This window comes from Kitasatospora sp. NPDC059599 (assembly GCF_042735125.1).
In the GTDB taxonomy this organism is placed as follows: Bacteria; Actinomycetota; Actinomycetes; order Streptomycetales; family Streptomycetaceae; genus Kitasatospora.
The window spans coordinates 1-115,343 of record NZ_JBHWCL010000001.1 but is presented as its reverse complement, the minus strand read 5'-3'; the positions used below and the strand labels follow the sequence as shown (position 1 = coordinate 115,343).

Sequence of the window (115,343 nt, the reverse complement as noted above, 5' to 3'; positions counted from 1 at the left end):
GGAACGCGGTCTTGAGGAACTTCTCGGTCTCGTGCCAGTCGACCTCGGTGTCGATGTCGACGCGCTGCTCGCCGGCCCGCAGGGTGAGCGTCTGCACCACGGTGGAGGAGCCGAAGGAGCGGGCGATCCGCACCGAGGCCTGCTCGGCGCCGGTCGTGGCGGTGAGCGAGTCCACGCCGGTCAGGTCGGTGACGGTGTTGCGGTAGAACTGGTCGACGTCCCAGGCGTCCCACATGTTGGGGAAGTCCGGGTGCAGCTGCAGCAGGTTGGCACGGCTGCCGGGGGCGACGGTCTCCCGGCCGCTCGCGACCTCGACCACGGAGGCGATCAGGCCGTCCGCGTCCACCGCGACCTCCAGCAGGCCGTTGTGCAGCGTGTAGCCGCCCCCGGGCCGCTCGACCGCCGTGCAGGGCGCACCGTTCGCCGCGGCCGGCGCGGCCCCGCCCGCGGGCACCGCCGAGCGGGGGTGCGGCGCCCCGTTGAACACCAGCTCGCGCCCGCCCGCGGCGTCCCCGGCGAGGGCCCGCTGGGCCGCTCCGATCAGCTCCTCCAGCTCCCCGGCCAGTGCCGCGTACGTGGCCTCGGCCTCGCGGTGCACCCAGGCGATGGACGAGCCGGGCAGGATGTCGTGGAACTGGTGCAGCAGCACGGTCTTCCAGATCCGGTCCAGCTGCTCGTACGGGTAGGCCGCGCCGGTGCGCAACGTGGCGGTGGTGCACCAGAGTTCGGCCTCGCGGAGCAGGTTCTCGCTGCGCCGGTTGCCCTGCTTGGTCTTCGCCTGGCTGGTCAGGGTGGCCCGGTGCAGCTCCAGGTAGAGCTCGCCGACCCAGACCGGCGGGTCCGGGTACTCGGCCTCGGCCTTGGCGAAGAAGTCAGCGGGCTTCTCCCAGCGGACGGTGGCCGAGCCCTCCAGGTCCTTCATCCGGGCGGCCTTGGCGACCATCTCGCGGGTCGTGCCGCCGCCGCCGTCGCCCCAGCCGGTCGGGGCGAGCGAGTGCCGGGCCACCCCCTTGTCCTTGAAGTTCCGTGCCGCGTGGGCGATCTCGCTGCCCTTCATGGAGCAGTTGTAGGTGTCCACGGGCGGGAAGTGGGTGAAGATCCGGGTGCCGTCGATGCCCTCCCACAGGAAGGTGTGGTGCGGGAACCTGTTCACCTGGCTCCACGAGATCTTCTGCGTCAGCAGCCACTTGGAGCCCGCGTTGCGGATGATCTGGGGCAGGCCGCCGGTGAAGCCGAAGGTGTCCGGCAGCCAGGCCTCGTGGTTCTCCACCCCGAACTCGTCCAGGAAGAACCGCTTGCCGTGCACGAACTGCCGGGCCATCGCCTCCGAGCTCGGCATGTTGGTGTCGGACTCGACCCACATGCCGCCAGCCGGGACGAACCGGCCCTCGGCCACCGCCTTGCGGACCCGGGCGTACACCTCGGGGCGGTGCTCCTTGATCCAGGCGAACTGCTGGGCCTGGGACATGGTGTAGAGGAAGTCCGGCTCGTCCTCCAGCAGCGCGGTCATGTTGGCGGTGGTGCGGGCCACCTTGCGGACGGTCTCGCGCAGCGGCCACAGCCACGCCGAGTCGATGTGCGCGTGGCCGATCGCGCTGATCCGGTGCGCGGACGGCACCGCGGGTGCGGCCAGCACCCCGGCCAGCTCCGAACGGGCCCGCGCGGCGGTGCCGTTGACGTCCTGCAGGTCGACCGCGTCGAGCGCCCGTTCGATCGCGCGCAGCAGCTCCCAGCGGCGGGCGCCCTCCACCGGCAGCTCGGCCATCAGCTCGCCGAGCACCTCCAGGTCCAGCACCAGCTGCCAGACCGTCTCGTCGAAGACGGCGAGGTCCATCCGGGCCAGCTTGTACTGCGGCCGGTCGCCGGCCGTCTCCTTGTCACCCAACTCGGTCGGCAGGAAGGGGTGGTAGTCCAGGATGACCGGGTTGGCGGCGGCCTCGACGTGCAGCAGCACCTGCTCGCCGCCGGCTGCCGGGGAGGCGATCCGCACCCACTGGTTCTGCGGGTTGAGGCCCTTCACCGGGGTGCCGTCCGGGCGGTAGACCAGGCCCTCGCACTGGAAGCCGGGCATGTTGGCGTCGAAACCCAGGTCGATCAGCGCCTCGACGGTGCGGCCGGCCCAGGCCTCGGGCACCGTACCGGTCACGGTGATCCAACTGGTTCCCCAGGGCGCGCCCCAGGCGTCACCGACCGCGATCGGGGTGCGGGGCGCGGCCAGGCCCTCGGCCACCGGGACGGGCTCGCCGGGCGCCGTCCAGATGCCGACCTCCAGCGGGACGGACTCGGGGTAGACGGCCGGGCGGATGCGCTCGTCCAGGACGCGCTTGAGGCGGGACTCCACCAGGGTGCGGTCATCGTGCATGTCAGCGGGCTCCGTTGGGTGGCTGAGGGGTGCGGGCTGAGGGGTGCGGCTGAGCTTCGGGTGTGTGGGTTCGGGCGTGCGGGGTTCGGCTGAGCCCCGGGCGTACGCGGTGCGGAAGGGCTACGAGGACCGTACGTCGTCGGGGTGGACCACGTCGGTGATCCCGCGCGCGGCCAGGTGCATCCGGTCCCCGGCGCGTTCGGCGAGCACCGTGGTCGGGCGGGCGCCCGCCTCGGCGAGGTGCATGAACGCCTCGTACACCGCGCCGCCGGGGCCGCAGACCGAGCGCTTCGGGGAGGTGGTCTCGTCGCCGGTGGCGACGACCACGGCGGTGCTGCGCGGCTTCGGCGGCTGCCAGGAGCGGCGGGCCTCGGCGGCCGCCTCGGCGAGCCGGGCGCCGGCCGGCTTGACCCTCCGGTCGGTGGTCAACAGGCCGAGGCTGTACTCCAGTTCGGGGAAGTCGGCGAGCGAGCGGTCCACGTCGTGCGAGCACCACCAGGTCACGCCCCACAGGTCCGGGCAGTCCAGCACCGCCTCGACGGTGGCGCCGGTGAAGCGGGCCGCGTCCTCGGGGGCGATGTGCGGGGCGGGCGCGCCGACCTCCTGCAGCCAGACCGGGCGGGCCGGGTCGTCCGCCCAGGCCTTGGACAGCTCGACCAGGTAGGCGGCGTGCTGCGCGGTGGCGGTGGAGTGGGCGCCGTAGCGCTGGGCGGTGCCGTTGAACACCCAGGAGTGCACGGCGGTGGCGGCGCCGATCCGGGCCGAGTGCCAGGGCGTGAAGGGGTGCTCGTCCAGGTACCAGGCGGCGTCGTAGGAGGCGTGCAGGTGGAGGCGGCCGGGGGCGCCCTGCTCGCAGGCTTCGAGCATCCGGCGGAGCCAGGCCCCGGCCTCGTCGGGGGTGGCCCGGTCCGGGTCGGGGTGAGGGTCGCCGGAGAACTGGTTGATCTCGTTGCCGAGCGTCATCCCGAGGAAGTTGGGCCGCTCGCGCAGCGCCCCGGCGAGGGTGCGCAGGTAGGCGGCCTGGCCGTCGATGACCTCGGGGTCGGTGAAGAGGTTGCGCCGGTGCCAGGTGCGGGTCCAGGAGGGCAGGAAGTCGAAGCTCGACAGGTGGCCCTGCAGGCCGTCCACGGCGACGTCCAGCCCGCGCTCGCCGGCCGCGTCGACCAGGGCCGTCAGCTGCTCGACGGCGCGCGGGCGGACCAGGGCGCGGTTGGGCTGGAACAGCGGCCAGAGCGGGAAGACCCGCACGTGGTCCAGGCCGAGGGCGGCGATGGAGTCGAAGTCGGCGCGCACGGCGTCGAGGTCGAAGTCGAGCCAGTGGTGGAACCAGCCGACGCTGGGGGTGTAGTTGACGCCGAAACGGGGGGCGGTGGTCATCGGAGAGCTTCCTCGACTCGGTGGGGCGTACGGACGGTGGGCTAGCCCTTGACGGCTCCCTCCTCGACGCCCTTGAAGAAGAAGCGCTGGCAGATGCCGAACACCACGACGATCGGCAGGAAGGCGATCATGGTGCCGGCGGCGATCAGCCGGGGGTTGGCGGAGAAGGTGCCGTTGAGGTACTGCAGCCCGACGGTGAGGGTGTACTTCTGCGGGTCGTTGAGCACGATCAGCGGCCAGAGGAAGTCGTCCCAGGCACCGATGAAGGTGAAGATGACGATCACGCTGATCATGCCGCGCACGTTCGGCAGGCCGATGTGCCACAGCCGCTGCCACACGGTGGCACCGTCCACCAGCGCGGCCTGGTCCAGTTCGACCGGGACGGTGGCGAAGGCGGTGCGCATCAGCAGCACGTTCAGCATGGCGATCGAGCCCGGCAGGGCGACGCCGGCCAGGGTGTCGGCCAGGCCGAGGCCGCGCACCAGCACGTACTGGGAGACGATGGTGACCTCGCCGGGGAGGACGAGCGTGGCGAGGAAGAGGCCGAGGACGAGCCGGGCGCCGCGGAAGCGCAGCCGGGCGAGGGCGTAGCCGGCCAGGGTGCAGCCGACCACGTTGCCGGTGATGCAGACCGCGGCGACGATCACCGAGTTGAACGCGTAGGTCCACACCGGGATGGTGTCGGCGACCTTGCCGTAGTTGCCGAGGGTGGGCTGGTCGGGCAGGAAGACCGGGGTGCGGGTGTAGACGTCCTCGGCCGGGCCCTTGAGGGAGGTGGACAGTTGCCACAGGAAGGGACCGATGACCAGGAGCAGGACGAGCACCAGGAGCAGGTAGCGGGCGGCCGTCCGGCCGGGGGAGGGGGTGTTGAAGCCCCGGGAGCCCCGGGAGGCCGTGCTGGTCCGGGCGCCCCGGGTGTTCCGGGCGCCCCGGGCGTCCTGGGGGTCGTTGCCGGCCCCGGCGGTCTTCGGCGGGCTGGTGGTCACGGGTTCAGGCCGCCTTCCGGTTCAGGCGCATCAGGAACAGCATCGGGCCGAGGGTGACGACGAACAGCAGCAGGCTGAGCGCCGACGCGTAGCCGAGGTGGCCGTTGAAGCCGCGGCTGTACATCTGGATCAGCATCACCACCGACATGTCGCGCCCCCCGGGGCCGCCCTGGCCGTTGGAGAGCACGTACAGCTCGGAGAACACGCGCAGCGAGCTCACCGAGATCAGCGCGGAGATCAGGACCATGGTCGGCCGCACCCCGGGCAGGGTGACGTGCCAGAACCGGCTCAGCGGCCCGGCGCCGTCGACCGCCGCGGCCTCGTGCAGTTCGCGCGGGACGTTGGCGAGGGCGGACAGGTAGATGACCATGTAGTAGCCGAGGCCCTTCCAGACGGTCAGGGCGATCGCGCTGAACAGCAGCAGCCAGCGGTCGGTCAGGAAGGAGACCGGGGAGTCGGTCAGCCCGCTCTGCCGGAGCAGGCCGTTGGCCAGGCCGCGGTCGTCCAGCACCCAGCCCCAGATCAGCGCCACCACGACGGCGGAGGCGATCACCGGGGTGTAGAAGGCGGTGCGGAAGAAGGTGATGCCGGGGATCCTGCGCTGGACGAGGAGCGCGAGCAGCAGCGGTAGGACGGTCAGCAGGGGCAGGCAGACCAGCATGAAGACGATGCTGTTGAGCAGGGCGTCGGCGAGCTGCTCGTCGTCCAGCAGGCGGCCGTAGTTCTCCAGGCCGGTGAACTGTCCGCCGCCCAGCGGCTTGGCATTGGTGAACGACAGGATCACCGTGTTGACGGCCGGCCAGAGGTTGAAGACGGCCAGCCAGACGATCGCGGGCCCGGCGAGCAGCCAGGGGGTGAACCAGCGCCGGTGGGTCATGCGGTTGCCTTCCTGGGGCCTGGGGGGTGGTGCGGGTCATTCCCGGGAGCGGCGGGTGTGGGGGACCCCGCCGCGTCGCCGGTACCGGGTTCGGCGGACACTCGTGCCGAGGTCAGCCCTTGAGCAGCTTGTTGCACTGTTCCACGGCGGTGTCCAGCGCCTGCTTGGAGCTCGCGTCGCCGCTGATGGCCAGCGCGATCTGCTGGTTGATGATCGTGCTCATCGCGTCGTCGACCTGCACGGGTTGGATGAGCTTGGCCTTGGCCAGCGAGGTGAACGCGATCACCTTGGCGTCGCCCGCGTTGGTGCCGTCGCTCTTGCTGAAGAACGGGTCGTCGGCGGAGGCTTTGGTGGACGGGAAGATGCTGGTCAGGTGGGCGAAGGCGGCCTGGTTCTCGGCGTTGGTGACCCAGCGGGCGAGGGCGACCGCGGCGGCCGGGTTCTTGGTGCTCTTCGGGATGGACAGCCCCTGGACGTACATCGGCGGGGTGGCCAGCGCGGGGGAGGGCACGACCTTCGGGGCGAGCGTCGGGTTGTCGGTGGCGAGACTGGTGATGTAGTTGGCGCCGGAGGTGGTCCAGGCGGCGGTGCCGGCGTTGAACAGCTTGGTGTTGCCGGCGTAGGTGTTGCTGAGGACGTCCTTGGGGAGCAGGCCCTCCTTGAAGGCGTCGCGGTACTTGTCGAGCAGCGCGGCGGCCTCGGGGGTGTTGAAGGTGAAGGACTTGCCGTCGTCGGACATGAGCTTCACGCCGGCGTTGTAGAGGTCGCCGAGGCCGGGCTTGCGGCTCATCAGGTAGGTCTGGCCGCCGGACTTCTCCTTCATCACCCGGGCCTGGGCGATGAGTTCGTCCAGGGTGGCCGGGGGCTTCTTCGGGTCCAGTCCGTTCTTCGTGAGGAGTTCCGAACTCCAGTAGTTCACATCGGTGTTGAGGTACCAGGGGTAGCCGAAGGTGCCCTGGAAGCCGGTGAAGCGGTAGGCCTCGACGCCGCCGGCGACGTACTCGTCGGCCAGCTTCGGGTCGGCCTTGGCGACGTCCAGCAGGAGGTCCTTCTTCGCGAGCGGGAGGGCGAAGTCGGGCGGGAGGTTGACCACGTCGGGCAGGGTGCCGGCGGCGGCCTGGCTGAGCACCTTGTCGGAGTAGCCCTCGCCGGGCTGGTCGAGCCACTCGACCTCGACGCCGGGGTACTTCTTCTTGAAGCCGTCGATGACGCCCTGCACGTAGTCGGTGAACTTCGGCTTGAGCGCCCAGGTCTGCAGGGAGACCTTGCCCTTGACCTGGCCGGTGGCGGCCGCACTCGCCACGCTGTCGCTGTCCTTGGTGTCGCCGGAGCCGAGGCCGCAGCCGGTGAGTGCGGCGGCGGTGAAGGCCGTTGTCGTCAGTGCCGCCCAGATTCTTCGCATGAGGGTCTCCCGGTCCTGGGGGTGGGTGGGGGATCGTGCTGAGCTCGGGGGTTCTCGTGGCCCCGGAGGCCGCAGGACCTGGGAGTCCTGGGCCCCCGGAGTCCCGGGGTTTCGGGGTTTCGGAGTGATCGATGTCGACGGGGGTTGTGCCGGCTTCCGGAACCTGGCTAACTGGCTAATCAACTAAACCGGTCTAGCTATGGCAGGGACTATGCTCCCGCCTAAACTTGGATGTCAAGAGAGGAGTTCGGGTTCTGTGGGCAGACCGACGATCGCCGACATCGCCCGCCAGGCCGGTGTCTCCAAGGGCGCGGTGTCCTTCGCGCTCAACGGCCGGCCGGGCGTGAGCGAGGCGACCAGGGACCGGATCCTGCGGGTCGCGGAGGAGATGAACTGGCGGCCGCACAGCGCCGCGCGCGCCCTCGGCGGTGCCCGGGCCGACGCCGTCGGCCTGGTGATCGCCCGCCCGGCCAGGACCATCGGCGTCGAGCCGTTCTTCAGCCAGCTGCTCTCCGGACTGCAGGCGGTGCTCTCGGCCAGCTCCGTCGCGCTGCACCTGATGGTGGTCGAGGACACCGCCGCCGAGACGGAGGTCTACCGCCGCTGGGCCTCCGAGCACCGGGTCGACGGCTTCATCGTGGTCGACCTCCAGGTCAAGGACCCGCGGCTGCCGGTGCTGGACGAACTCGGGCTGCCCGCCGTCGTGCTGGGCGGGCCCGGCAAGGGCGGCAACCAGCTGCGGATCTGGGCCGACGACCGGGAGGCCATGCTCTCGATCGTCGACTACCTGGCCGCCATCGGGCACCGCCGGATCGCCCACCTCGCCGGGCTGCCGCACTTCCAGCACACCCAGCGGCGGATCCGCGCGCTGCGCGACGCCTCGCGCCGGCTCGGCCTGGAGGAGGCCGTGTCGGTGCCCACCGACTTCAGCGACGCCGAGGGCGCGGCCGCCACCCGCACCCTGCTCTCCCGGGCCGGGCGGCCGACCGCGATCGTGTACGACAGCGACGTGATGGCCGTCGCCGGGCTCGGCGTGGCGGGGGAGATGGGCGTCGCGGTGCCCGGCGAGCTGTCCATCGTCTCCTTCGACGACTCGGTGCTCGCCCGGATCGTCCACCCGCCGCTGACCGCGCTCAGCCGGGACACGTTCGCGCTCGGCGAGCAGGTCGCCCGCAGCCTGCTGGAGGCCCTGGACGGGGCAGGGCCCGGGCGGGACCTGCAGATGCCCACGCCGCGGCTCACCGTGCGGGAGTCCACCTCGCCGCCCGGCGTGCCCGGGCCGGCGGATTCCGCCGTCCGCTCCGGCGCCGGCTCACCCCTCGGGGTGGTTGCTGCGCGAGTCGTTGACAGCGGTTCTGAACCGGTTTAGCCTCGCAGCGCCGAGCGGCCCCCGCTCGGCGCGCTCCGCCGCTCTCCGTCCGGCTCCCGTTGTGCCCGTACGTCGAGGAACCGCCGCAGCGGCGAGGAGCGACGACCCACGCCCGGTCCGGACGCACCCGGCCCGGACCCAGTCGTTCCGGACCGACTCGTTCCGGCACCAGCACCAGCACCGGCACCGCCCGCATGCACCCGGACCCCCGTACGAGACGGGGCCCGCCCCCACCCACTCCGCTCGATCGGAGCCACCGCATGTCACGACGCCTCCCCCTGCTGCTCAGCGCCGTCCTCGCGACGGCCGCACTGACCTCCACCCCCTCGGCCTGGGCCGGGCCGAGACCCGTCGCAGGGCCCGCCGCCGGTCCGGTGGCGGCACCCGCAGCCGCCGGCCATGGCAACCAGCCCTTCGCCTCGTACTGGTACCCCAACAGCATCCTGACCTGGGACCCGGCCACCGACCCGGACGCCCGCTTCAACCGCTCCCGCGTCCCGCTGCAGCCGCGCACCAGCGACCCGGCGCTCAAGGCCAACCCCAACGCCCGTGCCGGCGAAGGGAAGATCGCCTCGCTGGTCTCCTTCGGCCCCACGTCCGACAACCCTTCGCAGGGCTCCGCCGGCACCGACTACTACGCCTTCGGCTACTGGCAGTACGTCGACAAGCTGGTGTTCTGGGGCGGATCGGCCGGCGAGGGCCTGATCCTCGCCCCCAACCCGACCGTCATCGACGCGGCCCACCGCAACGGCGTCAAGGTCTACGGCACCGTCTTCTTCCCGCCCGGCGCGTACGGCGGCCAGCTCCAGTGGGTGCGCGACTTCGTCCAGAAGTCCGGCAGCCGCTACCCCGTTGCCGACAAGCTCGTGCAGGCCGCGCAGTACTACGGCTTCGACGGCTGGTTCATCAACCAGGAGACCGGCGGCGGCGATTCGGCCCTCGCCGGCGAGCTGCGCAACCTGATGCAGTACACCAAGGCGCAGAGCGGCACCGAGTTCATGTGGTACGACGCGATGACCACCTCCGGCGCCGTGAACTGGCAGAACGCCCTCACCTCCGCCAACTCGCCCTTCCTCCAGGACGGTTCGAAGCGTACTTCGGACTCGATGTTCCTGAACTTCGACTGGTCGGCGAGCGGCCTGGACTCCTCCCGGAGCCTGGCCCGGCAGCTCGGCCGCAACGAGTACGACCTCTACTCCGGCATCGACACCGAGGCCAACGGCTACAACACCGGGGTGGACTGGAACACCCTCTTCCCGGCCGGCAAGCCGCACACCACCTCGCTCGGCCTCTACCGCCCCGAGTGGACCTGGAAGTCGGCCACCGACCGCGCCGACTTCTACGCCAAGGACTCCCGCTACTGGGTCGGCGCCGCCGGCGACCCCTCCCGGATCGACACCTCGGCGAGCTGGCCCGGCCTGGCCGGCTACGTGGCCGAATCCTCGCCGATCACCGCCAAGCCCTTCAGCACCACCTTCGACACCGGGCAGGGCGACTTCTACAACGCGGGCGGCACCCGGGTCGCCACCGGCGGCTGGAACAACCTCTCGCTCCAGGACGTGCCGCCCACCTACCGCTGGGTGGTCGACTCGGCCGGCAGCAGGCTCACCCCCTCCGTCGACTTCACCGACGCCTACCAGGGCGGATCCTCGCTCCGACTGACCGGCACCCTCGACGCCGCCAACACCGTCCGGCTGTACCAGACCAGGCTGCCGGTCGCGGCGACCACCAAGCTCGACCTGGTGGTCAAGACCCCGGCGGCCGGGCCCACCAAGCTCAAGGCCGCCATCGCCTTCACCGACGCGCCGAACAGCTTCACCACGATCGACGTCGGCGCCGACGCCGGCACCGGGTGGGAGCGCCACACCCTCGACCTCTCTCCGTACGCGGGCCGCACCATCGCCCAGCTGGCGCTGCGGGTCGAGGGCTCCGACCCCTCGTACGACCTGCGGGTCGGCCAACTCGCGCTCTACGACGGAGCGGTGGAGAAGCCGGCGGCGCCGTCCGGGCTCACCGTGCTCGGCGCGAGCGACGTGACGCCGGGCATCGCGCAGTCGCTGCGGCTGTCCTGGACGGCGGCGCCCGGCGGCAACGTCCACCACTACGAGGTGTACCGGCGCAACGCGGACGGCAGCCGGACCTTCCTCGGTGCGACGCCCAACGACGCGTACTTCGTCGGACGCCTCGACCGGGCCGGCGGCGAGAGCGCCACCACGTTGGACGTCGAGGCGGTGTCCACCACCTTCGGCCGGTCCGGCGCCGCGTCCACGAGCGTGAGTTGGAGCAGCACCCCGCCGACCTCGACCAACCTGGCGCTGAACCGCCCGGCCACCGCCTCCGGCCGGTGCAACGCCGACGAGGGCCCGGCCAAGGCCGTCAACGGCAGCGTCAGCGGCGGCAACGGCGACAAGTGGTGCACCCTGAGCTCCGCCAAGTGGCTTGAGGTGGACCTCGGTTCGGCGAAGCAGCTGTCCAGGTTCGTGGTCAAGCACGCCGCGGCGGGCGGCGAGAACTCCTCGTACAACACCCGCGACTTCTCCATCCAGGTCCGGTCCACCACCACCGACCCCTGGACGACGGTCGCCGACGTCGCCGGCAACACGTCCGGCACCACCACCCACCCGGTGAGCACGACCGCCCGCTACGTCCGCCTGGTGGTCACCAAACCCACCCAGACCACCGACCCGGCCGCCCGCATCTACGAGTTCGAGGCCTGGGGCGCGTAGCGCCCGCCCGATCGGACCCCCGGAAAGGAACCATCCCGTGCCGGTCACCATCACCGCCGTCGAGAACACCGACCTGTTCGTCGGCCCCGAGGACGCTCCGCGCCAGATCCTGCGGGTGACGACCGGGGGCCCGGCCGCCCGGATCGCCGTCAGCGGCCCCGGCGTCCACGGCGAGGCGACCGGCACGGGGCCGGTCGAGGTCCCGCTGGAGATCACCTCCGACGCCCGGCCCGGGGACCGGATCCCGGTCACCGTGGCGGCCGGGGGCGCCCGCGCCGAAGCCCTGCTGGAGGTCGCCGAACCGGGCTGGACGATGTTCCTGGTCTCGCACTTCCACTACGACCCGGTCTGGTGGAACACCCAGGCCGCCTACACCTCCCCGTGGGAACTGCTGTCCGCCGACGCCACCACCCGTCCGCTCTGGGAGCGCAACGGCTTCGCACTCGTCGACGCGCACCTGGACCTCGCCCTCCGGGACCCGGTGTACAAGTTCGTCCTCGCCGAAGTCGACTACCTGAAGCCGTACTTCGACCAGCACCCGGAACGCCGCGAGACGCTGCGACTGCTGCTGGAACGCGGACAGGTCGAACTCGTCGGCGGCACGTACAACGAGCCCAACACCAACCTGACCGGCGCCGAGACCACCATCCGCAACATCGTCCACGGCATCGGCTACCAGCGCGACATCCTCGGCGGGGACCCCCGGACCGCCTGGCAGCTCGACGTGTTCGGACACGACCCGCAGTTCCCCGGCCACCTCGCCGCGGCCGGCCTCACCGGCAGCGCCTGGGCCCGCGGCCCCTTCCACCAGTGGGGACCGATCCAGAAGAACTTCCGCGAGGCCAAGGACGACGCCCGGGTGATGCAGTTCCCCAGCGAGTTCGAGTGGATCGCCCCCGGCGGCGACGGTGTGCTCACCCACTACATGCCGCACCACTACTCGGCCGGCTGGTGGATGGACTCCTCGCCCGACCTCGCCACCGCCGAACGGGCCGTCCACGAGCTGTACCGCAAGCTCAAGCCGGTCGGCGCGACCAAGAACCTGCTGCTGCCCGTCGGGACGGACTACACGCCGCCGAACAAGTGGGTCACCGAGATCCACCGCTCCTGGGCCGCCAAGTACCTCTGGCCCCGGTTCGTCTGCGCCACCCCGCGCGACTTCCTCGACGCCGTCCGGGCCGAACTCGCCGCCACCGGACGGCGGCCCAGCCCGCAGACCCGCGACATGAACCCGGTGTACACCGGCAAGGACGTCTCGTACATCGACACCAAACAGGCCCAACGGGCCGGCGAGGTCGCCGCCGTGGACGCCGAGAAGCTCGCCACGCTCGCCGCCGTCCACGGCCTCGGCCGGTACCCGGCCGCCGCGCTGGACAAGGTCTGGCGCCACCTCGCCTACGGCGCCCACCACGACGCGATCACCGGCTCCGAATCCGACCAGGTGTACCTCGACCTGCTGGGCGGCTGGCGGGAGGCGTACGACCTGGCCACCGCCGTCCGGGACGCGGCGCTCGACGCGCTCACGGGCCGGATCGCCACGGCCGGGGACGGCCCGCCGCAGGACGGCTCGGTCCCGGACGGTTCGTCGCAGCAAAGTCCGGCGCAGGACGGTCCGGTCCCGGGCGGTTCGGCCCGGGACGGCTCAGCGGGAGACGCCCCCGCCGTGGTGGTCACCAACACGCTGTCCTTCGACCGGACCGACCTCGTCTCGGTCGAACTGCCGGACGGCACCGGCGCGGTCCGGGTGGTGGACGACCGTGGCGAGGCGGTGCCGAGCTCCGTCGACCGGGGAACACTGCGGTTCCTCGCCGCCGACGTGCCCGCGCTGGGCTGGCGCACCTGGCGGCTGGCGGAGGGCGACCCGGTCGAGCCGTGGACGCCGGCCGAGGGCTGCGCGATCGCCAACGGCCGGTACCGGGTCACGGCCGACCCGGCACGCGGCGGCGGCCTCACCTCCGTCCGGGACCTGCGGCACCGACGCGAGCTGATCCAGGACGGCCGGATCGGCAACGAACTGCGCGTGTACGAGGAGTACCCGCAGCACCCCGACTTCGGTGAGGGCCCCTGGCACCTCGTCCCCAGCGGACCGGTCGTCGGCTCCGGCGACGGCGCCGCCTCGGTCCGCCGGGAGACCGGACCGCTCGGCGAGCGACTGGTGATCGACGGCACGGTCGACTCCGTCCGGTACCGGCAGACCGTCACCCTGTGGCGCGGGCTCGACCGGGTCGACTGCCGGACCCGGGTCGTGGACCACTCCGGCGCCGACCGGCTGTGGCGGCTGCGCTTCCCCGTGGACGTCCCCGGCGGGCTGCCCGTCAGCGAAGTCGCCGGCGCGGTCATCGGACGCGGCTTCGCGATGCCGGACGTGGACGCGGCCGAAGCACCGTGGACCCTGGACAACCCGGCCAACACCTGGTTCGGGCTCGGCGCCACCGCGCGGGCCGACCTCACCGACCCCTCCGGGGCGGCCACCGGTTCCCGCGCCCTCGGTGTGGCGGAAGTCGTCGTCCCGACGCTGGACGACGCCGCCGACGCCCGGCCCCTGGTCGTCGCGCTCGCCCGGGTCGGAGTCACCGCCACCACCTCGGGCGCGGACTGGGCGCGGTACGGCTGGCTGGACGTCGACTCCAACCTGCCCGACTTCCGGATCGTCATCGGCACGCCCGACGTCAACGACGCGGCACGGGAGTTGATCGAGCGGGCCGGCGAGGAGTACGCCGCCGTCCTGAAGGCACACGGCGCCGTCTGGGTGCCCGCCCTGACCCCACTCGCCGAGGTCTGGCGGCCCGACGCCGACCTGCGCGACCTGCGGGCCCTGCCCGCGCTGATCGTCACCGACCCCGCGGCGCTGGCCGACGACCTGGCCGACGCCCGGATCACCGCCGTCTGCCCGACGGCGGTCACCGACGAACTCGCCGACCACACCGTGGCGTTGCTCAGCTTCGGCCTGCCCGGATTCGCCGTCGACACCACCGGCGCCCTGCACCTGTCCCTGATGCGCTCCTGCACCGGCTGGCCCTCCGGCGTTTGGATCGACCCGCCCCGGCGCACCCTGCCCGACGGAGCGTCCTTCCAACTCCAGCACTGGACACACGAGTTCACCTACGCCCTGGTCGCCGGGAACGGCGACTGGCGGGACCGGACGCTGCCCGCACAGGGCCAGGAGTTCAACCACCCGCTGTACGCCCGGATCGTCCCGGCCCAGGACGGCCCGCTGCCGGCCACCCTCTCCTGGCTGCGGGTCGAACCGCAGCGCGAAGTCCTGCTCGGCGCGCTCAAACCGGCCGGGAACCCCATCGCGCACGGCTCGGCACGGGATACCGGACCCGAACTCACCCTCCGGCTGGTCGAATCCACCGGGCTCGGACGGACGGCACGACTCAGCGGCGCACTCGGACTCGGCGACGCACGCCTTGCCGACCTGCTGGAACGCCCGCTCGGCCCCGCCACCGCACAACCGGACCTCCCCGGCTCCCGGATCGCCACCCTGCTGGCCACCCCCGCCGTCACCGCCCCGGCCGACGGCCCCGTCCTCGGCCCGGTCGCCGAACCCGCCCAGCCCGTCCACGCCCGCTACTGGCTGCACAACCGCGGCCCGGCACCGCTCGGCTACCTGCCGGTGTCCGTCGGCGCCTCGCCCGGGCTGCTGCGGACAGCGGGCGAAGCGGTCACGCTGTCCGTCGCCCTCTCCTCCCACCTGCGGGACACGGCGGTCGAGGGAACGGCCGTCGTGCTGCCACCCGAAGGCTGGGACACCACCCTCGGCAGCCGCCCGTACCGGCTCGAACCCGGCGGGGCCCTGCGCTTCCCGGTCACCCTCACCCCACCCGCCGACGCCGAACCCGGGCTGCACTTCGCCGCCGTCCGGATCGAGCACGACGGGCAGCAGATTGAGGACGTCGTCACCATCGCCGTCGGCGACCTCCCGTCCCTGCTGCCCGTCGCCGGCGACACCCCCGAGGACTGGACGGCCGCCCAGGGCACCAAGGCGGCCACCGGCCGGGACACCGGCCTGGACGTCGAGGTCTCCCACGAGACCGTGTGCGTGCGCCCCGGCGGCCGAGACACACTGAGTCTCACCCTCACCAACCGCACGCGCGGCGAGATCCGGGGCGAGCTGCAACTGGTCTCGCCCTGGGGCACCTGGCAGGCGCTCCCCGACCCCGTCCGGGGCTTCACCGTCCCGGCCGGGGCCGCCACGGTGGTCGACATCGCCGTCGCCGCCCCCGCATCCACCGACCCGGGCTCGTACTGGGCCCTCGCCAAAATCATGTGGTTCGGCCGCTGCCAGTACGCCCCGACCGTCGCCCTGGTGGTGGAGGCATGACCCTCGGCCTCCTCGACGGACACCCCGTCCCACGGGCGGCCCTCGACCACCGCCTCGCCGCCCTCCGCACCGGCCCACGCGCCACCGCCCTGCCGCAGGAAGGAAGTTCGGAGGACCGCCAGCTCACCCGCTGGGTCGCCCAGGTGCTCCTCACCGAAGCCCTGTGCGAAGCGGTCGCCGCCGAACGCGGTCTTGCCGTCGCCTCCTCCGGCACCGCCCACCTCGACCAGCAGGCCGCCGTCGAACTCGGCTCCATCACGGCCGCCGCCTACGAGGGCAGCCCGGCCGTCCGCGCCGTCTACGCATCCGTGACGGCCGACATCGAGCCCGCACCCGCCGAGGTCGCCCACTACCGGGCCCTGACCGCCCGAACTCCGGCCACCCGCTGGCACATCGCCGTCCCCGACGGCGGCTTCGAAGCCGACCCCGACACCCTTCCCGCCGCCCTCGCCGAAGCCCTCCGCGCGGCACCGCCGGGCGAGTGGGTCACCGTCGGCCCCTGGAAGGCGGCGATTCTCGCCACCCTCGTCATCCCCCGGGACCCCGACCCCACCCCCACCCTGCGCGAGGCCGCCCGCCGGGCCGCCTTCGTCCGCTGGCTGGACCGGGAGCGAGCCCGCCGCCTCACCCTGGTCGAGGGACTGGAACACCCCGGCGACCCCGCCCAACCCGACAACCACCACCGCCACTGAGGCCACCGGTCCGGCCATCTGGCTAGGCTGGGGCCATGATCCGTGCAGTGGTGTTCGATGTCGGCGAGTGCCTGGTGGACGAGACCCGGGAGTACGGCACCTGGGCGGACTGGCTCGGCGTCCCTCGACACACCTTTGTCGCCCAGCTCGGGGCGGTGATCGCTCAAGGCCGCGACTACCGTGACACCTTCCGGATCTTCCGGCCCGGCTTCGACCTGTACCTGGAGCGTGAGAGGAGGGCGGCGGCCGGCTGCCCCGAGGTGTACGGGGAGGAGGACCTTTACCGGGACGTCCGTCCGGCACTTGCGCGTCTCAGGGCGGACGGCCTGTGGCTGGCCATCGCCGGAAACCAGACCGTGCGGTCCGGGGCGATCCTCCGCCGACTGTTCTCCGGTGACGTCGACCTCATCGGCACCTCCGACGACTGGCAGGCGAGCAAGCCTGACCCGGCGTTCTTCGAACGGGTGGCAGAAGCAGTGCCGGCGCAGCCGGATGAGATCGTCTACGTCGGCGACCGCCTCGACAACGACGTTCTCCCCGCGGCCCACGCCGGAATGCAGACCGCGCTGATCCGCCGGGGGCCGTGGGGCTGGATCCAGCAGCACGACCCCGTAGCCGACCGCGCGACCTTTCGGATCGATTCGCTCGGCGAGTTGCCGGACCTGATCGCACGGGCTAACGCTGAAGGGAGCTGAGCGTGGCCGACCAGGAGTAGAGGCGGTCGTCGATCCTGCGGACGGCGTCCGATTCCTGCCAGGGGGCGAGTGCCCGGCGGGCCTCGCGGATGCGCTCCATGCCGGTGGCGTACCACGTCACGCTCAGCTGGTCGAGTGCCTGCTCCAGCAGGGCACACGCCGAGTCCGGTCGTCCAGCGGCGGCTTCGACGGCCGCGAGGTCGCCGAGGACGACGACTCGCTGCTTGCCGTCGGTCTCCGGGAGGTCGGTGAGCACGGCCTCAAGAGTGGTTCGCGCCTGAGGGATCAGGCCGGCTGCCAGCTCCGTGTTTCCCTTGAAAGCGGCGAGCCGGGTGGCCGAGAACCAGGTGAACCACTCCGGGCGGGGGTGCTCGGAGCCGACGGCGAGGGTGTCCTCGGCCTGACGCAGGATCGAGAGGGCTTGGCGGTGGTCGCCGCAGCGGGTCAGGCATTCCGCCTCCACGGCGTGGAGCCACGCGAGCAGCTCCGCCGGGCACGCCCCTCGCCGGGCGTACGTGCGGGCGGCTCGCATCCGCTCGGCTGCGTTCTCGCGCTGCCCTGCCCACCCCGGGACGAATGCGGAGTGCCCGAGCACGGCGGCGCCGAGGAGGGAGTCATCGGCCTCGCCGGCGGCCTGCAGAGCGCGAACGAACGTGGCGTCGGCGGCCTCCGGCCGGCGGAGGTCGAAGAACTGGATCCGGCCCGCGAGCAGCAGGCTCTCTGTAAGGGCGGATGCGATCACCCTTCTGGCGATTCCGTCTGTGTCGGCCAGCAGGGCCGAGCCCAGGTTGGCGTGCTCGGCAACCGCCTGGTGCAGGACAGCGGGCGCGACGCTCCAGTAGAGGCGTCTATGTGCCTCCGTGATCGTTGCGAAGTCCGCCCCCACGGTGGCGGGTTGCATGGTGGCTCCCGCCACTGGCTTCGGAAGCACAGGAGGAGCTGAGAAACGGCGGCCGGACACGGCCGCCCGGTCGGGGACCGGTCGGATGCCGTCGTCCCACGGTGCGCGGAATCCGAGGTCTTCGATCGGTAGCCGCAGGACGTAGGTGAGCAGTTGCTGATGGTCATCTCGCGGCCAGGGCGGGTTGGGGGACTCCCAGCGGCCGATCTGCTTGCGGCTCACGATGACTTCTCCCAAGCCGAGGTGGCGGGCCGCGTCGTGCATAGCGACTGCGAGCGCCTGTTGGCTGGAGAGGCCGCGAGCCTGTCGAGCCGCTTTGAGCGCGGTGTTGCCGATGGATCGGGACATGCTGTCCTCCGGACTTCTGATACTGCCTCAACAGTACGTCCGATAGCGACGTTTCTCTTCGGGTTGCCGGGTTCGGAGGCGTCAAGAGGCTGCGAAAAGTCCCCTGAACGTCCCATCTGAGGGGTTCATATCGCACTGCCAGGGGTCGACGATTCTTTCGTCACCGCCTGGTGGCGAATGGCTACTGACTGTGGGGCCGCATGTTCGAACTGTCGGGCTCAGGGCTTGTCGTCAGCCCGCTGAGGAACGCCCGGTTTCCGGTGCCCCTGGAATGGGACGCCCCGCCGGACGGCGAGGCGGTTCCGCCTGCGCGCAGGTTGGTGCTGGACATCGTCCGGGCCTGGGGCGTACCCCTTCCCAAAGCATCGCTACGCGAGCTGGAGTTGTGTGCGAGCGAGTTGATCGCGAACGCGATGGAGCACGCCAAGGCCCGCTGTGCGGTGACCGTCCGCCGGTCGGGCGGGCGGCTGCGGGTCGAGGTGTCGGATCCCGAACCGGCCTTCGAGCGCTGCGCCACGGGCCCCGACGCGACCAGCGGGCGGGGGCTGGTCCTCGTCGAGGCGCTGGCCCACTCGTGGGGCTGGCACCGGGCCGGGGCGGGCAAGGTCGTGTGGTTCGAATTCCTGGAACCCGGCGAGGCGCCGGGCGCCGTCACTGTCCACGCCTGGGGCGTGGCAGGGGAGTTCTGCTCGGTTCTGGCGGTGGTGTGACGCCCGCACCGCCGAACCGCGGCGGGAGTTCTCAGGGCCGGGACACGGTGGGGCCGGTCGGTGCCTGCGCTGTCACTTGAGCAGCCGGAACCCCGGCCGCTCGGCCCAGGCCCGCAGGAACTCGGCGGTGACGAGGGCGGTGTCCCAGCCGTCGTCGGTGATCCCGAGCAGTCCGGGGAGGCCGGCGATCACGGCTTCCTGGCCGTCCGCCAGTTCGGCCTTGCCGACGCCGCCGATGACGTCCAGCACGGCGGCGGTCAGCAGGGCCGTGGCGATGTGGTCGATCTGCCCGTTGCAGCCGGCGCTGACGTTGACGGCCTGGACGGGCCGGCCGCCGAGCACGGCCTCGATGGCGTCCGTGTCCTCGTCCGCGTGCTCCGCCTCGAAGATGTGGTCGTCGCCGGCGCCGGAGCCCATCAGGTAGACGCTGAACGGTCTGCGCGGGTCCTCGCGTCGGGGGTCGAATCCCACCAGTGCGGCGAGGCTCGCGTCGGTCGCCTGTCCGGCGAGCAGCGGGAGCGGGTACGGTCGCCGCGGGTCCGGGTCGCTGGTGTCCTCGATGCCCAGCCGTTCCGCGGGCACGTTGACGTCGTAGTGCCCGGGGCGCTTCTCCTCGAAGCGGCAGGAGCGGGAGAGTCCCACCATCAGCTCCCGCAGCTCCAGCACGGAGGCGGGGGAGAGGGGCTCGGCGAGATCGATGACCAAGGTCGGACCGGACATGCGGGGGAGTCTAGGGGCGGCCGTGGAACTGCTGGTCACCAGGGTCGGAACGGCGGCCTCCGGCGAGGTCGGCGATCCCCGGAGCACTCTGGTGCCACTGGGGCGACTCTGACACCATGTCGGCCGAGGTGAAGAGGCAGTGTGCCAATCGTTCACCTCGTCCGCACAACAGTGCACTCGTAGAGCGTCGAGAAGATCTGAGGCCGGCATTGAAGACCTTACGGAACCACGTCCCGAACCTGGTGACGGTCGTGCTGATGCTGCTGGGCATGATGACTGCCGCAACCGCGCAGGCGCAGGCCGCTCCGCAGCGGCTCACCGGCAGCGCGACCATATGCTCCAACTCGCCGATCCCGGCCGGGTGGGTGATCACGAGCTCGTACGGCAGCAGTGGCTGCCCCGGCACCGGTGTCGCCTACTCCATCGCCGATGTCACCAACCAGACGTCCGCGACGGTGTGTTCGATGTCGCCGATCCCGACGGGCTGGGTGATCACCAGTTCGTACAGCAGTAGCGGCTGCGCCGGTACGGGTGTGGCCTATTCGATCGGTAACACGGCCAACCACACCTCTGCGACGGTGTGTTCGATGTCGCCGATCCCGTCGGGTTGGGTGATCACGAGTTCGTACAGCAGCAGTGGTTGTGCGGGTACGGGGGTGGCGTACTCGATCGGTAACACGGCCAACCAGACGTCCGCGACGGTGTGTTCGATGTCGCCGATCCCGTCGGGTTGGGTGATCACGAGTTCGTACAGCAGCAGTGGTTGTGCGGGTACGGGGGTGGCGTACTCGATCGGTAACACGGCCAACCAGACGTCCGCGACGGTGTGTTCGATGTCGCCGATCCCGTCGGGCTGGGTCGTCACCAGCTCGTACAGCAGCAGCGGCTGCCGTGGCACCGGTGTCGCCTACGCCATCGGCAAGATCACCACGCAGACGTACGCCACCGTGTGTTCCTTCTCCCCCATTCCGGCGGGTTGGGTCGTCGCGAGCCAGTACAGCAGCAGCAGTTGCGTCGGCAGCGGCGTCGTCTACACCATCAGGAAGGCCTGACCGGCCTGACCCTCGACGAACCCGGAACGTGTCGGTTCCGGCAGGCCGCCCCACCGGGTGACCTTCCGGCCGTCCGCGCGTGAGGGCAGGGCCTCTCGGCGGCTCGGGGGTGCGCCCCTGTCCTCCCGCCGCCGGGAGGCCCCGGTGTCGTTCACGGAGGAGGGCCCGCCGGCCCGGAGCCGCCCCGCCGGCCCGGAGCAGCCCGCCGTCCGACTCCCGGTGTCCACCGTTCGATCGTCGGAGGTTCCACCGTTCGGTTGTCGGACGGTGGATCCGCGGGCTGCGGCGGGCGCCGGAGACTGGGCGGAAAGCGGAGGACGCGGGGAGGCGAGGGCCGTGCGAGCCAGGCGGACCAGGCGGACCAGATGGACCGGACGGACCGGACGGACCGGACGGACCAGGGTGACACCGAACCGGCGGGGGCCGGACACCGGGTGGAACCGGCACCGGGCGGACGCCGGGCGGAACCGGTGAGGCCGGGGGCGCCCGGTGGCGGGCCGGCGGTCGTGGTGTCGGAGCTGCGGGTGCGGTACGGCCGGAAGACCGTCGTGGACGGCATCTCCTTCGAGGTCGGGGAGGGCGAGATCTTCGGTGTCCTCGGCCCGAACGGGGCCGGGAAGACCACGACGGTGGAGTGCGTCGCCGGTCTGCGGGTGCCGGACGGCGGCAGCGTCTCGGTGCTCGGGCTGGACCCGTGGCGGGACGCGGCCGGGCTGCGCCGGGTCCTGGGCGTGCAGTTGCAGAGCAGTGAGCTGCCGGAGAAGCTGCGGGTCGCCGAGGCGATGGAGCTGTACGCCTCCTTCTACGAGGAGCCTGCCGACTGGCGTGAGCTGCTCGACCTGCTGGACCTGACGGAGGAGGCGGACAGCCCGTTCGGCCGGCTGTCCGGCGGGCAGCGGCAGCGGTTGTCGATCGGGCTGGCGCTGGTCGGCGACCCGAGGGTCGCGGTGCTGGACGAGCTGACCACCGGGCTGGACCCGTCGGCCCGGCGGGACACCTGGGAGCTGGTCGAGCGGGTCCGTGACCGGGGCATCACCGTCATTCTGGTCACGCACTTCCTGGAGGAGGCGGAGCGGCTCTGCGACCGGCTCGCCGTCGTCGACCGCGGCCGGATCGTGGCGCTGGACACCCCGGCCGGCCTGGTCGCCGCCGTGAACGCCGAGCAGCGGGTGCGCTTCCGGCCCACCAGCACGCTCGACGACGGACTCCTCGCCGCACTGCCGGAGGTGACCTCGGTGCAGCGGCACGGCGCGCAAGTGGTGGTCACCGGCACCGGCAACCTGGTGTACGCGGTGGCCTCGGCCCTGGCGCGGCGCGGGATCGTGGCGGCGGACCTGCGGGCCGAACCGGCCGGGCTGGAGGACGCCTTCCTCGCCCTGACCGGATGCCGCTCCGGCCGGACGCCGCTCCGCCCCCCGGCCCGGTAGCCGGGTGACTCCATGAGCACCTCGAAACGACCGAAGGAGGCCCGGTGCGGGCGATGAAGCGGCTCACCCTCGTGGAGTTCAAGCTCTTCCTGCGCGATCCGGCCGCGTACTTCTGGACGCTGCTCTTCCCGGTCGCCCTGGTGGTGATCATCGGCAGCGTCCCGTCCTCCCGCGAGGTCGGTGCGGAACTAGGGCGGCGCGGCATCGACTACTTCACGCCCGTCCTGGTGGTGCTGTCCTTCGCGCTGACCGGACTGTTCATCACCCCGACGTACCTGGTGGGCTACCGGGAGAAGGGCGTGCTGCGGCGGCTGTCGACCACGCCGGTGGGCCCGGCGCGCGTCCTGGTCGCCCAACTCGTGGTCCAGACGACGGTCGTGGCCACCGCCACCGCCGCGGTGCTCGGCACCGCGGCGCTGCTCTGGGACGTCCGACTGCCCGCCAATCCGGGTGGGTTCCTGCTGGCCTTCGTGTTCTCCGGGCCGGCGGTCCTCGCCATCGGGCTGTTCCTGGCCGCGGTGATCCGCACGGGGAGGGCCGCCACCGGCGCGGGCAGCATGCTCTTCTTCCCGCTGATGTTCTTCGCCGGGCTCTACGTGCCGCGCGAGCAGATGCCGGAGGCGGTCAACCGGATCGGGGACTACACGCCGCTGGGCGCCTCGGTGGTGGCGTTCGGCGATGCGGCGAGGGGCGACTGGCCGGCCCCGGCGGCCCTGCTGGTCCTGGCCGCGTACGCGGTGGTGCTCGGGGTCGCGGCGGCCCGGCTCTTCCGCTGGGAGTAGGTGAGGGCCGGTCAGCCGGTGGGGCCGGTGGGCCGGCGGGGTCACGTAGGGTCGCAGGGCACGAGGGGCTGGGGGAGGATCATGACGACCGCGACGACCGCGACGACCGCGACGAGCGCGACGAGCGCGACGAGCGACGAACCGATCGACCTGGCCGGGGTCCGCCGCTACCTCGCCCCGCTGCCCCTGGTACTGCTGGCCGTGGCCACCGTGCTGAGCTTCCTGCAGCCCGAGGAGGGCGCGGCGAACGCGCGGCTGACGGTCGTCCCCCTGGTGGCGGTGACCACGGTGTGGACGCTGGCCATGTACACCCTGCGCCCGCGGGAGTGGAGCGCCCGCACCGGGCCGATGCTGACGTACGTGGCGGTCCAGCAGGTCCTGGCCGCGGTGCTGATGACGCAGCACCCGATCTTCTTCGTGTTCGCCGTGATCGGCTTCGTCCAGGCGTACGACCTGCTGCCGCCGCAGTGGGCCTTCGTCAGCGTCGGTGCCACCTCGTTGATGGTCAACCTGATTCCCGGCGGGATCCCCGACACCTCGAAGCGGATCGCGGTCGCCGCCGCCTCGGTGTGCCTGCAGACGCTGCTGATCGGCGTGTTCGGCAACCTCTCGTACCGTTTCAACGAGCGCAGCGAGGAGCGTCGTCGGCTGGTCGCCCGGCTGAAGAGCGTCATCGCGGAGAACAACGGCCTGCACGCCCAACTGCTCACCCAGGCCCGGGAGGCCGGTGTCCAGGACGAGCGGCAGCGGATGGCCCGGGAGATCCACGACACCATCGCCCAGGGTCTGGCGGGCATCGTCACCCAGCTCCAGGCCGCCGACCGGGCCCGGGAGCGGCCCGACCGGCGGGACTGGCACCTGGAGCAGGCCCGGACACTGGCCCGGGAAGGCCTCGCTGCGGCCCGCCGGTCGGTGGCGGCGCTGCGGCCGGTGGAACTGGACGAGGCCCATCTGCCCGGCGCCGTCCACGACCTCGCCCGGCGCTGGTCGGCCCTGCACGGCGTCCCCGCGTCGGTCGAGGCCACCGGGGACCCGGTGCCCTTGCTGACCGAGATCGAGGTGGCGCTCTTCCGGGTGGCCCAGGAGGCGCTCACCAACGTCGCCAAGCACGCCGCGGCCAGTAGGGTCGGGCTGACCATTTCCTACCTGGAGGACACCGTCATGCTGGACGTCCGCGACGACGGGGTCGGCTTCGACGCGCTCGCCCTGACCGGCCAGGCGGACCCGCCACCCGGCGGCTCCGACTCCGACTCCGGCTCCGGCTCCGGCCATGGCTACGGCCTCCCCGGCCTGCGGCAGCGGCTGGAGCGGGTGCTGGGGACGCTGACCGTGGAGAGCGCACCGGGCGCGGGCACCGCCGTCAACGCGAGCGTGCCCGCGATCCGGCGCGGAGCGGGCGAATGAACGAACAGCCCCCACCGATAAGGCTGTTGATCGTCGACGACCATCCGATCGTGCGGGACGGCCTGCGCGGCGCGTTCACCGGGAGCCCCGAGTTCGAGGTGGTCGGCGAGGCCGGCAACGGCGCGGAAGCCCTCGACCTCGTCCCGGAGCTGAGGCCCGACCTGGTCCTGATGGACCTGCGGATGCCCGTGATGGACGGCGTCACCGCCATCCGGCGGCTCGGCCGGACGGCACCGGACGTCCGCGTCCTGGTGCTCACCACCTTCGACACCGACAACGACGTGCTGCCCGCCATCGAGGCCGGCGCCACCAGCTACCTGCTCAAGGACGCGCCCACCGAGGAACTCCTGCGCGCCGCCCGGGTGGCCGCGCGCGGCGAGGCGGTGCTGTCCCCGGCCATCACCAAGCGCCTGATGGACCGGGTGCGGCGACCGGGCAGCGGCGTGCTCAGCGCGCGCGAGCTCGACGTGCTGCGCCTGGTCGCGCACGGGGCCTCCAACAAGGAGGTGGCGAACGACCTGTTCGTCAGCGAGGCCAGCGTCAAGACGCACCTGCTGCGCATCTACGACAAGCTCGGCGTGCGCGACCGGGCGGGCGCCGTCGGCGAGGCGTTCCGGCGCGGGCTGGTGACCTGACGCCGGGCCGGCCCGGACGCCGGGCCGCCCCGGCGTCCGGGCCCGGTCTCACGAGTGGCCTTCCCCCGCGGACAGGATTCCTCGCAGGACGGTGAGCAGGAGCGCGTCGTCGGCGGGCGGGTGCGGGGCCCGCCAGGCGATGTGGCCGTCGGGGCGGACGAGGAGCGCTGCGCACCGCGAGACGAACGCCGTCGGCAGTGGACGGACCGCGACGGGCAGACCGGCCGCGGCGGCGGCGTCCGCCTGCCGCTGCCAGGCGGCCTCCCCGGCGGGTGCCAGCAGGGTGAACCCGGGCCCGAGCGGGTCCAGGGTGAACCCGGGCCCGACCAGGTCCAGGGTGGACGCGGGCCCGGGCGGGTCGGTCAGCCGCAGGTGGGGGAGCCGGGTGCCGGGCACGCCGTCGAGGTGCGTGCCGTTGGGGTCTTCGCCGTCGGGCCGTGCGCGGTCCGGGTCCAGTGGCGGCAGGGCGGGGTCCTGTGGGTCGGACAGGACCGCGGTGGAGCGGTAGGCGGCCGTCAGCAGCAGCTCGTCGTCGATCCGGTAGCTCGTCCGTGCACGGGAGTTGGCGAGCGAGATGTCGATGACCTGCCGGGCCACCGGGCGGCGCTCGGCCTCGTACGTGTCCAGCAGCGCCTCGCCCGCCGTTCCGGCGACGACCGCCGCGAGCTTCCAGGCCAGGTTGTCCGCGTCGCCGAGGCCGGTGTTCATGCCGTGCCCACCGGTCGGGGGCACCACGTGGGCGGCGTCGCCCGCGAGCAGGACCCGGGAGCGGCGGTAGGCCGCGGCGAGCCGGGCGTCCATGCGCCAGGTCATGGTGTCGCGGACGGCGACCGGCAGGTCCGGCAGTCCGGCGGCGTCCCGGACGAGTGCGGCCAGGCGGCGGTGGTCGGTCGGGAGCGCCGTGGCGTCCTCGTCCTCGGGGTCGTAGGGGTGTTGGTAGATCCAGTGCCGGTCGTTGTCGACGGCGAGGAAGCCGCCGCGGCCCGGCGCGGTGAGGAAGTACGAGGCGCTGGCGCGGTCCGCGACGACCTCGCCGAGCGGGGCTTCGAAGCGGACGCTGAGGTAGTGGCCGAGGCCGGTCGGCCCCTCCATCGGGATCCCGGCTGTCTCACGGACGGTGCTCGCCGCACCGTCGCAGCCGACCAGCCAGTCCGCGCGCACGGTGTGCCGGTCGCCGGTGGCGCGGTCCTCCAGGATCGCGTGCACGCCGTCGTCCTGCTCGGTGAAGGACACCAGCCGGGTGTCGAACCGTACGGCGTCCGGGGAGAGTTCGCGGGCGCGTCGGAGCAGGACGGGCTCCAGCACGTCCTGGGAGCAGATCAGCCCGGGGGAGGGGGTGCGTGCGGGGCTCCCGTCCGCCGCCGTGACGCCGGTGCGGACGAAGTCCGGGTCGACCAGGTCGCGGCCGCGGTAGAAGGACACCTGCTCCGCCGGGAGCCCGGCCCGCCGGACCTCCTCCTCCAGGCCGCACCGCCGGAACAGCTCCATCGAACGCGCCGACACCCCACGGGCCTTGGGGTGGCGCGAGGTGCCCGGGTGGGCCTCGGCCAGCAGGTGTGGCACGCCGTACCCGGACAGCAGGACCGACAGGGTCAGCCCGACCGGGCCCCCGCCGACGACGAGGACGGACGTTTTCTCCGGGAACACCGCCGGGTTTCGCATGCCACCCCTCCGTAACGCTCATTGATTCAATTTGACGTTACCATGGTGGAGAGGCGACCACCCGAGACGAAGGCGACCCCATGGCGCAGACCCGGCCCGAGCCCCAGGACCCCGAGGACGGCAACCCCCGCGGCCTCCACTTCCTCACCGACCTCGCCAACACCGTCCGCGAGGACCCCGACACGAGCGCCGCCGACCTCCGGGCACTCCTGGAACGCCACGGCGGCCCGCCCTTCCGGCTCACCGACGCCGACGCCCGCGAACTGCGCGAGGCCACCGCCGAGGTGATCGCCGTCCTCGACACCGACGACCCCGACCGGGCCGCCGAGGCGATCAACGACCTGCTCGACCGCCACCCGGCCCGCCCCCGCCTCGTCCGCCTGCCCGGCCGCCCCTGGTCGATGCACACCCGGGCCCCCGCCGACGCCGGCCTCACCCACTGGCTGCTCTCCACCGCCGCCCTCGCCCTCGGCCTCTGGCTCAGCGAGCGCGGCACCTGCGCCTGGGGACGGTGCGCCGCCCCCGGCTGCGGGCGTCACTTCATCGACACCGGTCGCCGCACCCCGCAGCGCTACTGCAGCCCCCGCTGCGCCACCCGCGTCCGCGTCGCCGCCCACCGGGCCCAGCGGGCGGCGGACTCGACGCCGGGGCCCGGCGGCGCATGAACCGGCCCCGGCCGCCCTGCGGGGGTGCGGGCGTCCGGGGCCGGGAGTCAGGGACCGTCGGTGCGTCAGTGCTGCAGGATCTCGCGCTGGACCGGCACCGAACCCACCGCCGACAGTCCGGACGACCCGTCGGCCCCCGCCGGCTGAGCCCTGTCCGGGGCGGGGGTGTCGAACTCACGGCCCGTGGTCGCACAACAGGCCGACCGCCGGGTGCGGTTGCGTCGGTGCGGGGCGGGCCGGTGGGGTGTGAGGGGCGTTCCGGGGCGGTCGGGGCGGGGTGCGCGGCCCGTGCGCCGGGCGGCGCCGTTGACGGTGGTCGTTCGGGTACGTCAGGCTCGGTGGACCGTCGGGGGGGCGGCGCGTCGGTCGTACCGCGTGTCCGGATGTCGCTCCCGGCCGGGTCGTCCACCGCACTCCCTGCCTGGAGGTACCGCCATGTCCATGCGCCGCCTCGTCGCGCCCGGAACCGCCGTCGCCGCCCTGACCCTCGCCTCCCTGCTGTTCCCGGTCGCGGGCGCCCACGCCGCCCCGGCCGCCGACTCCTGCACCCAGAACTGGAGCATCGGCTCCGCCGAGGGCTACGCGAACGGGAAGTGGTGCAACGACAACACCAAGGTCGTCGGGACGGTGCACGACACCAAGGCGGACGGCCGCTGTCCGTTCGTGCGCGGCAACCTCTCCAACGGGGGCTACGTGGACAGCGATTGGGCGGGCGGCAAGGGGAAGTCCCGCGCCATCACGCTCTACGCCCCGTCGGGGACGCACTTCACCGGCGTCACCATGCGCTACATCGGCTGTTGACGGAGGTACGGGGCGGGCCTCTTCGGGGGGCGGCCCGCCCCGGACCCTCTCCGGCCAGGGCCACCGCTACCGGCCGGCGGGCCGGGCGGGCCGGGCGAGTTGCGGGAGGTAGTGCGCCAGGTACGCCGGGGTCCGCAGCCCGCGCAGCTCGTCGAGGGGGACCGGGCGGACGGCCCGGCCCCCGCCGAGGACCAGGCCGGACTCCGGCCCGGCGTACGTCCCGTGGAGCACGACGGTGGACTCGTGGAGGTCGGGGTGCCGGGGGCCGGGGAGGGCACGCAGCCCGTCGGCCCGGACGCCGGCCTGCTCCAGCACCTCCCGCGCGCCGGTCTCGTACGCGGTCTCCCGGCCTTCGCGCCGACCGCCGATCGGGGTCCACAGGCCGGGGTGGGCGGTGCCCGGCCCGTCGTCGCGCAGGTTCAGCAGGAGGCGTCCGCCGTCCGGGCCGGTCACGAACACGACGACGCCCTCGAAGTCCCGTGCGACGCCGTGCCGGTCGACGGCGCCGGTCGCCGGGCGCTCGCCGTAGAGGGTGAGGTCGGAGCGGCGGGCGCGGTCGACCAGCAGCAGCCGGCGGTAGTCGGCCGGCCGCATGACGGAGTGCCAGTCGTGCAGGCTCCGGGTGGCCCATTCGGTGTGCTCGTGGGAGAGCCGGATCCGGCGCAGCTGCTCGTCGTCGAGCCGTCCGCCCCAGAAGACGTGGCCGGTCTGGTGCAGCGGCCAGTAGGCGCCGGGGGAGAAGTGCACCACGGCGAGCAGCTGTTGGCGGGCGACGACCTCGGGGTTCTCGGCCGCGAGGTCGAGGCCGAGTTCTTCCCGGGCCTCGCGCAGCGCGGTGTCCCACGGGGATTCGCCGGGGTCGGTGTCGCCGCCGGGGAACTGCCAGCGGTCCGGGTCGAGGGCGTTGCGCAGGCACAGTGCCCGCCCGGCGGAGTCGGTGACGTAGAACGACCCGTACAGGTTGGACAGGGCGATGTCGCGCACGTACCGGCTGATCGGCCGCCAGCCGGGCTGTGCCCGGTGCCGGTGCACGAAGGCGAGGACGTCGCGGTAGCCGTCGCTGGTCGGCGGCGGGTCGGCGAGGTCGGCCCAGGCGAAGCGGTCGTGCTCGGTGAGGGTCACCGGGGTGCCGTCGGGCACGGTGGTGGTGAAGACGAACTGGCGGAACCTGCGGCCCCCGGCGTCGGTGAAGTCCAGCGTCCGCAGGTACTCCAGGTCCTCGGGGCCGGCCGTGATGCCGGTCTCCTCGACCAGCTCGCGCAGCGCGCCGGCCCGTACGGCCTCGCCGGGTTCCAGGCCGCCGGCCGGGTAGTCCCAGAACCCGGGGAGCGCGTCGTCGGCGCGGCGGCGCAGCACCAGCACCCGTCCGGAGGCGTCGAGGACGACCACGCCGACGGCCAGCCGATCGAATCCCAGGGCGAGCGCCCGTCGGGCCAGGAGGTCGTAGTCGATCACGGTGTGCCGCCTTCCGTAGGGTCGTTTCCAGCCGGTGCCCTACCCACCCCGCCGGCGGCCGCAACGGGTGCCGCGCCCGGCCTGCCGGTCGTCGGCAGGGGCGGCGGCCGCGACGACCCCGGTGCCGCCCGGGTGGAACCGGGCCCGGCCGCGCTCCTGACCGGGAAAAGGAAATCCGGCCCTCCGGATGGCCGAAGGACCGGATGACCGGAGAACCGGATGGCCGGGGAATCCCGGCGACCGCCCGTCAGAGCCGTTCGGGCACCGGGTTGCCGACCGCCTCGATGGCGCGGCGGAGCGGGACCTTCACGAGCACCGCGAAGCCGATCACGAAGAACACCAGCAGCGAGATGATCGCCGAGCGGTAGCTGCCGGTGATCTGGTACGCGAGGCCGAACACCAGCGGGCCCATCCAGCTGGTGCCGCGGTCGCTGACCTTGTAGAGGCTGAAGTACTCGGCCTCCCGGCCGGCCGGGATGAGGTGGGAGAACAGCGAGCGCGAGAGCGCCTGGCTGCCGCCGAGGACCAGGCCGATCATGCAGGCCAGCGCGTAGAACCAGGCGGGCTGGTGGGCGGGCATGAAGTAGCCGAGGGCGAGGGTGATCACCCAGCCGACCAGCGAGCCCAGGATGGTCCGCTTGGCGCCGTGCCGCTGGGCGATCCGGCCGAGCAGCAGGGCGCCGCCGATCGCCACCACCTGGACCAGGAGGACGGCGGTCACCAGGGAGGTCTGCTCCATGCCGAGTTCCTCGCTGCCGTAGAGCGAGGCCTGGGAGACGACGGTCTGGATGCCGTCGTTGTAGCAGAGGAAGGCGGCGAGGTAGAGCAGCGTGAGCGGGTGCTTGCGCATGCCCTTCAGGGTGCGGCCGAGTTCGCGCAGGCTCCCGGCGGCGGGCTGGTCGGCCTTGGCCGCGGCCCGCTCGGGCGTGAGGCCGGCCCGGGAGGGCAGCCGCAGCATGGGGACGATCGTGAACAGGGCCCACCACAGCCCGGCCGAGGCCAGGCAGATCCGCACGGCGGTGCCGGAGGAGACGCCGAGCGCGTCGTGGCCCTCGAACAGCGCCAGGTTGGCGATCAGCAGCAGTCCGCCGCCCGCGTAGCCGTAGGCCCAGCCCTTGGAGGAGACGGCGTCCCGCTCGTCGGGCGCGGCCAGGCCGGGGAGGTAGGCGTAGGACAGCGCGACCGACACCGCGTACGCGATGTTGGCGACCACCAGCAGTGCGCCGCCGAGGAGGTAGCGGTCGCCGTCGAGGAAGAACATCCCCACCGTGGCGAGCGCCCCGACGTACGCGAAACCGCACATCAGTTCCTTGTGCCGCCCGGTGCGGTCGGCGACGGTGCCGGTCAGCAGCATCACCGCGACCGAGACCAGCACGGAGAAGGAGACCGTGTACGGGAAGAACGATCCTGCGCGGATCGACAGCCCGAGCGGGTGCACGTCCCCGGAGGCGTCGGCGGCGTTCTTGGCCACCGAGGTCAGGTACGGCCCGAGGAACACCGTCAGGACGGTGGCGGAGAAGGCGGCGTTCGCCCAGTCGTTGATGTACCAACCGAACTGCATCCGGCGCAGGGCCCGGCCGTCGGCGTCGTCCGCCGGGGTGGTCGCCGGGTCGGCTGCCGGGCCGGCCGGTGGATCGTCCGGCAGGTGCGTCGCCGAATTCGTGGTGCTCATGGGTTCCCCATCACCGTGCTGGAGCCGGTACTGCCGTCCGTCCAGCAGCCGCGCTCGCCGAGGACGTCCCGGAGGACGTCGATGCGATCGGCCATGATGCCATCCACACCGAGGTCGAGGAGAGCCCTGATCCGTGTGGGATCGTCCACAGTCCAGACGTGGACCTGCAGGCCGAGGCGGTGGGCGGCCCGGACGAAGGCCCGGTCGACGACCCGTACGCCCCGGTGCCGCTCCGGCACCTGCGCGCAGATCCCGGCGTACGGCGCCCCGCGCCCGGGCAGCAGCGGCCCGGCCAGCGAGCGCAGCCGCAGCCGGGCCACCTCGCGCGGGCCGAGCGAGGTGGCGAGCCGGGGGCCGGCGGCGGCGCGGACGGCGGCCAGCCGGCTGTCGGAGAAGCCGCCGACGCAGACCCGGTCCCAGGCGCCGGTCCGGCGGACCGCCTCGACCAGCGGGGCGACGGCCGGTGCCGCCTTGACGTCGATGTTGAAGCGGGTCCCGGGGAACGCGTCGAGCAGGTCCTCCAGCAGCGGCACCGGTTCGGTGCCGCCGATCCGGGCCTGCCTGACGGTCTCCCAGGGCAGCTCCGCCACCGTTCCGGCGCGGTCGGTGACCCGGTCGAGACGGGAGTCGTGGAACGCCACCAGCACGCCGTCGCGGGTGGCGTGCACGTCCGTCTCCAGGTAGCGGTACCCGAGCGCGACGGCGGCCTCGAACGCCGCCAGCGAGTTCTCGGGATGCCCGAGGTCGCCGCCCCGGTGGGCGAAGGCCAGCGGCCCCGGATGGTCGAGGAAGGCGTGCATGTGGTGCTCCGAGCTGCAGGAAAGGGGAGGCCGCGTCGTCCGCTCCGCCGCCGTCCCGGAGCGCGCGCGTTACAGTATTACGCACTCTGTCAAGCGGTAATGCGTGTCCTCGCCGCCCCTGCCGCGACGGTGCCCCTGCGTGCGCGCCCGCGCCCCTGCGCGCGCGTCCCGTGAGTCCGGGTCCGCGTCCGTGCGTCTGCGTGCGTTCGCGTCGACGACGGTCCGCTCCGACCGTGGACGCCTCCGCTCCGGCCCCGGGCCGCCGGTCGGGGTGTTGCCGCGCCCCCTTGAGGCGTGAAGGCCCTCCTTGCGCGTCCTTGCGTGGCGTCGCCACGCCTCTCCGACGGTGATTATGCGTTTGCCTAAACCATTTAGGCAAACTAGCCTGACGCATATGAAGCCGCTGACCGAAGCCGAGATCCGAGCCGCGTTCCTGAACTGCACCAAGGGCGAGGCCAAGCGCCTGCACGTCCCCCGCGACCTGGCCGAACGCCCCTGGGAGGATCTCGACTTCCTCGGCTGGCGGGACCCGCAGGCCCCCGACCGGGCCTACCTCGCCACCGAGTTGGACGGCCGTCCGGTGGCCGTCGCGCTGCGCAGCCCCGCCGCGGCCTCCTGGCAGGCGCGGCGCAGCATGTGCTCGATCTGCGTGACCACCCACACCGGCGGGGTCTCGCTGATGGTCGCCGCGAAGGCGGGCAGGGCCGGGCAGCAGGGCAACTCCGTGGGGGCCTACATCTGCAGCGACCTCGCCTGCCCGCTGTACGTCCGGGGGCTGAAGGATGCCGGCGCGGGCGTGGTCGTACACGAGTCGCTCACGCGGGAGGAGAAGGTCCGGCGATCCGTCGCCAATCTCGCCGCGTTCATCGCGAAGGTCACGGCATGACCCGTGCATGATTTCTTCTGATACTGGACATGACACAGTTTCAGGCGGGGCGGACTTCCATGCCAGGGGTCGTGCAGGAATCAACATTTCGGGGGCATTTCGCACCCCGCGATCGCTCGGGTGTCTTTATCTTGTGACCTCGGCCACAGCGGGAATACCCGTCGCGCTTTTTGACAGTGGCCGATTTCATGGCCGAAATGCTGCGCAGTGGCTTGATGTCACCTGACTATTCGTCAGAAGTTCGGATTTGATGGCAGTGTGTGTGTAGCCGTACCACCTTCTGACCTGGTGCACACCGATCGTGTACACGATGACGAATGGCTGAACTGTGCGCATGACCCGTTCGGATCGCAACGAAGCGACCACGCGGCCCCGCCTGACCGGCGGAAGTCTCACCCTCCAGGAGTTCTCCGAGCTCGCCGGCAACGTCGGCGGCTACCCCTATGTGAAAATCGTGCTCGACCGCGCCGAGTCGGTGCTGCACTTCATCGACGGCGCGGACGGCACACTCCACGTCCGCTACATCGCGTGCGAGATCCTCGGCATGACGATCGACGAACTCGCCGGTCGGCTTGATTCGTTCAATGACGATGTCTACCGGAATCCCGACCGCCGTTTCCAACTCGGCACCCTCGCCCTGCACACCCGGGGCGGTTCGGCCGCGGAAACGGACGACGGCCGGGCGGCCGACGCCTTCCTCTCGCTGGAGACCGTCGACGTCGACACCATGTCCGCGGACCTGCTGCGCTCCTTCTACCACCGGGTCCGCGAGCACATCGACCCGTCGCTGCCGCTGGTCCTCAAGCCGGCCAACCACCGGCAGGAGGGCTACGTCGCCGCGATCCCGGAGAGCGAGATACCGCGCGTCCTGTCCCACGAGCTCTACTCCACGGCCGCGTTCGTGCCGCTGAACCCCGGGCAGGCCCACGGGCGGCTGCGGGTGTTCCGCTCCGAGGCGGAGTACCGGGCCGACCCCGAGCCGCTGGCGTGGCACGACATCGTGGTGATGCCCCGGGTGCCCGAGGACGTCCCCCGGGTGTCCGGCATCATCCACACCGAACACACCACCCCGCTCTCCCACATCAACGTGATGGCCGCCGGGTGGCGGATCCCCAACGCCGTCGGCATCGGCGCCCTCGACCGGATCGAGCGGGCCGGACTGGCCGGCGGGTGGGTCCACTACCGGGTCGACACCGACGCCACCGACCTCCACCTCGACGCCGCGCCGCCGCGTGCGGCCGGCGACCGGCCGGAACCGGCACCGGGGGAACGGGTCACCGTGGACCTGCCCGACCTCACGCCCACCCCCGTCACCCCGCTCACCGAACTGCGGGCCGGCGACCACGTCCGCTTCGGCACCAAGGCCGCCAACCTCGGCGAACTCACCCACCTGCTGCAGCACGGCTCCCCGCGCTGGCTCGGGTTCTACCGCGTCCCGCGGCCGCCCCGCGACAACCTGCTGCGCTACCTCGCCCGGCAACTCGGCCTCCCCGAGGACGCGGACACCGCCGAGCTGGACTGCGCCGCGCAGCGCCTGGTGAAGGAGTACGCCCACGTGCCGCGCGGGATCGTGCTGCCGTTCTCCCTCCAGCAACGCTTCCTGGACTCCTCGCCGGAACTGCGCGAGGCCCTCGACCGGCTCGACTCCGCGCTCCGGGACGACTCCGTGCCCGGGGACGACTCCGTGCTCGGGGGCGGCTCCGCGCTCGGGGACGATCCCGCGCCCCGGGACGGGACGGCGGGCGTCGACGGACTCTGCCTCGACGCGCAGCGGCTGATCCGCACCACCCCGCTGCCCGACCCGGTCCGCACCGAGATCGACCGGGCACTCGACCGGCACCTGTACGGCGCGCCCGTCCTGGTCGTCCGGAGCTCCTCCAACGCCGAGGACCTGGCCGGCTTCTCGGCCGCCGGACTCTACGAGTCGGTGGCGCACGTCAGCGGCACGGACGCGGTCGCCGACGCGGTCCGGGAGGTGTGGGCCTCGCTGCTGTCGCCGCGCGCCGTACGGCTGCGGCACCAGGCCGGCATCCCGCTGGACCACTGCCGCATGGGCGTGGTCGTCCAGGAACAGGTCGGCGCCACCGTCGGCGGCGTCCTGGTCACCTGCAACCCGCTGAGCCCGCAGGACTTCCGCAGCGTCTACCTCAACATCTCGCCGCGCTCGGTGACCGAGGTGGTCACCGGCGAGGGAGCCCCGCTCCAGTACCTCTGCAACACCATGGAGGGCGGCAGCCGCACCGTCTCGCTGGGCACCGCCGCCGCCGACCTGGACACCGCGACCAAGGAGGTCGTGGGCCGGCTCGCCCTGATCAGCCGGCTGCTGCAGTCGCACTTCTCGCCAGACGAGAGCCACTCCGCCCCGATCGACATCGAGTGGGCGATCGAGGGCGACCGGGTCAACCTGCTGCAGCTGCGGCCCTTCCGCACCGCCGGCTGACCCCGGGCCGGGCGCGCCGCCACGGCCGGCCGACCCACGGCCGGGCGGTGGCCCCCGCCCGGCCGTGCGCCCGCCGCCGCCCGCGAGCGCACCGCCCGCAACCGCATCACCCGCGGCCGCACCGAGCCGCAACCACATCACCCGCGGCCGCACCGGCCGACCGGGCCCGGGGCCGACCGTGCCCCGGGCCGAGTGAACTTCCTTCAGGAGAAAGCACCGTGAAACGGATCCTGTACGTCTACGTCAAGGGCGGAGCCCCGCTCGAGTACGCCTTCCCCCGGATCGCCGACTGCGGGGAACTGCACGTCCTCGCGCTGGCGCCGTTGCCCACCACCGCCGAGGAGGTGTGGCGGCCCCGCTGCACCGGCATCGAGCTGGTCCCGGAGGCGCCGCGCGGCGACGCCCTGGTCGACCTGATCGTGGAGCACGCCGAGTCCATCGGCGCCGACGCGGTGCTGACGCTCTCGGAGTTCGCGGTGCTGGCCGTCGCGCACGCCGCGAGCCGGCTCGGCCTGGCCGGACCGGGCGAGGGGATCGTCCGGGCCCGTGACAAGCGGCTGATGCGGGAGGCCTGGGCCGCCGCAGGGGTGCCGATCCCCGGGTTCCGCCGGGTCGACAGCCTCGCGGACCTGGACGCCGCGCTGGCCGAGTTCACGCCCCCGCTGCTGCTCAAGCCCGCCTGGGGCGCCGGTTCGGTCGCCCAGATCGTGCTCGACTCCGCCGCGGACGCCGCCCCGGCGTGGGGCGAGATCGAGCGCGGACTGCAGGCCGGCAGCCGGGTCGGCATGAACGAGCTCTACGCCCCGGACACCGACCGGGACCGACTGGTCGAGGAGATCGCCCAGGGATCCACCGAGGGCTGGTACGAGGAGCCCGGCTACGGCGACTACGTGAGCGTGGAGGGGATCGTCGCGGACGGCGTGTACCGTCCGCTGGCCATCACCGCCAAACTGCCGACCGTGCCGTCCTTCGTCGAGGTGGCCAGTACCTCGCCCTCCGTCATGGCGGTGCCGCTGCAGCGCCGGATCGAGGAGGTCTCGCGGCAGGCCGTCGACGCGCTCGGCCTGGAGAACTGCGGCACCCACACCGAGCTCAAGCTGATGAAGGACGGCGAGCTGGTGGTCATCGAGACCGCGGCCCGCTTCGGCGGCCTGCTGACGACCCGGCAGGTCCACGAGGTGTTCGGACTCGACCCGATCGGGATGCTCGTCCGCCAGCTGCTCGGCGAGCCGGTCGACTACCCCGAGGCCATGCTCACCGAGGGGGTCCGGGCCGCCGCCTCGGTCGCCGTCGTCCCGGCCGACGCGTTCGGCCTGCCCTGGCGCACCCGGCCGGTGTGGAACCCCCGGGCCGTGGACTGGTCGAGCCTGCTGTCCCCGGGCAGCACCATCGAGGCCGTCCCCGGCTTCGCCATGCCGGCCGGGCAGCCGGTGCCCGCCTTCGACCCCTCCGCGGGTTCGCGCAACTGGCTCGGGGTCTACCTGCTCAGCGCCGTCGACGCCGAGACCCTGCAGCGCGACTGCAACGCGGTGCTGAACGGCCTGGAAGCGGCCCTGCACCGCGCCGCCGCCGAGGCCGCCGACCCGGCCGCCGACCGCTGATCCCGTCCGTCCCCTGCTGAGGAATCCGATGCGTGTACTGTTCGCCGGCGCGCCCGGCGTCGGCCATCTCTTCCCGCTGGTCCCGCTGGCCCGGGCGATGCGCGAACTCGGCCACGAGGTCGCGGTGGCCTCGATGGACGGCGGCGAGCCGGTCGCCGAGTCCGGGCTGCCCTACCTGCCGCTCGCCCCCGGCGTCGACTGGCGCCGGGAGATCCGGGAGGCTGGCCGCACCGAGCGGCCCGACCTGATGCGGCGGGTCGTCGAGACCAACGCGGCCGACCGCGAGGCCTTCGTCCCGCTGGCCGCCCACGTCAACAGCAGGGTGGCCGACGCGACCGTCGACCTCGCCGCGCGGTGGCGGCCCGACCTGGTGGTCCACGAGTACCTGTTCCCGGTCGCCCTCCTCGCGGCGACCGCCCTGGGCGTGCCCGCCGTCCAGCACGACCTCGGGTTCGTCCGCACCCCCGGGCTGCGCGCGCTGATGCTCACGGAGATGGCCGACACCTTCGCCCGACACGGAATCGACCCGCTGCCCGAACCGGCCACCACCGTCGACCTCGCCCCGCCGAGCATGGCCGGGGCCGAACGGTACGGCTGCACGCTGCGGCCCGTCGCCTACAACGGCGAAGGCGCCCTCCCCGAGCCCCTGGCCGCAACCGCCCACCGCCCGCGGGTGGCGGTCACGCTCGGCACCGTACCGCCCAAGACCGACGGCCTGACCAGGATCGAGCGGGTGATCGCGGCCGCCGCCGAGGTCGACGCCGACTTCGTCCTGGCCACCGGCGAACTCGACCTCGCCACGCTCGGCACCCTGCCCGACAACGTCCACGCCTACGGCTGGGTGCCCTGGCGGGCCCTGCTGGGCACCAGCGCCGCCGCGATCCACCACGGCGGCAGCGGCACCGCGCTCGCCGCCCTCGACGCGGGCGTCCCGCAACTCGCCCTGCCCGACGGCTCCGACCGCTTCATCAACGCCGAGGCGGTTCGCGACCGCGGCGCCGGTCTCAGTGCGGGCGCCGAGGAGATCGGCCCGGAACTTCTCGACCGGCTGCTCACCGACGCGGCCCTGGCCGGGACGGCCCGCGAGGTCAGCGCCGAGATCGCGGCGATGCCGGGCCCGGTGGAGGTGGCGGAACGCCTCGCGGGCCTCGCCGGCTGAGGCCGCCGGGACACACCGCCCGAGGCCGGTCGGCGGGGGCCGGGACCCCTGCCGACCGGGCCCCGTGGGCCACTCCGGGCCTCCCGACGGGGCCACTTCCGGTCGGGCCGTCCCTGTGCGAGGCTGCCGACCGAGCGGTCCGGCCGAAGCGGTCCGGCCGTCGGACGGGGGAGGAACCAGACATGCCCGAGCAGGACCCGGAGCACTCGCGCGGCTTCCGAACCGTCAACCGGATCAGCGGCGAGGTCAACGGCCCGGTGATCCAGGCGGACATGATCATCGGTGACATCCACGTGGCGTCCGACGGCGTTCGGCACCCGGGTGTGGCGCCGGTGGTCTCCGTCGAGCTGTTCGGCACCAGCAGCAACTGCGTCTCCTACGAGGCCGACGAGCGAGGGTTGAGGAACGTCTGCGTCGGGGTGAAGGTGCTGGTCGAGGGGCTCACGGCGCAGGCGGTCGTGCTGCGCGGGCTGCGGCCCGTCATCGACGCGCGCAGGCCGGCGCGTCCGGCTGCCTTCACCGCCGGGATCGGCGAGTCCTTCGGGGAGCGGGGCTTCGAGGTCGACCTGGACGCCGAACCCCCGCTGCTCGTCGTGGCATCTCCGGGGGTTCCCGACTTCCCCTACACGGTCACCAACGGCGACCCGGAGCTGTTCGCGATCACACCCCGCTCGTCGTCCGAGGTCGACTGGCACCTCGAACTCGACTGGACCAGCGCCGGGCGCAGCGGCACGGTCGTCATCGACCGGGGCGGCCACCCGTTCGAATTCCTGCCCGAGCCGACGGCCTGGGCGCCACCGCCACCGCTACCGCCGTCGGCGACGACCGCTGCCGGGCCCTGGGCACCACCGGTCGCCGGTGGGACCCGGCCGCCGTCCCGCCTCGCCGATCCCGATGTCTGGAAGTGAACTCCGGCTCGGGGCACGGGCGCTGAGCCCGGCGCGCCGAAGACCCGGCGCGCCGAAGACCCGGCGCGCCGAAGACCCGGAGCGCTGAGCCCGGAGCGCCGAACACCCGAGGCGCCCGTGCCCGCCGTCACCTACCCCGGCGAACTCAGGACAGGTCCCAGGCCTGGATCGTCAACAGCCGGTCGGCCGGACACGCGGCGATCCGCTCCGGATCCGACTCCATCGCGCGGATCACCCGGGAGAACGGCCCGGAACCGGCACCCGGCACCGCGCCGGCGGCGAACAGCGGCAGGACGTGCTCCGCGCGGGCCGTGTAGCGGTTCGGGTAGCCGCCGTGCAGCAGCTGTTCGGCCTTGCCCGCGGCCACCAATTCCTCGACCCAGCCGATCCCGCTCACGCCGACCTCCCACGTCGCGAGGAGCGCCGCCCGGAACTGCTCGCGGCCGGCCCGGTCGATCTCCTCGGGGGACAGTTCCGTCACGCCGATCCACCAGCCGAGCATGATTCCGACCCTCCCCGTCGACGGCACTCCTGCGGAAGCCTACTGCGGGGGAGGCGAGTTGTCGGTGCCGTGCGGTGGAGCGGGGTCCGACCCGCGACCCGCCGGGTACGGCCCGGAGGTGCCCGGCGGCCCGCCCGTACGTCCGCTCAGGTTCCGGCCCCGTCCACTCCGCCCGTCCACTCCGCCCGTCCACCTCGCCTGTTGGCCCCGCCCGTTCGCCCTGCCCGTTCACCCCGGCGGCCGACCGTCGGCTCAGGCGACCAGGTCGGGCAGCCGGGCCCCCGGCGGGCGGGACACCGATCCGGCCGGCAGCTCCCGGCCGAGCCGGAGCAGCGCCTCCACCGGAACGCCGTACGTCAGGACGCGGTCCGCGTCCCGGGTGTGCTGGACCGCCGGGTCCAGGACGCCGGGGAACCGGGTCCGGGTGCAGGTGCGCAGTTGGACGGCCGCGACCCACGGCAGGGCCATGCCGATGCCCGCGTAGGCGCGGGCGCGACCGTCGGGCCAGGTCGGGTCGAGGGCGTGGCCGTCGCCGTCCACGCACCAGGCGTGGTGGGTCACGGCGCCGTCGCCCTCGATCACGTAGCCCTCGACGTACGCCAGGGCGGGCGACCTGCGCGCGATGCGCCAGGCGTTGCGGAAGCTGGCGCCGCCGTTGCCCCGGCGGGGCATGCCGGCCGGCCAGGGGGACGGGCTCTGCAGCAGCCCCTGGGCGAGGACCACGGCCTCGGCGGTCAGCGCGCCGCGTGAGGCCGCAGCCCGCAGCGCGTCGACAAGGACCCGCTCGTGGCGGGAGGTTCCGGCGTTCACGGTGGAGGACACGCTGGTCAGTCTTCTCAACCCCCATGGGCGGCGCGAGAAGTACTACGCCATCCGATGCCGCGGCCCGCCCTACACGGCGCCGAGGAAGCCCGGGTCGCCCGGCCCCAGCCGTCCCGCGAACTCGGCCGCGACCCCGAGGACTTCGCGCATCGGCACGGCCCGCCGGGTCGTGGCGGAGAGGTCCGCCTGCGCCTCCTCGGACCACAGGAACGGGTAGACGGTGATGCCCTGCGAGGGGGCGAGCTCCCCGGCCTCGGTACGCCAGCCGGGCCAGCGCAGCCCCTCGTAGAACGCCTCCGGGCCGCCCGAGAGGAGCCAGGACACCCAGGCGGAGTGGCCCATGTCCAGGGCCTCCCACTCCAGTGTGTCGGGGGCGAAGTAGGTCATCTGCCCAGGCACGCCCGGACGGCCCGCCGCCGCGGGGTCGTGGCCGTTGAGCGTGAAGACGCCGCCCACGGCGTCGTGGCCGACCACCAGACCGGCCGCCGGGTGCCAGGCCGGGTCGAACGCGCCGGGGAACCCGTTGACCTGCCCCAGGCTCGGCAGGCCGCCCGCCGCGGCCGGGCCGCCGCCGAAGACGCGCACCCAGCCGTGGTCCAGGAGCATTCCGCCGGTGTTCAGCACCAGGGAGCCGAGCACGGAACGGGCGGTGACCTGCAGCTGCAGCAGGCAGCGGCGCCCCTCCTCGCGGTCGGCGGGCAGCACCCGGGCGGGCACCGGACTCCCCGCGAGCGCCGCCTGCAGCTCCGGCCACGCCGGATCGTCCACCTCGGTCAGTTCGTCGATCGCGCGCATCCGAGGATGATCGCACCGCGCCGGGGTGTTGCGGCGGGCGGGGTCACGCCCTGATCGCCACCGGCGCCGCGAGGACGCCACCGCCTTCGACCTGCCCGACTACTGACGGACCGGCAGCCAGGGGCGTCCCGGGCGGTCCGCCGACCGGGACCGGCGTGCGCTCAGCCCGCGAAGGGGTCCTCCAGCACCGGGATGCACGGCGACAGCAGCGCCTCGGTGTGCTCGGTGACCCGGCCCCGGACCATCCGGAGGACCCGGACGTCGTTCCCGTGCGCGCCGTCCTCGTCGTCGCGCACGTGCAGCAGGCCGTACGAGCCGGGCGCGCGCTCGCCGACTTCGCGGAAGAGGTCGAGGAGCGACGGGGCCCGGTGGTTCGCCTGGCCGCCGAGGTGGAGGAAGAGCGACCCGTTCATCCACCGCAGGTCGAGCAGGTACGGGGAGGCGAGGTCGTCGATCCGCCGCCGGATGCCGTCCGCGATCTCCCGCAGTCGGGCTTCGACGACGCGGATGTCGTCGTCCTCGGCTTCGGCGGTCTCCAGGACGTTGATCCACCCGTGGTACTCGAACATGGCACCGGAGCCTACCGATCGGTGTCCACCGGCCGGCTCCCGCCGGTGGGCAGCCCGCTGCCGTCCAGCAGGGCGTGGAGGCGTTCGGCGGACAGGGCCGGGTTGGCGGCCGCGCCCTCGACGAGGGCCGGGTCGGCGGAGACCGGGGCGGGGATCGAGGCCGGCGTCGAGGCCGAGACCGAGGCCGAGGCCGGCGGCGATCCGTCCGGGAGGGACGGGCCGGACAGGAGGCGTTCGAGCAGGTCGAGGGGCAGCAGCGGGTTCGCCGCCGCGGCCCGTCGGACCCGCGGGTCCGGGTCGGTCAGTTCCCGGACGGGTGGCCCCGCGAGGCCGGTGTCGGCGGCGGCCAGGGCGCGCACCTCGGGGTCCTCGTGGTCGAGGAGGGGGCCCAGCCCGGTGCGGGGGAGCCGGGCCAGGGTGAGCAGGTAGGGGCGCTGTCCGGGCGTGGCGAGGAAGGCGTCGAGGACGATCGCGGGCGGGGCCAGCGGGTGGTTGTAGGCGAGGATGTGCCGCACGTCCTCGTCCGGGTCCTCGGCCAGGCGCTGCACCACGTCCCGCGGCAGCCGGGAGCAGGTCGCGGCGACCCGGCGCAGGACGGGCTCCGGGGAGGACGCGCACGCCTCGTACCAGCCCGGCTCCGGTTCGACGAACATCTCGCCGACGGGGCCGACCCGTTCGGCCGGCAGTCCGATGATCCGGTCGATGGCCCGCTGTTCCGGCCGGGTGCGGGGGAGGGGGTGCAGCAGGGCCCGGGTCCGTACGGCGGCCACCGGGTCCCGGGCCAGTTCGGCGAGCAGCGCCGGGTCCGCGTCGGCTCGGGCGGCGACGCGTTCGCGCACGTCGGGGTCGGGGTCGCGGGCGAGGCGGGTGAGGAACTCGCGGGGCGTGTGCGGGTTCCGGGCCAGCGACGACAGGTCGCGGCCGTCCGTGAGGCAGCGCTGCGCCACGGCGGGGGAGACGGCGTAGTTGATCAGCAGGAGGTTCCGGGCGTGGCAGTCCTGCTCCGGCAGGTCGGCCTCCATCGCCGCCGGGTCCAGGTGCCGCCTGTGCCGCCGCGCCGCCTCGGCCACCGCGGGCTCGGGGTCGGCGAGCAGTGCCTCGCGCTGCGCGGCGGTGAGCCACAGCCACTGGCCCGCGGCCTTCGCCCGCAGCCCGGGGTTCGGGTGGTGGAGCATCCGGCGGTGGAACTCGTGCGGGATCTGCTGGGAGAAGTCCAGCTCGGAGGCGATCTCGGCGGCGGTCAGCAGCCCGTCCGGGTGCTCGCCGTCCCGCGCGGTCATCAGGGTTTCCAGCACGTCGGGGGGCAGCGCTTCGACGGTGCCGAAGCGTGGACGGGGTCCGCCCGCCAGCCGGGCCCGGACCAGGGCGTCGGGGTCGTCGACCAGCCGGCCGCGCTGCTCGGGCGGCACGTACCGGTTGCGGGCGAACGCGCCGCGCACCGCGCGGTCCGGGTGGGCGAGCACCGCCTCGACGACCTCCGCCGGAAGGGCGCGCCCTTCGCACAGGGTCCGCCACGCCGGGCGTGCCGACGGGTCCAGCAGGCGCAGGAGGACCCCGGACGGCGCGCCGGGGTTGGCAGCGACGCCGCGCAGCCGGGCTTCGACCAGCGGGGAGCCCGAAGGAGCGGAATCCGTACGGGAGGAGGAAGGCATTGGGGCATCCTTTCAGTGACCGGCACCGACTCACACCGGAGAGTGACCCGATGACGGACCGGATGACGGACGGGACGGCAGACCCGATGACGGACCCGGGCCGGAGCGGCCCTCCGAAACGTCACGTCTACCTCGACCCCGACGGCTGCGGCGGGGGCTGGGTGTTCGTCATCGTGGCGGCGCCCACGGGTGTCGTCTACCGGACCCAGTGCGGGGGCTACGCCTGCGCGCAGTACGAGCAGGAGGGTTACCTGTCCCCGCACTACGGGACGGACCCGGACACGGACCTGAAGGCGTTCTTCGTCGGCGAGCTGAAGGGTTACGGCACCCGCGGCCGGGTGTGGCAGCCCGACGAGCCGGCCCGACTGCGCTCCCTCGTGGACGACTTGGGCATCTACGGTGCGGATCGGTACGACGAGCCGTACCCGCCCTCCCTCGTGCTGGACGAGTCCAGGCTCGCGGAGTTGGCCGAGGCCTGGGTCCCGGTGGTCACTCCCGACGGCCCGGGCGTCCTGGTCTGGGAGAACTCCGACTGACCGGCCCGTTGCGGGAACCCACCTACGGCGGGGGCGAGTTCACGGACGGCGGCGCGTCGGGGGCCCGCCGGGGCACTCCCGGCCGGCCGCGGGAGAATCCGTGCAGGCCTCTCCGGCGGAGGACGTCGAGGAGGACGTCGAGGAGGACGTCAAGGAGGACGTCAAGGAGGACGTCAAGACTGCGGCGTCGGCTCCGACCACGGTCCGGAGGGCCCTGCCGAGGCCCGTACACCCGAGGGAGTCACGAGATGAAGTTCCTGATCAGCCTGCACATCAACCCGGCCGTGCTGGACGCGCTGACCGACGAGGAGAAGGAGGCGATCGGCGTCGGGCACGGCCGGTTCATCGAGGAGTTGAAGGAGTCGGGTGAGCTGATCCTGACGCAGGCGCTGGTCGATCCGTCGCAGGCCGCCGTGGTGACGGTCCGCAACGGGCAGCCGGTGGTGACCGACGGGCCGTTCCTGGAGGCGAAGGAGTTCCTGGGCGGCTTCTACCTGATCGACTGCGAGGACAAGGACCGGGCGGTCGCGCTGGCGGCCCGGATCCCGGACACCCGGATCGAGGGCCTGGGTGTCGAGGTGCGACAGGTGATGTTCTCCGACGGAAACTTGGAGGCATGACAGCACCGACACCACCACCGACACCGGCACCGGCACCACCCATCCCGCCGGCACCAGGGCGAGGACCGGGCATCGAGGACCTGCTGCGTGGGCTCACGCCGCAGGTCCTCGGCACGCTGGTGCGGAAGTACGGCCGGTTCGAGGGGTGCGAGGACGCGGTCCAGGAAGCGGTCCTCGCCGCCGCCGTGCAGTGGCCGTCCGAGGGGGTGCCGGACAATCCGCGGGGCTGGCTGGTGACGGTCGCCTCCCGGCGGCTGGTCGACCAGGTGCGCAGCGACCGCGCGCGGCGCGAGCGGGAGTCGGCGACGGCAGCCGCCGAGGTGGTGCCGGAGGAGGTGCCGGACACCGACGACACGCTCCTGCTGCTGTTCCTGTGCTGCCACCCGGCGCTGACCGCCGCCTCGCAGACCGCCCTGACGCTGCGGGCGGTCGGCGGGCTGACCACGGCGGAGATCGCCCGCGCCTTCCTGGTGCCGGAGGCGACGATGGCGGCCCGGATCAGCCGGGCCAAGCAGCGGATCAGGGCCGCGGGCAGTTCGTTCGGCCTGCCCGGGGACGCCGACCGCGAGGAGCGGCTGCGGGTCGTCCTGCACGTGCTCTACCTGATCTTCAACGAGGGGTACACCGCGTCGTCGGGCGGGGAGCTGGACCGCGCCGACCTCGCGCGCGAGGCGATCCGGCTGACCCGGTCGGTGTACGCGCAGCTGCCCGGGGACGGCGAGGTGGCCGGGCTGCTCGCGCTGATGCTGCTGACCCACGCCCGTAGGCCGGCCCGGACGACGGCCGCCGGTGATCTGGTCCCGCTGGAGGAGCAGGACCGTACGGCGTGGGACCGTGCGCTGATCGACGAGGGCACCGCGCTGGTCAAGGAGGCGCTGGCCGTGCCGTCGCTGGGGCCGTACCGGCTGCAGGCCGCGATCGCGGCCACGCATGCCGACGCGGCCTCCGCCGGGGACACCGACTGGCGGCAGGTGCACGGGCTCTACCTGATCCTGGAGCGGGTCGCGCCCAATCCGGTGGTCACCCTGAACCGGGCCGTCGCACTGGCCGAGGTCGAGGGCCCGCAGGCCGGGCTGGCGCTCCTGGCGACCCTGGATGCGGACGCCCGGATGGCCGGGCACCACCGGCTGCTGTCGGTCCGGGCGCACCTGTTGGAGAAGGGCGGCGACCCGGCCGGGGCGTACGAGCACTACCGCCGTGCCGGCCGGGCCACGCCCAGTCTCGCCGAGCAGCGGTACCTGGAGGGCCGGGCGGGGCGGGTGCGGCCGGGCTGAGGCCTGCGCCCGTGGCCGGGCCGGGTCCGTGGTCGCGGTCCGGGCGGGTGCCGGCGGCGCCGACGGGTGTCAGAGGCCGAGGGCGTCGGCGGTCTGCTCGGCGGTCCAGGCGACCAGGTCGCCTGCCGGGTCGAGCGAGCCGACCAGGTGGCCGTGGAGTTCGAAGCCGATCAGGCCGACGAGCTGGACCCAGGCCGACACGGCGCGGGCGAGGACGTGCGGGGGGAGGCCGGGGGCGAGGGCGGCGGCGAGCGCGCTGAGCTGGTCGGGCAGGGCGCCCCGTGGCGGCGGGCCGGGCGGGGTGGGCCGCAGGGGGGCGTCGCGGACGACGCCGAGCAGGGCGAGGGGCAGCCGGGCGGCGGGTTCGACGGTGGCGCGGGGCGCGGAGTAGCCGGGTACGGGGGTGCCGTAGACCAGGGCGAACTCGTGCGGGTTGGCGCGGGCCCAGTCGCGGGTGGCGGACCACAGGGCGCACCAGCGGTCGCGCGGGGTGTCCTGCGCGGCCCCGGCCAGGGTGCGGTCGGCGACGTCGCCGAGTTCGTCGTAGGCGTCGATGATCAGCGCGGTGAGCAGCTCGTCCCGGCCGGCGAAGTAGCGGTACAGCGCGGAGGAGGCCATGCCCAGCTCGCGGGCGACGGCCCGGAGCGACAGCTGCTGGGCGCCGACGGAGGCGAGTTGGCGGCGCGCTTCCTGCTTGATCTCGCGGGTGAGTTCCTCGCGGGCCCGTTCGCGGGCGGTCCGGATCGCTGGCATGGGGACAGCCTGCCACAGGGGGGATCGGTGCACACAAGTGAGAGCACTGCTCTTGCCCGGATCGCCCGCCGGTGTCATGCTGGAGACGTCGAAGCGAGAGCAGTGCTCTCGAAAAGGATCAGCAGTCGCGCGCCTCGCGGAATCGCACAGCCTCACGGAATCGAGGGACACCGATGACCCGGAACGAGAACCCGGAGAAGAAGCGGCAGCCGGCCGACCCCGCCACCCGGGTGGTGATGCCGACCACCCGCCTCGGCGCCGTCGCCCTCCGGCTGCTCAACGACGCGGTCGCCGCGCTCACCCGGGCCGGCATCAGCCTCTGGGGCTCCCGGGTGCTCGCCGTGCGCGGCCGCAAGAGCGGCGAGTGGCGTACCAACCCGGTCAACCTGCTCACCCACGACGGTGAGCGCTACCTGGTCGCCCCGCGCGGCCACACCCAGTGGGTCCGCAACCTGCGGGTCGCCGGCACCGGCGAACTGCGCGTCGGGCGCCGCACCGAGGCCTTCCACGCCGTCGAACTCCCGGACGCCGACAAGCCGGAGGTGCTGCGCGCCTACCTGCGCCACTGGAAGTGGGAGGTCGGCTACTTCTTCGACGGGATCGGCCCGGACGCCCCGGCCGAGGACCTGCTCCGGGTCGCCCCCGGATACCCGGTCTTCCGGCTCACCCGCCACTGAGCGGCCACTCGACCGGCGACCGTCTGCCGGTGACCGGTGACCGGCGACCGGTGACCGGCGACCGACTGCCGGCCGTTCCGGGCGCGGCCGAGCGCCCTCAGGCCGTCGGCAGCAGGTAGCGGAGCTTGCCGGCGTCCGAGCCGGTGAGCCGGCCCCCGTTGGCCTCGATCACCTGCCGGGACGCGGTGTTCGTCTCGTCGCAGGTCAGCAGCGCCTCCGCGATGCCGAGCGCGGCGGCGACCGGCAGGGCGGCGGCGAGCATCGCCGTCGCGTGCCCCCGGCGTCGGGCGCCCGGCCGCACGTCGTAGCCGATGTGCCCGCCGATCCGCGCCAGTCGCGGGGTCAGGCGGTGCCGGACCGCGATCCTGCCGAGCAGGTCGGTGCCGTCGGCCCACCACAGCGTCGTCATCGGCACGGCCGCGTCCGGGCGTGCGCCCGCCTCGGTGCGCTCGGCGAGCAGTCGGGTGACGTACGCGTCGAAGGCGGCGGCGTCGGTCAGCGCCGGCGGGTCGACGTCGGTGACGAACCAGGGGACGGGGCGGCCGGGGTCGGCCCGGTACTCGGCCACCGCCGCCAGGAAGGACGTCCGCAGCCGGGCGGTCGGGTCGACCAGTGCGGGGGCCGGGCGGAGTGCGGTGGCGGGCGGCGGCGTTCCGCCGGCCGCGGTCACGGCCGCGGTCACGGTCGCAGCTCCGGCCGGGCGGCGTGGAGTTCGCCCGGTGGGCGCACCGCCTCCGCCGCCGAGTGCGTGCGGGTCGTCCGGGTCATCGGTTCTCCTCCCCGGGGTCGTCGGTGGCCGTCCGCCGGCCCTCGAAGGCCCGCAGGGGCAGCCGGGACGCGCTGTGGCCCGCGAACCAGTGGAGCCAGTCGTCGCCCGCGGCCAGGGCGGCGCGGGCCGTCCCGCACCAGTCCTCGCGGTCGAGGAGCGCGCAGTAGGAGGCGAGGAGCGCGTCGCGCCGGGCCTCGGTACAGCCGGAGTCCTCGACCGGTTCGGTGGCCAGGTGCAGCGCCAGCGTGGCGACGATGCCGAAGCGCCGCACGGTCGGCGGCGCGCCGCCGACGTGACGGGCGTGGGCTGTCAGGACGGTTGCGGCGTGCGGGTAGTGGCGCAGGGTCATCCCCATGCCCGAGCTGTGCGTCAGCATGGACAGGAGGCGCCCGGTGTGGTCGAGCAGTTCGACGTCCCGCCCCAACTCCGTGGCCGCCTCGTGCAGTCGGGCCGCGATGGCGACCTTGCCCGCGACGTAGCCGTTGAGGAAGTCGCCGTCGATCGCCCTGCGCAGCAGCCAGGGGCGGGCGGCCGGGTCGTCGAGCCGGCAGAGCGCCTCGACGACGCTGACCCGTCCCCAGCCGGTGACCCGGTCGGCCAGCCAGAGCAACTGCTCCGTACCGCCGTCGAGGCGTTCGAGGGCGCGGGCCGCGAGCGGCCCGAAGGTGTTGGACAGCAGTCCGATGGTCCGGATCAGTGGGGCGTCGTCCGTCGTGCCGGCCTCGGCGAGCAGGGCGAGCCCGACGGTGACGGTGCCCTCGGAGGTCCCGTGGCGCACCAGCCACCGCCCTGTATGCCGGACGCGTTCGGCGTCGGCCCGGCGGGCGGCTGCGGCGATGTCGTCGTTGGGGTGGATCGGGACGTCGAGGTCCCGGACGGCGTCGGCGAGTGCCCGGGGCCCGGACGGCTTCGCGAAGTGCTCGTCCAGCACGCGGGCGACCGGGACGCCCGCCTGCCGCCGGTCCTCGGGCGCCTCGGGGCGCGGCCGATCGTCGTCCGGGTACGGCTCCCCGTCGCGGGGGAGCGGGCCGTCCGGTGTGAGCCGGTGCAGGCGCACGGCGTGCTCGTACAGACTGGGTCGGAGTTCGGGCGACGGGGGCCCGGAGGTCGCGCTCACCAGCGGGTGAGGGGCTCGATTCTCGTGATCATGGCGCCGATGGTGGCACCCGAACTCCGCCTGCGCAAGCGGTTTTCCGGTCCGGCTACAGTGGCGCGGGGCCCTACCGTGGGCGCCCTGCTGTGGGGCTGTGGGGCTGGGGGGAAGGGGGCCGGGAATGGCCATGCACCAGGCGGCCAGGGAAGCGTGGTTCGAGGGACTGCCGCAGGGGATCCGCGACGAGATCGACGGGTACGTCCTCCAGGACGCCCTGCTCGGTGCCGTACGGGTCATCACCGACATCGGCTTCCGGTCCGACGGCATCGGCGTGGGGACCGCCCAGATGATCGCCGGCGACCGCTACCAGCACTACGGGGACCGGGTCGCCCACAGGCCGGACAGCCCGCTCGACCTGGAGTCGCTGGCCCGCCGCGCCGCCGGGTCCGGCAGCCGGATCGTGGCGGTCGAGGTGATCTGGGACGGCGACACCGTCCACGACTGGTTCACCGTCCTGGTGGCGGTCACCGAGGACCCGGCGGAGGAACGGTCGCTGGCGACCGTCACCACCACCTCGGGCAGGCGCTGGCTGGACCGGGAGGGCGTCACCACCGGACGCCTCGCCGCCGCCGAGGCCGCCGAGCGGGCCGGCCGGGCCCTGGCCGAGCACCTGTCCGTCCCGTTCCACTTCGCCAGCCCGGACACCCCGGACGACGAGGCGCCCCGCTGGCGATCCGGGGCGCGGTAGCCCGGCGGTCGGCCCCGCGCGACCGCAGCACGGGTTCCGGCGGTCGCGCCGGGGCCGCGGTCGCGCGGGGGTGGGCGTCAGCCCTTGCCGCCCGCCTTCAGTACCTGGGCGGCGGCCACGCCGGCCGCGCTGTTGCCGTGGCCGCCGCCCTCGACCTCGGCGGCGACGGCGAGGTCGCCGCGGTAGGCGATGAACCAGCTGTTGGTGGCCTTGCCGCCGGCCTCGACGGTGCCGGTCTTGGCGCCGATCTGTCCGGACAGGCCGGACATCGGGGCACGGGCGGTGCCCTGGGTGGCGGTCTTCGCCATCATCGCGCGCAGGTTCCGGGCGACGTCGGCGGGCAGTTTCCCGGGCGCCGACACGCGCTTGGCGTCCTCCCGCAGGACGGGCTGGCGGAACGTTCCACTCTGCACGGTGGCCGCGACCGAGGCCATCAGCAGCGAGTTGACCTGGACCCGGCCCTGGCCGATGTACGCGGCGGCGGCCTCGTCCTTGGTGCCCGGCAGCGGGATGGTGGCGTCCCGGCTCGGGATGCCGATGTGCCACTCCAGGCCGAGGCCGAACTGCTCGCGGGCCACCGTGGCCAGCGTGCCGGGCTGCAGCTTCTCCAGGCCCTTGTCGATGAAGCCGGTGTTGCAGGAGTGGGTGAAGTCGTCGGTGAGCGTGTACGCGGGGAAGTCGCCGGGGTCGTCGTTGCGCCAGGGGCGCGGGGAGTAGGTGGTGTCCTTGCAGGGCACCACGGTGTCCGGGGTCACCCCGGCCTCCAGCAGCGCGGCGGAGGTGATCACCTTCATGGTGGAGCCGGGCGGCTGCCCGCCCGCGACCGCGCGGTTGAACCCGCTCGGCGAGTAGGCCATCGCGAGGATGTCGCCGGTGCTCGGCTGGACCGCCACCAGCGAGGCCGGCTTGCCGCCCGCCGACTGCTGCTTGACCGCCTCCTCGGCGACCTGCTGGAGGTCGGCGTCCAGCGTGAGCTTGACCTGCGGCGCGCTCGGCGGGGTCAGCACGAACAGCTGCTCGGGTTCCTTCCCGGAGCCGCCCGAGACCGTCACGGCCCGCCCGGTGACGACGGCCGCGCCGTCGGCGGGCGCGATCTGGGGCAGCACGGCGCTCAGCGACGGGAAGCCTTCGAGCGGCTTGCCGTTGCGGTCGGCCGGCTTCGACACCGGGTCCGGCAGGGCCTTCACGGCGATCGTCCGGCCCGGGCCGAGCTGCGGGTGGATCACGGTCGGCACCCAGTGCACGACGGCCCGGCCGTCCTGGGCCCGGACCACGCTGAGCGCGCTGTCGTACTCCCAGGCGCCCGTCGCGCCCTCGAACTCGGCCTTCACCCGGAAGCCGAGGGCCGGCTCGGCCGGCGTGCCGGACGCCGCGGGGCCCGTCCCGGTCAGCGCGAACGCGCGCGTCGGGACGTTCTCGCGGAACGCAGTCAGCGCGGCGCGCGCGGTCTCCGGCCGGTCCGTCAGCGCGGAAGCGGCGGTCACGTCCCCGCGGCCCCAGGCCGCCAGGAATTCCTTCCCCGCCGCCTCGGCCTGCTGGGCGGTCGGCGGCTCCTGCGGGCCCTTCGCCGCGGTCTCGGACCCCTGGCCGCCACTGCCGCCCGGGGAGCCGCTGCCGTTCGAGACGGCGTCCACGATGGTGTAGGCGCCGTACCCGCCGACGGCGAGCAGCGCGGCGAACACCCCGCCCGCCGCCACCAGGACGGCCCGGCGCCCGCCCGAGCGGCGCGGGGCCTGCGCCCCCTCCTCCTCGGACTCGACGTCGTGGTCGTCGAGCTCGGCGTATCCGGCGTACCCGTCGGGTTCGCGGTCCTCTCGCATTTCCTCGTCCCCCCTGTGTCCTTCGTGGCACCCCGCGGTGGCGCGCGGTGCCGCGTGTCGTGCGGACCTGCCCCCTCCGGCGTCCCGGCCCGCGGCCCGGACGGCTGGTCGCGCATCCGTTCGGGCGCGGACCAGCCTATGCGGGGGCGGGTGATCGCGACAGTGGGACGGCCCGCCGGGCGGAGCGGCCCCGGTGGGCCGGACGGAACCGGCCACCGGGGCCACCGGGGCCGTCAGGCCCAGGGGTCGGTGAACGCGCGGCCCGGGACGGGCTTGGCGATCAGGGCGACGGGCGTGAAGAAGTTGACCTGGCCGATGGCGATCATCAGGGTGGCCAGGGCCTTCTCGTCGTAGTGCCCGGCGACCTCGGCGTACAGCGCGTCGCTGACCCGCTCCCCCTGCCCGGCGGGCCGGAGGGCGGCTTCGGTCAGGGCGAGCGCGGCCCGCTCGGCGGCGGTGAAGTACGGCGAGTCCTGCCAGGTGGCCACCGAGGCGATCCGCTCCTCGCTCTCGTCGGCCTTGCGGAGGAGACCCGTGTGCAGGACGGTCAGGTAGGTGCTCCCGGCGAGCTGACCGGCCCGCAGCTGGACCAGGCCGATGGTGCCGCGGGGCACCGAGCGGTTGCCGGTGGCCCTGAACAACGCGGCCGAGACCTCGGCGAGTTCGGGTACGAGCCGCACCGGGTCCTGCGCCATGCGGGGGCGCAGCGGGATCTCGGTGGTGATCGGTCGGTCGGTGATCGTTCGGTCGGTCATCGGTGCGGTCCTCTCGGATCGGGTGATCGGCGGGTGCCGTCACCGGTCCGACGGATCCCGGCGCGGTGGTGTGACACCGCGGACCCACCCGTTCCTCAGCGCAGGACCGCGGGCGTCGGTCCGTCCGGCCGCACGGTGATGCTGTAGGCGGCGCCCGCCGGCCTGGCGCGGAACTCCACTGTGCCCGCCGGCAGCAGGAGTTCGAGCAGCGCCGTGGTCTCCCGCAGCGCGAACTGGGTGCCCAGGCAGGCCCGGGCGCCGAGGCCGAAGGGGATGTAGGCGCCGAGGTGGCCGGGGCGTTCCGAGCCGGGGGCGAAGCGGGCCGGGTCGAAGCGCTCGGGGTCGGGCCACAGGGCCGGGTCGCGGTGGGTGAGGTACGGGCAGACCAGCACGTCCGTTCCGGCGGCGATGCGGTGGCCGGCGACGACGTCGTCCTCGACGGCGTGCCGGGGGAGCAGCCAGGCGGAGGGGTAGAGCCGCAGGGTCTCGCTCACCAGCGCCTGCGGGTCGGCGGTCCGGGCCCCGGGGTGGCGGTCGAGCAGGAGGAAGAGCCAGGTCAGCGTGGTGGCGGTGGTCTCGTGCCCGGCGACGAGCAGGGTGACGAGTTCGTCGCGGATCAGGGTGTCGGTGTACTCGGGGAACCGGTCGCCCGCCTCCAGCAGGACCCGGAGCACCCCCGGCTCCGCCACCGGGCCGGCCGACCGCGCCGCCTCGATCGCGGCGTGCGCCACCGCGTCGACCCGGGCCAGGTCCCCGGCGACCGCGTCGCGGGCGTCCGCCGCGTTGCTCGGCAGTTTCGGCATGGCGGCCACCACCCGTTCCACCGAGCGGAGTTCGTGGTCCGTCCGGTCGTCCAGCGGCAGCCCGGTGAGTGCCCGCCAGACGGTGTCCAGGGCGAAGCGGCGCATCTCCTCGCCGACGTCGAAGACCTCCCCGCTGCGCCGGTACCCCTCCCAGCGGTCGGCGGTCCGGCGCGCGGCCGCCGCGATCCGCTGCTCGTACCTGCGCATCCCCGGTCCTGTGAACTGCGCTTGCAGCAGGCGCCGTTGGCGCTTCCAGGCGTCCCCGGTGGCGGACAGCACGCCGTCCCCGACGAGCATCCGGGCGCGGTGGGAGCGCTTGACGTACCGGTCCGGGTGGCGGCCCAGGACGTGCTGCACCGCCTCCGGGTCGGTGACCAGCACGGTCGGCGTCGGGCCGAGCCGGACCGCGGCGAGCCCGCCGACGGCGCGCTGCGCCCGGGCCAGCAGCTCGACGAGCTCGGCCCCTTCGGCCCGCCACTGCTCGACGGCCGCGGGGTCCAGTTCCGGTACCGGGCGGGTGTCCGTGCTCACGGGTGTGGTCCTTCCGGGCTGCTGACGGTACGTCCGCTGTGACTCTATGCCGTCGCGTGCCGGGGAGGCTGCGCCGGGCGGGTGGCGGGCCGGGCCGGGGCCCGCGCGGCGCCCGGTCCCGCCGTGTGCGAACGGGTACCGTGCGGCGGGGCCGACCGGCCCCGCTCGCTGCGCGGATGGGAGAACGCATGCCCGGGACCCGGCACATCGGAGGGGGCAGGTCCGGCCGAGAGGCCCGATGGCTGGCGGTCGCCATGCTCGTACCGGCCCTGGTGGCCTGCGGCGGCGGTGGCGGCGACTCCGCCTCGGCCCAGCGGAGCGACAGCGGTCAGAACGGCAACGGCCAGAGCGACAACGGCCAGAACGGCAACGGCGGGCAGACCGGGGACCAGCGGACCCAGGACTCCGGGAACCAGGGCGGGTTCCGGACCGCCGGCGAGCCGTCGGCGAACGTCCAGGGCACCGACAACGCCGCCCTGATCAAGCTGTCCTTCACGTCCAAGACCAGCTTCAAGGCCACGATCAGCAAGGTCGCCGACTGCCACACCACGGCGTTCGCGACCCCCACCTCGCAAACGGTCCAGGTGGTCGACGGCGAGACCGAGCGGGTCGGGTTCACCCTTCCGCAGTGGAAGCCGGGCACCACGAGCCGCACGATCTGCCTGACGGTGACGGTCGACGGGGCCAGCAAGTCGGTCCAGGCCGAGGGTGCCGTGGAGATCATCACCCCCGACAACAACAGCACCCCCGACAACAACAGCACCCCCGACAGCGGCTCCACCTCCGGCAACGGCTCCACCCCCGGTGGCGGGGCGAGCCCGTACGGCGGCGTCTCCGCCGGGAGCAACTCCTGAGCTCTGGCGAGGAGGAGGAGCCCCCGCACGAGCCTCCGCGCGAGCTCCCGGACGGGCCGAAGCAGCCGGAGGCACGGCCCTGGACCGACTGGATCGCCAAGCTCGCCACCTGGGTCGCCCCGACCACCCTCCTCACCGCGCTGCTCTTCTTCTTCGGCTACGCCTACACCAGCTCGCTCTACGCCTACTTCGGCATCGACGCCGGCACGATCGGCTTCACCACCCAGGACCTGCTGATCCGCAGCTCGCCCGCGCTCTACGTCCCGGCCGGGGTGGCGCTGGTCGGTGCGCTGTTCGGCGCACTGGGCTACCACCTCGCGACCAGGGCGGCCGGAGACGGCAGGGGCGGCGCCCGGACCGTCCGGTGGATCTGCCTGGCCGTCACCGTGCTGGTGCTCCCGCTGCTGGTGGTCGGCTTCCTGGCCGGCTTCGAGGTGGTCGACGCGGGCCCGATGGGCACCCCGTTGCTGATCGGCGGCGCGCTACTGCTCGCGGTGCTGGCCCGCCTGATGTACGTGCGCAGCACCGGCGCGGACTACCCGCTCACCGGGGAGCGCGCGGCGCTGGGCATCAGCGTGGCGATCATCGTGCTCTGCTCGTACTGGGCGGTCGGCGGCTACGCCCAGCAGAAGGGGACGGCCGACGCCGAGCAGCTCGCCCACCACCTCTACCGGCGTCCGGCGGTCGTCCTGGACACCTCGGAGCGGCTCCACCTGGGGTGGGCGGGGGTGCGGGAGACGGTGCTGCCCGACGTGGAGGAGGGGGCGAGGTTCCGGTACCGCTACGAGGGCCTGCGGCTGCTGGCCCACTCCGGCGGCCGGATGTTCCTCGTCCCGCGCGACTGGACCTGGGAGAGCGGCAACGGGCTGATCCTCCCCTTCGACGCCACCGTCCGGGTCGCGTTCCACCCGGGCTGACCAGCCGACCCCCGACAGCACCGCTGCGCCGCGGTCCGTCCCCTCGACGGACCGCGGCGCAGTGGCTTTCAGGAGGCGTCAGGGCGCTCCGGTCACACCGGCTGCCACAGGGCCGGGACGATCGGCGGCTCCCAGCCGACCTGGGCGGTGTGGCCCTGGAGGCAGACGTAGGTGACCCCGTTGTAGGTCACGGTGTCGCCGGCCTGGTAGGTGGTGCCGGCCGACCAGGTGCCACCGGGGTCGGGGTTCCCGTTGCCCACGACCAGCGAGAAGCTGGTGGTGTGGGTGGCGGAGCCGCTCCCGGTGAGGGTGATGCCGTAGGTGCCGGGCGCGGTGGAGGCGGAGGTCGCGATGCTGACCGTCGCGGAGCCGCCGGACTGGACCGAGGACGGGCTGAAGGAGACCGTGACACCGGCCGGGGCGCCCGAGGCGGTCAGGTAGACCGTCTGGGCCGAGCCGGAGGTGGTCGCGGTGGCGACGGTCGCCGTGGCGGTGTCACCGGGGTTGACGGTGGCGGTGGCCGGGTTCACCGAGACGGAGAAGTCGTTGGCGGGCGTGGCGCCGCCGACCGAGGTCTTCCAGATGGTGTAGGCCACGCCGTCGGCGCTGCGGTTGAGCACGGTGGCGTCGACGTTGCCCGTGGTGTCGCAGGACTGGTGGTAGCAGGAGTCGTAGGAACGGCCTGCCGTGCCGCCCCACTTGGCCGCCTGCGCCGAGGTCTTGGTGTCGCTGGCCCCGGCCGCGTAGCCCGAGGTCGGGACGCCGGCCTGCTGGAAGGAGTAGTCGTCCGAGCGGCCTTGGCCCTCGACGTTCTCCTCCGGCTGCAGGTTGAGCGAGTCCCAGTAGGCCTTCATCGGCGCGGAGGCCGAGGAGGAGATGTTGTTGATGAAGTAGCCGGCGTTGGGCGAGCCGACCATGTCGAAGTTGTAGTACGCCTTGATCGCGGAGCGCTGGGCGGAGCCGAGCCGGCCGACGTAGAACTGCGAGCCCTGCAGGCCCTGTTCCTCGCCGGTCCACCAGGCGAACCGGACGTGCCGGGTCAGCGACGGGTTCTGCTGGGCGAGCACCAGGGCGTTCTCCAGCAGGGTGGCCGAGCCGGAGCCGTTGTCGTTGATGCCGGGGCCGGCGCCGACGCTGTCCAGGTGCGCGCCGAACATGGTGACCTGGTCGGACGGGCCGCCGGGCCAGTCGGCGATCAGGTTGGAGGACTGGTAGGTGCAGGAGGTGCAGGTCTGCTCGCTGACGGTGTACCCGGCGGCCTGCAGCTTGCCCTTGAGGTACGCCACCGACTGGCTGTGCCCGGCGGTGCCCGCCCGGCGGTTGCCGCCGTTCTGGTCGGCGATGGTGTTCAGCTGCGACAGGTGGGCCTGGACCTTGGCGACGTCGATGTCGGGCGCGGGCCCGCCGGGGTTGCCCCCGCCGCCGACGGTCAGGGTGTACTGGGCGGTGTGGGTGGCCGCGCCGGCGGTGCCGGTGACGGTGATCACGTACGTCCCGGCCGGGGCTCCCGAGGAGGCCGACAGCGTCAGCGTGGCGGACGAACCGGTCTGCACGGACGAGGGGCTGACCGTCGCGGTGACGCCGGACGGGGCGCCGGAGACGCTCAGGCCGACGGACTGCGCGGTGCCCGAGGTGAGGGCGGTGCCGACCGTCGCCGTGGTCGAGGCGCCGGGCTGGACCGAGCCGGACGCCGGGCCGAGCGACAGCGAGAAGTCGTTGGTGCCGGACGGCGTGCAGGACGGGTCACCGCTCTGCGCGGGCACGCTGATCGCGTCCCAGGCGGCCTTGGCCCGGTTGAAGAAGGTGCAGGACGGGTCCAGGCTCTTCGCCGCCGTCAGGGTGGCGGTGCGGTAGCGCTTGTACGTCATGCCGCTGGTCTTGAGCAGCATGCCGCCGTAGAAGACCCGGCCGGCGTCCTTGATGCCGATGCCGGTGACCGAGGAGTTGTTGCAGGTCGGGCTGGTGGGCTTGCCGCCGCCCGGGTTGGAGCCCTCGGCCAGCAGGTAGAACCAGTGGTTCAGCGGTCCGGCGGCCGCGTGCTCCTCGGTGTTCGGGATGGAGGAGGAGTAGCAGTTGGGGTTGTTGCCCACCAGTGAGGGGTTGTACATGTTGCGGATCGGCCCGCTGCCGACCAGGTTGATCATCTCGCCGACGGTGTAGTCCGGGCTGTCGTACGGCGCGGGCTCGTTGGCGTAGGCCTCGGTGAGCGCGCCCATGATGTCGCCGGTGGACTCGCCCAGCCCGGCCTCGTTGTTGGCGCCGCCCGGGGTGTACTGGTCGATGCCGTGGCCGAACTCGTGGCCGACCACGTCGATCGAGGCGATCCACTCGTTGGCCTGGCTGTGGCCGATGGATATCGTGCTGCCGTCCCAGTAGGCGTTGACGTCGTTGAGGCCGACCTTCACCGGCCAGCTGCCGCCGTTGCCGTTGTGCCCGTTGCGACCGAGCCAGTCGCGGAGCATGTCCCATTCCTTCTGGGCCGCGAACATCGCGTCGCCGCAGCCGGTCTCCTTGCTGGTCGGGCTGCCGGTGCCCCAGGAGTCGGCGGACTTGGAGAACACCTGTCCGGTGCTGTAGTCGGAACAGGACAGGCCCGGCCGGTTCGGGTCGCGCAGCGAGTAGGAGCCGCCCGAGCCGGTGGTGCCGATGGTGACCGGGGCGGGGCCGTTCCACTTGCTGTTGACGGTGCCGGCGTGGACGTCGTCGTAGCTGTCGACGACCTCGCCGCTCGCGGCGTCGACGAAGACGTGCAGCCGGCTCGGGGCGCTGCCCCTGCTGCCGGCGAGCACGGTCTCCCAGGCGAGCCGCCCGCCGTTGCCGTCCTTGACCCGGACGACCAGGCGGTTGGACTCCACCTTGTCCACGACGGTCAGGCCGGTGCGGGCGGTCTTCTCCGCGTGCGCCGCACTGACCTGCGGGGTGACGGACCCGCCGACCGGGCCGGGGGCGGCGGACTGCAGGCCGCGGACCTTGCCCTGTCCGTCGGCGAGCACCACCGCGTCGCCGCCGACCACCGGCAGGCCGCGGTAGCTGCGCTCGTACGCGACGGAGTAGAGGCCGCCGACCCACGGGGTGACGGACTTGCGCTCGTAGGTCTCGTCGGGGCCCTTGGCCAGGGCGTCCAGTCCGGCCGAGGCCGCGGCGTCGGCCGCGTTGACGGCGGCGGCCAGGGCGCCGGGTGGCGCCGGGGAGGGGGTGGGCGCGGCGGTGGCCGGCCCCGCGGTGGCGGCGATCAGGCCGGCCAGCACGGTCAGGGTGGTCGCCGTGGTGAGCAACCGACCCGTGGAAATCCTGCGTTGCATCGAGGCTCCTCGCACGTGGGGGTCCTCGACCGCGGACGGCAAGGCTGGTGGCGCACCGCAGGCCGCGTCGGGGGGACGGCCGTGCGGGCCGTCCGCGCTCGGGTGCCCGAACCCTCACATGGCGTCATGCTCGGGTCAATGGCTGGTGCGGGCGATGCATAGGGTTGGCAAATTCCGTCAAGCCCGCGTCCCCGCTTCGCGTCAAGCTGGGCTTTTCTTCCAGTGGTTGAGACCACATCATGTACGGCGCGGGTGGCCGTCGAGTACCGTCGGCCATCGAGCACCGTCCTCGTCATCGGAGTCGTCGGAACCACTGGAATCGTCGGCGGGCCCCGCGATCGGCCGGGAACGACGACGCACCCGGGGAGGCAGCCGTGGAGCGGAACCGCGTGGTCCCTGCGGCGGGGGCTCCGGCACCGTCGACCGGCCAGGGTCGGGGCGCCTGGGAGGAGTTCGGCGCCCGGCTGCGGCACTGGCGGCGCCGGGCCGGCCTGACCCAGGCGCAACTCGGCGCCGGGATCGGCTACGACCACACCGCGGTCAGCAAGATCGAACACGGATCCCGCCGGGTCACCCCCAGGGTCGCCGACCGGATCGACGAACTCCTCGGCGCGGGAGGGGAGTTGATTGCCTCCTGCCTGCGCGCCGAGACCGCGGAGCTGTGCGCCCTCGACTCCTTCTCGCCCGCACTGCTGCGGCCCCCGCTGCCGGGCCCCGCCCCGGTCGGTCCAACCCCGGCCCCGGCCGCCCCCGCCCCGGCCCGGCTGCCGGACTACGGCCTGCTCTGCCCACTGCACGGCGCCGCGGGCTGCGCCGTCCCCGGCGCCGCCGAACTTGCCGGGCTGCACGCCGAGTTCTGCGCCCCCGGGGCGCTCGCCGACCCGGCCGCCGTCGCCCCGCTGGACGCCGCCACCGCGCACGCCCTGACCGGACTGCTCGCCGCCCGCCTGCGCTCCGGCGAGACCGGTGACCGGCCGGGCCTCGCCGCCGCCGTCGAGCGCACCCTGCACGCCGTCCTCGCCCGGCTCGCCAACGCCCCCGCCGGACAACGCCGTCCGCTCGCCCGGCTGGCCGCCGAGCACGCCCACGCGGCCGGTGCGCTGCGCATGCAGCACGGCCGCAACGCCACCGCGATGGCCTGCTACGACCGCGCGCTCACCTGGGCCGGTCTCGCCGGGGACCAGGCCACCCAGGTCGGCACGCTCAGCGACCTGAGCATCCTGGCCCGGCTGGACGGCGACCCGGAGGCCGCGCTCGGCTACGCCCGCGAGATCGACCGGGTCGCCCCCGGTCGGCACTGGGCCGGCGCGATGGGCCGGATCAGCCGGGCCCGCGCGCACGCCCTGACCGGTGACGTCCGGTCGACCGTCCGTCAGATCGGCCTGGCCAGAGCGCATCTGGACCACATCGGCGCGCAGGACGAAGTCGACGTGCCCTGGCTCTCCATCGCCTCGATGCGGGTGCGGGTCGAGGCCGCTGCGGCCGCCGCCCTGCGCGACCTCGCGGTGGCCGGCGACGACCCCCGGCTGGCCCGGCGGGCGCTGAGCGCCACCGAGACCGCGATCGGCCTGCTCGGTCCGGACCAACTCCCGGCCAGCCGACTGCTGTTCGTGGTCCGGGCGGCGGACTGCCACGTCTGCGCGCACGATCCGCGGGCGGCCGTCGACCTGCTCGCCCCCGCGCTGGAGGGCACCCCCGGGGTCGCTCTCCCCGCCCTGGTCGAGTACGAGCTGCGCGGCCTGCGCGACCGCCTCGCGGCGTGCGAACCGCGCGCCGCCGACCGGCTGGCGGAGCTGGTCCGGGCCTGAGCGGCGGCGCGCGCACCGGGTCGACCGGACGTTCCCGCGGGCGGGGGCTCGCGGCCCCACACCGGGCGGTGTGGAGGTGCAGTGTCGCGACAACTCCCGCTCCAGCGGCGAAATGCGCCCCCTTCGCGCGGTTCGAGCGTCAACTTCGTGCGCGTATCGTCCGCCGATCGGGTCATTCATGGCGTTACCACGTCGAATGACTGCCCCGACCATCGGCTCCCGCTAGAGTCGAGACGTTTCCAGTCGTTAGTCCGCGAAGAACGAGGGGCGCGTGCTGTACACCCTTGCACGCCGGCTCGCCCATCCACTCCTGCTGCTGGGCGTGCTGTGCACCGCCGTCGCGACCCTGCGCCTCCACTGGGCGCCCGACCGGGTCTCCCCGCTCGTCCTGGTGGCCGTCATCGGATACCTGGCGGTGCTGGAGCGGGTGATCCCGTACCGGACCGACTGGCACCCGACGCGTCGCGAACTCGGCTGGTACAGCGTGTACTTCGTGCTGAGCATGATCGGCGGAGCGCTGGCCCAGGGGCTGGTGACGGGGCTGGTGGAGCTGCTCGGCCCGGCGCACCCGGCGCTGCCCTTCGCGGTGGAGATCCCGCTCGCGCTGCTGGTCGGATCGCTCGGCGACTACCTCGTGCACCGCTGGTCGCACCGCAACCGGTGGCTCTGGCGGCTGCACGGCGTGCACCACGTTCCGGAGAAGGTGAACGTCGCGAACAACGGCGTGAATCATTTCCTGGACGTCTTCGTCGCGCAGTCCGTGGTCCAACTTTCGCTGGCAATGATCGGATTCTCGGCGGATTCTGTGTTCGTGGTCGGAATATTCGTTCTTGCGCAGGGGTATTTCGTCCACGCGAACGTCGACGTCCACCTCGGGCCGCTCGCCCACGTCCTGGCCGGCCCCGAACTCCACCGCCTGCACCACAGCACCGACCTGGCCGAAGCCGGCCACTACTCCTCCGACCTCTCGCTGTGGGACCACGTGTTCGGGAGCTTCACCTGGCGGCCCGGCCGGGTGCCCACCGCCGTCGGCCTCCCCGACCCGGCCGCGTTCCCCACGACCGGTGAGCTCGGCGCCAGCCTGCTGCACCCCTGGCGCCGGGTGAAGACCGGCGAGCAGTCGGCCTGAACTCCCGTCCGCGCAGCCGTCCGTCCTCTGCCCGCGCCCCCGGCGCCACGCCGTCACCCTCGGATTGGATCATGACTTCCTCGCCCTTCGCCGTGCCCCGCGAGCCCATCGCGATCACCGGTATCGGCTGCCGCCTGCCGGGACACGCCAACGACCACCGGACCTACTGGCGCAACCTGATCGAGGGCCGGGACTGCCTCACCGGGACGCCCGCCGACCGCTACGACACCACCACCCTGGGCAGCCGGGACCGGGCCAAGCCCGGACGTCTGATCGGCGGCCGGGGCGGCTACATCGACGGCTTCGACACCTTCGACCCGGACTTCTTCGGGATCAGCCCGCGCGAGGCCGAACACATGGACCCGCAGCAGCGCAAGCTCCTGGAGGTCAGCTGGGAGGCCCTGGAGGACGGCGGCCTGCGCCCGGCCGAGCTGGCCGGCCGGGAAGTGGGCGTCTACATGGGCGCCTTCACCCTCGACTGGAAGATCCTGCAGTTCGCCGACCTCGACTTCACCACGATCGCCGCGCACACCGCCACCGGCACGATGATGACGATGGTCTCCAACCGGATCTCGCACTGCTTCGACTTCCGCGGCCCCAGCGTCTCGATCGACACCGCCTGCAGCTCCTCCCTGGTCGCCGTCCACCTCGCCTGCCAGAGCCTGCTCCGGGGTGAGACCGAACTCGCCCTGGCCGGCGGTGCGTTGCTGCACATGGCGCCGCAGTACACGATCGCCGAGACCAAGGGCGGCTTCCTCTCCGCGGACGGCCGCTCACGGGCCTTCGACGCCTCCGCCGACGGCTACGTCCGGGCCGAGGGTGTCGGCGTGGTCGTCCTCAAGCGGCTCTCCGACGCACGGCGCGACGGGGACCCGGTGCACGCCGTGATCCTCGGCAGCGGCGTCAACCAGGACGGCCGCACCAACGGCATCACCGTCCCCAACGCCGACGCCCAGGTCACCCTGATCGAGCGGGTCTGCGCCGAGGCCGGGGTGCTGCCCGGCAGCCTGCAGTACGTGGAGGCGCACGGCACCTCCACCCCGGTCGGCGACCCGATCGAGGCCACCGCGCTCGGCCGGGTGCTGGGCATCGGCCGCCGTTCCGGGGACCGCTGCTACGTCGGCTCGGTCAAGACCAACATCGGGCACACCGAGGCCGCCGCCGGCGTCGCCGGGCTGATCAAGACCGCGCTCGCCCTGAAGCACCGCCGCATCCCGCCGCACCTCCACCTGGAACGGCCCAACCCCGGTATCGACCTGGCCGCGCTGCCCTTCGAGATCCCGACCGAGCCGGTCGACTGGCCCGAGCACCGCGGCCCGGCCCGCGCGGGCGTCAACTCCTTCGGCTTCGGCGGCACCAACGCGCACGTCCTGCTGGAGGAACCGCCCGGCCGGGAGCCCGCGCCGCCGGTCGCGGAACCGGTCTGCACCGTCCTGCCGCTGAGCACCAAGGACGCCGCCGGACTGCCCGAACTCGCCGCCGCCGTACGGCAGGAGCTGGCCTCCGGCGCCTCGCTCACCGACCTCGGCCACACCCTGGCGCACCGCCGCCAGCACCTGCCCGAGCGGCTCGCGGTGGCGTACACCTCCCGGCAGGACCTGGACGAGGCACTGGCCGCGTGCGAGCGCGGCGAGGAGCACCCCCGGGTGGCCCGGGGCCGCGCCCGGGAACGCCGGGAGCGGCGCCTGGCCTGGGTGTTCACCGGCATGGGGCCGCAGTGGTGGGGCATGGGCCGCGGCCTGTACGAGAACGAGCCGGTCTACCGGGAGGCCGTCCGGGCCGTCGACGCGGAGATCCGGGAGCAGGCCGACTGGTCGCTGCTGACGGAACTGGGCCGGGACGAGACCGACTCCCGGATGGCCGAGACCTGGCTGGCCCAGCCCGCCAACTTCGCCGTCCAGGTGGGCCTCTCGGCGCTCTGGCGCAGCCACGGCCTGCGCCCCGACGCGGTGGTCGGCCACAGCACCGGCGAGGTCGCGGCCTTCCACGAGGCCGGGGTGTACGACCTCGCCGACGCCGTCCGGGTGGTGCTGGCCCGCAGCCGGCTCCAGCAGCGGCTGGCCGGCACCGGCAGCATGCTCGCCGTCGGCCTGCCGGAGGCCGAGGCGGAGCGCCGGATCCGGCCGTACCGCGCCCGGATTTCCCTCGGCGCGGTCAACAGCCCGTCCGCAGTGACCCTGGCCGGGGACACCGACGGCCTGGTCGAGCTGGCCGGGGAACTGAGGCAGCAAGGCGTCTTCGCCCGCCTCCTGGACGTCGAAGTCCCGTACCACAGCGTGCGGATGGATCCGATCCGGGACGAGCTGGTCGCCGCGCTCGGCCCCGTCAAGCCGCGGGAGGCACGGCTGCCGCTCTACCTGACCGCACGGGAGGGCCTCGCCCGGGGCCCCGAACTGGACGGCGGGTACTGGTGGGAGAACGTCCGCAACCCGGTGCGGTTCCGGGCCGCCGTCGAGCGGATGGCCGAGGACGGGCACGGCCTGTTCCTGGAAGTCGGCCCGCACCCGGTGCTCGGCCACGCGATCCGCGAGTGCGCCGAGCGGACGCACACCCTGCCGTCGATCCGCCGCCGCCAGGACGAGCTCGAGCGCTTCGCCCGCAGCCTGGCCGAACTGCACACCCTCGGCGTCGAGTTGACCTGGGACGCGCTGCACCCGGCCGGCCGGCCGGTACCGCTGCCGGCCTACCCGTGGCGGCGCGACCGGTACTGGGTCGAGCCCGTGCCCGTCGAGCGGGTCAGACTCGGCCGGGTCGACCACCCGCTGCTGGGCCGCCGCACCGCGAGCGCCCAGCCCGGCTGGACCACCGTGCTCGACCCCGAGCGGCTGCCGTACCTGACCGACCACCGGATCGAGGGCCGGGTGGTCTTCCCCGCCGCCGGGTACCTGGAGATGGCCGCCCAGGCCGTCCGCGCCCTCACCGGCGGCACCGAGGTGGTGCTGGCCGAGGTCGAACTCAACCGGGCCCTGTTCCTCTCCGAGGCCGAACCCGTCCCCGTCCAGCTCGGCTACGCGCCGGAGGACGCCCGCTTCACCGTCGCCGCCACCCCGGCCGGCGGCGAGCCGACCGTGCACGCCTGCGGCCGGGTCCGCACCGGCCAGCGCCGCTCCCACGGCCCCGCCCCGGACCTCTCGGCGCCGGACACCCACGGGCAGCGCCTCGACGGGCCGGACTGCTACCGGCGACTGGCCGAGCGCGGCTACGACTACGGACCCGCTTTCCGGGCCATCGAGGAGGTCTGGGCCGGCCCCGGCCGGGCGCTCGCCCGGATCCGGCCGACCGCCGCCCTCGGCCCCGACGCCGCCGACCACCACCTGCACCCGGTCCTGCTGGACGCCTGCTTCCAGACCCTGCTCACCACCACCCTGCACGCACCCGAGGACGGCAGCGTCCGCCTGCCAGTCACCATCGAGGAGGTCCGGCTCGACGGGATCGGCGCCCGCCCGCTCTGGGCGCACGCCACCGTCACCCGCGACAGCGGCGCCGAACTCGTCGGAGACATCGCCCTGTACACCGAGGACGGCGCCCCCGTCGGCCGGATCAGCGGCTTCCGGGTCGCCGACGTCGCCCAGGCCCCGGCCTCGGTCGGCCTGGCCACCATCGACGGCTGGCTCACCGAGGTCGCGTGGACGCCCGCGCCCGCGCCCGTCGCCGAGGAGGCGCCCGGCGACCTGCTGCTCTTCGCCGACCGGAGCGGCCTCGCCGAACGGCTGGCCGCGCTCGCCGCCCGGCACGGCGCCCGCTGCCACCTCGTCCGGCCCGGCGCGCGGTACCGGCACGAGGACGGGCACTCGACCGTCCGGCCCGACTCCGCCGAGGACGTCCGGCGGCTGCTCGCCGACCTGGACCCCGGCCACCGCACCGTCGTCCACCTCTGGAACCTCGACCTGCCCGCCCTCGACGCCACCACGGCCGACCGGCTCGACGGACTCGCCACCCTCGGCGCCTACTCGCTGATCGCGCTCGCCCGGGAACTGCCCGCCGCCCGCCCGGACGCCCGGCTGCACATCGTCACCCGGGGCACCCAGCCGGCCGCCCCCGGCGACCGGGTCGAACCGCTCGGCGCCCCCGCCTGGGGCATCGGACGCGTCCTGTGGCAACAGGAACTCGTCGCCCAGCGCGGCACCCTGGTCGACCTCGACCCGGCCGTCCCCGCGGCCGACCAGGCCGAGGCGCTGCTCGCCGAACTCGCCGCCCGGGACGAGCAGGAGATCGCGCTGCGAGCCGGCGGCCGCCTGACCAGCCGGCTGCGCCCGGCCGAGGGCCTCACCCGGCCGCTGCCGCCGGTCCTGCGCCCCGACGGCAGCTACCTGGTCACCGGGGCGTTCGGCGCCCTCGGCCGGGTGCTCTGCCGCACCCTGGTCAAACGCGGCGCCCGGCGGCTGATCCTGGTCGGCCGCACCGCCCTGCCCGAGCGCTCCCGGTGGGCGCACACCGACCCGGACACCCCGGCCGGGGAGCGGATCACCTTCCTGCGCGAACTCCAGGCGCTCGGCGCCGAACCGCTGCTCGCCCCGGTGGACGTCACCGACGAGGCCGCCCTGGCCGGCTGGCTCGCCGACCACCGGGAGCGCCGGCTCCCGCCGATCCGCGGCGTGTTCCACCTCGCCGGGCAGGTCAAGGACACCCTGCTGGCACAGATGGACCGCGCGGCCTTCGACGCCGGGTACGCCCCCAAGGTCGCCGGCGGTCACCTGCTGCACCGGCTGCTGCGCGACGAACCGCTCGACCACTTCGTGCTGTTCGCCTCCGTCGCCTCGCTGCTCACCACCGCCGGTCAGACCAACTACGCGGCCGGGAACGCCTTCCTGGACGCGCTCGCGCACCACCGCCGGGCCGACGGCCTGCCCGCGCTCAGCCTGGACTGGGGGCCCTGGGCCACCGGCATGATCGAGGAACTGGGACTGGTCGCCCACTACCGGGACGCCCGCGGCATGAGCTCGCTGCCGCCGGACGCCGGGACGGCCGTCCTGGAGCGGGTCCTCGGCCAGGACCGCGCCCAGCTGCTGGTCGCCACCGTGGTCGACTGGCCGACCTTCCTGGCCTGGTACCCGACGCCCCCGCCGCTGGTCGCCGAGCTGGCGGCGAGCGCCGCCGAGCAGGCCCCGGCCGAGACCGGCGGCTTCCTGGACGCCTACCGGGCGGCCGACCCGCAGACCCGGCACGAGCTGGTCACCGAGCGGTTCACCGCCGCCGCCGCGGCCGTGCTGCGGATCGCCGCCGAACGGATCGCCCCGGACACCAGGCTCGGCGCGCACGGCTTGGACTCGCTGCTCGCGATGGAACTGCGCGCCCGGGTGCACGGCGAACTGGGCGTCGCCCTGCCCGTGGTGGCCCTGCTCAGCAACGGCACCGTCGGAGACCTGGCCGACCTGCTCACCGAGGGCCTGGCCGAGCGGCTCGAAGCCGACGACGGCCCCGCCCGGGCCGAGGTCGAGCTGCACACCGACGAGTCCCGCTACCCGCTCACCCACAACCAGCAGGCGCTCTGGTTCCTGCGCCAGCTGCACCCCGACGGCTTCGCGTACAACATCGGCGGCGCCGTCGAGGTCCGCGCGGCGCTCGAACCGGAGCTGGTGTTCGCCGCCTTCCGCCGCCTGGTCGCCCGCCACCCCGGACTGCGCGCCGCCTTCACGAGCGAGGAGGGCCGGCCGGTCCAGCGCATCCGCGCGGAGGACCGGGCCGACACCGGGCTGTTCGACGTCGAGGGCCGCCCCTGGGAGGAGATCCACGAGCTGATCGTCCGCGAGTACCGCCGGCCGTACGACCTCGCCGAGGACCCGCTGGTGCGACTGCGGCTGTTCCGGCGCGGGCCGGACCGGTGGGTGCTGATGAAGGCCGTCCACCACATCGTCTCGGACGCGATCTCCACCTTCACCTTCATCGAGGAGCTGTTCGAGGTCTACGAGGCGCTGCGCCGGGGACGCACCCCCGACCTGCCCCCGGTGCCCGCCCGCTACCTGGACTTCCTCAACCACCAGAACCGCTTCCTGGCCGGGCCCGGGGCGCAGCGGATGCTCGACTACTGGCGCGGCCGGCTGCCCGTCGGGATGCCGGTGCTGGCGCTGCCCACCGACAAGCCCCGGCCGGCCGTGCAGACCCACAACGGCGCCTCCGAGTTCTTCCGGCTGGATGCCGAACTCACGGCCCGCGTGCACGAGTTGGCCCGTGCGCACAACGCCACCCCGTTCATGGTGCTGCTCGGCGGCTACTACCTGCTGCTGCACCGGTGGTCGGGGCAGCCGGACATCGTGGTCGGCAGCCCGGTCACCGGCCGCACCCAGGAGGAGTTCGCCTCCGTCTACGGCTACTTCGTCAACCCGCTGCCGCTGCACGTGAGCCTGGCCGGTGAGCCCACGGTGACCGAGCTGCTGGCCCGGGTCCGGGAGAGCGTGCTCGGCGGGCTGGACAACCAGGAGTACCCGTTCCCGCTGCTGGTCGAGCAGTTGGGGCTGCAGCACGACCCGAGCCGCTCCGCGGTGTTCCAGGCGATGTTCATCCTGCTCACCCACAAGGTCGCCGTGGAGCGCTTCGGCTACCGCCTGGAGTACATCGAACTCCCGGAGGAGGAAGGCCAGTTCGACCTGACGCTGTCCGCCTACGAGGACCGCTCGGACGGCTGCTTCCACTGCGTCCTCAAGTACAACTCCGACCTCTTCGAGCCCGCCACCGTCCGGCGGCTGGCCGCGCACTACCGCAACCTGCTGGACGCCATGACCCGGGCCCCCGAGGGCGAGCCGGTCGGGCGGCTGCGGATGCTGGACCCGGCCGAGCGCCGGGAGATCCTCACCGCGTTCAGCGGCGCCGAGCGCCGGATCGTCCACGACACCCCGCTCCCGGAGCTGATCGCCGGGGCCGCCGCCGAACACCCCGAGGCCGTCGCCGTGGTCGCACCCGGCCGGGACGGGACGCGGCGCCTCACCTACCGCGAACTGGACCGCCGCTCCCGGCGCACCGCCCTGCGGCTGCGCGAACTGGGCGTCGGGGAGGGCACGGTGGTGGCCGTCTGCCTCGACAAGTCGCCCGAGCTGATCACCACCCTGCTGGGGATCTGGCGGGCCGGCGCGGCCTACCTGCCGCTCGACCCCGGCCACCCGGCCGACCGGCTGGCGCACCAGGTGGCCGACGCGGGCGCCGCCCTGGTCGTGGTCGACGACCGGCGCCCGCCCGCCGCCGACCTGCCCGCTCAGCCGGTCACCCTGGCGGACCTCGACCGGCCCGCCGGGGACGCCCGGCTGCCCGCCGCCGACCCGGACCGGGCCGCCTACGTGATCCACACCTCCGGCTCCACCGGCCGCCCGAAGGGGGTCCGGGTCGACCACCGCAACCTGGCCGCCGTCACCGCCGGCTGGCGCGCGGAGTACCGGCTGGACACCGAGGCCCGGGTGCACCTGCAGATGGCCGGGACCGCCTTCGACGTCTTCTCCGGCGACCTCGCCCGGGCCCTCGGCACCGGCGGCACCCTCGTCCTGGTCGACCGCGAGCTGCTCTTCGACACCGCCAGGCTGCACCGGGTGATGCGCGAAGAGGCCGTGGACTGCGGCGAGTTCGTGCCCGCCGTGGCCCGCGCCCTGCTCACCCACTGCGAACGGGACGGCCTGCGGCTGGACTTCCTGAAGCTGGTCGTCGTCGGCTCCGACTCCTGGAAGGCCACCGAACACCGCAGGCTGCGCGCCCTGTGCGGCGAGCGGACCCGGCTGGTCAACTCCTACGGCCTGACCGAGGCCACCGTCGACAGCACCTACTACGAGGGCGCGGCCGACGGCCTGGAACCCGGCCGGATGGTGCCGATCGGCCGGCCCTTCCCGAACAGCGCGCTGTACATCCTGGACCCGTACGGCGAACCCGTCCCGGCGGGCGTGCCCGGCGAGCTGTGGATCGGCGGCGCGGGCGTCGCCGCCGGCTACCCCAACGACCCGGAGCAGAGCGCCCGGCGCTTCCTCACCCTGGAGCTCGACGGCGCCCCGGTGCGGCTCTACCGCACCGGTGACCTCGGGCACTGGGACACCGCCGGCACCGCGCACCTGCTCGGCCGGATCGACAACCAGGTCAAGGTCCGCGGCCACCGGATCGAACCGGGCGAGATCGAGGCCCACCTCACCGCCCGCCCCGAACTCGCCCAGGCCTGTGTGGCCGTCCGCCAGGACGCCTCGGGCGAGGCGGTACTGGCCGCCTACGTCGTCCCCGCCGAGGGCGCGGTGCCGGACCGCCGCGAACTGCGCCGCCACCTGGCCGAGCACCTGCCCACCGTGATGATCCCCTCCTACCTCACCGAACTGCCCGCCCTGCCGCTCACGCCGAACGGCAAGGTCGACCTCGCCGCCCTGCCGGAGCCGAAGGCCGACACCGGCGGCGCCCGGCACGAACCGCCCGTCACGCTCTACGAGACCCGGGTCGCCGAACACTGGCGGAACCTGCTCGGCCTGGACGAGGTCGGCCTGCAGCACGACTTCTTCGAACTCGGCGGCAGCTCGATCCGGCTCATCGAGCTGATCCACCACTTGCGGACCGAGTTCACCATCGAGATCCCGGTCGGCCGGCTGTTCAAGGTCACCACCCTGCACGGCATGGCCCGCACCGTCGAGCAGATCATCACCGGCGAGGCGGCCGGCGGCCAGCCGTACCTCTGGTTCAACCCCGCGGCGACGAACGGCCGGACGGTCTTCTGCTTCCCGCCGGCCGGCGGCCACGGACTGGTCTACCGGCAGCTCGCCGCGCACCTGCCCGAGCACCGGATCGCCGCCTTCAACTACCTGACCGGCGACGACAAGACCGCCCGCTACGCCGACCTGGTCGAGGAACTGCACCCGGCCGGACCGTACGTGCTGCTCGGCTACTCGCTCGGCGGCAACCTCGCCTTCGAGGTCGCCAAGGAACTGGAACGCCGCGGGCGCACGGTCGGCTCGGTCCTGCTGGTCGACGCCTACCGGGTCCCGGACGCCTTCGACCTCGGCGAGGAACACGTGGCCGTCTTCGAACGCGAACTCCACGAGCACCTGCACCGCCACACCGGCTCGCGGATCGTCGCCCGGGAGACCCTCGAACAGGCCCGGGACTACCTGGAGTTCTGCAGCCGCACCCCCAACACCGGCACGGTGCGCGCCCAGCTCGACGTGGTCTGCGAACGCGAACGGCTGGCCGTGCACGTCGGCGGCGAGGAGGGGTCCTGGCACGGCGCCTCCACCACCGGCACCGCCGTGCACGCCGGCCACGGCAGCCACGCCGAGATGCTCGACGGCGAACACGCCGCCCGCAACGCCGAACTGGCGGGCGCCATCCTGGCCGGAGGCGCCGCCGATGGCCGCGGCTGACCGCGGACCGGACTGGTCCGGAAGGGAGCGGGCCCCCGGCGGCCCGCCCCGGGTCATCGTGATCGGGGCCGGCCTGGCCGGCCTCGCCACCGGCTGCTACGCGCAGATGAGCGGCCTGGAGACCCGGATCTTCGAGAAGCACGTCCTGCCCGGCGGCTGCTGCACCGCGTGGTCCCGGCAGGGCTACCTGTTCGACTACTGCATCGACTGGCTGATCGGCACCGCCGAGGGCACCGGCGCGCACCGGGTCTGGAGCGAACTCGGCGCCCTGGACGGCAAGTCGGTGACCCGCTTCGACACCTTCAACCGGGTCGTCGACGAACACGGCCGCGCCGTCAGCTTCTACGGCGACCCGGACCGGCTGGAACACCACCTGCTGGCCCTCGCCCCCGACGACGCCAAGCCGATCCGGGCCTTCTGCCGGGACCTGCGCCGCTTCGCCGCCGTCGACCTGCCCTGGGACCTCACCCCGCCGCCGCTGCGCACCACCGCGGAACGGCTGCGGACCCTGCGCGCCGTCCTGCCCGCCTTCCGGCTGTTCTGGCGCACCGCGACCACCCCGATGAGCGGCTTCGCCGAGCGCTTCCAGGACCCGCTGCTGCGCCGCGCCTTCCCCAACATGTTCCTGCAGGAACCGGCGGGCTTCCCGCTGCTGCCCTACCTGTACACCCTGGCCGCCGCGCACAACGGCAACGCGGGCTTCCCGCAGGGCGGTTCGCTGGGGCTGGCGCGCTCGGTGGAGGAGCGCTACACCTCGCTCGGCGGGGTGGTCGGCTACCGCTGCCGGGTGGAGCGGATCCTGATCGAGGACGGCCGCGCCGTCGGTGTCGAACTCCGCGACGGAACACGGCACTTCGCCGACCACGTGGTCGCCGCCTGCGACGGACCGACCGTCCTCGACCGGCTCCTCGGGGGCCGCTACTCCAGCGCCGCCACCGACCTGCTGTACGGCGAACTGCTCGACAAGCCCGGCAACCTGTACCCGGCCGTGGTCTCCGCCTTCGTCGGCGTCGACGGCCCGCTGCCGGAGGGGGAGCCGCACAGCACCACCTACCTGCTGGCGCCCGAGGAGGGCGCCCGGCTGCCCGGATCGCTGCAGAGCAGCCTGGTGGTGCAGTTGCGCTCGGCCTACGCGGAGGGCTTCGCCCCGCCCGGCAAGTCGGTGCTGCACTGCACCTACTTCAGCGACTACCGCTCCTGGAAGGACCTGCGGGTCCGGGACCGCCGGGCCTACCGGGCGCGCAAGCAGGAGGTCGCCGCGTTCGTCCGGGGGTTCCTGGAACGGACGTACCCCGGGCTCGGCCGACGGATCGAACTGGTCGACGTGGCCTCGCCGGTGACCACCGAGCGGTTCACCGGCAACACCTACGGCAGCATCCTCGCCTGGCAGGCCTTCTCCGAGGCCGAGGACGTCGCCAACCGGCTGGTCAACCGGGACCGGATGCGGCTGCCCGGCCTCGACGGCTTCTCGATGGCCGGGCAGTGGACCGCGCTCGGCGGACTGATCCGGGCCGCCACCAGTGGGCGGTTCGCCGCGCAGTACCTCTGCCGGGAACTGGGGCGGCCGTTCCGGGCCTGGCCCAGCGAGAGCCGGGAACCCTGGCACACCGGCAAGTGGGGTCGCCTGCCGCGACTCGACCGGGCCACCGTGACACGGCCGCAGGCGGGCACGGTGGAGGCCGACGTGGAGACGGAGGCGGCGGGAGCGGCGGACGTGGAAGTGGGAGTGACGGAGTGAGCGGGACGACGACCGGCGGCACGGCCGGCGGCGGCAGGCAGACCATGGTCATCATCGGCGGCGGGCTCGGCGGCCTGTCCACCGGCTGCTACGCGCAGATGAACGGCTACCGCACCCGGATCCTGGAGATGCACGAGATCCCCGGCGGCTGCTGCACCGGCTGGGACCGCGGCGAGTTCACCTTCGACTGCTGCGTCAGCTGGCTGCTGGGCAGCGGTCCGGGCAACGAGATGCACCGGATCTGGCTCGAACTCGGCGCGCTGCAGGGCAAGCGGATGCGCAACTTCGACGTCTTCAACGTGGTGCGGGCCAGGGACGGCCGGGCGGTCTACTTCTACTCCGACCCGGACCGGCTGGAGGCCCACCTGCTCGAACTGGCCCCGGAGGACGCCCGGCAGATCCGGCAGTTCTGTGCCGGGCTGCGCAAGTTCCGCCTGGCGCTGGCCCGTTACCCCTTCCTCAAGCCGGTCGGACTGATGGGGCGGCGGGAGCGGTGGCGGATGCTCGCCTCCTTCCTGCCGTACGTCAACGTGATCCGGCGCTCGATCACCGTGCTGATGAGCGACTACTCGGCGCGGTTCCGCAGCCCGCTGCTGCGCGAGGCGTTCAACTTCGTCCTCTACGAGAAGCACCCCAACTTCCCCGTGCTGCCGACGTACTTCCAGCTCGCCTCGCACGCCGGGCAGTCGGCCGGGGTGCCGGAGGGCGGCTCGCTCGGCCTGGCGCACTCGATCGAGCAGCGCTACCGGCGGCTCGGCGGCGAGATCACGTACAACGCCAAGGCGACCGAGATCCTGGTCGAGCGGGACCGGGCGGTCGGGGTGCGGCTGAGCGACGGCCGGGAGGTGCGGGCGGACATCGTGGTGGCGGCCTGCGACGGCCGGACCACGGTGCTGGACCTGCTCAAGGGCCGCTACCTGAACGACACCTACCGCCGGCTGTACACCACGACCATCACCGAACCCGGCATGGTCTTCCCCGGCTACCTGACCGTGTTCCTCGGCCTGCGCCGGCCCTTCCCGGCCGGCGATCCGTGCACCACCTACCTGCTGGAGGACGACCTCGCCGCCCGGCTCACCGGGATCCGGCACCCCAGCATCAACGTCCAGTTCCGCAGCCGCCACTACCCGGAGCTGTCCCCGGCCGGGACCACCGTGGTCTACGCCAGCTACTTCTGCGACATCGCCCCCTGGCGCGAACTCAGCACCGGGCCGGAGCAGACGCCCCGGCTGCGGCGCGGCGAGGAACTGCACACCCTGCCGGTCGGCCGGGGCCGGGAGTACCAGCGGGAGAAGCGCCGGGTGCGGGACGCCGTGATCGAGTTCCTGGACGCCCACCACCCGGGTCTGAAGGACGCGGTGGCGGTCAAGGACGTCTCCACCCCGCTCACCCAGGTCCGCTACACCGGCAACTACGACGGCACGGTGCTGGGCTGGCAGCCCTTCGTGGAGGGCGGGGAGACCCTGGAGGAGGAGATCAAGCGCAACGGCCCGGGGCTGCCCGGTCTGGAGAACTTCTACCTCTCCGGAGTCTGGGCGACCACCGGCGGGCTGATCCGGGCGGCGGCGGCCGGCCGGCACGTCGTCCAGTTCGTCTGCCGGGACGACCACAAGCCGTTCACCGCCGAGGTGGACGACAGCGCGCCGCCGCCCACCCTGCTCATCGACCCGGTCGGACCGGTCGACCGCCAGTTTGGAGTCACCTCGTGAGGATCGAGAGTTGGACCGTCGGGGAGCACGTGGACGGCGTGCCGGACGTCGAGCGGATGTACCGGAAGGCCGTGGAGGAGGTGGACGTCCGCCTCGCCGCGGACGAGATGCTGCTGCGCACCCGGTACGTCTCGGTCGACCCGTACCTGCAGGGCATCGCGCTGGACACCCCGATCGGCGACCACATGGGCGCCGACTCGATCATGGAGGTGCTGGAGGCCGGGCCGGCCGCGCCGTTCGCGGCCGGCGACCTGGTGCAGGGCTTCGGCGGCTGGCGCAGCCACGTGATCAGCAACGGCGCGCCGAGGCTCTGGCAGACCGGCACCTTCCCGATGGTCTTCCCCGCCTTCCGCCGGCTGGAGCCCGGCCACTACGACGAGGCACTGCCGCTCTCCACCGCGCTCGGCGTCCTGGGCGGGCCGGGGATGACGGCCTGGGGGACGGTCGAGAAGTTCCTGGACGTGCGCCCCGGTTCGACCGTGCTGGTCAGCGGGGCCTCCGGGGCCGTGGGTTCGCTGGTCGGGCAGCTGGCCAGGCACCGGGGCGCGCGGGTCCTCGGCACCACGGCGACGCCGGAGAAGGCCGGGCGGCTGTGGGAGCTGGGGTTCGACGGGGTGGTGCTGTACCGCGACGGCGACGCCCCGGAGCGGCTGGAGAAGGAGCTGGCCGAACTCGCGCCGGACGGCATCGACCGCTACTTCGACAGCCTCGGCGGGGTGCTGACCGACGTGGTCTTCGGCATGCTCGCGGTCGAGAGCCGGGTCGCGGTCTGCTGGCAGTGGGGGAGTCAGGTCGGCGGCGGCTGGGCGGGCCCGCGGCTGCTGCCGATGATCATGTACCCGCGCACCACGATCCGGGGGATCTTCTCGCTGGAGTGGTTCACCGACGAGAACTGGGCGGCGCTGCGGCGGGACCTCGGCGCGCTGGTCCGGAACGGGGAGCTGAGGTACCAGCAGACCGTCCACCGGGGCTTCGACAGCATCCCCGCCGCGTACCGCAGCCTCTACGTGGACCGGTCGGCGGCCCGGGGGAAGGTGCTGGTCGAGCTCTGAGCGGATGCCCGGGCCCGGATTCGCGTGAGCACTTCGGCGACTGTTTCGGTGTAGTGGTTGACTAGTGTTCTACTAGACCATAACAATTCAGGGGCAGGCCTCAACGACCGAGGAGACGCCCCGTGATCGAATTCCATGTGGACCGGACGGACAGCCTCCCCGCCTACGCCCAACTCGTGCAGCAGGTACGGGAAGCGCTCAGGCTGGGACTGCTGAAGCCCGGCGACCGCCTGCCCGCCGTCCGGGACGTCGTCGTCTCGTGCACCGTCAACGCCAACACCGTGCTCAAGGCCTACCGGGAGCTGGAACACGGCGGGCTGGTCGAGGCCCGGCAGGGCTCCGGCACCTTCGTCACCGGCTCGCTCGGCGCCGTCGAACCGCACGACATGGCGCGGCTGCGCACCGGACTCGCCCGCTGGGTCTCCGACGCCCGCGAGGCCGGACTGGAGGACGAGGACGTCAAGGCCCTGGTCACCGCCGTGCTCGCCGCAGAGCCGGCCGCCTCCGAGCGCGACACGCGCCAGGGGGCCGGGGCGTGAGCGCCGCCCTGGAGGCGCGCGGGCTGACCAAGCGGTACCGCGGCGTGACCGCCCTGGACGACTGCAGTTTCACCATCCCGGCCGGTGGCGTGGTCGCGCTGGTCGGCGCGAACGGCGCGGGCAAGTCCACCCTGCTGGGCATCGCCGGCGGCATGCTCAGACCCACCGCCGGTGAGTACCGAACGGACGGCCGGGTGGTCCTGCTCTCCCAGGACAAGCCGCTCTACCGCGACTTCAGCGTGGCCGACATGCTGAACTTCGGTCGCCACACCAACCTCGTGTGGGACCAGGCCCGCGCACTCGCCTGGCTGGCGCGGTTCGCCGTCCCGCTGGACCGGCGCTGCGACAAGCTCTCCGGCGGACAGCAGGCGCAGGTCGCGCTCGCGGTCGCGCTCGGCGCCTGCCCGTCGCTGCTCCTGCTGGACGAACCGCTGTCCAACCTCGACCCGGTCGCCCGCAAGGCCGTCACCGGCGAACTGCTCGCCGAAGTCGCCGAGACCGGGATGACGGTCCTGCTGTCCACCCACGTCGTGGCCGAACTCGCCGGCGTGGGCGACCACTTACTGCTGCTCTCGCACGGCCGCAACATCCTGGACGGCGACGTCGAGGACCTCCTCGCCCAGCACGTGCGACTGACCGGGCCGCGCAGCGACCGACCGCCCGTCGAGGGGCAGGTCGTCCACGAGAACCACACCGCCCGGCAGTCCACCTTCGTGGTGCGCACCCTGCTCGGCGCGGCCACCCCGCTGGACGCCCAGGGCTGGAGCGGCCACCCCGTCACGCTGGAGGACATCGTGCTCGGCTACCTCAGGACCTCGCTCGGGGAGACCGGACTGTGAGCGCCCCGGCCACCACCCCGCCGCCCGCCGCCACACCGCCGCCCGCCGCCACCCGGTCCGTGCCCGCCGCCGGGGGGAACCTGTGGCGCGGCGTCCTCTGGCTCACCTGGCGCCAGCACCGCTGGCAGCTGATCGGCGGCGCCCTCCTCACCGCCGCCATCCTGATCTGGATGGCCGTCAACGCGGCCGACCTGCAGAGCGCGCTCGACCTCTGCCACGGGCCGGACTGCTCCCGGGCCGTCGCCGAGGACCGGCTCGCCCGGATCGGCCACGCCACCGACATCGCCGGCTACCAACTGAACCTCGTGGTCTTCCTGCCCGCGATGCTCGGCATGTTCATCGGGGTGCCGCTGCTGGCCAGGGAGTACGAGCAGCGCACCCTGCTGCTCGCCTGGTCCCAGGACGTCAGCCCGCGGCGCTGGCTGTTCGGCAAGCTCGCGGTGCTCGGCACCGTCGTCGGCGGGCTGGCCGCCGCGCTCTCCGCCGAGTGCCTGCACGTCGCCGGGCTCGTCCACCTCGGCGCCCGGCGCAGCCTGTTCGAGGGCACGCTCTTCCAGGCCGGCGGCTGGATGCCGCTCACGCTCGCCCTCGCCTGGGGGATGTTCGGGGTGGCGACGGGGGCGGCGCTGCGCCGGCTGCTGCCCGCGTTCGTGGTGGTGCTCGGGGCCTTCGCCGGGCGCACGACGCTGATGGAGCAGCTGCGGCCGCACCTGATGGACCCGGTGACCCGGACGATCTCGCTCGCCGCGGAGCGCGGCGAGGGCGCCGACCCGTTCGCCGCGGTCGCCAACGACCTGGTCCTGGACGGCGGCAAGGCGCCGTTCGTCGACGCCGCCGGGGCCCTCCACCCGTACAACGAGGTGATGGGGCAGTGGTGCGGAAACATCCCCGACGGGCGGGCCGCCGCCTTCACCTCCTGCCTGCAGCAGCACGGGCTGACCGGGATCCGGCAGAGCCTGCAGCCGGCGAGTCGGCTGGGCACCTTCCACCTGATCGAGAACGGGCTGAACCTCGGGCTGTTCGCGGTGTCCCTGGCCGTGACCTGGTGGCTGGTGCGCCGAGCCCGGACCACCGTGTAGCGCGGCGGGGCGGACCACGGTGTAGCGGGGCGGGGTGGGCTGGGCGGCAGACCGTCACCCGCCCGGCCGCCGGGCGCCCATCCGGGTGCCGGGCACCCGCTCGGGTGCGCGGTGGGCAGCCCGTTCCGAGGGGCCGGGGCGTCGGCTAGTCCGAGAGGCCGGCGGCCCGCAAGCGGCGGAGGACGGCGTCCCACTCCGGGGTGACCGGCTCGGTCCGCCGGGTGCCGACCCCGAGGTCCTTGAAGCCGGTGGAGGTCGACAGGCACACCACCGGGCCGTCCGACAGGTCGGGCTCGCCGAGGCTGCGCAGCCCGGCCAGGCCGGCCGCCGCGGACAGCTCGGTCCACAGGCCGGCGCGGGCCAGCTCGCGCTGGGCGTCCGCCAGGCGGTGGTCGTCCACCGTGAGCGCCCGGCCGCCGCTCTCCCGGACCGCGACCACCCCGCGGTAGCCGCTCACCGGGGAGGCGATCGAGTAGGCGTCGCTCGGGCCGACCGTCACGTGGGCGGCGGGCAGGCCCTGTTCGATCGCCCTGGCCAGCGGACCGGAGGCCGCCACCTCGCAGGAGTGGACGCGCGGCACCCGGTCGGTCAGGCCCAGGCGGCGCAGTTCGGCGAATCCCTTCCAGACACCGAAGAGCAGTTCGCCGTACCCGGTGGGGACGAACACCGCGCTCGGCACGCCGACGTCCTGGAAGATCTCGTACGCGACGGTCTTGTAGCCCTCGGGGCCGAACGCGTGCCCGGTGTGGGTGGTGGTCAGATTGCTGACCGGGTGCAGACCGAGCCGGTCGACCACCTGCCGCAGCAGCGGCCAGCGGGCCTCCCACGGCACCGGGAGCACCACCGCGCCGTAGGCGTTGAGGAAGGCGTCGACGTTCGGCGGGACGTCGGGGCCGGTGAACACGACGCAGGGCAGCCCGGCGCGGGCGGCGTAGGCGGCGGCCGAGGCGCCGTGGTTGCCGGAGGAGGCGACCGCGATGCCGGGGGCGCCGACGCCCACGGCGGCGCTCGTGGTGCACCGGTTCAGCCGGTCCTTGTGGCTCCAGGTGGGGTTGCGCGACTCGTCCTTGACGTACACCCCGGGCTCGATCTCGACCAGCGGCGTGGCGCCCTCGCCCAGGCCCGGCGCGAGCAGCGGCGGCAGCAGCGGTGCCCAGCGCTCCAGGCCGCCGCGCGTCGGGGCGGGGGCGAAGAGGCCGGTCGGGTCGACCTTGTCGTAGGCGTAGTCGACCTCGACGGGGTAGGCGACGTCCTCGGTGCCGGTGCGCGGGCAGCCCGCGGTGAGCGGGGGCCAGAGCGGGTAGTCGAGGCCGGGGTCGCCGAGGGAGCGCTGGCCGGTTGCGAGGGAGTCTGCGGTTGCCATGTAAGCAGCCTAATGGCGTTTCAGGTGCTACCGGGTGGGGTTTGTGATTCCCGTGCGCCTGGGCACACTCACAGGGTCGGCGGAGATCGGACGGAACCGGGGGAGCGATGGACAGCGGCGTGCGGGCGATGGTCGAGGCGGTCGGCGAGGCGCAGCGGCAACTGCGGGAGAACGCCCTCCCGAAGGTCCGGGAGAACCGGGACCGCGTCGCGGAGACCGAGGAGGCCGCGCTGCTGGCCGCCCTCGCGGGGTTGGTCGATGCCGCAGGGGAGTTGGCGGAGGGGCTCGTGGACCGGATCGACACGCCCGACACCCGCAAGGTGTACCTCTGGGCCGGAAAGCGGTTGCGCGAGCAGGCCGGTCACCTGCGGAACGACGAGCGGCAGGTGAGCGCCGGAGTGAAGCCCGCCGGGCCGGCGAAGACGCCCTGACCCGGCGGGCTGTGGTCACCCGGTGGTGAACGAGCGGGTCACGAGGCGGTGAACAGCAGGGCGACCAGGCGGCCGTCGGCGTCGCGGCCCTCGTAGCAGCCCGCCGACTCGGCGCTGACCGGGAAGGCCAGGACGTTGACGCCGGTGCGCGCGTCCACGGTGACGTCCGCCCAGGCGGGCATCCGGCCGGTCGGGTCGGCGGTGGCCAGTTCGGCCTCCACGTGCGCCACGAAGGCGTCGAGGTCCGGGAAGGCGTCCGGGCGCGGGCCGTCGAAGCGCAGGGCGTCCATCGCGGTGCCGTCCCAGAGGAAGCCGAGGTCGGGGCCGAGCGGCTGGTGGTCCTCGACCACGTCCTCGAACTCGGCCCCGGCGATCGCCTCGGGGTCGGCGAACGGGATCAGCGCCATGGTGACGCGGACCGACTCCCGCCCGCTTCCGGTGTCCGGTCGGCGGACCACGCCTATGTGCACGGGGTGGGTGCCGGCGGGCACCTCGTCGCAGGCGGACCACTCCGACGCGTCGTGGCTGCTGAAGACCAGGGCCGAGGTGACGGTCAGGTCGCCGGCGCGGTGGAACTCCTCCGGGCGCTCGCCGAGGAATTCGTCGATGTGCTCGTCCGCGAGGTCGCGGAGCAGCGTCTCCATGTTCATGCGGGCCATGATGGCAGCCCCCGCCGACAGTGCGACGGGGGCCGCCGGGTGGTTCGAGCGCCGGTCCGGTGACGGATCGGTGATGACTCAGCGGTGGCCGGGGAACTGCACCACCTGCTGGTAGGTCGGCCGGTTCTGCCAGGTGGTCTTGATGTCCGTCACGCCGCCCAGCGGGCGCTGGATGATCGTGTCGGCGCACCACTGGTCGCCGGCCGGGCAGTCGGCGTCGCCCGGGTAGACCTGGGCGGCGGTCTGCGCGGCCGCGCGCTTGAGGGTGTCCAGCAGGACGCCCCGGCAGGCGGTGAGGTCGCCCCCGCCGCAGAACGGGCGGGCCAGCGGGCCCCTGACCTGGTCGCCGAGGACGGACCGCAGGTCCTTGTCCAGGTAGCTCCACCAGCCGTACTGGAAGGACGAACCCTTGTGCGGGATGCCCTCGTTGGCGCTCACCGGCCCGCCGCCGGGGCCGGTCTGCCCGCCGGAGGGCGACTCGTTGATCTGCAGGGCGCCGGTCAGGGCGCCGAACAGCCCGTCGCCGAGGCCCGGCCGCATCACGCCCTCGGCGGCCAGCGGCCACCAGGCGTCCATCACCCGGATCGCGGTCGCGTCCGCGTAGGCGTGGCTGCCGGGCGAGGTCTCCTTCCGCTGGGCGCCGTCGGCGAGCCAGGCCTCCAGCTGCTGCAGGGCGGTGAGGGCGGCCGGGTCCGTGACCGGCGCGCTGCGCAGCACCCGGATCAGGTCGGGCAGGACGTCCTCGGCCCGGAGGTCGGCCAGGGCGGCGCCCTCCATGGCCTGGGTGAGCGAGACCCGGCTGACCTTGCCGCCGCCCTGCAGCAGTGCCTTCACCCGGTCGTCGAGCAGGTTCGCGCGGTGCACCGAGCCGTTGCCGAAGCCGGCCGCGGTGTAGCCGTTCGCCTGCTTGTTGTTCCAGGAGACGTAGTAGTCCTGGTCGACGGACTGCGGGTGTTCGGCCGCCGGGGTGTACCGGGCGGTGTTGGTGGCGGGGTCGAAGTCCGCCCACTCGTAGGCGGGCAGGGCCAGTACGGGCAGTCCGGCGTCGACCCCCGGGGCGCGCACCGGGTTGCTGCCGGAGTTGTAGTACGCGATGTCGCGGGAGTCGGCGTAGAACCAGTTGAAGGTGTAGTCGATGTCCTGCGCGGCCCGTTGGAAGCTCGCCGCGTCGTGGACCGCGCCGGGGTCGTTGAGCTCCTGGAAGCCGATGATGGAGTCGGCCTCGTGGCGGTACGTGGAGCGCAGCGCGGTGAAGGCGACGGGTGCGCCGCCGACCGTGCCGCGGGCGGTGACCAGGCCGTACCTGGACCGGTACATCACCAGGGTGTAGGAGCCGGCCGCGGTGGAGTCGGCGGTGGTGGGGTTCCACGCGTCCTTGCGTTCCAGGCGGTCGAAGGGCAGGCACTGGCCGTGCCACAGGTAGGAGTCGGCGGCGGTGGTGACCGGCGATCCGTCCGTGGTGCAGAGCGGGACGGCGTAGCTGTCGGTGATGTCCTGTCCGGCGGAGGTGGCGCTCCAGGCGTAGTCCTGGCCGCGGCCGAGCTGCACGTAGAAGCTCAGGCCGGCGAAGGCGGCGCCGCGCGCGCTGATCCCGGGGCCCTGGATCTCCTCCAGCATCAGCAGCTGCGGGGCGAAGTAGCCGGTCTGCGGGCCGAACACGGCCACCGGGTGGCCGTCGTCGGTGTGCGCGCCGGACACCAGCAGGGCGTTGGACATGCCGTGCTTGGCGGTGAGCAGGTTGCCGGGGAGCACGCCGTCCGCCTCGGTGGTGGCCGTGTTCGCCGAGCCGGTGGCGTCGTAGACCATCCGCTCGGGCACCACCGAGCCGGGGTCGGGCAGGGCCTCCCCCTGCGGCTGGTCGGGCACCGTGGCGTACGGGAAGCTCTGCCCGTCGTGCAGGGTCCGGACGGCCTCGGGGTCGTCGGCCTCGCGCAGCGACTTCCACAGCGCGTCGCCGGCGTCCTTGCCGTAGCGGGCCTCGGCGCTCGACTTGACCTGGGCGGAGGCCAGTTCGTTGCCGCCGCCGGAGCCGAACAGGGCGCCGACCACGGAGGCGAGCGCGACCAGGTCGGTCAGCTTGAACGGCTCGATCGACCCGGCGTTGGTGATCGGGTCGATGTGCCCGGTCAGGTCGTACTCGCCGGGGAACGTCCGGGCGTCGTAGGACTCCTTGGCGTACCGGTTGATGCCGTCGAGGTAGGCGGAGGCGTCGGAGAGGGCCTGGGTGGCCCGGCCGCCGCGGGCGGCGATGGCGTCGATCTGCTGCTGCAGCTCCGCCTCGGTGTACGGCGCGGCCTGCCAGAAGCTCTGCTCCAGCTGCCGGTTGGCGGCGGCGCCGCCCGCGAAGCCGGACAGCTGGCCGCGGCCGACGTGGCGGAAGAGGTCCATCACCCAGAGCCGGTCCTGGGCGGCGGCGTAGCCCGCGCCGAACTCGGTGCCGTAGCGGGTGGTGCCGGTGATGTGCGGGACGCCGGTGGCCTTGTCGCGCACGATGGTGACGTCGGAGCGGGGGCTGGTGGTGACGGCGACCTGGTCGGCGGGGACGCCGAAGGAGGCGTCGTTGAAGAAGTCGCGCAGCTTGGCCTCGGTGAGGCCGGGGTAGCCGGCGGCGAGCCCGGCGTAGGGGCCGAGCTGGTCGTCGGTGTGGGCGGGGCGGGTGCCGAACATCCGGTTGAGCAGGATGTCGGCGAGGGTGGCGTTGCCGTTCTCGCCGGGCGGCAGGATGTCGGCGCAGTGGCCGCCGCAGTAGTCGCCGGCGGTGGCGCTCGGCGCGGTGGGGGCGGCGGCCGCGGTGGGGGTGGTGGTGAGGGCGGCGGTGACGAGCAGGGCCGACGCGAGGGCGGCGGCCGCCCCGGATCGGAGGGGGTGTCGGAGGGGGTGGGGGCGTAGGCGCAAGGCGGACTCCTCCGTCGAAGCCACGGGGAGTCGACGGTAGGGGCGCTACTGGCCGGTTGGCTAGTGGCGTGCATGCCATTTTCATCGGTGCGCTGGGGAGTTGACGGGGCGGCGGTGGGGGTGGTGCGGGCGTTCGGGCCGGTCGTCGGCGGTGTCGGCTAGGGTCGGGCGGGTCCGGGAACGGGATCGTTCGCCGGTCGGCAGGACAGGAAGTGAACGGGGGCGCGCAGGCATGGACACGGGTCGGGAGCGGGGCGGGGCGGTGGAGGCCGTGGCCGGGGCGGGTGACGAGGGCGGGGCGGCGGAAGCGGGTGAGCACGTCAGGGCGCCGGAAGCGGGTGAGCACGTCAGGGCGCCGGAGGGCTTCGGGCCCAGGGAGCTGCCCGCCGGGCTCACCCACGGACCGAGCCGCGAGCGGCTGGCCGCCGGTGGCCTGCCCCGCGCCTTCGCGCACCTGAACCTGGAGGCGTCCTGGTACGAGCCGTTGCGGACCGCCGCGACCTGGTACGACGGGCTCCGGGACGAGGACGCCGGGGGCCTGGTCGTGCTGGGCGAGGCGGACTACCGCGGCTCGTCCGGGCACGCCCTCGCCGACGTGCTGCTCGACGGGGCCTCCGGTGAGGTGTACCTGGCCTGCGGGGACGACTCAGGAGGCCTGCGCCGGGACCTGCTCGCCGGCAGCCTGGACACCCTGGTCGCCCTGATGATCGAGGTGGAGGCCGTCACGGCCGGCGCCGCCGAGCCGTACGAGCCCGAGGAGGGCGAGGAGTTCGAGCCGCGCGGACCGGGGACGGTCGCCGAGGTCACCAGGGTCTCCCTGGACCGGATGCGGGCCGTCGATCCGGAGCTGTTCCGGCGCACGGACGACCGGCCGGCGCACTGGGAGACGGCGGTGCGGATCCGGGCGCTCGCCTGGGGAGCGCTGCCCGGCGGGCCGGACGACCTGCGGTACGCCCTCGACGCGTCCCTGGTGGAGGAACTCGCGGCGCTCACCGGCGGTACCGTCCGGCGCTTCCGGGAGGACGAACTGCCGGCGGTGCTCGGCCACGCCCCGACCCGCCGGCTGCTCACCGGGCTCGGCCTGCCGCTCTCCGACCGGGGGACGTTCCGGATCGACCCGGAGGGGCCGCTGCTGACGATGGCGCAGACCCTCCCGGACGCCTTCGAGCCCGAGGACGAGGAGGAGGACAGCCGTTACTACCAGGCCGGGTTCCTCGCCCTGGCGGACTGGACGTACGACTTCACCGTCGCGCTGGACGGCGCCACCGGCCGCCTGGAGCTCCCGCCGTGGTTCGACGACGGCGAGCCCGCCGCCTACCTGCACCGCGACGTCTCGGCGCTGCTCCACGTGCTCTGGGCGTACGAGCGCCTGCGCGCGGACCGGCGCGACGCGCTGCGCCGATCCGCTCCGGTGCCCTGGGAGGCCTTCGATCCGTGCCGGCTGCTGGACAGTGCGGCGCAGGAGGCGCTGCGGGCACTGGATCCGGAGGCCTTCGCGTCCGGCACCCACTTCTGGCCGATCCTGGCCGACGACGGTCACATGGGGGGTCTGCTGGAGTAGCGGCGGGCGGTCAGGCAGGCGGGCAGGTGGGTAGGTGGGCAGGTGGGCAGGCAGGTGGGCAGGCAGGCGGGCGGTCAGGGGGTTCGGCGGGCGGGGCGTCCGGCGAGCAGGGCGGCCGCGGTGGCCGCGTCCGTGGCCGGCAGGCGGGGGGCGAGGTCGGCGAGACGGTGCAGGAGGTGCTCCCGGACCGGGCCGGGGGAGGTGGCCACCGAGCCCGCGAGGACGAGCGGTTCGGCGGGCACGGCGGTGGCGCGGGCCAGTGCGGCCAGGTGGTCGGCGGCGGTGCGGGCGATGACGAGGGCGGTGGCGTCCCCGTCGCCGGCCAGCCCGGTGACCAGCGGAGCGAGGTCGGCGAGGCGGCGCGGCGGGCCGCCGTAGGCCCACCGCAGCAGCCGGTCGGGGGTGTCGGCGCCGCAGTGGGCGCGGACGGCGGTGCCGAGCGGGCCGTCCGGGTCGGCGTGGGCGACCCGCACCGCCTCCCGGCCGAGCCAGAACCCGCCGCCCTCGTCGCCGAGCAGCCAGCCGAGCCCGCCGCCGCGCGCGAGCGTGCGGGTGCCGTCGAGGCGGACGCAGATGGTGCCGGTCCCGGCGATCAGGACGGTGCCCCGGCCGTCGGCGACACCGCCGGCGGCCAGGGCGGGGACGGTGTCCGGGACGAGCCGGACCGGGCAGTGGAGGCCGAGCGCGGCGCGGGCCCGGCGGGCGAAGCCGTCCGGGTCGGGCAGCGCGCGGTACCCGGCGAGGCCGATCAGACAGGCCGCGACCCGGGCCGGGTCGCGGGGCCCGAGCGCGGCCGACACCGCGGCGGCCAGGTGCCCGAGGGTGTCGGCCGGGTCCTGCCCGGCCGGATTGGCCCCGCCGCCCCCGCCCCGGCCGAGCAGGGCGCCGGCGGGGTCGAGGAGGACGGCGCGGGTGTGGCTGCCACCCGCGTCGACGCCGAGGTGCAAGGTGGTCATGGGGGCGGCTCCGGTGGGAGGAGGGGCTGGTCGGGGAACCGATCGGCGGTCAGCCCGCCGGGTGCAGCGTCAGGTCCGCCGGTCCCTGGGCGAACCGGGTGAAGCGGACCTGGAGGCCGTCCCGCTCGGGGGAGGCGCAGAACGGTCCGGCCGCCGCGGCCACCGCGGGCGGCAGCGGCGCCAGCCGGACCAGGCGCCAGGGGCCGTCGTCGCAGCGGGCGCGGACCGTCACGGCGTCCCCGCTGCGGCTGGCTCTGACGGTGACCTCTCTCCCGTGCCACTCGGGTACGGGGGCCAGCGACCAGTCGGAGACGCCGCGGGTGACGACCGCGCCCAGGTGCGGGAGGCCGTCGCTCATCTCGACCCCGGCCTTGATCCAGGTCTGCGGGTCGACCCGGACCAGCAGGCCCGCCTGGTCGTAGAGGGCGGCGAAGTCGGCGACGAAGGAGACCTCGGTCGCGCTGCCCGGCGGGAATCCGGTGAGCAGCGCGTGCCCGTCGTCCCGGACGAAGCCGTAGCTGGTGGTGCGCCAGAAGTCGCTGCGGCCGCGGGCGGTGACCAGGAGGTCGGTGCCGTCGGTCCGGGCGCGCTCGGGCTGGTTGAGCCAGCTGCCCTCGTGCCAGGCGATGTCGCGGGGCGGGTGCATGGGAGGCCTTCCTTCCGGTCTGCCAGCCGATGGCTGCAAATTTTCAGAAAGGTCCATTCAACACCCGCCCGGGTGGGCTTGGTGAGGTTTGTCAGGGCTTCGGCGCGAGCCGGATCGGGCTGCTCTCCTTGCGCTCCGGCGCCTCGGCCGTGCGGGCCGCCCCGGCCGGCGGGAGCGCGCCGCTGACCGAGCGGGAGAAGTCCAGCCGGCCGCCGCGGACGAGGCCGAGCAGGTCCACCACATCGGGTCCGTCGGAGCCGTCGTGGCCGCGGCTCTGCCGGCGCAGGTAGCTGTCCGGGGTGCCGTTGGTGGCGGTCGGCGGCTTGTCGGTGAGGTCGACCAGCGCCGGGCGGCCGTGCTCGCCGAGCGAGGCCATGACCTGCTCGCGTACGGCGGCGCCCCGGTGAAGTCGAAGGCGGCGGACAGCGGGCGGGGCGGTGGACGAGCCGTGCGGTTGTGCGCGCGGCTGCCCGGAGGGCGTGCGCAACCCGGCCGAGCCGGGGCGGGCGTTCGTGGTGCTGGGTGCCGAAGCGCTCGTGGGATTCCTTGAACTCGCCGCTTCCGTGGCCGAGTCGGATGCGCGGACCCCGAAGTGGACGGCTGAGGTGGACGGCTGAGGTGGCTGGTCAGGGCTGTGGGGCCAGGATGCGGTCCGGGGCGTGGGGCCGGGGTGTGCTCCGGGGTCGTCGTCAGGCCCTCCGGGGGGAGGTGCCGCGCCGTGCGGGCGGCGAGATGCGAACCCGCTCGGTGGCCGGCGCCCGCTCGATGTCGTCCAGCTGGGCCAGGATGGTGGCGCGCAGGTCGTCGTCGTCCTCGAAGTGGTGGTCGTTGAACAGGGTGTAGCCCGTCCACATCAGGTTGGCGCAGACCCGGGCCGGCACCCGGCCGGTCTGGGCGCCCATGCCGACCAGGGCGACCGACCGGATGGAGCCCGGCTCCAGCCGGTTCTGGTGGTGGACCGCCTGGAAGGCGGCGGCGCAGGCCAGTGCGACGTTCAGCGTCTCGCTCACGTTCTGCGAGGAGGTCCGCATCGTCGGGGCCGATATCAGGAACCGCGGGTTGACGGCCCCGGAGGGGACGCAGACCGCGCTGCCGACCGGGAGCGAGCCGGCGTGCCGCTCGCGGATCGCCTTCTGCACCCGCAGCTGGATGCCCGCGCCCAGGTGGCGCTTGATCGCGGCGTCCGTCCCGCCGTCCATCCGGCCGCGGGAGTTGGTGGGGCTGACCCAGGCGTCGGCCTCGGTGGTGAGCAGGGACGCGTGCCGGACCTCGACCCCCGGGGTGTCGGCGAAGGCGGCCCGCCAGGACTCGACCACCGTCGCGTTGAGGTCGGTCAACACCACCTTGAGCGGCGACTGCGCGCGGTTCGTGGTCATGCTGGGGCTCCTGTCGGTGGGGTGCGGTTCCTGCTGACGTCGATGACGCTAGCGCCCGCCACTGACAAACCGTCCGTTCCCGCGCCCGGCCGTCGGGCCGCCGGCCGGGCGGGCCGGATTGTCGGTCCCCGCTGGTAGGACTGTGGTGTCCGCGGGGGGAGCTGACGGACCGTCATTCTCCCCCCGCCCGTCCATCGTCTGCCAACCGCACGGTCCTGACCAGTCGGGCCGCCTCACACTCCTAGGGCACCACCATGAGCGCTGTCGACACCTCCGCCACCCAGCCCGACCCGAACGACCCGCTCGCCCTCGCCGAGCTGTTCGCGGGCGGCGGCGAGCCGTGGCTCCCGCTGCTGAAGCCTGTCATCCAGGCGCGGCCCGACGCGGCCTCGTTCATCGGCCCCGGCCGCGGCCCGGACGTCGTCCCGGTCCGCGAGCTGACCTTCCAGGCGCTCAAGCCGCACGCGCCGCACAAGTGGAAGGTCGTGGTCTTCGGCCAGAACCCGTACCCGCGGCCGGAGAGCGCCACCGGCATCGCGATGTTCGACAACACCTTCCACGACTGGAAGGACAGCAAGTTCGGCCGGGTGGTCAGCATCCGCTGCATCATCAAGGCGGCGGCGATGTGGAAGTACGGCATCCCCAAGAAGACGCCGATCGCCGACGTGCGGGCGCTGCTGAAGGAGCAGGAGACCGTCCAGCCGCCGGAGTGGTTCCAGGCGATGCTCACCCAGGGCGTGCTGCTGCTGAACGCGGCGCTGACCGCCAGCAGCGACGGCGCGATGGGGCCGGACCAGCACACCGCGTTCTGGCGGCCGGTCGCCGAGCGGATCGTCGAGGAGATCCTCCGGGCCAAGCAGCAGGCCGCGCAGGAGGACCGCTACGTGGTCTTCGCGTGGTGGGGGGCGCACGCCCGCAGCCTGAAGAACGTCGTGCTGCGGCTGCAGGAGAAGTACCCGGAGGTCGAGGTCCGGCACATCGACCACGCCAACCCGGCGGCCCAGGGCGACATCTTCTGCGACGGCGAGCACTTCGCGACGGTGAACGCGGCGCTCGCCGCGGTCGGCGCCGAGGAGGTGGACTGGCTGCCCAGCACCGGGTGGAACGCGCAGGCCGCCGCCGGCGGGGCGGACGGCGCCGTCGCCGAGCGGATGGGCGCCTTCATCGCCTCCACCATGGAGCTGCACCAGCTCTATCTGGACCGCCTCGCGAGCGTCAAGGACGAGGGCCTCGTCCTGCCCGCCATCACCGGTGTGTTCGACACCCCGCTGATGGGCTTCCGGGAGGCGGCGGCACCGGTGGCCGAGGTGCTGCGCGGCCTGGACCGGCACGTCGAGCGGTCGCACGACTTCGGCAAGCGGCGGGCGGACGAGGCGGCCGCCGGCCTGTCCGCCGACGAGATCGCCGCGCTGTACCTGTACACCTGCGAGTCCGCGTTCTACCGGGAGATCAACGCCGTCCTGCGCTCGCCCGACCGCGGTCGGCTGGTGCCCTACCTGCCGTACCTGCGGCTGCTGTTCGCGGCGGTGTCGCGGCTGCCCGTCCGCACCGAGCCGCTCTGGCGCGGGGTCTCGCTGGACCTGCGCCGGCAGTATCCGCTCGGCCGGACGGTGACGTGGTGGGGCGTGTCCTCCTGCACGTCCGAACTGGGCGTGGCGAAGGCCTTCCTCGGCAGCCGCGGCAAGCGGACGCTCTTCGAGGTGCGCCCCGCCAGGGCCGCGGGCATCCAGAGGTTTTCGGCGTTCACCGGGGAGGAGGAGTTCATCCTGCTGCCCGGCACGCAGCTGGAGGTCACGGACGTGCGGACGGAGCGCGGTGGCCTCTGCACCGTGACGCTGACCGAGCTGGCGGAGGGACCCCTGGTGTCCTGATCCGAGTGTGGCGGGCGCGCCCCTCGTCACCCCAAATGCATAACCAAGTCAGTATCTTTACTGAGTTCAGTTATGCTGGATCCCGAGCGAGCCGGCAACCGGGCAAGCGAGCCCGTGGCGAGGGAAGGGACGCGAACGATGACCTCGGAAGTCCAGCGGGTGGCACCGGAGACCCGGGGCCTCGACGGAGAACTGAAGCGGGAGCGGGCCTACGTCGAGGCCTGCCGGGCGGCGATGGCCCGGCAGGTCGAGGACGCGGGCCACCAGGTCGTCGCCGGGGAGGACGTCTCCGGTGACGGCGCCGGCGCGGAAGCGCTCGGCCGGTACCTGCGCACGCGCGCCAGGCGGATGAAGGAGCTGCCGGAGAGCCCGTCGTTCTTCGGCCGCCTCGATTTCGCCGACACCCCGGAGGCCGGGGACCACCGGCGGCAGCGCTACTACGTGGGCCGTCAGCGGATCTCCGAGGACCCGACCGTGCCGCCCCTGGTGGTCGACTGGCGGGCCCCGGTCTCCCGGGCGTTCTACCAGGCGAGTGCCCGCACCCCGCTCGGGCTCGCGCGGCGCCGCCGGTTCGGCTGGGCGCCGTGGAGCCTCGGCCGACCGGAGGAACTCACCGGCCTGGAGGACGAGCACCTCGACGGGCCGGCCCCGGGCGGGCCGGCGGGCAGCGGGCGGGCGTGCAGCGGGACGACGGGCGACGGGACGGCGGGCGGCATCCTCGCCGCCGAGATCGAGCGGCCCCGCACCGGCCCGATGCGGGACATCGTCGCGACCATCCAGCCCGAACAGGACGAGCTGGTGCGCGGCGAGCCGAGCGAGTCCGTCTGCGTGCAGGGCGCTCCCGGCAGCGGCAAGACCGCCGTCGGCCTGCACCGCGCCGCGTACCTGCTCTACGGCTTCCCGCAGCGGATCCGGCGCGGCGGCCTGCTGGTGATCGGCCCCAACCGGACCTTCCTGCGGTACATCGCCGAGGTCCTGCCCGCGCTCGGCGAGGTCGACGTCGTCCAGCGCACCGTCGAGGACCTGGTCGCCACCGTGCCGGTCACCGCCGTGGACGACGAGCGGGCCGCCGCGGTCAAGCAGGACGCGCGGATGGCGACGGTGCTGCGCCGGGCGCTGTACGGGCGGATCCGGACGGCAGGCGCCGAGCCGCTGGTCGTCCCGGACGGCTCCTACCGGTGGCGGGTGACGCCGGAGCGGCTCGACCGGATGGTCGCCGAACTGCGCGAACAGGAACCGCCGTACGCGATCGGCCGGGAGAGCGTCCGCACCCGTGTGGTGGCCGCGCTGCAGGACCAGGCCGAGCGGCGGGCGGGCGTGATGCCCGGCGCGTGGCAGCGGAAGGTCGGCCGTTGCAAGCCGGTCGCGGCGTTCCTGGAGGAGGCCTGGCCCAAACTGCGGCCGGAGGCCGTGGTGGCCGCGCTGCTCGGCGACCCCGCGGTGCTCGCCGAGGCTGCCGACGGCGTGCTCGGCCCGGAGGAGCAGGCGGCGATCCTCTGGCGCCGGCCGCCGCGGTCGGAGCGGAGCGCGAAGTGGTCCGAGCACGACCTGATGCTGCTGGACGAGGTGGCCGGTCTGATCGAGCGCCCGGCCGGTTTCGGGCACGTCGTCGTGGACGAGGCCCAGGACCTCTCACCGATGCAGTGCCGGGCGATCGCCCGCCGCAGTGCCTTCGGCTCCCTCACCGTCCTCGGCGACCTCGCCCAGGCGACCGCCCCGTGGGCCCCGCGCAGCTGGCCGGAGCAGCTGGCCCACCTGGGCAAGCCGGAGGCCGCCGTGGTGCCGCTGACCACCGGCTTCCGGGTCCCGGCCGCGGTGATGGCACTGGCGAACCGGGTGCTGGGCGCCCTGGACGTGGACGTGCCGCAGGCCGTCTCGCTCCGGCGGGACGGTGAGCTGACGGTGCGCGGGGTCGGCGCGGCGGGCCCGGACGGCGCGGCCGACCCGGAGGACGCGGCCGGTCCGGGCGGCGCGGCGCGCCTGGGGGGTGCGGTGGTGGCGGCGGTGCGGGCCGCCCTGGAGCGCGAGGGCTCGATCGCGGTGATCGCCGCGGACGGCGCGGTGACGGCGGCCGTCGAGGTCCTCGGGGCGGCCGGGATCGCGACGGCCTCGGCCGAGCAGGTGGGCACCACGGCCAGGGTGACGGTGCTGCCCGCGTCCCTGGTCAAGGGGCTGGAGTACGACCACGTGGTGGTCGTGGAGCCGGCCGCGATCGTCGAGGCCGAGCCGCGCGGCCTGCACCGGCTCTATGTCGTGGTGACCAGGGCGGTCTCCCGGCTGGACATCCTGCACGCCCGGCCGCTGCCCGCACCGCTGGGCGGCTGACCTGGCCCGGCCGTCGCCCGACCGGTCGGGGGCACCGGTCAGCAGGGGGTCCGGGGCCGGCCGGCGGCCCGTCCGAGGGCCGCCCCGAGGGGCCCGTCCGAGGGACCGGCGGGACCGCTCACGGCCAGGCGGGCAGCGGCGGTAGGCGGAGGACGGTCAGGGCGGCCGCCGCGGCCGCGAACCCGAGGACCGCGCCCGCCGCGACGTCACCGGGGTAGTGGACGCCGGTGTGCACGCGCGAGTAGCCGACGGCGACCGCCAGCGCGCCGAGCGGCACCGCCGCCGGGGGCAGCACCACGCCGACGGCGGTGGCGAAGGCCGTCGCCGACGCCGTGTGCCCGGACGGGAAGGAGGCCGACTCGGGCATCGGCACCTGCCGGGCCACGATCACCCGGGCCCGTTCCCGGTCGGGCCGCCGCCGGCGGACCATCCGTTTGCCGAGCAGGTTGGCCGCCGTCGAGGCGAGCGCGACGGCGACGATCCCGACCGCGGCCGCCTGCCGGGGCCGGCCGGGCAGGAGGGCGAGTCCCCCGGCGACGGCCAGCGAGATCTTCGAGTGGTCGGCCGTGCGGGACAGCCGCCGCAGTGCCGTGTCCAGGGCCGGTGTGGGGGTGGCGGCGACGGCCGCGTACAGGGCCCCGTCGACGGCCCGGAGGTCGGCGAGCACGCCCGCCGGGGCGGAGTTGCGCTCAGGCACGGCCACGCTCCTCGGAGTCCGGTCCGGGGCCGGGCCCGGATTCGCGGTGGGTGTCCCGCGGGCCGCGACCGAACGCGAGGGTGGCGAGCCGGCGCCAGTCCACCCGCGGCTTGACGGGGACGCTGCCGGGGCGGTCGCGCGGCACCACGACCCGCAGTGCTCCGGGGCGCAGCGTGCACACCACCGGCGTGGGCATCCGCAGCGCCTCGCCGTCGACGGCCACCGGGATCTCGGCCTCCGCGGAGGTCACCTCGACCCGGTGCGCGGTCAGCACGGTCAGCCCGGTGGACTGCGAGCCCCGTACGGCCAGTTCGGCGGCCTGTGCCGCGCCCTCGACCCGGATGGCGGTGACGCCGAGCAGGCCGCTGTCGAGCCGGGAGCGGCGGCCGCCGCTCTCGAGGTCGTCGGGGGAGCCGTACGGGTTGTTGCTGACCAGCAGCGCCTGCTGGGCCGAAAGCGCCGGGGCCGCGCCGCCGTCGACGAGGGCGTCGACCCGGCGGACGCCCTCGCCGACCAGCAGGTCCGGCAGGAGGTTCAGGGCGGTGCCCGCCTTGGCGTCGCGGTACTCGGGGCGCTGCACGACGTCGGCGTAGACCCCGAAGGAGACGGTGTTGACGAAGGGGCGGCCGGCGACGTCGCCGAGGTCGATCCGCAGTTCCTCGCCGTCGGTCAGCGCGTCGAGGCAGCGGGCCGGGTCGGTGCGGTCGAGGCCGAGGTCCATGGCGAAGTGGTTGCGGGTGCCGGCGGAGATCACCAGGAACGGCAGTCCGTGCTCGGCGGCGACGGCCGCGACCAGGGCCTGGGTGCCGTCGCCGCCCGCGACGCCGAGCAGGTCGGCGCCCCCGGCGGCGGCCTCGCGGGCGAGCGCGGTGACGTCGGAGTGGACGGCGGGGTCGAGCAGGACCACCCGGGCGCCGAGCCGTTCGGCCCGTTCGACCAGCCCGAAGCGGCCGACCTTCCCGCCGCCGGACTTCGGGTTCATGATGAGCACCGCCCGTTGCGGCCGGGCCGCGGCGGTTCCCGGCTGCGCCCCGCTCGGGCGCGCGCGGCGCAGCGCCACCCGGCCGAGGGCGAGTGCCGCGCCCCCGCAGAGGACCAGCAGCAGCGCTGTCGGCCACAGGTCGTGGTACGCGAACAGCACGACGATCCCGATCGGCGCGGCGACGGCGAGCAGCGCTCCGACGAGCCGCACGGCGCCGCGGTGGGCCAGGAACCACCAGACGCCGGCCGCCCAGAGCACCAACCCCAGGAGCCCGATCAGCACCACGGCCAGGCCGCCGTCGCCCAGGACGACCAGCAGCACGACCACGGCGCCGACCGCGGCCAGCAGCGCGCAGCGCGCGAGCACCCGCGCGGTCACGTCCCCGTCGGAGCCGGTCTGCCGCGTCCCGTCGATGTCGTCCTCCCTGAGCCGTGTCCCGGGCGGTCGCTACCCGCGGCCCGGTCCGTGCCAGCAGCCTGCGCACTCCGGCGGTCGGGGGCATCCCGGCCAGGCTGTCCGGGTGAGGCCGGGGACCGTTCCCGCTGCCGCCGGGCCGCGGGGTGCCGGAGGGCGGCCCGGTCAGGCGTGCGGGACGAGGGCGACCGGGCAGTGGACGTGGTGGACGGCCGCGTGGGCGACCGATCCGAGGTGGGTGCCGAGCAGGGGGCGCCGGAGGCGGCGGCCGACGACGAGCAGGCGGGCGGTGGCGGCGGCGTCCACGACGGCGACGGTGGCGCTGCCGCGGATGAGGTCGGCCGTCACGTCCACCTCGGGCCGGCGCTCCCGCCAGGGCTCCAGCAGGTCGGTGAAGCGGGCCTGTTCGGCGGCGGAGAGCTCGTTCTGCACCCCGCCGATGGCGTCGAAGGCCATGTACTCGGTGCCGGACGGCGGGGACCAGACGTGGACGACGCGCAGCGGGGCCGAGCGCCGGGCGGCGGCGTCGAAGGCGAAGGCGAGCACCTCGTCCGTCGGGTGGTCGAGGTCGAGGCCCACCAGGACGGGGCCGGCCGGCTCGTCCGCACCCGTTCGGACCAGCACCACCGGGCAGGCGGCCCGGCGCAGCACCTCCTGGCTCACCGAGCCGACCAGGAAGCCGTGCAGGGCGCCCAGGCCGCGGGAGCCGAGGACGAGCAGGGAGGCCGTCCGCGCGGCGGCCTCCAGCGCGTCGGCCGGGGGGTCGGGCACCTGCGAGGAGGACACCGGGACGTCGACGGTGGTGAGCAGTTCGGCTTCGCGGGCGGCCAGGCGCTCGACCGGGTGGTGCCGCTCGGAGGCGTCCCGCTTCGGCCGGGGCCAGGCGTGCAGGAGGTGCAGGGGGCAGTCGCGGCGCTGCGCCTCGCGGGCGGCCCAGGCGGTGGCGGCGAGGCTCTCGGGCGAGCCGTCGAAGCCGACGACGACGGGGCCGGTCACGGCCTGCTCGCTGCGCCGCGCAGGGAGTCGAGGGCGGCGCCGAGCCGTCGGGCCGCCTCGTCCGCGACCTCGCCCAGTCCGCCGTCCGGGCCGGCCAGCGCGACCAGCGTCTGCGGGTCGACGGCCTCCACCAGGGTGGTGTCGCCGTCGGCGCGGACGACCACGTTGCAGGGCAGCAGCAGCCCGATGCGGCGGTCGGCGTCGAGTGCGCGGTGGGCGAGGGCGGGGTTGCAGGCGCCGAGGATCAGGTAGTCCTCGATCTCGGCGCCGATCTTCTCGTGCAGCGTCGCCCGGACGTCGATGGTGGTGAGGACGCCGAAGCCCTGCTCCTTGAGGGCGGCGGTGACCGCCTCCACCGCCTGTGCGAACGGCCGGTCGAGCCGTACGCCGATCCCGTAGTCCATGGTTCCTCCCGGGGGTCGCGGCCCGGGCCCAGTATCGGCGGCGGCCGGGCCCGCCGCCTCCCGGGGCCGGCTCCGCCGCCTCCAGGAGGGCTTGAGGCGGGCCGGGCACGCTGGCTGCCCCGCGCTGGACGGGTCGGCCGACAGGAGGGCGGGCGTGATCGCTCTGTGGAGGGTTCTGAGGGCTGTGGGCGCGCTGACGGGGTGGGTGTGGTCGGGGCTGAAGCTGCTCGGCGGTGCGGACATGTACGAGGCCGCGGCGCGTGCCGCCGCGGCCCCGGCGGTGGTGCCGGAGCCGCGGCGGTTGTGCGGGCCCGGGCCGGGGCATCCCGAGCGGCTCTGCCCGGAACTGCCCCTGAGCGCGGTGGAGGCGCGGTTGAGCAGGGAGCTCGGTGGGCTCCCCGGGCCGCCCGGTCGGGGTGAGGGTCGGCGGTCGGCCGGTTGAGCGGGGTGCCCGCGGGCTGCGGTCAGTCCGTGCCGACCAGGGCGGCGGAGAGCTCCCAGAGGCGTTCGGCGCGCTCCGGGTCGAGGGCTTCGGGGAGGTAGCCCCGGGGCGGGGTCGATCCGTTCCACGGGCGGGCGACGGCGCAGTCCTCCAGGTAGGCCCCGCCGGTCCCGGCCAGCTCCGGGGCGACCGCCGCCCACACCGAGGTGGCGGCGCCCTGGGCGGCGGTGCGCAGGCGCGGGTCGGGTGTGCCGTCCGGGCGGATCAGGCCGACCGCGACCTTGGTCCCGGTGTCGAGGTGGCGCTGGAGGCCGGTGAGGGCGGCGCCGGGGCTGACGGTGTTGGCGAGCACGCCGCCCGCCCGGTGCCGGCCGGTGAGGGCGACGGCGAAGAGGGCGTTGGCGGTCTTGGACTGGGCGTAGGCGAGGTACGGGTCGTACGGGCGGTGCTCGAAGTGCGGGTCGTCGAGGTCCAGCCCGCCCAGGTGGTGTGCGCTGGAGCCGACCACGACCACGCGGGCGTGTCCGGCCGCTCGCAGGGCGGGCAGCAGGCGGACGGTCAGCGCGAAGTGGCCGAGGTGGTTGACGCCGAGGTGGGTCTCGAAGCCGTCGTGGGTGCGGCCGGGCGGCAGGCCCATGACGCCGGCGTTGGCGACCAGCAGGTGGACGGGTTCGCGCTGTCGGAGCAGGTCGTCGGCGAACTCCCGGACGGAGCGGAGGGATCCGAGGTCGACCGTCGCGACGGTGACGGCCGGGTTCCCGGTGCTCGCCCGCAGGCCGGCGGCGACGGCCTCGGCGGGCCGGAGGGAGCGGGCGCCGATGACCACGCGGGCGCCGGCCCGGGCGAGTGCGCGGGCGGTCTCCAGGCCGATGCCGGAGGCGCCGCCGGTGACGACCGCGTTGCGTCCGGTCAGGTCGTGGCCGGCAACGACGTCCAGCGCGGTGGGTGCGGGCGGGGTGACGGTCGCCATGTCAGGATCTCCTTGCCCCGGAGACGGCGGGCATCCGGTGGACCGGCGGCCCGTCGACCCGCAGCACCTGCTGGTGGACGCGCTGGAGTTCCGCCGACGGGTCGAGCCCCAGCTCCTCGCCGAGCAGGCGCCGCACCCGCTGGTAGGCGTTCAGGGCGTCGCCGCGCCGGCCGGAGCGGTTCAGCGCCAGGATCAACTGGGTGTGGAACCACTCGTTGAAGGGGTAGGCGGAGACCAGGGTCTGCAGTTCGGCGACGAGTTCGCGGTGGCGCCCGAGTTCCATGTCGGTGCGGACCCGGGCCTCCAGGGCGCTGATCCGCCGCTCCTCCAGGTGGGTGGCGTAACTCGCCAGCACGGGGCCGCAGGTGACGTTGGACAGGGCCGGTCCGCGCCACATCGCCAGGGCGTCCTCCAGGAGTTCGGCGGCCCTGAGTGGTTCGTCGTCCTCGGTGAGGAGGCGGGCGTCCTCGACGAGCCGGTCGAACCGGGGCGCGTCGAGCTGCCGTTCGTCGATCCGCAGCACGTAGCCGGGCAGGACGGTGGAGATCATGTGCCCGGCCGCCTCCTCGCCGACTTCGGAGGCGAAGGCTTTGCGCAGTTGGTAGATGTAGGTCTGGGCGGTGGTGACCGCGCTGCGCGGCGGGCGGTCGTCCCAGAGCTCGGTGATGATGGAGTCCAGGCTCACCACCTGGTTGACCCGCAGGAGCAGCAGGGCCAGCAACTGTCGGGTCTTCGGGGGACTGGGGGTCCGCGCACACCCCAGGTGGTGTACCTCCAGTGGTCCCAGCACCTTGAAATCCATGGGAAGCTCCTCGCCGGTCGGCTGAATCCTCATGAACGCGGGCGGCCGGCCCGTTCTGGTGGCCGGCCTGCGATCAGGACCCTAGGAGCCTTGTCCGGGAACGCTCAAGGCGAATGCTTCCAATGGTGCGCCGGACACCCACCTTCGGGGTATCCGGCGATGTCACTGAAGAGAGATGGCGCGTGGCGCGGCCGCTGTGCGGTCGCCCGTACGGGGGTGACTGGCGGCCTACCACCCGCGGGTGGCGGCGGCCGCACCACGGCCGGTTCATCGGAATTGACCCACCGTCAGTTCTGACGATGCGTCAATCCTTCTTCCAGTCCACCCGGTTGGGCCGGGACGTCGACCGGGTCGGCCGGGCCGCCGGCGTCGGGGGATCCGGCTCCGTCCGCGCCCGCGTCGTCAGCCGCGTCGTCGTCCTCGTCGAGGTCCAGGTGGGCGAACTCGCCCAGCGGGACGCTCTGGTCGAGGTGGACGTTCTTGAGGAAGGCGGAGAGGATCAGCACCCCGACCATCACCGGGGTGAGCCAGAAGAACACCTCGGTCAGGGAGTCGCTGAAGGCCAGCCGAAGACCGTCCCGGACCGCCGGCGGCAGCGCCGCGACCACGGTCGGCGACACCGATCCGTCGGAGGGCACCGCCGCGGCCTGGGCGGCTGTCAGGTGCTTGGCGAGGCCGTTCTCGTACTGGTGGCTGAACACGGCGCCGAGCGCGGCGAGGCCGATCGACCCGCCGATGCGCTGGGAGAACGCCGCCGTCGCGGTGCCGACGCCGAGGTCACGGCGTTCGACGGTGACCTGGACGGCGATCACCAGCGGCTGCATCATCAGGCCGAGGCCGGCGCCGAGGATGGTGACGTAGACGGCGAGCAGCCACCAGCCGGTGTGCTCGTCCATCGTGGAGAGCAGGAACATGGTGAGCGCGCCGATCACGGCACCCACCATGGGGGACCACTTGTAGCGCTCGGTCTTGGTGATCAGGTTGCCGCCGACGACCGAGGAGAACATCAGGCCGACCATCAGCGGCAGGGTGAGCAGCCCGGTGTTGGTGGCGGTGATGCCCGTGACCAGCTGGAGGAACATCGGGATGAAGGTGGCCAGGCCGTTGACGCAGGTGAACACCAGCATGCTGGCCAGACAGGCGAACACCACCGTGCGGACCGTGAACAGCCGCAGCGGGATCAGCGGGTCACTGGCGTGCCGCTCGGCCAGGATGAAGGCGGCGACGAACACCGCCATGCCCGCGAACAGGCCGAGGATGGTGGTGGAGGACCAGGCGTACTTGGTGCCGCCCCAGGAGGTCGCCAGCACCAGGCAGGTGAGCGCGCCGGCCAGCATGACGAACCCGGCGTAGTCGATCTTCCCGCCGCGGTTGCGCACCGGCAGCTTGAGCGCGGTGCCGGCCACGGCGAGCGCGACCAGGCCGAGCGGCAGGTTGATGTAGAAGACCCAGCGCCAGGTGGTGTGGTCGACGAAGTAGCCGCCGATCAGCGGGCCGGCCACCGAGGAGAGGCCGAGGACGGCGCCGTACAGGCCCATGTACTTGCCGCGTTCACGGGTGGGCACGATGTCGGCGATGATCGTCAGGGTCAGCACCATGAGGCCGCCGGCGCCCACGCCCTGGATCGCCCGGAAGGCGATGAGCTGGAAGATCGACTGGGCGGCGCCCGCCAGGGCCGAGCCGGCGAGGAACGCGACCAGGGCGAACAGGTAGAGCTTGCGCCGCCCGTAGAGGTCGGCGAGCTTCCCGTACATCGGCGTCGAGATGCCCGAGGCGAGGATGTAGGCGGTGAACAGCCACGAGGTGTACTTGAGGCCGTGCAGATCCCCGACGATCGCGGGCAGCGCGGTGGCGACCACGGTCTGGTCCAGCGCTCCGAGGGACATGGACAGTAACAGGGCCGACATGACGACGGCCAGTTGGCGGCGGCTCAGTGGGCTCCGGGCGGCGTCGCCAGCTGTTGGTGGCACGGGTGGCTCCTTGGTGCGGCTGTCACGGTGGACGGGTGGTCTGGGGTGGTGCCGACGGGTGGTGGGGAGCGGTACGGCGGTGGGGCGCGGGTTCAGCGGGGTTGAGCAGCTTCGGCGCGTCTGGCGGGCGGGGCGGGTGCGGCCTGCTCAGAGGCCCCGCTCGAGCAGGTCGAAGGCCTCGTCGATGAGGTCGGCCGTGGTCCGGCCGTCCTCGTTGATCCAGGAGAAGCGCACCGCCCACTGGATCACCGAGAACGCCGAGGTGACGACGACGCTCGGGTAGCTGTCCTTCATCGCGTCGGCGCCCGTCCGCTCGGCGACCGCCAGGATGAGGCTCCGGAAGATCTCCTCCTCGCCCCCCGAGCCGCGCTTGGCCAGGAGTTCGGGGTGCCGGCGCCACAGTTCGCGCCAGAGTTCGGACTCCTCGCGCGCCGGGACGAAGGAGTCCGCGATCTCCCGGGCGACCACGCGCATCGAGCGGAAGACCGGCTCGTCGGCGGGGCGGTCCTGGAACAGCGCGGTCAGGGACTCCGCCGACCAGGACGGTCGCATCTGGAGCGCTTCGTCCTTGCTGGAGAAGTAGTTGAAGAAGGTCCGGGGACTGATGTCGGCGGCCTCGCTGATGGCCTCGACGGTCATCGCGTCGAGGCCCTTGTCGAGGACCAGGCGGACGGCCGTGAGCGTGATCGCGTGTCTCTTGGCCGCCTTCTGGCGTTCTCTGCGTTGGTCGGATGCACTCATCACCACTGCACTCTATGCAATCTTGGCACTATCTGCAATGCATGCAGAGGTTGCATATTCAGCGGACAATGCAAAAATTGCAGTCAGTGCAACGCGCGGTTCGGTCCGTGGGGCGGCCGGGAGCCCCGGCCGCCCCACGCGGACAGGGCGTCAGCCCGGCTGCTCCCGGATGGAGAGCACCGTCAGCTCGGTCAGGTCCACCCCGTGGGGGCGTGCAGCACGTGCAGCACCTGCTCTGCCACCCTCGCCGGCATTGGTGGAAGCGCAGTTGGGGGTCTTGCCGATGTCGGGGAGGGCGGGTCGCGACGGTGGGGACGGTACGGGTGCGGTCTTGCGGCACGGCACGGCACGGCAGCGCGCGCTTCCCGCACCGCAGCCCAGCGCCGTGCGGGAAATGCGGAACGCGCCCCCGCCGAGGGGTTCGGAGGGGGCGCGTCGGCTCACAGGAAGTAGAGGCGGTTCAGCGGGACGGTGTCGGCGGGTTCGGAGTGGAGCGCGGCGCCGTCGAGGGTGACCAGTCCGCTGCGGGCGTTGACGAGGACCTCGCCGAGGCGGTTGTTGCGGACCATGTCGCGGGGGCCGATGCCGCGGGTGCCCCGGACGGCGACGCGCCGGCGCCGGGTCGTCATGGAGTCGTAGGGGCGGTGTTCGGTGCCGGACTCGGCGGCGGCCCGGCTGGTGAAGGCCACCGACAGGTCGGCGGGGGTGGCGCCGTGGCCGCCGAACAGGGGGCCCATGACCAGGGGTTGGCAGGTTTCGGTGGCGGCGTTGGGATCGCCCGTGACGCCGTACGCGGGGAAGCCGGCCTTGAGCACCATCTGCGGTTTGGCCCCGAAGGAGGCGGGGCGCCAGAGCACGATGTCGGCGAGTTTGCCGGGCTCGATCGAGCCGACCTCGTGGGCGAGGCCGTGGGCGATGGCCGGGTTGATGGTGAGCTTGGCGATGTAGCGCAGCACGCGCTCGTTGTCGTCGTCCGGGCCGTCGCCGGCCATCGGGCCGAGTTCGGCCTTCATCTTGCCCGCCACGGCGAAGGTGCGGCGCACGGTCTCGCCGGCGCGGCCCATGCCCTGGGCGTCGGAGGAGGTGATGCCGATGGCCCCGAGGTCGTGCAGGACGTCCTCGGCGCCCATGGTGCCGGCCCGGATGCGGTCGCGGGCCATGGCGGCGTCGCCGGGCAGGTCGGTCTGGAGGGCGTGGACGGAGACGATCATGCCGTAGTGCTCGCCGAGGGCGTCCCGGCCGAAGGGGAGGGTGGGGTTGGTGGAGGAGCCGATGACGTTCGGCACGCCGGCCATCTTCAGCACGTTGGGGACGTGTCCGCCGCCGCAGCCCTCGATGTGGAAGGCGTGGATGGTGCGGCCGTCGAGGACGCGCAGGGTGTCCTCGACGGAGAGGCACTCGTTCAACCCGTCGGTGTGCAGGGCGACCTGGACGTCGTGGACCTCGGCGACGGACAGCGCGGTGTCCAGCGCCCGGGTGTGCGCGCCCATGTCCTCGTGCACCTTGAACCCGCAGGCGCCGCCCTCGGCCAGGGCCTCGACCAGCGGGGCCGGGTGGGAGGACGAACCGCGGCCCAGGAAGCCGATGTTGACCGGCCAGGCGTCGAAGGCGTTGAAGGCGTGGCGCAGCGCCCAGGGGGAGTTGACGCCGACACCCCAGGCGGGGCCGACCTCCTGGCCGATGATCGTGGTGACGCCGGAGGCCAGCGAGGCCTCCATGATCCGCGGGGACATCAGGTGGACGTGGGTGTCGATGGCGCCGGCGGTGGCGATCAGTCCCTCGCCGGAGACGATGGTGGTGCCGGTGCCGACGACGACGTCCACCCCGTCGAGGGTGTCCGGGTTGCCGGCCCGGCCGATCGCGCTGATCCGGCCCTCCCGGATGCCGATCGAGGTCTTGCGGATGCCCTGGACCGCGTCGATGACGAGGACGTTGCTGATGACGACGTCGCAGGTGTCGCGGACGGCCGCGGCCTTGAGGTGCAGGCCGTCCCGGGCGGTCTTGCCGAAGCCGACCAGGAACTCGTCGCCGGGTGCCTGGGAGTCGGACTCGACGCGGACGACCAGGCCGCTGTCACCGAGCCGGACCCGGTCCCCGGCGCGCGGGCCGTGGACGGCCGTGTACTCGGACGCTTCGATGCTGCTGCTCACGGCTGGTTCTCCTGTCCGTCGTCGACTGCTCCGAGGTAGCCCTGCTCGGCGGCCCGGCGCAGTGCCTCGCGCCGGACCCGGGGCGAGTCCAGCGGGCCGTCGACCAGGCCGGCGAAGCCGATCGCGACCCGCTCGCCGCCGATCGGCACCAGGCCGACCTCGACGGTGGCGCCCGGGTCGAAGCGCACCGAGGAGCCGGCGGGCACCGCGAGGTGCATGCCGTAGGCGGCGGCGCGGTCGAAGGCGAGGCGCGGGTTGGTCTCGAAGAAGTGGAAGTGCGAGGTGACCGAGACCGGTACCTCCGAGGTGTTGCTCACGGCGAGGGTGCGGACGGGCTCCGGCCCGGCCGCGGGGGTGCCGTCGGGCAGCACGGCGCCGGGCGCGGCCTCGCCGAGGGTGCCGCCGCCGAACGGGTCGGCGATCACGGCGAGGCGGGTGCCGTCCTCGAACACGGCCTCGACGTGGATCTCGGTGACGAGGTCCGCGACGCCGGGCAGGACGTCGTCGGCGGCCAGGACGGACCGGCCGCGCGCGACGGCCTCGGCCAGGCGCAGCCCGTCGCGGGCGGCCTCGCAGACGGTGTCCGAGATGAGCGCGGTGGCCTCGGGGACGTTGAGCCGCAGGCCGCGGGCCCGGCGGGCGCGGGCGAGTTCGGCGGCCGTGAAGATCAGCAGCCGGTCGCGTTCGGTGGGGGTCAGCTGCACGGGGGGTCCCTTCTCCCTCGGTGCGGGGCGGTGGGGGTCAGCCGGCGGGCTGGTCGTGGGTGGAGCAGTGGATGCCGCCGCCGCCGGAGGCGATGGTGTCGATCCGCACCGGGACGATCTCCCGGTCGGGGAACTGGTCCCGGAAGATCTCCTGGGCGTGGCCGTCGGCCCGGGCGTCGCCGAACAGCGGCAGGTAGACGCCCTTGTTGCCGATGTAGAAGTTCATGTAGGACGAGACGAAGGAGTCGCCGCGGCCGGTGATCCGGTCCGGGTCCGGCTGGCTGATCTCGATCACCTTGAGCTTCTTGCCGGTCGCGTCGGTGGCCTCGGCGAGGACGGCGCGGGCCTGGTCGGCGGAGCGGGACCAGACGTCCGGCGGGGTGCCGGGGAAGGCACGGTCCAGGAAGACGACGCCGGGGGCGGCGAAGCGGGCGAGGCAGTCGACGTGGGCGTCGGTGATGTCCTTGCCCTTGACGCCGGCGAGCCAGATCACCTTGGTGACGCCGAGGGCCTTCCTGAGTTCCGACTCGACCTGGTCGCGGGTGCGGCCGAGGTTGCGGTTGTCGTTGACGACGGAGCTCTCGGTGACCATCAGGGTGCCCTGGCCGTCGGTCTCGAAGGAACCGCCCTCGGCGGTGATCGGGGTCTCCAGCCGCTCGATGCCGTACTTCTCCAGGACCGCGTGGGCGATCCGGGCGTCGTTGGTGTGCTCCTGCTTGCCGCCCCAGCCGCTGAAGTTGAAGTCGACGCCCTTGACCTTGCCGCCTTCCTCGACGAACACCGGCACGGTGTCGCGGGCCCACAGGTCGTCCACGGGGACGGAGAGCAGTTCGACGTCCGAGCCGCAGGCGTTGCGGGCCGAACCCTCCTGGCCGGGGCGCACGAGCATGACCACCGGTTCGCGCCCGCCGATGGCCCGGGCGACGGAGGCGATGTCCTTGCGGACGGCGCCGAGCTGCTCGCCCCAGACGTTCTCGGAGGCGGGCCAGGCCATGAAGGTCCGCTCGTGCTTCTCCCACTCGCCGCCGAGCCGTCGCCCGGCGGCGGGGGCGGGTGCCGGGGGCTGCGCGGGCGTTTCCGCGGGCGGCCGGCCGGTGGCGGTGGAGGACGGGGTCGCGGGGTCGGCCGGGTCGTCGCCGGAGGCCGCGCAGGCGCTCGCGCCGAGGGCGATCACGCCGGCACCCGCGAGGGAGCGCAGCACCGTGCGGCGGGCGAGGGGGGACTGGGACACGCTGAACTCCGGTGGGGCTGGGGGTGGATCCGGTCCGGCGAGGGAGGGCGGGGCTCCGGGGAGCGGCCCGTGTGGCGCCGATGGGCGGCGGACGGGGGCGTTCTGGTGGACGCGGTCGTCCGGCGGCGCCGTTCCTGAACTCTCGCATTGACTGAAAAATCAGTCAAGCTTTACGGTGAAGCCACCCAAACCACCCCGAGACGACCCGGGCCGCCGAGCGCGCGGCCCCGGTCACGACGATGAAAGGCCGGGTGAGGCGGCGATGCTGCGCAATGGTCTGGAACCCTGGCACCTGCTGGTGATGGTGGCCGTCCTGGTGCTGCTGTTCGGCTCCAAGAAGCTGCCCGAGATGGCACGCGGACTGGGGAAGTCGATGCGCATCCTGAAGTCCGAGACGGCGGCCATGCGGGAGAACGGTCAGCCCGCCGCCGCGACGGCGGAGCCGACAGCCGGGCCTGCTGCCGGGTCGGCGGAGGGGCCGGCGAAGGGGCCGGCGAACGCGCCGGCGGGCGACCCGGTCAAGGCGCCGGCCGGCGACCCGGGGAGGGGGCCGGTCCGACCGGACGGGCCGCCGGTCCGGTCGAGCTGAGCACCCCCGTCGACGCCGAGAGCCGTCGTTCCCCCCACCGCGCGGTGCGGGGGACGACGGCTCTGCGCCGCTCCGGGCCCGTCCGCGCGGCGGGCGGGCTCAGCCGTTGCGGCGGTAGCGGTCCAGGGAGACCGTGACCGGGCCGTCCGGGCCCGCGGTCTGCAGCACCCGGACGACCGCGAGGTCCCGGCCGTCCGCGGACCGGACGCAGAAGGCGCTGCCCGGCCCGGCGGCGGCGAACGGGATCCGTCCGGCCGGGTGGCTGCCGAGCCCCTTGAGGCACTCGGCCACGCCCAGGCCGGCGTCCCTGCCGATGAAGGAGTCGGCGCTCTCCGGGACGAGGAACTCGCCGTCGCCGCGGCCGACGTACCAGGTCGCCCTGTCGATCGGGACCACCGTGCCGTTGGCGAGATCGAACTCGTAGCCGGAGTCCGCCGAGGTCAGCTCGACGGAGCGGTAGACCGGGGCGAAGTCGGCGGCGGGCCCCGGCGGCGGCGTCGACGCGGGCGGGGTGGCGGACCGGGTGGGCGTCGGCGATCCGGTGGGGGCCACCGGGGCCGTCGGGGTGAGCGGCGCGGCGGAGCCGGACACCGGGGCCTCGGCGGTCGCGGCCTCCACCGGCTCCTGGTCGTCGAGCAGGAACACCGCCGCCGCGGCGCCGACGGTCAGGGCGACGGCGGCGGTCAGCGCGGTGCGCCCGAGGGCACGGCGGCGGCCCCGGCCGCGGGCGTCCTCGCGCCGGGCCGCGCGGGAGCCGGTCGACTGCCCGGCCGGCGCGGGCGGAGCGGGGACGGGGGAGGACACCGGGGCGAACAGGGTGGGCGTCGGCGCGGAGGCCGGCGCGAGGACCGTCCGGGCGGAGTCCGGGCCCGGCTGCGCGGCGGCCTCGGCGGGCACCTGGGGGAGGTCGGCGTGCCGGGTGATCTGGCTGGTCAGCGGGTGCGGGAGCCAGTCGTCGCCGAACCGGAGGTGGCCGCCGACGGCCGGGTGGTTCCGGGCGGCGGCGATCACCTCGGCGGTGGTCGGACGGTCCTCCGGCCGCTTGGCGAGGCAGTGCAGGAGCAGGTCGCGCAGGCTCTCCGGGACCCGGCCGAGGTCGGGGTCCTCGTGGACGGTCCGGTAGAGCGCGGCCGGGTCCGGGCCGTCCCCGAAGGGCGGGCTGCCGCCCGCGACGTGGACGGCCAGCGCGCCCAGCGCGTAGACGTCGGTGGCCGGGGTCGCGGCCCGGCCCATGGCCTGCTCGGGCGCCATGTAGGCGGGCGAGCCGATGCGCAGTCCGGTGCCGGTGAGCGCGCTGGCGTCGGCGGCGCGGGCGATGCCGAAGTCGATCACCCGGGGGCCGTCGGAGGCGATCAGCACGTTGCCGGGCTTGAGGTCGCGGTGGACCACCCCGCTGGTGTGGATCGCCTGCAGCGCCTCGGCGATGCCGGCCATCAGCAGCAGGACGGTCCGCTCCGGGAGCGGACCGAAACGCTGCACCACCTGCTGGAGGGAGGGGCCCGGCACGTACGTGGTGGCCAGCCACGGGGTGGCGGCGTCCACGCCGGCGTCGACGACCTGTGCGGTGAACAGTCCGTGGATGCGCCGGGCGCTGGCCACCTCCTGGGCGAAGCGGGCCCGGAACTCCGGGTCCTCGGCCAGTTCGGGCCGGACCACCTTGAGCGCCACCGGCCGCCCGCCGGGCGTGTAGGAGAGGTAGACCCGGCCCATGCCGCCGGCGCCGAGCCGGGCGTACAGCAGGTGGCCGCCGACCTCGCGCGGGTCGTCCGCGGTCAGCTCCTGGAAGACCGGCTGCAGGGCGAAGGGGGATCGGTCAGCGGACATGCGGTGGCCTCTCTCGGCGGACAGGGAGGGGGACGGGAGCCGGAAGGGCGCCCCCGGGCGGCCACGGCGCTGGTCGGCGCAGACGGCATCGCGAAGTTTAGAGGTAGGGTCAGGGTAGTCGTGACGGGCGGACCGGAGGTCGGCGCCCGGGGCCGTCAGCGTTGCAGTTCGGTTTCGACGGCGCTGCGCAGCAGCCGGCGTGCGTGGTCGAGCGGCAGCGAGCCGCTCAGCCACCGCACGCTGAGGCCCTCGACGAGGATCGTGAGCCGCTCGGCGGCGGCCGCGTGCGCGGGAGCGGTGCCGGTCGGGTCGGCCCGGGCGAGGAGTTCGGCGATGTCGTGCACCCAGGTGTGGGTGGTCCTCGCCAGGTCCTCGCGCAGGCTCGGTTCGAAGACCGCGCTGGCTCTCAACTCGCCCCAGGCGGTGCTGTTCTCACGCACGTCGATGCTGTCCTGGAGCTCCCGGAGCAGGACCCGTTCGAGGTCGGCCCGGGGGTCCCCGGTCCGGGGCGCGGGGCCCTCGTCGGCGGTGTAGTGGTCGGCGCGGTCGCTGATGAACTGCAGCGTCTGGCGCAGGATGCCGGCCCGGTCGGTGAAGTGGTAGTAGATCAGCGAGGTGGACACCCCCGCCTCGGTCGCCAGTTCGCCCACGCGCAGTCCGCGTACGCCACGGCGGGCGATCACCCTGGTGGCGGCCTTGAGTATTTCCGTCCGACGGTCCGACATGGTCGCCCACTCTACCGGGCTTCCCGGCTGGTCAGACAGGTTCCTGATGATCGTTTCAGTGAGATGGGCCAGCTTCGAGCCAAAAGCTTGACTGAATTTTCAGTACGGTAGAGGATGCGGGGCAACCCCCACCCCTGCATCACCCAGGGAGTCCCCATGCAATCCCCCACCCCTTCCCGGCGCGCTCTGCTCCGGTTCGGTGCGGCCGCCGCCCCCCTGATCGCCCTCGGCGGCGTCCTGCCGGCCGCGGCCCGGGCCGCGACGGCCTCGCCCGCCGCGGCGGGCGCCACCACGAGGCTGCGGATGCCCGCCGAGAGCGACCGGCACGTCCGCACCTTCATGGCCTGGCCGGCGCTGTCGTCGATCTGGCGGACCCAGCTCTCCGCGGTCCGTGACGACATCGCGCGGGTCGCCTACCAGATCTCCCGCTACGAACCGGTGGTCGTGGTCGCCCGCCCGGGCCAGGCCGCCGACGCGCGGTACTACTGCGGCCCCGGCGCCTACTACGGCATCACCGTCGTCGAGATCTCCAACGACGACCTGTGGATCCGGGACTTCGGTCCGACCTTCGTGGTCGCGCCGGGCGCCATCGCCGGTGTCGACACCAACTTCAACGGCTGGGGCAAGAGCGGCACCCCCTACTACCAGCGCTTCACCGAGGACGCCGCGGTCGCGGCCACCCTGCTCGTCGAGTACGGAATCGACCGCGTCCAGGCCCCCTTCGTCGGCGAGGGCGGCGCCTTGGAGACGGACGGCCAGGGCACCCTGCTGGCCACCGTCAGCTCGCTGGTGAACCCCAACCGCAACCCCGGGATGTCCCAGGACCAGGTCGAACAGGCCCTGAAGACCACGCTCGGGATGGACAAGGTGATCTGGCTGGCCGGCCTGGCGGGCCAGGACATCACGGACGACCACATCGACTGCCTGGCGCGCTTCACCTCGCCCGGCCGGGTCGTCCTCGACCAGCCCGGCCCCGGCACCGACCAGACCTGGATCGACGTCTACCAGCAGGCCAAACAGGTCCTGCGGACCGCGACCGACGCCCAGGGCCGGCCGCTGACCGTCGTGGAGCTCCCCGGCCCCGACCGGGCGAGGATCCGCGGGCGCGGCAAGGACTTCCTGTCCAGCTACACCAACTTCTACGTCGCCAACGGCGCCGTCTTCGTTCCGCAGTTCGGCGACACCTCCGCCGACGCGCAGGCCTACGCGATCCTGCAGGCCGAGTTCCCCGGGCGCGACGTCGTCCAGCTGAACATCGACAACATCGCCTCCGGCGGTGGCGGCATCCACTGCGCCACCCAGTCCCAGCCGGCCGTACCGCCGGCCCTCTGAGACCCCTCGGCGGCCCGTCCGGAACCCCACGGAGGCGGGCCGCCGAGGACTTCCGCTCACACCACCCTCCCTCCCGGCCGGCCGGCGCACCGAAGCCGTCGGCCCGGCCGGACCCGAACAGAAGAGGTTTCCCGTGACGTACCGAATGCCCGCGGAGTGGACCGAGCACGAGGGCTGCCTGATGGCCTGGCCCGTCCGGCCGGAGCTGTGGGGCGACACCCTCGACGAGGTGCAGGGCGAGTACGCGGCGGTCGCCCGCGCCATCGCCGAGTTCGAGCCGGTCACCATGGTGGCGCCGCCCGGTCACGGCGAGGACGCGCGCTCCCGGTGCGGCGAGGGCGTCACCGTCGTGGAGCTGCCGACCGACGACTCCTGGTTCCGCGACTCCGCGCCGATCTTCGTCCTGGACGGGGACGGCCGCCGGGCCGGCGTGGACTTCCGCTTCAACGCCTGGGGCCGCAAGCACCACCCGTGGGACGCCGACGACCGGATCAGCGGCCTGCTGCTGGACCACCTCGGCACCCCGGCGATCCGCTCCGAAATGATCCTCGAAGGCGGCGCGATCACCGTCGACGGCGAGGGCACGCTGATCACCACCGAGCAGTGCCTGCTGCACCCCAACCGCAACCCGGACATGAGCCGCGAGGAGATCGAGGCCGAGCTGAAGGCCCGCCTCGGCGTCACCAAGGTGATCTGGCTGCCCTACGGCGGCGCGCTGGACACCGAGACCGACGGGCACGTCGACGGCGTCTGCGCCTTCGTCGCCCCCGGCAAGGTCGTGGTGCAGCTGCCGTCCGACCCGGAGCACCCGGACCACGTGCGGATGCGGGCCAACCGCACCGTGCTGGAGCACTCCACCGACGCCCAGGGCCGGCCCTTCGAGATCGTCGACCTGACGCAGGCCGCCTTCGTCGAGGTCGACGGGCGCGAGGTCGAGGTAGGGTACCTGAACTTCTACCTGGCCAACGGCGGTGTCGTCGTGCCGGTCGCCGACCACCCCGAGGACGCGGGTGCGCTCGCCGTGCTCGCCGCCGCCTACCCGGACCGGAAGGTCGTCGGCGTGCGGGCCAGGGTCATCGCCTACGGCGGCGGTGGTGTCCACTGCATCACGCAGCAGATCCCGGCCGCCCACGCCTGACCCCCTCGCCAGCGAACGGAGAACACCCCCTCATGACTCCCACCGCGCCCGCGAGACGCGCCACCGCCCCCGGCCGGCTCGCCCTCGCCACCGCCCTGCTCTCGGCCGCGGCCCTGGTCGCCGCCTGCTCCGGTCCGCCGCGCGGCGGCTCCGACCAGGCGGCGGTCCAGCTGTCCGCCGACACCCCGGCGGCCAAGGGCGAACTCGACTCCTTCACCTGGGCCACCTACGCGGAGCCGCCCACCCTCGACTACATCCAGGCCTTCGACTACCCGCAGAACACCGTCCTGTCGAACGTCTGCGAGAGCCTGATGCGCTGGACCCCCCAGCTCACCCTGGCTCCCGGCCTGGCCGAGAAGGCCTCCAACCCCGACGCCACCACCTGGGTCTACGACCTGCGCTCCGGCGTGCACTTCCACGACGGCTCGGTGATGACCGCCGACGACGTCGTCTACAGCCTCGGCCGGCAGACGAACCCCGACAACGCCTCGGCCTGGGCCCAGGTGTTCCAGAACGTCGACTCCGTCGCCAAGACCGGCCCGCTCCAGGTCACCGTCAAGCTCAAGCAGCCGGACTCCCAGTTCCCGCAGTACATGGCCACCGCGGCCGGCGTGGTCGCGGCCAAGGCCGGGGTGGAGGCGGCCGGCAAGGACTACGGCACCGGCGGCAGCCTCGACTGCACCGGGCCCTTCAAGCTCGGGGCCTGGGCCAAGGGGCAGTCGATCGAGCTGCAGCGCTTCGACGACTACTGGGGCACCAAGGCCAAGTCCAAGAAGGTCGTCTTCAGCTTCCTCACCGACCCGTCGGCCCGCACCAACGCGATGCTCACCGGCGACGTCGACGGCGGCTACCTGATCCCGACCGAGAGCTACGACCGGCTGCGCAAGAGCGGCGCCGGCACGCTGTACTTCGGCGAGGGCCTGAGCACCGTCAACCTCAACGTCACCAGCATGCAGGGCCCGCTCGGCGACCTCCGGGTCCGCCAGGCGCTGTCCCTGGCGCTCGACCGCTCCGGCTTCGTCAGGACCGGCCTCGCCGGCGCCGGCACCGTCACGGGCTCGCTCACCACCCGTGCGGCCTGGGCCGGCGCCCCCGACGACGTCCGGAAGTCGGCCTTCGAGCACCTCACCCCGACCGCGCAGGACGTCGACCGGGCCAAGGCCCTGGTCAAGGAGGCCGGCGCCGAGGGCAAGACGCTCACCGTCGCCACCAGCACCATCGGCCAGGACGTCTCCCTGCTCGCCACCGCCGTCCAGGCCGCCGGCGCGAAGATCGGCCTGAACGTCCAGCTGAGGACGATCGCCCCGAACGCCTTCACCGCGCTGTTCACCGACCCCAAGGCCCGCGAGGGCCTGGACATGTTCCCCGAGACCTACTACGACTCGGTCACCGACCCGCTCGACCTGCTCGCCAACTTCAAGACCGGCGCCTACCAGAACTTCGCCGGCTACAGCGAACCGGCGTACGACGGCCTCGTCGACCAGGCGACCGCCGAGTACGACCCGGCCAAGCGCGCGGCGATCGAGGCGAAGCTCCAGCAGACCGCCTCCGAGCAGCTGCTGTGGATACCGGTCGCCGAGTGGCCCACCGCCGTCTTCCTCAACAAGCGCATCACCGGCGCCCCCACCACCATCTCGTACATGTACTACCCGTGGGCCGCCGACGTGGGGGCCGCGCGGTGAACTTCCTGAGATTCGCCGTACGGCGGCTGGTCGAGATGGCCGCCACCCTGCTCGGCGCGTCCTTCGTGGTGTTCGGCGCGATGTACCTCGCGCCGGGCAACCCGGCGAGCTTCCTGCTGTCCGGCCGGTCGGCCTCGCCGGCCGCCCTGCAGGCGATCAACGACCAGTACCACCTCGACGACCCCTTCCTGGTCCGGTACTTCCGCTGGCTCGGCCAGGTGCTGCAGGGTGACTTCGGGCGCTCGATCACCTACCGCACCGACGTGTCCACGCTGCTCGCCGACCGGCTGCCCGCCACCCTGACGCTGGTGGCCATGGCCCTGGTCGTGGTCGTCCTCATCGGCCTGGCCCTGGGCTGGATCGGCGCGGTGCGCGGCGGCGCGACCGACTCGGCGATCCTGCTCTCCACCACGCTCGCGGTCGGCACCCCCTCCTTCGTCGCGGCGGTCCTGCTGCAGGGCCTGTTCGCGGTCAAGCTGGGCTGGTTCCCGACCAGCGGCACCGGCGACGGCTTCGGCGACCTGCTGTGGCACCTCACCCTGCCGGCGATCGCCCTCGCGCTGTACCTGATCGGGATGCTCGCCCGGGTCACCCGCTCGGCGATGCTGGAGGCCCTGGAGGGCGAGCACGTCGCCGTCGCCCGCAGCCGCGGCGTGCCCGAGCACGAGGTGATCCGCCGCCACGTGTTCCGCAACTCGCTGGGCACCGTCCTGACCACCGGCGGCCTGATCGTCTCCACCCTGCTCGTCTGCACGATCCTGGTGGAGTCCGCGTTCAGCATCGGCGGCATCGGCCAACTCCTCGAACTGTCCACCACCACCAAGGACTTCCCGACCGTCCAGGCCATCTCCCTGCTCATCGTGGCCCTGTTCATGATCGTGAACCTGGTCGTCGACCTGCTGCACCCGCTGGTCGACCCCCGGGTCACCCTCGGCACGAGGAGGTCCGACGCATGAGTGTCGCCCTCACCCGACGGCCCGGCCTCGGCCGCCTCAAGGCCGCCCGCGCCCCGCTCCACCTGGCCTGCCTCGGCATCGTCGCCCTGGTGGTCCTCGCCGCCCTGCTCGCACCCTGGGTGGCGCCGGCCGACCCGAACGCCGTCGACCTCGGCAACGCCCTCGCCGGTCCCTCGCCGGACCACCTGCTCGGCGTCGACGCGGCCGGCCGCGACACCCTCTCCCGGCTGCTGCTCGGCGCCCGCACCTCCCTGCTCGGCCCGCTCGGCGTCGTCGCCTTCTCCACCGTCGCCGGCGTCGTGGTCGGCCTGGCCGCCGGCTGGCGCGGCGGCTGGATCGACTCCGTGCTGTCCCGCAGCACCGAGCTGGTCTTCGCCTTCCCCGGCATGCTGCTCGCCATCCTGATCGTCTCGGTGTACGGCGAGGGCCTGATCGCCCCCGTCCTCGCCCTCGCGATCGCCTACCTGCCGTACGTCTCGCGCCTGACCCGCTCCCTGGTGCTGGCCGAACGGATGCGGCCCTACGTCAGCGCCTACCAGGTCCAGGGCCACTCCGCGGCGCAGATCTGCCTGCGGCACGTCCTGCCCAACATCGCCCCGATCGTCCTCGCCCAGTCCACCATCAACTTCGGATACGCCCTCATGGACCTGGCCGGCCTGTCCTTCCTCGGACTCGGCGTCCCCGCGCTCACCCCCGACTGGGGGCGGATGGTCTTCGACGGCCAGACCGCGATCCAGCACGGCTACCCGCTGTCCGCGATCCTGCCGTGCGTCCTCATCGTGCTCACCGTCGTCGCCTTCAACGTCGTCGGCGAGCGCTGGGCCGACCGCGTCGCCCGGAGGACCCCATGAACCCGGGGAAGCACATGAATCCCGAGGACTCCGCGAATCCCGGCGAACGGGTGCACGCCCTCGACGTCAGGGGCCTGCGGCTCCACCTGCCCGGCGCCGCCCGGCCCGTCCTCGACGGGGTCGACCTGACCGTCGCCCCCGGCGAGACCGTGGCCCTGGTCGGCGAGTCCGGCTCCGGCAAGACCCTCACCTCGCGCACCGCCCTCGGCCTGCTGCCGACCGGCGCCACCGCCGAGGGCAGCGTCCTGGTCGACGGTGAGGACGTCCTGACCATGGGCCCCGACCGGCTGCGCGCCCTGCGCACCGGCCGGGCCGCGATGATCTTCCAGGACCCGCGGGCCGCCATCAACCCGCTGCGCCGCGTCGGCGACTTCCTCACCGAGGGCGTGCGCCGCACCGGCGTCATGACCGCGGCCGACGCCGACCGGCGCGCGGCCGAACTGCTCGACGCCGTCGGCCTCGGCCCGGAACTGCTGCGCAGCTACCCCGGCCGGCTGTCCGGCGGGATGCTCCAGCGCGTCATGATCGCCGCCGCGCTGATGGGCGACCCGGTGCTGCTGCTCGCCGACGAGCCGACCACCGCGCTCGACGTCACCAGCCAGGCCGAGGTCGTCGCGCTCCTCGACCAGTTGCGCGAACGCTTCGGCACCGGTCTGCTGTTCGTCACCCACGACCTCGGTCTCGCAGCCGCCATCAGCGACCGGGTCCACGTCATGTACGCCGGGCGGATCGTCGAGCACGGGCCCGCCGAGGCGCTGTTCGAGCGGCCTCGCCACCCGTACACCGCCGCGCTGCTCGCCGCCACCCCGCGGCTGGACAGCGGGCCCGGCCGGCTCTCCGCCATCGACGGCCAACCGCCCGACCTGCGGCAGGAGTTGACCGGATGCGCGTTCGCCGCCCGCTGCCGGTACGCGACCGACCTGTGCCGTGAGGCAGCCCCCGCGCCGGGCCCGGTCGCCTGTCACCACCCGCTCGAAGGGAGCCGCGCCGATGACTGAGGCCGTCCTGCAGGTCAACGGGCTGTGCCGCACCTTCGGCAGCGTGCGGGCCGTGGACGAGGTCTCGTTCACCCTCCCGGCCGGCGGCTCGCTCGGCATCGTCGGCGAGTCCGGGTCCGGCAAGACCACCACCGCCCGCATCATCGTCGGCCTCGAACAGGCCGACGCGGGCGAGGTGTCGGTCCGCGGCCGGGCCCGGACCGGGCGGGCCCGGGGGAGGGTCGAACGACTGGCCCGCGCCCGCGAGGTGCAGATGGTCTTCCAGGATCCGTTCCTCTCCCTGGACCCGCGCACCAGCGTCGAGGCCGTCCTGCGGGAGACCCTGCGGCTGCACTTCCCCGGCACCGACCACGCGGCCAGGATCCGGGAGCTCCTCGACCAGGTCGGCCTCGGCACCCGGGCGTCGGAGGCGCTGCCCCGGCAGCTCTCCGGCGGCCAGCGCCAACGCGTCGCCATCGCACGGGCGTTGGCCGTCCAGCCGGACGTACTGGTACTGGACGAGGCGGTCGCCGCACTGGACGTCTCGGTCCAGGCGCAGGTCCTCAACCTGCTCGCCGACATCCGCGAACGGACCGGCGTCGGCTACCTGTTCATCACCCACGACCTCGGCGTGGTCCGCTGCGTGACCGACGACGTCATCGTGATGCGGCACGGCCGGATCGTCGAGTCCGGCCCCACGTCCGACGTCCTCGGCTCCCCGCAACACGCCTACACCAGGCTCCTGTTGGAGTCCGTTCCCCGGCCCGGCTGGGATCCCGACCGGATCGCCGCCGCGCGCCGCGCACTGTAAGACGGCCCCGGCCCGGCAGGCGGTGGGACCTGCCG

The 115,343-nt window shown here is 73.7% G+C and carries 89 protein-coding genes (1 of these 89 running past the window's edge); 46 read left to right on the top strand and 43 right to left on the bottom strand.

The window, feature by feature from the left end; genetic code table 11:
• The 5 genes from ACFV04_RS00445 to ACFV04_RS00425 all read right to left on the bottom strand — a co-directional run.
• A protein-coding gene (locus tag ACFV04_RS00445; protein WP_380525800.1) for an alpha-mannosidase crosses the window boundary here: on the bottom strand, positions 1 to 2,362 show its 5' portion. It extends 680 nt beyond the left edge of the window; the window shows 2,362 of its 3,042 coding nt (coding positions 1–2,362); the start codon lies at positions 2,360 to 2,362; its stop codon lies off the left edge, out of view.
• Between the two features lie 120 nt (positions 2,363 to 2,482).
• Entirely contained in the window at positions 2,483 to 3,739 is a 1,257-nt protein-coding gene (locus tag ACFV04_RS00440) for a glycosyl hydrolase (RefSeq protein WP_380337525.1), read from the bottom strand.
• Between the two features lie 41 nt (positions 3,740 to 3,780).
• On the bottom strand, positions 3,781 to 4,725 hold the full coding sequence (locus tag ACFV04_RS00435; RefSeq protein WP_380337522.1) for a carbohydrate ABC transporter permease: 945 nt from the start codon (positions 4,723 to 4,725) through the stop codon (positions 3,781 to 3,783).
• Between the two features lie 4 nt (positions 4,726 to 4,729).
• On the bottom strand, positions 4,730 to 5,602 hold the full coding sequence (locus ACFV04_RS00430) for a sugar ABC transporter permease (RefSeq protein WP_360251971.1): 873 nt from the start codon (positions 5,600 to 5,602) through the stop codon (positions 4,730 to 4,732).
• A 112-nt stretch (positions 5,603 to 5,714) separates the two neighbouring features.
• Positions 5,715 to 7,004, bottom strand: coding sequence for an ABC transporter substrate-binding protein (locus tag ACFV04_RS00425; protein ID WP_380337518.1), 1,290 nt, complete (start codon positions 7,002 to 7,004; stop codon positions 5,715 to 5,717).
• A gap of 256 nt (positions 7,005 to 7,260) precedes the next feature.
• Here ACFV04_RS00425 and ACFV04_RS00420 point away from each other — a divergent pair, with 256 nt between their 5' ends.
• The 5 genes from ACFV04_RS00420 to ACFV04_RS00400 all read left to right on the top strand — a co-directional run bounded on the left by ACFV04_RS00420 (position 7,261) and on the right by ACFV04_RS00400 (position 16,813).
• A complete protein-coding gene (locus tag ACFV04_RS00420; RefSeq protein WP_380337515.1) occupies positions 7,261 to 8,373 on the top strand; it encodes a LacI family DNA-binding transcriptional regulator in 1,113 nt (370 codons plus the stop codon).
• 260 nt (positions 8,374 to 8,633) lie between these two features.
• On the top strand, positions 8,634 to 11,099 hold the full coding sequence (locus ACFV04_RS00415; RefSeq protein ID WP_380337512.1) for a discoidin domain-containing protein: 2,466 nt from the start codon (positions 8,634 to 8,636) through the stop codon (positions 11,097 to 11,099).
• A gap of 37 nt (positions 11,100 to 11,136) precedes the next feature.
• Complete coding sequence (locus ACFV04_RS00410; RefSeq protein ID WP_380337510.1) at positions 11,137 to 15,426, top strand: NEW3 domain-containing protein; 4,290 nt, start codon at positions 11,137 to 11,139, stop codon at positions 15,424 to 15,426.
• Positions 15,423 to 16,118 (top strand): hypothetical protein, encoded by a 696-nt coding sequence (locus tag ACFV04_RS00405; protein ID WP_380337507.1) that lies wholly within the window; start codon positions 15,423 to 15,425, stop codon positions 16,116 to 16,118. Before ACFV04_RS00410 ends, ACFV04_RS00405 begins: the two co-directional genes overlap by 4 nt.
• A gap of 35 nt (positions 16,119 to 16,153) precedes the next feature.
• Positions 16,154 to 16,813 (top strand): HAD family hydrolase, encoded by a 660-nt coding sequence (locus tag ACFV04_RS00400; protein WP_380525795.1) that lies wholly within the window; start codon positions 16,154 to 16,156, stop codon positions 16,811 to 16,813.
• Here ACFV04_RS00400 and ACFV04_RS00395 read toward each other — a convergent pair.
• Positions 16,794 to 17,714, bottom strand: a complete 921-nt coding sequence (locus ACFV04_RS00395) for a transcriptional regulator (protein WP_380525793.1) — start codon at positions 17,712 to 17,714, stop codon at positions 16,794 to 16,796. The genes ACFV04_RS00400 and ACFV04_RS00395 overlap by 20 nt on opposite strands.
• Before the next feature lie 548 nt (positions 17,715 to 18,262).
• Here ACFV04_RS00395 and ACFV04_RS00390 point away from each other — a divergent pair.
• The gene (locus tag ACFV04_RS00390; RefSeq protein ID WP_380525791.1) at positions 18,263 to 18,772 is read left to right on the top strand and encodes an ATP-binding protein; all 510 of its coding nucleotides are present in this window, start codon (positions 18,263 to 18,265) and stop codon (positions 18,770 to 18,772) included.
• 72 nt (positions 18,773 to 18,844) lie between these two features.
• Here ACFV04_RS00390 and ACFV04_RS00385 read toward each other — a convergent pair whose 3' ends face one another.
• A complete protein-coding gene (locus ACFV04_RS00385) occupies positions 18,845 to 19,492 on the bottom strand; it encodes a DUF6368 family protein (protein ID WP_380337496.1) in 648 nt (215 codons plus the stop codon).
• Between the two features lie 251 nt (positions 19,493 to 19,743).
• Between ACFV04_RS00385 and ACFV04_RS00380 the strand changes: the two genes are divergently transcribed.
• From ACFV04_RS00380 to ACFV04_RS00360, 5 genes are all read left to right on the top strand, one after another.
• Positions 19,744 to 20,544 (top strand): hypothetical protein, encoded by an 801-nt coding sequence (locus ACFV04_RS00380; RefSeq protein WP_380525788.1) that lies wholly within the window; start codon positions 19,744 to 19,746, stop codon positions 20,542 to 20,544.
• A 524-nt stretch (positions 20,545 to 21,068) separates the two neighbouring features.
• A complete protein-coding gene (locus tag ACFV04_RS00375; RefSeq protein WP_380525786.1) occupies positions 21,069 to 21,971 on the top strand; it encodes an ABC transporter ATP-binding protein in 903 nt (300 codons plus the stop codon).
• A gap of 53 nt (positions 21,972 to 22,024) precedes the next feature.
• On the top strand, positions 22,025 to 22,753 hold the full coding sequence (locus ACFV04_RS00370; protein WP_360252435.1) for an ABC transporter permease: 729 nt from the start codon (positions 22,025 to 22,027) through the stop codon (positions 22,751 to 22,753).
• Between the two features lie 81 nt (positions 22,754 to 22,834).
• Positions 22,835 to 24,157: a sensor histidine kinase gene (locus ACFV04_RS00365; protein ID WP_380525784.1), complete on the top strand. Its 1,323-nt coding sequence runs from the start codon at positions 22,835 to 22,837 to the stop codon at positions 24,155 to 24,157.
• Positions 24,154 to 24,792, top strand: coding sequence for a response regulator (locus tag ACFV04_RS00360; protein WP_380337484.1), 639 nt, complete (start codon positions 24,154 to 24,156; stop codon positions 24,790 to 24,792). The genes ACFV04_RS00365 and ACFV04_RS00360 overlap by 4 nt, the downstream gene beginning before the upstream one ends.
• Before the next feature lie 48 nt (positions 24,793 to 24,840).
• Here ACFV04_RS00360 and ACFV04_RS00355 read toward each other — a convergent pair whose 3' ends face one another.
• On the bottom strand, positions 24,841 to 26,454 hold the full coding sequence (locus ACFV04_RS00355) for an FAD-dependent monooxygenase (RefSeq protein ID WP_380525781.1): 1,614 nt from the start codon (positions 26,452 to 26,454) through the stop codon (positions 24,841 to 24,843).
• An 80-nt stretch (positions 26,455 to 26,534) separates the two neighbouring features.
• Between ACFV04_RS00355 and ACFV04_RS00350 the strand changes: the two genes are divergently transcribed.
• Entirely contained in the window at positions 26,535 to 27,119 is a 585-nt protein-coding gene (locus tag ACFV04_RS00350; RefSeq protein ID WP_380337479.1) for a CGNR zinc finger domain-containing protein, read from the top strand.
• 435 nt (positions 27,120 to 27,554) lie between these two features.
• Positions 27,555 to 27,920, top strand: a complete 366-nt coding sequence (locus tag ACFV04_RS00345; protein WP_380337477.1) for a hypothetical protein — start codon at positions 27,555 to 27,557, stop codon at positions 27,918 to 27,920.
• Positions 27,921 to 27,986: 66 nt separating this feature from the next.
• On the opposite strand, the gene ACFV04_RS00340 is transcribed toward ACFV04_RS00345, so the two are convergent.
• The 3 genes from ACFV04_RS00340 to ACFV04_RS00330 all read right to left on the bottom strand — a co-directional run bounded on the left by ACFV04_RS00340 (position 27,987) and on the right by ACFV04_RS00330 (position 31,847).
• Positions 27,987 to 29,375: an NUDIX domain-containing protein gene (locus ACFV04_RS00340; RefSeq protein WP_380525779.1), complete on the bottom strand. Its 1,389-nt coding sequence runs from the start codon at positions 29,373 to 29,375 to the stop codon at positions 27,987 to 27,989.
• Between the two features lie 247 nt (positions 29,376 to 29,622).
• Positions 29,623 to 30,936 carry an MFS transporter gene (locus tag ACFV04_RS00335; RefSeq protein ID WP_360252432.1) on the bottom strand — a complete coding sequence of 438 codons (1,314 nt, stop codon included), beginning with the start codon at positions 30,934 to 30,936 and terminating at the stop codon, positions 29,623 to 29,625.
• Between the two features lie 107 nt (positions 30,937 to 31,043).
• The gene (locus ACFV04_RS00330; protein ID WP_380337472.1) at positions 31,044 to 31,847 is read right to left on the bottom strand and encodes a glycerophosphodiester phosphodiesterase; all 804 of its coding nucleotides are present in this window, start codon (positions 31,845 to 31,847) and stop codon (positions 31,044 to 31,046) included.
• A 394-nt stretch (positions 31,848 to 32,241) separates the two neighbouring features.
• On the opposite strand from ACFV04_RS00330, the gene ACFV04_RS00325 reads away from it, so the two are divergent.
• The 5 genes from ACFV04_RS00325 to ACFV04_RS00305 all read left to right on the top strand — a co-directional run bounded on the left by ACFV04_RS00325 (position 32,242) and on the right by ACFV04_RS00305 (position 38,841).
• Positions 32,242 to 32,733: an FBP domain-containing protein gene (locus ACFV04_RS00325; RefSeq protein ID WP_380337470.1), complete on the top strand. Its 492-nt coding sequence runs from the start codon at positions 32,242 to 32,244 to the stop codon at positions 32,731 to 32,733.
• Positions 32,734 to 33,067: 334 nt separating this feature from the next.
• On the top strand, positions 33,068 to 35,173 hold the full coding sequence (locus ACFV04_RS00320; protein WP_380525777.1) for a PEP/pyruvate-binding domain-containing protein: 2,106 nt from the start codon (positions 33,068 to 33,070) through the stop codon (positions 35,171 to 35,173).
• 218 nt (positions 35,174 to 35,391) lie between these two features.
• Positions 35,392 to 36,774, top strand: coding sequence for an acetyl-CoA carboxylase biotin carboxylase subunit family protein (locus ACFV04_RS00315; RefSeq protein WP_380337466.1), 1,383 nt, complete (start codon positions 35,392 to 35,394; stop codon positions 36,772 to 36,774).
• A gap of 28 nt (positions 36,775 to 36,802) precedes the next feature.
• A complete protein-coding gene (locus ACFV04_RS00310; RefSeq protein ID WP_380337464.1) occupies positions 36,803 to 37,933 on the top strand; it encodes a nucleotide disphospho-sugar-binding domain-containing protein in 1,131 nt (376 codons plus the stop codon).
• A gap of 182 nt (positions 37,934 to 38,115) precedes the next feature.
• Positions 38,116 to 38,841 carry a hypothetical protein gene (locus ACFV04_RS00305; RefSeq protein WP_380525775.1) on the top strand — a complete coding sequence of 242 codons (726 nt, stop codon included), beginning with the start codon at positions 38,116 to 38,118 and terminating at the stop codon, positions 38,839 to 38,841.
• Between the two features lie 145 nt (positions 38,842 to 38,986).
• Here ACFV04_RS00305 and ACFV04_RS00300 read toward each other — a convergent pair whose 3' ends face one another.
• The 5 genes from ACFV04_RS00300 to ACFV04_RS00280 all read right to left on the bottom strand — a co-directional run bounded on the left by ACFV04_RS00300 (position 38,987) and on the right by ACFV04_RS00280 (position 43,181).
• On the bottom strand, positions 38,987 to 39,343 hold the full coding sequence (locus ACFV04_RS00300) for a hypothetical protein (RefSeq protein ID WP_380525773.1): 357 nt from the start codon (positions 39,341 to 39,343) through the stop codon (positions 38,987 to 38,989).
• Between the two features lie 252 nt (positions 39,344 to 39,595).
• A complete protein-coding gene (locus tag ACFV04_RS00295) occupies positions 39,596 to 40,165 on the bottom strand; it encodes a hypothetical protein (RefSeq protein ID WP_380337458.1) in 570 nt (189 codons plus the stop codon).
• 69 nt (positions 40,166 to 40,234) lie between these two features.
• Positions 40,235 to 40,960 carry a DUF2625 family protein gene (locus ACFV04_RS00290; RefSeq protein ID WP_380525771.1) on the bottom strand — a complete coding sequence of 242 codons (726 nt, stop codon included), beginning with the start codon at positions 40,958 to 40,960 and terminating at the stop codon, positions 40,235 to 40,237.
• A 161-nt stretch (positions 40,961 to 41,121) separates the two neighbouring features.
• The gene (locus tag ACFV04_RS00285) at positions 41,122 to 41,529 is read right to left on the bottom strand and encodes an Imm7 family immunity protein (RefSeq protein ID WP_380525770.1); all 408 of its coding nucleotides are present in this window, start codon (positions 41,527 to 41,529) and stop codon (positions 41,122 to 41,124) included.
• Positions 41,530 to 41,540: 11 nt separating this feature from the next.
• Complete coding sequence (locus ACFV04_RS00280) at positions 41,541 to 43,181, bottom strand: hypothetical protein (protein WP_380525768.1); 1,641 nt, start codon at positions 43,179 to 43,181, stop codon at positions 41,541 to 41,543.
• A 50-nt stretch (positions 43,182 to 43,231) separates the two neighbouring features.
• On the opposite strand from ACFV04_RS00280, the gene ACFV04_RS00275 reads away from it, so the two are divergent.
• The 3 genes from ACFV04_RS00275 (at position 43,232) to ACFV04_RS00265 (ending at position 45,611) form a co-directional block, all read left to right on the top strand.
• Positions 43,232 to 43,717 (top strand): DUF6210 family protein, encoded by a 486-nt coding sequence (locus tag ACFV04_RS00275; protein WP_380525766.1) that lies wholly within the window; start codon positions 43,232 to 43,234, stop codon positions 43,715 to 43,717.
• A gap of 248 nt (positions 43,718 to 43,965) precedes the next feature.
• Entirely contained in the window at positions 43,966 to 44,337 is a 372-nt protein-coding gene (locus ACFV04_RS00270; protein WP_360251888.1) for a YciI family protein, read from the top strand.
• Positions 44,334 to 45,611, top strand: a complete 1,278-nt coding sequence (locus ACFV04_RS00265; protein WP_380525764.1) for an RNA polymerase sigma factor — start codon at positions 44,334 to 44,336, stop codon at positions 45,609 to 45,611. Before ACFV04_RS00270 ends, ACFV04_RS00265 begins: the two co-directional genes overlap by 4 nt.
• A gap of 69 nt (positions 45,612 to 45,680) precedes the next feature.
• Here ACFV04_RS00265 and ACFV04_RS00260 read toward each other — a convergent pair whose 3' ends face one another.
• Complete coding sequence (locus ACFV04_RS00260) at positions 45,681 to 46,364, bottom strand: TetR/AcrR family transcriptional regulator (RefSeq protein ID WP_380337443.1); 684 nt, start codon at positions 46,362 to 46,364, stop codon at positions 45,681 to 45,683.
• Positions 46,365 to 46,600: 236 nt separating this feature from the next.
• Between ACFV04_RS00260 and ACFV04_RS00255 the strand changes: the two genes are divergently transcribed.
• Positions 46,601 to 47,041: a nitroreductase family deazaflavin-dependent oxidoreductase gene (locus ACFV04_RS00255; RefSeq protein ID WP_360252426.1), complete on the top strand. Its 441-nt coding sequence runs from the start codon at positions 46,601 to 46,603 to the stop codon at positions 47,039 to 47,041.
• Between the two features lie 97 nt (positions 47,042 to 47,138).
• Here ACFV04_RS00255 and ACFV04_RS00250 read toward each other — a convergent pair whose 3' ends face one another.
• A complete protein-coding gene (locus ACFV04_RS00250) occupies positions 47,139 to 47,723 on the bottom strand; it encodes a GNAT family N-acetyltransferase (RefSeq protein ID WP_380525762.1) in 585 nt (194 codons plus the stop codon).
• A gap of 82 nt (positions 47,724 to 47,805) precedes the next feature.
• The gene (locus ACFV04_RS00245) at positions 47,806 to 48,867 is read right to left on the bottom strand and encodes a hypothetical protein (RefSeq protein ID WP_380525760.1); all 1,062 of its coding nucleotides are present in this window, start codon (positions 48,865 to 48,867) and stop codon (positions 47,806 to 47,808) included.
• A 217-nt stretch (positions 48,868 to 49,084) separates the two neighbouring features.
• Here ACFV04_RS00245 and ACFV04_RS00240 point away from each other — a divergent pair, with 217 nt between their 5' ends.
• Positions 49,085 to 49,651, top strand: coding sequence for a hypothetical protein (locus tag ACFV04_RS00240; protein WP_380337435.1), 567 nt, complete (start codon positions 49,085 to 49,087; stop codon positions 49,649 to 49,651).
• A gap of 77 nt (positions 49,652 to 49,728) precedes the next feature.
• On the opposite strand, the gene ACFV04_RS00235 is transcribed toward ACFV04_RS00240, so the two are convergent.
• The 3 genes from ACFV04_RS00235 to ACFV04_RS00225 form a co-directional block, all read right to left on the bottom strand.
• A complete protein-coding gene (locus tag ACFV04_RS00235) occupies positions 49,729 to 51,471 on the bottom strand; it encodes a penicillin-binding transpeptidase domain-containing protein (RefSeq protein WP_380525758.1) in 1,743 nt (580 codons plus the stop codon).
• 233 nt (positions 51,472 to 51,704) lie between these two features.
• The gene (locus tag ACFV04_RS00230; protein WP_380525756.1) at positions 51,705 to 52,226 is read right to left on the bottom strand and encodes a carboxymuconolactone decarboxylase family protein; all 522 of its coding nucleotides are present in this window, start codon (positions 52,224 to 52,226) and stop codon (positions 51,705 to 51,707) included.
• Positions 52,227 to 52,321: 95 nt separating this feature from the next.
• Positions 52,322 to 53,560, bottom strand: a complete 1,239-nt coding sequence (locus ACFV04_RS00225) for a cytochrome P450 (RefSeq protein WP_380525754.1) — start codon at positions 53,558 to 53,560, stop codon at positions 52,322 to 52,324.
• A gap of 628 nt (positions 53,561 to 54,188) precedes the next feature.
• Here ACFV04_RS00225 and ACFV04_RS00220 point away from each other — a divergent pair.
• Entirely contained in the window at positions 54,189 to 55,331 is a 1,143-nt protein-coding gene (locus tag ACFV04_RS00220) for a hypothetical protein (RefSeq protein WP_380525752.1), read from the top strand.
• 92 nt (positions 55,332 to 55,423) lie between these two features.
• On the opposite strand, the gene ACFV04_RS00215 is transcribed toward ACFV04_RS00220, so the two are convergent.
• Positions 55,424 to 58,633: a M28 family peptidase gene (locus tag ACFV04_RS00215; RefSeq protein ID WP_380525750.1), complete on the bottom strand. Its 3,210-nt coding sequence runs from the start codon at positions 58,631 to 58,633 to the stop codon at positions 55,424 to 55,426.
• Positions 58,634 to 59,007: 374 nt separating this feature from the next.
• Between ACFV04_RS00215 and ACFV04_RS00210 the strand changes: the two genes are divergently transcribed.
• The 9 genes from ACFV04_RS00210 (at position 59,008) to ACFV04_RS00170 (ending at position 77,837) form a co-directional block, all read left to right on the top strand.
• Positions 59,008 to 60,441: a helix-turn-helix domain-containing protein gene (locus ACFV04_RS00210; protein WP_380525748.1), complete on the top strand. Its 1,434-nt coding sequence runs from the start codon at positions 59,008 to 59,010 to the stop codon at positions 60,439 to 60,441.
• Positions 60,442 to 60,712: 271 nt separating this feature from the next.
• Positions 60,713 to 61,570: a sterol desaturase family protein gene (locus ACFV04_RS00205; RefSeq protein WP_380337414.1), complete on the top strand. Its 858-nt coding sequence runs from the start codon at positions 60,713 to 60,715 to the stop codon at positions 61,568 to 61,570.
• 71 nt (positions 61,571 to 61,641) lie between these two features.
• Positions 61,642 to 70,881, top strand: coding sequence for an amino acid adenylation domain-containing protein (locus ACFV04_RS00200; protein WP_380525746.1), 9,240 nt, complete (start codon positions 61,642 to 61,644; stop codon positions 70,879 to 70,881).
• Positions 70,868 to 72,619 (top strand): phytoene desaturase family protein, encoded by a 1,752-nt coding sequence (locus ACFV04_RS00195; protein ID WP_380525744.1) that lies wholly within the window; start codon positions 70,868 to 70,870, stop codon positions 72,617 to 72,619. Before ACFV04_RS00200 ends, ACFV04_RS00195 begins: the two co-directional genes overlap by 14 nt.
• A gap of 44 nt (positions 72,620 to 72,663) precedes the next feature.
• Entirely contained in the window at positions 72,664 to 74,328 is a 1,665-nt protein-coding gene (locus ACFV04_RS00190; protein ID WP_380525914.1) for a phytoene desaturase family protein, read from the top strand.
• Positions 74,325 to 75,380: an MDR family NADP-dependent oxidoreductase gene (locus ACFV04_RS00185; protein ID WP_380525742.1), complete on the top strand. Its 1,056-nt coding sequence runs from the start codon at positions 74,325 to 74,327 to the stop codon at positions 75,378 to 75,380. The genes ACFV04_RS00190 and ACFV04_RS00185 overlap by 4 nt, the downstream gene beginning before the upstream one ends.
• A 122-nt stretch (positions 75,381 to 75,502) precedes the next feature.
• Positions 75,503 to 75,919, top strand: a complete 417-nt coding sequence (locus ACFV04_RS00180) for a GntR family transcriptional regulator (protein WP_380337402.1) — start codon at positions 75,503 to 75,505, stop codon at positions 75,917 to 75,919.
• Positions 75,916 to 76,758 carry an ABC transporter ATP-binding protein gene (locus ACFV04_RS00175; protein ID WP_380337399.1) on the top strand — a complete coding sequence of 281 codons (843 nt, stop codon included), beginning with the start codon at positions 75,916 to 75,918 and terminating at the stop codon, positions 76,756 to 76,758. The genes ACFV04_RS00180 and ACFV04_RS00175 overlap by 4 nt, the downstream gene beginning before the upstream one ends.
• The gene (locus tag ACFV04_RS00170) at positions 76,755 to 77,837 is read left to right on the top strand and encodes a hypothetical protein (protein WP_380525740.1); all 1,083 of its coding nucleotides are present in this window, start codon (positions 76,755 to 76,757) and stop codon (positions 77,835 to 77,837) included. The genes ACFV04_RS00175 and ACFV04_RS00170 overlap by 4 nt, the downstream gene beginning before the upstream one ends.
• Positions 77,838 to 77,982: 145 nt before the next feature.
• Here ACFV04_RS00170 and ACFV04_RS00165 read toward each other — a convergent pair whose 3' ends face one another.
• Entirely contained in the window at positions 77,983 to 79,200 is a 1,218-nt protein-coding gene (locus ACFV04_RS00165) for a pyridoxal-phosphate dependent enzyme (protein ID WP_380525738.1), read from the bottom strand.
• A gap of 107 nt (positions 79,201 to 79,307) precedes the next feature.
• Between ACFV04_RS00165 and ACFV04_RS00160 the strand changes: the two genes are divergently transcribed.
• Complete coding sequence (locus ACFV04_RS00160) at positions 79,308 to 79,631, top strand: hypothetical protein (RefSeq protein WP_380525736.1); 324 nt, start codon at positions 79,308 to 79,310, stop codon at positions 79,629 to 79,631.
• A 38-nt stretch (positions 79,632 to 79,669) separates the two neighbouring features.
• On the opposite strand, the gene ACFV04_RS00155 is transcribed toward ACFV04_RS00160, so the two are convergent.
• Positions 79,670 to 80,281 (bottom strand): hypothetical protein, encoded by a 612-nt coding sequence (locus ACFV04_RS00155; RefSeq protein ID WP_380525735.1) that lies wholly within the window; start codon positions 80,279 to 80,281, stop codon positions 79,670 to 79,672.
• Between the two features lie 87 nt (positions 80,282 to 80,368).
• Positions 80,369 to 83,185 (bottom strand): penicillin acylase family protein, encoded by a 2,817-nt coding sequence (locus tag ACFV04_RS00150; RefSeq protein ID WP_380525733.1) that lies wholly within the window; start codon positions 83,183 to 83,185, stop codon positions 80,369 to 80,371.
• A gap of 232 nt (positions 83,186 to 83,417) precedes the next feature.
• Between ACFV04_RS00150 and ACFV04_RS00145 the strand changes: the two genes are divergently transcribed.
• Entirely contained in the window at positions 83,418 to 84,746 is a 1,329-nt protein-coding gene (locus ACFV04_RS00145; protein ID WP_380525731.1) for an SUKH-4 family immunity protein, read from the top strand.
• A 74-nt stretch (positions 84,747 to 84,820) separates the two neighbouring features.
• Here the strand turns inward: ACFV04_RS00145 and ACFV04_RS00140 are convergent, their stop codons facing one another.
• The 4 genes from ACFV04_RS00140 to ACFV04_RS00125 form a co-directional block, all read right to left on the bottom strand.
• Positions 84,821 to 85,702 (bottom strand): N-acetylglucosamine kinase, encoded by an 882-nt coding sequence (locus tag ACFV04_RS00140; protein WP_380525729.1) that lies wholly within the window; start codon positions 85,700 to 85,702, stop codon positions 84,821 to 84,823.
• Positions 85,703 to 85,751: 49 nt separating this feature from the next.
• Positions 85,752 to 86,348 (bottom strand): DUF1349 domain-containing protein, encoded by a 597-nt coding sequence (locus ACFV04_RS00135; protein WP_360251819.1) that lies wholly within the window; start codon positions 86,346 to 86,348, stop codon positions 85,752 to 85,754.
• Between the two features lie 91 nt (positions 86,349 to 86,439).
• On the bottom strand, positions 86,440 to 86,724 hold the full coding sequence (locus tag ACFV04_RS00130) for a hypothetical protein (protein ID WP_380525727.1): 285 nt from the start codon (positions 86,722 to 86,724) through the stop codon (positions 86,440 to 86,442).
• Between the two features lie 313 nt (positions 86,725 to 87,037).
• Entirely contained in the window at positions 87,038 to 87,724 is a 687-nt protein-coding gene (locus ACFV04_RS00125; RefSeq protein ID WP_380337375.1) for a macro domain-containing protein, read from the bottom strand.
• Positions 87,725 to 87,978: 254 nt separating this feature from the next.
• Between ACFV04_RS00125 and ACFV04_RS00120 the strand changes: the two genes are divergently transcribed.
• Together ACFV04_RS00120 and ACFV04_RS00115 are read left to right on the top strand one after the other, a co-directional pair.
• Positions 87,979 to 89,595, top strand: coding sequence for an ADP-ribosyltransferase domain-containing protein (locus tag ACFV04_RS00120; protein WP_380525725.1), 1,617 nt, complete (start codon positions 87,979 to 87,981; stop codon positions 89,593 to 89,595).
• A gap of 138 nt (positions 89,596 to 89,733) precedes the next feature.
• Positions 89,734 to 91,920, top strand: a complete 2,187-nt coding sequence (locus ACFV04_RS00115; protein ID WP_380525723.1) for a HelD family protein — start codon at positions 89,734 to 89,736, stop codon at positions 91,918 to 91,920.
• 118 nt (positions 91,921 to 92,038) lie between these two features.
• Here the strand turns inward: ACFV04_RS00115 and ACFV04_RS00110 are convergent, their stop codons facing one another.
• From ACFV04_RS00110 to ACFV04_RS00095, 4 genes are all read right to left on the bottom strand, one after another.
• A complete protein-coding gene (locus ACFV04_RS00110) occupies positions 92,039 to 92,623 on the bottom strand; it encodes a phosphatase PAP2 family protein (protein WP_380525722.1) in 585 nt (194 codons plus the stop codon).
• Positions 92,610 to 93,977: a diacylglycerol/lipid kinase family protein gene (locus ACFV04_RS00105; protein ID WP_380525720.1), complete on the bottom strand. Its 1,368-nt coding sequence runs from the start codon at positions 93,975 to 93,977 to the stop codon at positions 92,610 to 92,612. Before ACFV04_RS00105 ends, ACFV04_RS00110 begins: the two co-directional genes overlap by 14 nt.
• A 201-nt stretch (positions 93,978 to 94,178) precedes the next feature.
• Positions 94,179 to 95,009, bottom strand: coding sequence for a universal stress protein (locus ACFV04_RS00100; protein WP_380525718.1), 831 nt, complete (start codon positions 95,007 to 95,009; stop codon positions 94,179 to 94,181).
• The gene (locus tag ACFV04_RS00095; protein ID WP_380337357.1) at positions 95,006 to 95,413 is read right to left on the bottom strand and encodes a DUF302 domain-containing protein; all 408 of its coding nucleotides are present in this window, start codon (positions 95,411 to 95,413) and stop codon (positions 95,006 to 95,008) included. The genes ACFV04_RS00100 and ACFV04_RS00095 overlap by 4 nt, the downstream gene beginning before the upstream one ends.
• Between ACFV04_RS00095 and ACFV04_RS00090 the strand changes: the two genes are divergently transcribed.
• Complete coding sequence (locus tag ACFV04_RS00090) at positions 95,412 to 95,855, top strand: DUF6059 family protein (protein WP_380525716.1); 444 nt, start codon at positions 95,412 to 95,414, stop codon at positions 95,853 to 95,855. The two genes, ACFV04_RS00095 and ACFV04_RS00090, sit on opposite strands and share 2 nt — an antisense overlap.
• Positions 95,856 to 95,877: 22 nt before the next feature.
• Here ACFV04_RS00090 and ACFV04_RS00085 read toward each other — a convergent pair whose 3' ends face one another.
• The 7 genes from ACFV04_RS00085 to ACFV04_RS00055 form a co-directional block, all read right to left on the bottom strand.
• Entirely contained in the window at positions 95,878 to 96,825 is a 948-nt protein-coding gene (locus tag ACFV04_RS00085) for an SDR family NAD(P)-dependent oxidoreductase (protein ID WP_380525714.1), read from the bottom strand.
• Position 96,826: 1 nt separating this feature from the next.
• On the bottom strand, positions 96,827 to 97,627 hold the full coding sequence (locus tag ACFV04_RS00080; RefSeq protein ID WP_380337348.1) for a BTAD domain-containing putative transcriptional regulator: 801 nt from the start codon (positions 97,625 to 97,627) through the stop codon (positions 96,827 to 96,829).
• Positions 97,628 to 97,914: 287 nt separating this feature from the next.
• Positions 97,915 to 99,597, bottom strand: coding sequence for an MDR family MFS transporter (locus ACFV04_RS00075; RefSeq protein ID WP_380525712.1), 1,683 nt, complete (start codon positions 99,595 to 99,597; stop codon positions 97,915 to 97,917).
• Between the two features lie 147 nt (positions 99,598 to 99,744).
• Entirely contained in the window at positions 99,745 to 100,338 is a 594-nt protein-coding gene (locus ACFV04_RS00070; protein WP_380525710.1) for a TetR/AcrR family transcriptional regulator, read from the bottom strand.
• 440 nt (positions 100,339 to 100,778) lie between these two features.
• A complete protein-coding gene (locus ACFV04_RS00065) occupies positions 100,779 to 102,488 on the bottom strand; it encodes an urease subunit alpha (protein ID WP_380525708.1) in 1,710 nt (569 codons plus the stop codon).
• Entirely contained in the window at positions 102,485 to 103,192 is a 708-nt protein-coding gene (gene ureA / locus ACFV04_RS00060; protein WP_380337243.1) for an urease subunit gamma, read from the bottom strand. Before ureA ends, ACFV04_RS00065 begins: the two co-directional genes overlap by 4 nt.
• Before the next feature lie 37 nt (positions 103,193 to 103,229).
• Positions 103,230 to 104,423 (bottom strand): agmatine/peptidylarginine deiminase, encoded by a 1,194-nt coding sequence (locus ACFV04_RS00055; protein ID WP_380525705.1) that lies wholly within the window; start codon positions 104,421 to 104,423, stop codon positions 103,230 to 103,232.
• Between the two features lie 262 nt (positions 104,424 to 104,685).
• Between ACFV04_RS00055 and tatA the strand changes: the two genes are divergently transcribed.
• Positions 104,686 to 105,012, top strand: coding sequence for a Sec-independent protein translocase subunit TatA (gene tatA / locus ACFV04_RS00050; RefSeq protein ID WP_380525703.1), 327 nt, complete (start codon positions 104,686 to 104,688; stop codon positions 105,010 to 105,012).
• A 99-nt stretch (positions 105,013 to 105,111) separates the two neighbouring features.
• On the opposite strand, the gene ACFV04_RS00045 is transcribed toward tatA, so the two are convergent.
• Positions 105,112 to 106,836 (bottom strand): serine/threonine-protein kinase, encoded by a 1,725-nt coding sequence (locus ACFV04_RS00045; RefSeq protein ID WP_380525701.1) that lies wholly within the window; start codon positions 106,834 to 106,836, stop codon positions 105,112 to 105,114.
• Positions 106,837 to 106,991: 155 nt separating this feature from the next.
• The gene (locus tag ACFV04_RS00040) at positions 106,992 to 107,561 is read right to left on the bottom strand and encodes a TetR/AcrR family transcriptional regulator (protein ID WP_380525699.1); all 570 of its coding nucleotides are present in this window, start codon (positions 107,559 to 107,561) and stop codon (positions 106,992 to 106,994) included.
• Positions 107,562 to 107,717: 156 nt separating this feature from the next.
• On the opposite strand from ACFV04_RS00040, the gene ACFV04_RS00035 reads away from it, so the two are divergent.
• The 7 genes from ACFV04_RS00035 to ACFV04_RS00005 all read left to right on the top strand — a co-directional run bounded on the left by ACFV04_RS00035 (position 107,718) and on the right by ACFV04_RS00005 (position 115,308).
• A complete protein-coding gene (locus ACFV04_RS00035) occupies positions 107,718 to 108,893 on the top strand; it encodes an agmatine deiminase family protein (protein ID WP_380525697.1) in 1,176 nt (391 codons plus the stop codon).
• Between the two features lie 133 nt (positions 108,894 to 109,026).
• Complete coding sequence (locus tag ACFV04_RS00030) at positions 109,027 to 110,031, top strand: agmatine/peptidylarginine deiminase (protein ID WP_380525695.1); 1,005 nt, start codon at positions 109,027 to 109,029, stop codon at positions 110,029 to 110,031.
• A 32-nt stretch (positions 110,032 to 110,063) separates the two neighbouring features.
• Positions 110,064 to 111,713 (top strand): ABC transporter substrate-binding protein, encoded by a 1,650-nt coding sequence (locus ACFV04_RS00025; protein ID WP_380525694.1) that lies wholly within the window; start codon positions 110,064 to 110,066, stop codon positions 111,711 to 111,713.
• A complete protein-coding gene (locus tag ACFV04_RS00020) occupies positions 111,710 to 112,669 on the top strand; it encodes an ABC transporter permease (RefSeq protein ID WP_380525692.1) in 960 nt (319 codons plus the stop codon). Before ACFV04_RS00025 ends, ACFV04_RS00020 begins: the two co-directional genes overlap by 4 nt.
• Entirely contained in the window at positions 112,666 to 113,520 is an 855-nt protein-coding gene (locus ACFV04_RS00015) for an ABC transporter permease (RefSeq protein WP_380525690.1), read from the top strand. The genes ACFV04_RS00020 and ACFV04_RS00015 overlap by 4 nt, the downstream gene beginning before the upstream one ends.
• Positions 113,517 to 114,518, top strand: a complete 1,002-nt coding sequence (locus ACFV04_RS00010; protein ID WP_380525688.1) for an ABC transporter ATP-binding protein — start codon at positions 113,517 to 113,519, stop codon at positions 114,516 to 114,518. The genes ACFV04_RS00015 and ACFV04_RS00010 overlap by 4 nt, the downstream gene beginning before the upstream one ends.
• Positions 114,511 to 115,308 (top strand): ABC transporter ATP-binding protein, encoded by a 798-nt coding sequence (locus tag ACFV04_RS00005; RefSeq protein WP_380525686.1) that lies wholly within the window; start codon positions 114,511 to 114,513, stop codon positions 115,306 to 115,308. The genes ACFV04_RS00010 and ACFV04_RS00005 overlap by 8 nt, the downstream gene beginning before the upstream one ends.
• Positions 115,309 to 115,343 lie beyond the last annotated feature (35 nt).

What these genes read in the sequence shown, in the direction of transcription:
- ACFV04_RS00440 (WP_380337525.1), bottom strand. Translation starts at nt 3,739, where the DNA reads ATGACCACCGCCCCCCGTTTCGGCGTCAACTACACCCCCAGCGTCGGC.
- ACFV04_RS00125 (WP_380337375.1), bottom strand. Translation starts at nt 87,724, where the DNA reads ATGACCACGAACCGCGCGCAGTCGCCGCTCAAGGTGGTGTTGACCGAC.
- ACFV04_RS00085 (WP_380525714.1), bottom strand. Translation starts at nt 96,825, where the DNA reads ATGGCGACCGTCACCCCGCCCGCACCCACCGCGCTGGACGTCGTTGCC.
- ACFV04_RS00040 (WP_380525699.1), bottom strand. Translation starts at nt 107,561, where the DNA reads ATGTCGGACCGTCGGACGGAAATACTCAAGGCCGCCACCAGGGTGATC.
- ACFV04_RS00155 (WP_380525735.1), bottom strand. Translation starts at nt 80,281, where the DNA reads ATGAACATGGAGACGCTGCTCCGCGACCTCGCGGACGAGCACATCGAC.
- ACFV04_RS00370 (WP_360252435.1), top strand. Translation starts at nt 22,025, where the DNA reads ATGAAGCGGCTCACCCTCGTGGAGTTCAAGCTCTTCCTGCGCGATCCG.
- ACFV04_RS00390 (WP_380525791.1), top strand. Translation starts at nt 18,263, where the DNA reads ATGTTCGAACTGTCGGGCTCAGGGCTTGTCGTCAGCCCGCTGAGGAAC.
- ACFV04_RS00265 (WP_380525764.1), top strand. Translation starts at nt 44,334, where the DNA reads ATGACAGCACCGACACCACCACCGACACCGGCACCGGCACCACCCATC.
- ACFV04_RS00400 (WP_380525795.1), top strand. Translation starts at nt 16,154, where the DNA reads ATGATCCGTGCAGTGGTGTTCGATGTCGGCGAGTGCCTGGTGGACGAG.
- ACFV04_RS00385 (WP_380337496.1), bottom strand. Translation starts at nt 19,492, where the DNA reads ATGTCCGGTCCGACCTTGGTCATCGATCTCGCCGAGCCCCTCTCCCCC.
- ACFV04_RS00270 (WP_360251888.1), top strand. Translation starts at nt 43,966, where the DNA reads ATGAAGTTCCTGATCAGCCTGCACATCAACCCGGCCGTGCTGGACGCG.
- ACFV04_RS00015 (WP_380525690.1), top strand. Translation starts at nt 112,666, where the DNA reads ATGAGTGTCGCCCTCACCCGACGGCCCGGCCTCGGCCGCCTCAAGGCC.
- ACFV04_RS00230 (WP_380525756.1), bottom strand. Translation starts at nt 52,226, where the DNA reads ATGACCGACCGAACGATCACCGACCGACCGATCACCACCGAGATCCCG.
- ACFV04_RS00280 (WP_380525768.1), bottom strand. Translation starts at nt 43,181, where the DNA reads ATGCCTTCCTCCTCCCGTACGGATTCCGCTCCTTCGGGCTCCCCGCTG.
- ACFV04_RS00365 (WP_380525784.1), top strand. Translation starts at nt 22,835, where the DNA reads ATGACGACCGCGACGACCGCGACGACCGCGACGAGCGCGACGAGCGCG.
- ACFV04_RS00300 (WP_380525773.1), bottom strand. Translation starts at nt 39,343, where the DNA reads ATGCTCGGCTGGTGGATCGGCGTGACGGAACTGTCCCCCGAGGAGATC.
- ACFV04_RS00260 (WP_380337443.1), bottom strand. Translation starts at nt 46,364, where the DNA reads ATGCCAGCGATCCGGACCGCCCGCGAACGGGCCCGCGAGGAACTCACC.
- ACFV04_RS00130 (WP_380525727.1), bottom strand. Translation starts at nt 86,724, where the DNA reads ATGGCCTCGCTCGGCGAGCACGGCCGCCCGGCGCTGGTCGACCTCACC.
- ACFV04_RS00430 (WP_360251971.1), bottom strand. Translation starts at nt 5,602, where the DNA reads ATGACCCACCGGCGCTGGTTCACCCCCTGGCTGCTCGCCGGGCCCGCG.
- ACFV04_RS00350 (WP_380337479.1), top strand. Translation starts at nt 26,535, where the DNA reads ATGGCGCAGACCCGGCCCGAGCCCCAGGACCCCGAGGACGGCAACCCC.
- ACFV04_RS00095 (WP_380337357.1), bottom strand. Translation starts at nt 95,413, where the DNA reads ATGGACTACGGGATCGGCGTACGGCTCGACCGGCCGTTCGCACAGGCG.
- ACFV04_RS00405 (WP_380337507.1), top strand. Translation starts at nt 15,423, where the DNA reads ATGACCCTCGGCCTCCTCGACGGACACCCCGTCCCACGGGCGGCCCTC.
- ACFV04_RS00090 (WP_380525716.1), top strand. Translation starts at nt 95,412, where the DNA reads ATGGTTCCTCCCGGGGGTCGCGGCCCGGGCCCAGTATCGGCGGCGGCC.
- ACFV04_RS00165 (WP_380525738.1), bottom strand. Translation starts at nt 79,200, where the DNA reads ATGGCAACCGCAGACTCCCTCGCAACCGGCCAGCGCTCCCTCGGCGAC.
- ACFV04_RS00285 (WP_380525770.1), bottom strand. Translation starts at nt 41,529, where the DNA reads ATGTTCGAGTACCACGGGTGGATCAACGTCCTGGAGACCGCCGAAGCC.
- ACFV04_RS00115 (WP_380525723.1), top strand. Translation starts at nt 89,734, where the DNA reads ATGACCTCGGAAGTCCAGCGGGTGGCACCGGAGACCCGGGGCCTCGAC.
- ACFV04_RS00355 (WP_380525781.1), bottom strand. Translation starts at nt 26,454, where the DNA reads ATGCGAAACCCGGCGGTGTTCCCGGAGAAAACGTCCGTCCTCGTCGTC.
- ACFV04_RS00335 (WP_360252432.1), bottom strand. Translation starts at nt 30,936, where the DNA reads ATGCAGTTCGGTTGGTACATCAACGACTGGGCGAACGCCGCCTTCTCC.
- ACFV04_RS00135 (WP_360251819.1), bottom strand. Translation starts at nt 86,348, where the DNA reads ATGCACCCGCCCCGCGACATCGCCTGGCACGAGGGCAGCTGGCTCAAC.
- ACFV04_RS00195 (WP_380525744.1), top strand. Translation starts at nt 70,868, where the DNA reads ATGGCCGCGGCTGACCGCGGACCGGACTGGTCCGGAAGGGAGCGGGCC.
- tatA (WP_380525703.1), top strand. Translation starts at nt 104,686, where the DNA reads ATGCTGCGCAATGGTCTGGAACCCTGGCACCTGCTGGTGATGGTGGCC.
- ACFV04_RS00320 (WP_380525777.1), top strand. Translation starts at nt 33,068, where the DNA reads ATGACCCGTTCGGATCGCAACGAAGCGACCACGCGGCCCCGCCTGACC.
- ACFV04_RS00035 (WP_380525697.1), top strand. Translation starts at nt 107,718, where the DNA reads ATGCAATCCCCCACCCCTTCCCGGCGCGCTCTGCTCCGGTTCGGTGCG.
- ACFV04_RS00080 (WP_380337348.1), bottom strand. Translation starts at nt 97,627, where the DNA reads ATGGATTTCAAGGTGCTGGGACCACTGGAGGTACACCACCTGGGGTGT.
- ACFV04_RS00160 (WP_380525736.1), top strand. Translation starts at nt 79,308, where the DNA reads ATGGACAGCGGCGTGCGGGCGATGGTCGAGGCGGTCGGCGAGGCGCAG.
- ACFV04_RS00305 (WP_380525775.1), top strand. Translation starts at nt 38,116, where the DNA reads ATGCCCGAGCAGGACCCGGAGCACTCGCGCGGCTTCCGAACCGTCAAC.
- ACFV04_RS00190 (WP_380525914.1), top strand. Translation starts at nt 72,664, where the DNA reads ATGGTCATCATCGGCGGCGGGCTCGGCGGCCTGTCCACCGGCTGCTAC.
- ACFV04_RS00200 (WP_380525746.1), top strand. Translation starts at nt 61,642, where the DNA reads ATGACTTCCTCGCCCTTCGCCGTGCCCCGCGAGCCCATCGCGATCACC.
- ACFV04_RS00330 (WP_380337472.1), bottom strand. Translation starts at nt 31,847, where the DNA reads ATGCACGCCTTCCTCGACCATCCGGGGCCGCTGGCCTTCGCCCACCGG.
- ACFV04_RS00345 (WP_380337477.1), top strand. Translation starts at nt 27,555, where the DNA reads ATGTCCATGCGCCGCCTCGTCGCGCCCGGAACCGCCGTCGCCGCCCTG.
- ACFV04_RS00010 (WP_380525688.1), top strand. Translation starts at nt 113,517, where the DNA reads ATGAACCCGGGGAAGCACATGAATCCCGAGGACTCCGCGAATCCCGGC.
- ACFV04_RS00425 (WP_380337518.1), bottom strand. Translation starts at nt 7,004, where the DNA reads ATGCGAAGAATCTGGGCGGCACTGACGACAACGGCCTTCACCGCCGCC.
- ACFV04_RS00415 (WP_380337512.1), top strand. Translation starts at nt 8,634, where the DNA reads ATGTCACGACGCCTCCCCCTGCTGCTCAGCGCCGTCCTCGCGACGGCC.
- ACFV04_RS00120 (WP_380525725.1), top strand. Translation starts at nt 87,979, where the DNA reads ATGAGCGCTGTCGACACCTCCGCCACCCAGCCCGACCCGAACGACCCG.
- ACFV04_RS00025 (WP_380525694.1), top strand. Translation starts at nt 110,064, where the DNA reads ATGACTCCCACCGCGCCCGCGAGACGCGCCACCGCCCCCGGCCGGCTC.
- ACFV04_RS00005 (WP_380525686.1), top strand. Translation starts at nt 114,511, where the DNA reads ATGACTGAGGCCGTCCTGCAGGTCAACGGGCTGTGCCGCACCTTCGGC.
- ACFV04_RS00325 (WP_380337470.1), top strand. Translation starts at nt 32,242, where the DNA reads ATGAAGCCGCTGACCGAAGCCGAGATCCGAGCCGCGTTCCTGAACTGC.
- ACFV04_RS00310 (WP_380337464.1), top strand. Translation starts at nt 36,803, where the DNA reads ATGCGTGTACTGTTCGCCGGCGCGCCCGGCGTCGGCCATCTCTTCCCG.
- ACFV04_RS00255 (WP_360252426.1), top strand. Translation starts at nt 46,601, where the DNA reads ATGCCGACCACCCGCCTCGGCGCCGTCGCCCTCCGGCTGCTCAACGAC.
- ACFV04_RS00235 (WP_380525758.1), bottom strand. Translation starts at nt 51,471, where the DNA reads ATGCGAGAGGACCGCGAACCCGACGGGTACGCCGGATACGCCGAGCTC.
- ACFV04_RS00290 (WP_380525771.1), bottom strand. Translation starts at nt 40,960, where the DNA reads ATGCGCGCGATCGACGAACTGACCGAGGTGGACGATCCGGCGTGGCCG.
- ACFV04_RS00070 (WP_380525710.1), bottom strand. Translation starts at nt 100,338, where the DNA reads ATGAGTGCATCCGACCAACGCAGAGAACGCCAGAAGGCGGCCAAGAGA.
- ACFV04_RS00145 (WP_380525731.1), top strand. Translation starts at nt 83,418, where the DNA reads ATGGACACGGGTCGGGAGCGGGGCGGGGCGGTGGAGGCCGTGGCCGGG.
- ACFV04_RS00275 (WP_380525766.1), top strand. Translation starts at nt 43,232, where the DNA reads ATGACGGACCGGATGACGGACGGGACGGCAGACCCGATGACGGACCCG.
- ACFV04_RS00240 (WP_380337435.1), top strand. Translation starts at nt 49,085, where the DNA reads ATGGCCATGCACCAGGCGGCCAGGGAAGCGTGGTTCGAGGGACTGCCG.
- ACFV04_RS00045 (WP_380525701.1), bottom strand. Translation starts at nt 106,836, where the DNA reads ATGTCCGCTGACCGATCCCCCTTCGCCCTGCAGCCGGTCTTCCAGGAG.
- ACFV04_RS00215 (WP_380525750.1), bottom strand. Translation starts at nt 58,633, where the DNA reads ATGCAACGCAGGATTTCCACGGGTCGGTTGCTCACCACGGCGACCACC.
- ACFV04_RS00360 (WP_380337484.1), top strand. Translation starts at nt 24,154, where the DNA reads ATGAACGAACAGCCCCCACCGATAAGGCTGTTGATCGTCGACGACCAT.
- ACFV04_RS00395 (WP_380525793.1), bottom strand. Translation starts at nt 17,714, where the DNA reads ATGCAACCCGCCACCGTGGGGGCGGACTTCGCAACGATCACGGAGGCA.
- ACFV04_RS00140 (WP_380525729.1), bottom strand. Translation starts at nt 85,702, where the DNA reads ATGACCACCTTGCACCTCGGCGTCGACGCGGGTGGCAGCCACACCCGC.